Below are 115,343 nucleotides of genomic sequence, written 5' to 3'. Positions count from 1 at the left end.
TCCGGTCTTCCAGAGCCATCCTCTACTTCGACTTCTGTGGTTACCGAATCCGTAGGTATAACCAGAATAGGAGGTTGTACGACGAGACCGTCTTATAACCTTCCATACCAATATGATCAGTACATCGACAAAGAATAAAAAATATTCTGGTCTAAGCAGAGCACTCACACTTGCGCTAACTTGAGGCACCTGATTCAATCCTCTAAGTACCGTATAGGTAGGTACCGTTCCAAAATAAGCAAAATAAAGTGTTGCTGCAAAGAAGATAAACGAGAAGATCAAATTAAATCCTAAGTAGGCTGTCCATTTCCACTTGTCTTTGGATGGTAGTAATAATTCAACGAAGCAGAGCAGAACTAACATGGATAGAATTTCAGCCGGGAGGCCCTTCCAATGAATAGCTTCAAAGAAAAAATACCTCAGTAAAATCAACTTAAGTACCAGTAGCATAAACGTTACTATAAAATTGTTTCTGGATTTAAAATTAGTAAAAATAGCGTCCATCTCTTTCCTATAATTATAGTCCGTTAACAAAACGCACGGTTTTCCATTCAATTATTATAGCACGGTTAAAATGATAGTCCATTTTCAGTGCTGTACTAGCATTCTCAACAACTACGCTTTCTATTGCGGATGTGTATATGTTTTTTGAAAGTAGGTTGATGTGAATGTTACTACTCATTTAAATAAAAACAAAAAAAAGCCGCAGGATGAACAAAGTTCACCTACGGCTTCTCGCAGACCATAATCACCCATAGCACAAGAGTTTATAGTCTAACGTTCTTATTTCCCATCCAGTAAGTTACCCAAACCGCCTAGAATGCTACCTTCTTCTTTTCTACCGGAGTTCCCAGCAGCGGACAGAATTCGGTCTGCCATACGACTGAAAGGTAACGACTGCACCCAAACCTTCCCTGGACCACGCAAAGTAGCGAAGAACAAACCTTCACCACCAAAAAGTGCGGTCTTTACACCTTTTACAAATTCAATATTATATTCAACATTAGCGGTCATAGCTACAAGACAGCCCGTATCAAGCTTAATGGTTTCGCCCGGTTGCAGCGTTCGCTCAATCACATGACCGCCGGAATGTACGAAGGACAGTCCGTCTCCCTCTAGCTTTTGCATGATAAAACCTTCACCGCCAAAAAAACCTACTCCCAGTTTCCGTTGAAACTCAATACCGATCGAAACGCCTTTCGCTGCACAGAGGAATGCATCCTTTTGACAGATTATTTTGCCGCCATATTGCTGGAGATCAAGCGGAATGATTTTGCCTGGATAAGGAGCTGCAAAAGTGACACTCTTGCGTCCATATCCCCCGCTATGAGTAAATACAGTCATGAAAAGACTCTCACCAGTCAGCAATCGCTTGCCCGCACCCATTAACTTGCCCATGAGACCGCCGCCTCTGTTGCCATCACCGAAGATCGTCTCCATCGAAATTTCCGGGTCCATCATCATAAAGCTTCCCGCCTCAGCAATTACGCTCTCCCCTGGATCAAGCTGTACCTCAACACACTGTATTTCCTCGCCCATTATTGCATAATCAATCTCGTGAGCACTCATCCTCTTAATCCCCCTTATTAAATTGGTGTTCCTCTGGCAACCATAAACTGCATAAATAAAAATATATACGTCCCCTGCGATCTACGGTTTCAATCCCCATTGAATCCATTGGATCGTTAATGAAATGATATTCCATGAACGCTTCATCCACAAGACTCAAATTTAATAACAGATTGAAATGGTAAAAAGTATCCACCTCCAACCCAGTTCGACTTCATCCAAAATTCAGTATATTTTGTAGGTATGAGTCTTAATCTTCTTTTTTACATAGGTCAATATAATACTTAATGATAGTTTGGGAGGTATGAAGGTTAGAAATTGAGAGGGATTTATATCCATACTAGTAATATCTAAATTGATCCGTAGTATAATACTGTTCAAGAAGAAATTCACCGCCAAGGAGGTTTCCCCTTCATGGGAAAAAGAGCTCTAATCGCCGGTTCAACCGGTTTAGTAGGAAATGAACTGCTCCATTACTTACTCGAAGCCGAAGAGTATGATCAAGTCATTGCAATCGTCAGATCATCTCTTCAGATTGTCCATTCTAAGTTGACTGAAAAGATTGTCGATTTCGATCAGCTTGAGGAGGTTCAGGAGTACTTTGCTGTGGATGATGTGTTCTGTTGCTTGGGGACGACCATTAAGAAGGCTAAGAGCCAAGATGCCATGTATAAAATTGATGTCGAGTATCCTTTAACTATTGCCCGCTTAGCTAAGGAGCAAGGAGCCTCGCACTTCCTTCTTATTAGCTCCATGGGTGCTAACCCTAACTCCTCCGTATGGTATTCAAAAATAAAGGGCAATCTTGAACAGGAGCTAAGTAAGATCGGTTATGATTCTAACTCGATCCTACGTCCCTCACTACTGTTGGGAAATCGTCAGGAATTCCGGTTAGGGGAACAATGGGGTGGGAGCATCTTTAAAGTGGTCTCGCCTCTACTTGTGGGGCCATTCAGAAAATATAGAGCGATTCAAGCAAAGAACGTGGCTTTAGCTATGTATCGGATCGCTCAGCTAACTAGTCCAGGAGTAACCATTTATCCCTCTGACAAGTTGGCCTCGATCGCATCAAGGAAACAATAATTACAAAAAAGGACTGCCCCTCAAGTAAGATTTTAAAATCTACTTGTAGGTGCAGTCCTTTTAAGATTAGAAACTCACTATTTCTTAAATGCCTTAACTAGGAAGTAAATGACTCCAAATAGTATGCCCGCTACTACGAGCAATCCAAGAAGTGTTATCAGTATATTTTCCCATAAAATTTTCATCGTGAGCTCCCTTAAATGGACTATAGTTTAACGCTCCGCAACTAACTCCGCTGCACTAGCATTGGACTCGACTTGAGCTGGATTCTTACAACCTGGGATAACCGCACTTACGGCTGGATGTCTCAAGCACCAAGCGAGCGCCCATTGAGCCATATTCACACCTTCAGGTACTTCATCACGTTTAATCTTCTCGACCTCTTGAAGTTTTAAGCGTGTACTCTCAGGATCGTGCCGATGTCTTACGTCCGTATTATCAAAATGAGCTCCCGGCTTATATTTACCGCTGAGATAACCACTAGCTAGTGGTACGCGCGCAAGAACACCCAGGTCCTGACGTTCACAAGAAGGAAACACTCTGTTCTCCGGCACACGATCCAAGCGATTGTACACGACTTGAATAACCTGCGAATTCACTTCAGTTGAGGCATCCGTCTGATGAAGATTGTCGTTACTCCCGATAGAAGTCCCCAAATGACGGATCTTACCCGCGGCGATTTGTTTATCCAGCGTACTCCAGAGCTCATCATTATCAAACACGACATCCGGACCGGAGTGGAATTGATATAAATCGATATATTCCGTATTTAACGCCTTCAGCGAGGCATCCAATTGTTGTATAACTTCCTTGGCTCCGAACACATCCGTACGAGTAAATCGCTCATGGAAATGATGTCCAAATTTTGTTGCGATGATCCAGTCTTCACGTTTGCGGCGACTAATATAGTTACCAATAAAGGATTCTGACAGATGATCTCCATAACATTCCGCAGTATCTATCAGGTTAATACCTAGCTCCTGTCCTTTGTCGAGGATGGCATCGACTTCATGTTGACCAAACTGCTGTCCCCATTCCCCACCGAACTGCCATGTTCCAAGGCCGATGACCGAAACATTCAACTCTGTCTTGCCTAATCTACGATATTTCAAGGAAATCCCTCCCGCTCAAAATTGTACTTCACATGTGACTTGGCATCTCTAACCAATGCCCAAATTGTACACTTGTGAGCGTAGGAAAGTCCAGTTTTAGAGCTTACGTAAATAATCAAAATCGGGGTGGACCACCTGATCCGTGAGAAAGGCTGGCGTTGTACTTCCCGGCCTTCTTCTGGAGTTAAGTGCCGATAGAATTTGTTCTGAAGTAGTTATCCCTATCCCATGCCCAAAATATAGATCATCCGCAAGCTTGACGACATTCTCCCCCTGCCATTCTGGGGTTCTAGGATCATGATCGGGATTTTGGAAATATAACACATCCCCGGTATACGCCTCATTCGCATTATTTGTCGAGATCAATCGTAGGTCTTTGTCATAATTCCAATCCCATAGTAACAAATCCCTAAAGTATTGATTAAAGACCGTAGGACCCACCATATCGAGCACTGCCTTATACAGTATAATAACGATAGCAGTAGCACATTCAAATGCATACAATGATCCATTCGCAAAAATATCGTTAATTCCATCTGAAGGTAACACACCCGGCCTCAATTGAAATCCTCCCTCGTCTGTACGGGACCAATATCTCTCATTACAGCGAGAATCTTTGAACCTGGCAAATTGTGCTCCTCCGGAATTTAATGCTTTGGCGGCTTCTACGATCCGTGTTCTCATCTTTAGTTCAAATTTCAGAGCCTCTGGAGAATCGTACCTGTAGACGATTGGACTGTTCTTCTTCGCCTGCAAAATCGCTTTCTCCTCCCCAGTTAGATCCAGCTTATCCACTTGTTCTGCGCCTGTATTTAACGTGACAATCATCGTCATTCCTCCCATGACGTACTAGGTTATTGTACGCACCCCGAACAGTTTGCGTGCATAGGAGACATGGCATTTGTCCTACATGACACTTACTCGAAAGGGATGCGGGACTGGCGTCCTAGCCCTACGAAGAGAGAACTTGAAAGATCGCCTCGGCATACAATATCGATATCTAACTGAAATAAGGAGGGTATTCCAATGACTAAGTATCTCATCATAAACGGCGATGATTTTGGTATGAGTGAAGGTGTAAACCGAGGGATACTTGAGGCTCATACCTTCGGAACGCTAACGAGTACCTCTCTTATGGTCAACATGCCGAATTTCAAACAAGCAGTTAAATGGGCACTACAAACACCCACCTTAGGTGTGGGACTCCATTTCAACCTAATTTGGGGGAAATCTATATCTCCTCCAGAAGCGGTCCGTTCTCTCGTTGGAGATGATGGTTCTTTCTCGGGGAAACGAAGTGATTTTATAGAAGAAGAAATTGAACATGAATTAACCCAACAATATAACAAAATGGTCGCCGCTGGACTTAGACCAACCCATTTCGATTCCCATCATCACATTCATATTGAAATCCCCTTGGTGTATCTTGTCATGAGTAAGTTTGCCTATCAAACAGGGATTCCATTACGCATAAATCCGAATACAAACGATATCATTAACCGCCCACTAAGTACCGATCACCTAATATTAGATACCTATGACACTCCAGATGGAAACATTCGTCTCCTAAATCATCTAGCAACACTACAAGAGGGAATTACCGAAATTATGTGTCATCCAGGATATCCAGAACACAACCCCCCCCTGAACAAGATACAAGGGGGCGAGAATTCCAAGCTCTAACCGATCAACGAATCGGGGACATTCTCCGAGAACAAGGAATTCAGTTGATGCACTTTGGACATCTCCCAAAGATCCAAGCGCTACAGCAAGCAGAGCGGGCAGAGCAGGTAAAGCAAGCAGCGCAAGCAGAACAAGCACAACAACAAGCAGAGTTAGCAGAGCAAGCAAGAATATTAGAACAGACAGCAATTACAATGCTAAACGAACCTCCAATTCAAGAAATACCAATTCAAGAAGTACCGATTCTTCCTGCTTCTCCCCGCCTTCCTTTCCTTAAAAAGAGAAGGTTACACAAACCTAAAAAAACAAAGTTAAACAAAAAAAGGACCCGAGGCCGGGGTCCAAAGCGAACTAAACGTTCATTCCGCAAGACAAGAATCCGTAGATATGTAAGACGTTAAATGATACCTTCCGTCTGCGCTTTCTCCGTTGCTTCAGTTCTGCTAGTCACATTCAGTTTGGAATAAATGACCGATAAATAATTACGAACTGTTCCTTCCGCTAGAAATAATTTTTCGGCAATTTCTTTATATTTCATGTTCTCAGCCAGACATTGAAGCACTTCTACTTCTCGCTCCGACAGACCATATTCATTCTTCTTATCAACATCATGAAGGGCACTTTCCTTCACCGATTGAACCAGTTGTCTAGCAAGCTGCTGGGTAATAATCATTTCTCCGCCATATATGGATCTGATCTTAGTTAATAGTTCTCTTGAAGCGATCGCTTTCTCAATACAACCTTCTACACCTAATTGAATGGCTTCCATAACCAGATGCTGGTCGTGATCTGAGGAGGTCATCATAATAACTTTTATATCAGGTAAATTCGCCTTAATTGAACCTATTAGGGTGAGGAAATCCCCCTCCTGCTCCGTTGAGAGGAGAATCACATCAGGCTGTAAAGTGGTGCACACATCCAATAGCTCTGATCCCCCCGAAGACATAGCAACTATCTCCATATCCTCTTGCATCGAAATTAAAGCGGCTAGCGCTTCACAAACAATCGGCTCATTATCAGCTATTACGATTCCAATCGAGGAATTTAATGATTCCATAGCGATAGGTAATGTACATTGCACGGTCATGCCTTTATTTAGAAAAGATGAAATGATCAGATCTCCTCCTAAGCTCTGAAGTCGTCCTCGTAACGATTCAAGACCACGCGACAGACGCTCTTCTTCACTCCCTTGACCATCATCCTGAGCAGTGAGTTCAACCACCATATCCGAACATTTCACTGTAACACCTACATGGGTCGCTCCCCCTTCTCTTCTGGCAAGTGAGACCACCTCATGCAGGCAACGTATAAGAAACAGCTTGTGCTCTTTGGAGAGGTTTCTTTCTTCCCCTGTCATCTTTAAAAGAACTTCACACTCTGCACTATGGAGTTCTTGAATAGCTAAATGCATCATTTCGCTGAGGGTAAAATTCAATTCTAGTGGTCCTAGATCTTGAACCGCTTGCTTCACTTCAGTTAGCCCCGTATGGGTCACATCCATAATTCGGTCAAGCATTGCCGCCTCTCGCTCAGTCGATATTTCATGCTTCAAAGATTCCAAACCCAGCACAAGCGTAGTATATGTATGACTAATCGAATCTTGGAGTTCATTGAAGATGCGGTCTCTTTCTTTAAGAATCGAATTTTGCTCTATTTGCCCTGCATGCTGTTCCATTAATCGATATTGCTCTTTAATTATTACATTTCGTTTCTCAATCTCTTCTTTGGAGGATACGAGGATATGAAACACAACTCCCAATGACGTATACATAAGACATGACAGGAGAATTGAGAAATATGAAATAGGTGCGTCTGGCAACAATACCAAAGGACCTACAAAAGCAATGAATAGGATACCAATACCTGAACCAATATACATTTTACGTTCATTATAGAAACCAACCATCATACAATACATGACTAAATTCCCTGTGATTAAATGGTCTATCGAGGTTAAATAAGGAACCAGTACCGCCAGTAATATTAGCTCTGAAATGAGATAAGGCTTCTTACCGATTTGCAACAAAATTAAGGGTAGCACATATGAAATTCCAATAAGTCCAAATAACAACCACAGTGGTGTAGAACTGTTCCCTCCATTTTTCTCCGCAAAATAAAGCACAGAAACTAAACATATCGTGCGAATGATATATAGCAGCCAATCATTCCATTTTATTCTCCAGGCCACGGGCGGCCCCTCCCTATCTCCTTATGATTATCTCTAACCCTTGTCACATGAAAGATGTGACACGATGTCACTGGTTATTATGACATCCCGATCTGTAAGATGGGGACTATAAAACACTATCCGTGAAGGGGTTATTAACATGAATAACAAGAACATTGCACTTCGAAACGCTTTTCTATTTGTAATCATGGTCGCCGTATCTGAAGCCATTCTCCTCATCTTACCGATTGAACTGAATACGGCAATGTTTATGTTGCTACCCTCGGCTGCTGCAATTATAACGATGCTCCTAACACGTGAAGCATTCCAAAAAGAGGGATGGAAGTCACTGGGGTTTGGCACCTTCCAAGGCAAATCCTTTATGATTGGTCTTCTAACACCTATGCTACTCATTGGCATCTCTTATGCCATCGTCTGGATTGTAGGTTGGGGTGACTTAGGAGTCGCATCTGAAAATGCTGGTAAAGGTGTGGAGTTAGCCATCCGTTTCATCTGTATTTTGGTTGCTGGATCGGTTACTGTTGTCCTAGGTGAAGAACTCGGTTGGCGTGGGTACTTACTACCGAGACTAAAAAGTCTAGGTACAAGCAAGGCGCTTCTTTGGAGTAGTGTTATCTGGGGCCTGTTTCACTTACCGATTATGATCTTTACAGATCTTTACCACAGTGATGTCAATTTGTATGTATACATCCCGCTGTTTATGTTGAACGTCATTCTCGCGGGTATGTTTATCGGGTTCCTTCGTCTAAAAAGCAACAGTATCTGGCCGGCACTGATCGCACACAGCGCACACAACTTAGCCTGGTCTTATGGTGATCTGTTCACCCAAAACCAATCATCGATTGTGAACTATATGACGGGTGATGCCGGAATTCTACTGATTGTTGGTTACGCTTTGGCCCTCCTCATATTATTTAGAAGGAACAAAGCGATGTTCACTTCATAAATTTTCTTAAAAGTTTCAATTTCTTATCAGTAGAGGGAGGGAAAATAAGACTCAGATTGATTCGAGTCGATTTCTTCAGAACACTTTTGATATGAGAGAATGTTTCGAAGCTGTGCCGTCCGTGATAAGCTCCCATCCCTGATGACCCAACGCCACCAAAAGGAAGATAAGGGCTAACCAAATGCAGCATCGTATCATTGATACAACCACCGCCAAAAGTAACCTGTTCGATAACCTGGGTCTCTGTCAGCTTATTGTCCGTAAACAAGTAAAGCGCCAGGGGCTTGGGTCTAGAGTTAATTTTCCCAATAACATCATCAAGATCGTCATATTCGAGCACCGGTAAAATCGGCCCGAATATTTCTTCTTCCATTATCTTGTCGTTCCAGGTCACACCATCCATTATCGTAGGCGCCAAATACAAATCATTGCGATCTCCAGTTCCACCGACCACCGTCTTTGACTCATTCAGCAGCCCTGAAAGGCGATCCCAATGAGACTCATTTACGATTCTTCCATAATCCACACTAAGTTGTGGATTTGTACCATAGAAGGCGACCACCTTCTCTTTCATCTTCGTAAGGAAGGCTTGCTTAATCTCCTTATGAACGAGCAAATAATCCGGTGCGACACAGGTCTGGCCGTTGTTCAGAAACTTACCCCAAACAATCCGCTGAGCGGCTAGGTCAAGATCAACAGTTCGATCTACAATACAAGGACTCTTACCACCTAGTTCAAGCACAACGGGTACGAGATTCTCAGCCGCTGCCTTCATCACGATCTTCCCTACTTGGGTGCTCCCCGTAAAAAATATCAGATCCACAGGGGCATGAATCAAGGAAGACGTGACCACTTTGCCACCTTCAACCACGGCAATATAGGACTCTTCGAACAGGTCTCGAAGCAGCTTCGTAATGGCAGCAGATACGTGAGGAGTGTACTCCGACGGTTTGACGATAGCCGCATTCCCGGCTGAAATAGCTCCAATTAACGGATCTAACACCAGCATAAAAGGATAGTTAAAGGGACCTACGATGAGTACAGAACCGTAAGGTTCAGGATAGATGTAACTTCTTGATCCAAAATGAATCATCGGCGTTCTAACCCGCTTGGGTTTAGCCCATTGTCTTAAATGCTTTATGCAATGGCTGAGACTGTCATATACATAGCCGATTTCTGTGGCGTAAGCTTCGAAGGGTGATTTGTGAAGATCTTTATTCAAGGCTTCTGTAATCAAAGCTTCATTTTGTTGAATTCCTGCCTTTAATCGTTGGAGCTGCTGTATCCTAAATTCAATAGATTTCGTATTACCGGAGCGAACAAACTGCTGCTGATTACTTACCATGGATAACACAGCTTTAGAATCAATTCCATTCATACGGATCCCACCCTCTTAATTCTGATATGGTCTTAATGGATCAGAATATTATAATTAATTCTACTATAACTCCAAATCCCAATAATAACTAAATCTAACTTAACAAAAGCTCCCCGGACTGAGGCCCGGGGAGCTTTAATAATTCTTATAATTACAATTGTCCGGTAACTTCCATCAACCGGATTAAAACTTTAGCCATTTGCTCACGTGTAGCTACAGCCTTAGGATTGAAATTACCATCTCGTGTACCATCAACTATACCTAGTCCTTGAGCGGCTTTTACGCTGTCCACAGCAAAGCTGCTTACATATTGAATATCATTAAAGGTAGCTCCAGTATAACTCCCTGCTTCCTTCAAGGATTGCCCTATAGCATAGCTGTAGGCTCGCATCAATAGGGTAACCATTTCTTCGCGCGTCACTGCTTTTTCCGGCTGGAAGGTTCCATCTGCATAACCTTCAATTATTGCTACCCTCTTCATTGCAGATACATACCCAGCATAATACGCACTACTTGATACATCCATGAACCCTCCAACTCCACCTTCTTCTGAGAGTCCGAGCACTCTTCCCAAGAAGGTAGATAACTGCCCTCTTGTTACCGTTCCTTGTGGATCGAAGTGATTACTATCGACACCGTCAGCAATTCCTCTAGCTGCCAGCACTTCAATGTAATCCCTCGCCCAGCTTCCTGTCGTATCTCCAAAGGTTTTAAGGGATTCCATCACCATAAAGTTACTAAAGTGCTGTGTTAGGAATGTAATATCTTGATCCCCAAATATACCCCCTTTGAACTCTGAAGAACCGTCATTCGCTACAAAATATACCCCAGACTTTCTCTTATCCGTAATCTTGGCTTTTTCTTGCGGAGTCAGTGTGAGTGACACCTTCACGTTCTTGTTAAAGGTTGTAACTTTAGTACGAGTACCTGCACTATCGATCAAGAACATGCCGAAATCATATACTTTACCCCGTGGTTGTAAGGACGGATTTGCACCTACGACTTGTTCTGTTAAAGTACGGGCCTCAATTTCATCCACCAAAGACTTCGTTATGATTAACTCTTTGGTGTTAACCAAAGTAGCTGCGTCAATAAAATCGGCAGGTAGGGTTATGGTGGCATCTGCCGTGACTAACTTGATGGATGCTCCAGCTGATCTTAATTTGTTCAGTATAGATACAGGGAAATTTAGTTCCACCGAATCCCCGGAAACGGCACTGAAATCAATGATGATGGCCAATTCTGACCTTACTGCGGCTATCAACTTATCTTGACCCGTCAAGCTTTGCTGAACAACTTCAAAGCCTTTCAAGAGATTAGTCAAAGCTTGCTCCACCTTCTGGGCGTCCACTTTGGCAATATTCTTACCATCTACAGCTTCCGCTTTAACCCCTTGCACGGCACCCAACTTAGCTAGTTCATCCATTATGGCTGTAAGTGCTTTACCCGCATCGACCGGCAAATTAGTTAGCACCTTTTGAAGACTACTTGTTAACGCTGGAGGCACAGACGTACCTCCCGATGATGTTGAATTCGAACCAGATGATGGCGGTGTAACAGGATCTACTGTAGAAGTCTTTTTATTTATAATGACTGTGGTCAGAGGGTCTAAAGTGATGGAATGGGAATTGAGCGTAAATCCAGACTTCTCCGACACCCCGGTGGCCCCGGCTTCATCGTTATCTACCAATACCTTTCCTGTAGTTAAGTCTTCTGACAACGTTAATGTTCTAGCCGTACTATCCGCGTTTACAAATACACAGTAATTCCCAGTTCCGTCTGTTGCTGTGTTCTTATAAGCGATTACGAGATCACTAGCTTTAATTTCTGGTGATTTAATGAGCGTTACATTGCTATTTACAAGCTCTTCATCACCTAACGTGAATGCATTTGTTGATTTTCTCAGATCGATTAGACCTGCAGTATATTTCTGCGTGATCTGATTCACAGGATACTTCACTTCATCCGTTGCTTTGCTCCAGTCAAACATATTGATTGCATCCGTGGAGTCGTAAGAATCGTGCACGAAGTACCCAAATACTTCATCATTCTCATCTGTAAGTGCATGATATTTCTGCTCGGGTATACCTTCACCCTTCCACTGTTTTGTTCGCCCATATTCTTGACCCGCATGCAGAAATGCCGTTCCTTGTGAGGTTAAGACTAGCATATTGCCAAGTCTGACCCGTTGGTGAATTTCTAGGTCATTGGCTGGGATTGCAGGATCTTTCTTGATGGATTGAGCAATGATATCATACAGCGTTAAATTATCATGGGCTTCAATATAAGACACCATGTCCCCCGGATCATCGGCCGGTGTGTTGGATGGCTGAGCTTTAATGTTGTTAAAGATAACGTTGATATCTCTAGCTCCGCCCGTAATAAATCTTGGCTCTCCTTCTGAACCATATCCAGATTTCAATTCATTTCTGATCTCATCAGAGAATACGCCGACACTATCCGTTTTGTCCATCCAATCCTGATCAGCAGCTTTGCCTTCTAGCGAAGGATCAGCGATATTCCCACTAAAGGTCCTCCAACCTTCACCGATGAATAACGTATTAGGATTAATTTCGACGACTTCATCGTATGCATTTTGGATCGATTCATAGGTTGCATCACCCATCATATCCCAACGTATACCATCAACTTTGTATTCCTCCGTCCAGTATTTCACGGAGTCAATCATCAATTTCTCAGCCATCTTATGGTTTGTCGCCAGATTATTGCCGAATCCCCCAATATTATTACCATTTGCATCTTGCCATGCATAATAGTTAGGAACGATATCATTCAGAAAGTCCGCTTTGGCCATATGTGTATAAACAACGTCGAGAACTACACCCATTCCGGCATCATGAACAGCCTGAATCATCTCTTTCAGCTCTTTGATTCGGAGTTCTGGATTACTTGGATCTTCTGAGTAGGCACCATCTGGGGAAAAATAGTTGTGCGGGTCATATCCCCAATTGTACTGATTATCTCTGGTTGAATAGTTTAACTCTCTCTCGCTCATGTTGGTCTCGTCTCCATAATACCAAGCCATAATCGGCATGAGTTGAATATGGGTCACACCCAACGATTTAATATATTCTAGCTTATCTTTGAATGCCGTGTAGGAACCCCATCTTCCACTCAAATCTCCCTCTATCGAAGGATCTGATGTGAAGTCCCGTACATGAACCTCCCAGATAATCGCATCTTCTCTTTGCTCATATCCTTCAATTTGAGCGTAATCAAAATTGGCAGGATTGGTCGTACTTAAGTCCACGATTGCCGCCTTTCCTACGGCATCTCCATCAGAACCAACTTTCCCCGTCGTACTCACTCTAAATGGAGCCATGGATTTAGCATAAGGATCAAGCACTGCTTTTGTGACACCATCATTTGTCACTTGATATTGGTAGAAGTATCCCTTGAAATCTGAAATATCGAGAGTTCCAGGTACAACCTCAGCGCTCCAAACTCCCTTATCTCCCTCAGATAAATCAACACTACCCATGTAATGAGTATCATCCGTTTTATCATAGACGCTGGCTGTAACTGAGGTTGCCGTTGGTGCCCACAGTTTAAATGTAACTTTCCCTTCGTTATATGTGGCTCCCAGATCGTCACCATCGTAAGCATACATTTCGTCCAGCATTCTCCAACCTGTTCCAGCAATTATGGTTCGGCCAGAGTAAGTGACACTTAGAGGTAGGTTATCGAGCACTACGTGCGCTGCAACTTCAACTGTTGTTGTACCCGTAATTTGTACAGAATCAATGGAGATAGGCGCTCCAGTCTTATCTTTGATGGATAGCTGATCCTTAAGTGAACCTGCTTCCAGTCCATCCGTCATGGTAAAACCAAGCATGATTTTACTCTCTGACAATACTTCGGCGGAAACAAGCCCCACGGGTAGCTCTCCATACGGGGACACGTAAACGTTATTATCCCCTTGCTTGATCCAGAGATGATTATAACGATCTAAGAGGCTAAAACTCTTATCCCCGCCGTCCTTCTCACCTTCGCCTGAGCGTTTGACAACAAGAAAGTTAACTTTCTTTGCTCCCTCTTTGAGCTCAACATCGATATAAGCGCCATAACGATCCACTTGTTCTGGAGTAAACGCTGTTGCTCCTGCTGGCCACCCATCGGACGGTGCGACCACATCATCTCCCCAAGTCCACAGTCCATAAGTACTGTAATTTTGATCGTCTCTGTCATAATGAATACGCACCGTATTCATTGGAAGATCCACAGGTTCATAAACATACACTGTGTCTGAGCCATGCTTAATCCAAACTTCATTCATTTCTGAAGATGCGATAGCTACATTTTTGTCGCCACCCTCCTTCGCGCCATTGACGCGATTCACAACAATAATGCCAATTTTCTTAGCTCCCTCATTAAGCGGAACATCTAGATAGGAACCATAGGAATCCTGCTGTCCCTCTAGAAAAGCTGTCGCATCCGTAGACCAATTCTTCGAAGGTTCAGTTACATCTCCCCATAACCACAATCCTAAATCCCCAATTTCCTTGTTCGCTCTATTATAATGAATACGTATATGTCCATTTGGCACGTCCAAGCTGCTGCTTATTCCTTCTGATGAAACGGAATCGGAATCGGCATTCACCCGAATTGGACCCAATCCGATGCAGGAAAGAATCATTGCGATGATCATAAAAACCGAGAATATTCTTGTACAGCTCCTGTTAAGCTTCATTTAGTGATCCTCCCATTGGTTGTATTCATGTATTACGCATCGAGATAAACATCAATTTAATGCAAACGATTGCATAAATAACATGACACCCCCTTCATTTGAAAATATGTTATATTAAGCGTGATGAAACCGTTTGCATAATATATAACATATCCAATTAATGGGCGTCAATCTACATTTTTGTCGAATACCGTTCATATTGTCGTTTCAAACCAACGTTTTACTTTCTTCCATAATCGGCCTTAATTTCTCCCCATTCCTTCGTTTCCCACTTCAGCACCTTATTCTCGTAGCTATTGTTCTTCAGCCAATTTAATGCTCGATCAACCAAATCCCAAATTTCCTTCGTAGATTCATCTCGTACCAGACTCGTAGCCACTTGCTTCTCACGGACCCATTTTAAAGCCGTTCTCGAATCGCTGTAGACAGTCTTCGTGCTCCCCAGCTTCTTCAGGTAGGCTAATGAGTGAACAATCGCCAGAAATTCACCTAAATTATTTGTACCGTTGGGAATAGGACCAACCGAGAATAGAACTTTACCACTTTGCGTTTCCACCCCTTGGTATTCAATCGGTCCTGGATTCCCTCTAGTTCCTACATCAACAGATACGCTGTCATAATCAATACTCTCCGCAGATGGTGATGAGGAGGAAGTCGCCCGACCAGGTGAAGTTCCCTTGGAGGTACTGCTCCCAGTCTGTTTTTTGCCCCAATGTTTAGTCCAGCCTTCGCTATAAGCCTTCTGTGCCTCTGCACTGGAATCATAAGATTTATATTTAGCATCTTTAAATTGCTCCACTTGCTCCTTACACTCAGCCCAACTATTGTATATGCCTGGGCGGTTTCCTACCCAAACTACATAATATTTCTGTTTCGCCATTATACTTGTCCCCTTCTATAGGTAAATCGCAACTAGTACTGTTGTGTACTCGTTCATACCACTTTATCTTTATCCACGATACACCATAACGAGTATGGTTTCCATTGTGGAAATAACAAAAAGAACTCAACACCCCTATCAGAATGTACAAAGTAGGTCGATGACCGCTTCGCGGACGGATTATCCTTACGATCGCTGTTGCCTCCAAATTTATTTGAATATATTGCTTTAGTGGTAACATTCGGAGGCAAAGGCGAACGCTCCGCTTCTTCAGGACAATTCCGTCTGCTTCGCTACCATCTGCATATACTTCTACTATTAGAAATCACTGATTTCGGTTTAGAGCCCTAAAATTATCATAAGAGTGCTCGTAATACACTCTTACTATTTGGAAATATTCCAGTTAATTCAACCGATTCTACGTCATTATTACTTTAAATAGTCAAATTAGATAGAGGCAAACACAAAGAGACATCCTCTCCCCTTAAACTGGGATTGGATGCCTCCTTAATATAGTAATAATTATTTAAAAGTCGGAAGCCAGCTACCATGTGCTTCGATAAGGTCGTCACACATCGCAACGATATCATCTATAGACAACTCTGCCGCCGTATGTGGGTCCAGCATGGCAGCGTGGTAAATATGTTCCTTCTTCCCGGTAATAGCAGCTTCAATAGTGAGCAATTGTGTGTTAATATTCGTTCTGTTCAAAGCAGCTAGTTGTGGTGGTAGGTCTCCCACATACGTCGGGTTGATACCCGAGGCATCTACAAGACAAGGTACTTCTACACATGCTTCCTTAGGCAGGTTGGTAATCAGGCCTGTATTCATTACATTGCCGCCGATTTTATAGGGATTATTTGTCTCCATCGCTTCCAGCATATACGAAGCATATTCCAAACTTCGGACATGCTCAATATTCTGACTAGCAAATATTTTCTCGCGCATATCGGACCAGCCCTTGATCTGTTCGATGCAGCGGCGAGGGTATTCATCCAGTGGAATGTTGAAGCGTTCAATTAGCTCGGGATAGTTCTTTTTAATAAAATATGGATGGTACTCCGCACTATGCTCGGACGATTCCGTCACATAATAACCGAAGCGAAGCATAAGCTCGTACCGGACCATATCATGATGACTCTCTTTCTGCTTCTCCGCTGCTCGGCGTTTGATCTCAGGATATAAATCCACTCCATCCCGAGATACTTCCAGCAACCAAGCCATATGATTAATGCCTGCAATCTTTGTTTTGAGGCCGTCTTTATTCATATCCAATGCATCAAACAGATCCGACACACAGGTCTGTACGCTATGGCAAAGACCCACTGTCTTGATTCCACCAACAGTGTTCATTACATTCGTTAACACAGCCATCGGATTCGTATAGTTGAAGAACCAAGCATCTGGACACACTTCCTGCATATCCTTGGCAAAATCGAGCATTACCGGAATCGTCCGTAGATTCCGGAAGACCCCGCCTATTCCAAGCGTATCCGCAATGGTCTGACGTAGACCATACTTCTTAGGTATTTCAAAATCTGTAATCGTACATGGGTCGTAACCACCTACCTGAATCGCATTAATCACATATTTGGCGCCATTTAGAGCAGCTCTCCGGTCGCTATATGCCCTCACTGTGCAACGACTGCCAAGCGATTGTCTCATACTATCAAGCAATTTCTCTGAGTCACTCAGTCGTTCCATATTAATATCAAATAAAGCGAGTTCAAATCCCTGTAATGCTTCGGTCAACATCACATCGCCGAGAACATTTTTAGCAAAAACCGTACTACCTGCACCTATAAAAGTAATTTTGGACATTACATGTTCGCCTCCAATGAATAAGTAAGAATGCACCTTAACTATAGACATTAATGCGACAAAACGACATGGATCAATCTATTACTTACATGTCATAATCCCAGAAATAAATCCGATTTCATGATGTATTGTCCAATATTACTTGTTATAATGTGAGGATCAATATTCTATCATTTACTTATTTTTAGAACTCCATGGGAGGATGGCCTGTGCATGTCTCGAATTAATATCACCTTCACCAGTGAAACGTTACTAGGTCAGTTGGATCTTAATTTACTATTCTTCGGTAAGGAAGAGTGTCTGCCCAGTCATACTTGGGGGCCCGGCTTGCGCGATTCCTACATTCTTCATTACATTCATAGTGGATGTGGAATCTTTGGTAGGGGGGAACAGAGTCACTTTTTAACCGCTGGACAGGGTTTTCTCATCCCGCCAAGTACAATTGTTCATTACCAAGCTAACGAAAATGATCCCTGGACCTATTCCTGGGTCGGTTTCAATGGCTTGCATGCCAAATCGTTCATGCAACGCGCGAATTTAAGTCCTCCTCATCTCGTCTACGAAACTGGAAGTGATAGCCGACCTCATTTCGAATCATTCTATGAGGATCTGCTGAATGCCCGGTCGTTGCGTAACGGAGATGTACTCAGTCAAAGTATTCTATATCGACTTATGGCCGAATTAATTTCCAGCTCTAAGGCACCTCTCCCAGACACCAAGCCCTCTCCCTCCAAGGAATCTTATCTTAATCAGGCGATCGGATTTATAGAGAACAACTATAGTCAGAAGATCTCGATTCTGGATATCGCTGCTTCTGTCGGTCTAGACCGAACCTACTTATCCAGCCTGTTCAAAATAAAGTTCGGCGTATCACTTCAGACCTTCCTACTAGAGTACCGTATGAATCGTGCTACCGAGTTGCTCCGTAATCCAGAACTGTCTGTCAGCGACATTTCCCGCTCAGTGGGTTATGCCGATCCGTTTCTCTTCTCCAAAATGTTCAAGAAGGTTACTGGGAGTTCTCCCAGAAACTCACGAAATATACTTTCAGAGGACTAAATTAATAACAAAACAATCCTATTATTTGTAATACCTCGGATGTATCGGGGTTTTTTTCTTATTTTGGGAAAATTACATAATTTTCATTCCTTCGAGCCAAACTCTATACAGTAGACTATTCGTAGTATGGAGGTACAGCCATGAAGGAGCGGAATCGGAAATCCTTATCTTTTGGAGACACTCCAGCCAATGACGACAACAAACAGAAAAGACTCAACATTACTCTGGATGAAAATCTGCAAGCTATCCGGCAGGTGTTTAAAAAAGATAGCGACCTTGTAATCCGCAGCTTTCGACTATACGGCTTGTATGAAGCTGCGATTATTTTTTTCTCCTCCATGACGAATCAGGATCAGATTCATGAGCATGTACTCAAACCTTTAATGCTTGTTCCCTCCGATTCCGCTGAAATTCCAGATATATTGAATGACCTTCCTGACTACATCTGGAATATGACGGTTCATATTGCTCGAGGTGGCAAAACAGTAGATATTAACTCCCTACCAGCCTTAATCATTCAAGGAAATGTTATTCTCCTGGTAAACGGCATGGAACAGGCACTTTATATCGACATGCGAAAAATTGAACATCGGAGCGTTGAACAGCCACAAACAGAACAAACTATTCGCGGTTCACGTGAAGGATTTAGCGAGAATTTGCAAGCAAATTTATCTCTGCTCCGCTATCGATTGCAAACTCCCGATTTTCGCGTTATGACCAGTCCATTTGGGGTTCGAACACGTTCAGAGGTAGCTATTTGCTATATTGAGGGTATTGCCAACCCCGCATTAATAGAAGAGGTTACCAGAAGATTATCCTTAATCGATATTGATGGCATTATTGATTCGGGATATATTGAGCAATTCATTGAGGATCAACCCTTATCGCCGTTCCCACAAATACAGCCAACCGAACGCCCAGACAAATCCACCGTGGCCTTATTGGAAGGCCGAGTTGTCATTCTAGTAGACGGATCGCCCTTTTCCCTCATTATCCCAGCGCTTTTCGATCAATTTTTCCAGACGATAGATGATTATACCGAACGATTTATTGTGGGTAGCCTTATTCGTTTTATCCGTCTGATCGCCTTGATCTTTTCCCTCTTTTTCCCGTCCTTATATGTATCCATTATCTCCTTCAACCCTGAATTATTGCCTACTGAATTTGCTGTAGCAATATCAGGTGGAAGAGCAGGCGTACCCTTTCCAGCAGTATTGGAGGTGCTGATTATGGAAGTATTTATGGAGGTGCTACGCGAAGCAACCATCCGTTTGCCCAAAATGATAGGGGGCGCTCTTTCCATTGTAGGCGTTCTTGTTATCGGACAAGCAGCTGTATCAGCAGGTCTATCCAGTCCGACTACTGTCGTCGTAGTCGCCTTAACTACAATTGGTTCTTTTGCCACACCTGCATACAATGCTGCTATCGCTTTGAGAATGCTGAGATTCCCACTGGTTATATTGGCAGGACTCTTCGGATTATACGGAGTTATGATCGGTACCCTTGTCATCGTTAACCATTTATTATTTTTGGAATCCTTTGGTGTTCCTTACATGACACCCTTTGTCCCTACTAAGTGGAGGGACTTAAGAGATAGTCTCATCCGCGCTCCCTTATGGTGGATGAGACGGCGCCCGAGCTTTCTAAACACTGTGGACTCCTCTCGACTACCCAGAGATCTGCCGAAGGTATACTCCGATATGATTTTTAAGGAGAAAGGTGAACCCTATGAACAACAACCGCCCCATAACGACGATCCAAGTCGTGGCGGTAATCGTTAGTACGATTATCGGTATTGGTATCTTAAGTTTCCCTCGGTATATGGTTGAAGCTGCTGAGAGCGCTGCCCCCCTGGTGGCTGCATCAGGAATTATCATCGCTTTCTTAAGCTGCTGGTTTACAGCCTCCGTCTGCCGAAAATTCCCGGATGAGAATCTGTTTGTGTTCAGTCGGCGACTGTTGGGAACTGGCATAGCAGATTTCTTCTCGGTTCTTATTTTGTTGTTTTTTGCTATTTCTACCGGTATCACCATTCGCCAATTTGGCGAAGTATGTATCACAGTTGTCTTTAGAAAGACACCTATTGAAGCGGTCATCCTAATCATGCTACTTATGACGGCTCTGTCCATTCGGCGAAATATCATTAAATTTACATACATACATTCCTTTTATTTACCATTTATTTTATTGTCTATTCTTAGTATTACGCTGATAGCCATGAAGAACGTAGATCTATTGAATCTACTACCGTTAACCGGAAATTACCCCTCCCTTTCCAGCCTTTCGAAGGGAATGTTTTACTCTGCCTCGCTTTATCAAGGCACCTTTATCCTGATACTGTTAGTTCCGCTGATGAAGAAACCCAAACAGGTACTAAAGGCGGGTTCTATAGCACTCGTTTTTATTGGAGTCATATATATGTTGATTGTTATTGTCAGCTTAGGTTTATTCGGTGCCCAAGAAACAAAACTTCTCTTTTACCCTACCCTAGAGACGGCCAGATCGATTTCTATCGGTTCCGGTCTATTGGAGCGTTTCGATGCAATATTCATTATTGTTTGGGTAGTTTCTGTGTTTACTTCACTTTTTACCAACTATTATTTGACGGCTTACTCTTTTCGGGAAATAACCCGTTTCAAGGATCATCGTCTGATCTCTAATTTCCTTCTACCCTTTATTTTTGTTGTCTCCCTCTTACCGAGAGATGTTTACCAGGTCAATAATATTGCTTCCACTACCGCACATATCGGCCTGGTCCTTTTAACTTTCTATCCTCTTTTACTATGGTTGACAGCAATTATTCGCAAAAAGGGAGGGGTATCCCATGAATAATGGAATTCACAAACGCGTAATCCTCCTCGTTATACTCTCCATATTGTCTGGTTTACTTGCTGGTTGCTGGGATCAACTCGAAATTGAAGACCGTGCACTTGTGCTTGGACTATCCATAGATAATGTACCAGCAGACAATCAGAAACAGGATGATCAAACTACGCATACTAAGAATAGTATTCATCTTCCCATGCTTCGTGTTACTGCCCAAATTGCCGTTCCGGGAAGAGTTCCACTTGGACCAGGGGGGGAGGGTAGTGGAGGGGCCGGAGATCAAAATCCGGTTTGGGTTATTCAAGTATTTGGACACACCATTGATGACGCGATGAACAATTTGCAACAAGAGATCTCCGACCCCCGTTATCTTATACATCTCCGAGTCATCATTATCAGTGAAGATGTTGCTCGGAACAATCTGAATGATCTGAACGATTATTTGCGTCGCAATCCGGAAGTCCGGCGGCGGACCTGGTTGCTGGTGTCAGAAGGGGAAGCCTCCAAATTCATGAATATTAATCCTCCTCTTCAGCGGGTACCGACACTTTATACCCTGACAACGATGGAGAAGGCAGTGGAATCAGGTAAGTTCCCAGCTGATTATTTAGGGGTATTCTGGTCATCCCAATCCAAATGGGGGGAAAATGGTTATCTCCCTTACATTTCGCTACGTAATAATGAGAATATCTTAATTAAAGGGTTGGCTTATTTCAGCAACGGACTCATGGTAGGATCGACAGTTCCTATTGAAATCGGCGCATATATGTCTATGAAGGGTATTAATCCTGGAGGATATTCCATCCTGTTGAATTCGCCTGAATATGGACCGGTTATGATCAAGGTTAACGATCGTTTCTCCAAGGTAAAGGTTGATATTAAAGATGGAAAACCTTATATCACCTATATTATTACACTGGACACAAGTCTGGATTCCATATTGCACAGCAATGCCCAGGTTAGTTCATCACAGTCTTTAAAAGAACTAAACCTGTACTTCGAGAAGGAAGCATTGAAAATTTTCGGCCGGCTTATTAAAGAGACACAACAAGCGCAATCGGATATCTTCGGAATAGGTGAACATGTCCGCGCCTACGCCCCTTCATTCTGGAGGAAATCTATTCACAGCGAACACGATTGGGAGCAGATGTATTCCGACATCATTATAGAAGTTAAAGTTAAGGCATCTATCCGCAACGTCGGACTCAAAAAAAACTAATGAATTGTCTGAGTGAGCGATGTGTCGTATAACCATGAAAGGGGACACCATATGATAAATCGTCAATTAATTTACATAGCATTATTGCTCCTGATCTCTGGAGGATTACTGCTCACAGTAGATATGAAAATTTATGCTGTCAACCATATGACTAGAGAAAAGAAGTATGCACGTATTTTTGGTTGGGTGCATATTAGTCTGTTTATTCTCGTGATATTATCCCTGCTGTTTTATTTCTAATTTCGGGATAACATTCTGTTTCTTCTTCAAGCTCATAATGAGAATAACAGTGTAGATAGCCAGGACTGCAAGTGCAATCAGATCGAAATAGTTCACACCTGTACTTTCAATACCTAAAAACTGAATCAAGTTATGTAAGAAGTGAAACAAGATGAGTGGAAGAATATTACCGTCCCGAACCATAAGCAGAGCCAACACTGCGCCAACTAAGAGCGAATATACAATCTGTACTGCTGTTGAAGCGGCATCCTGACCCGAAATTAAATTCAGAACATGTGTGAATGCAAACAGAAGACTTGAAGTAACAACGGCTGCGGTCACACTTTTATTTAACATCGCTTTTAAAATTAGTCCCCGATAAACGGTCTCCTCCACAAACCCTACCAATAGAGTGAATGATACAAATTGGATGACCTTGGATAGCGTTACGCCATCAAAACCCTCTATTCCAATGATGATTAGCACCAAAATCAGTGGAAAATAGTACAGCCAGTTTCTCTTGGGTATCGTGGAAAGTGAACGGAATCCCACACTCCCCCACTTCTTTGTCCAGGTTAAATAAATGATGAGTGCCAGCGCGATCGGAGTAAATGAGACCCAAATAGCCGATGTATAGTCCAGTTCCTTAATCGTGGCAATCGCACCACCCACCGTGACTACGAACAGGAGTAGCACCTCAACAATAATAACGAACAGAATCGGACGTTTCACAAAAAAAGATGATTTATTACTTTGAGTTTGGGACATGGAGATCATTCCTCTCTTTTATGTTTTGAATCCACTCTTTAACTAAGGTTAGTTGACTTATCCCATTAAATAGAACAGATACTCTGTAGTAATAGTCCCCAGGATTCGGGAGTGATGCAAGCTCCTGCGAAACGATCTGTTGCACCGTCCCTAGCCCTTTAATTTCTTGCTCCAGCCTGTAGAGATATTCGGATAGGCGTTGCTCACGGGTAGCCTCATCTAAATGATCATAGAAAAAGATTCTACCTAGCAGTTCATTTCGAGGTGTCTCTATCGGCTCTGCTAACCAAGTTAAAAATGTCTCTTTCCCACTCGGTAGCAAGGTATAAATTTTCTTATTCTTACTGTTCTCAGTTTCCATTACAGACACGTAGCTTTTCTCGGTTAATCGCTTCAAGGCTGGATACAGACTGCCATAACTTGCTTTAAGAAAAAATCCAAATGAACTATCTATCGTCTTCTTGATGTCGTATCCACTCATAGGTTGTTCCAACAATAGGCCTAAAATTACGTTTTCCAACATTCCCTCTCACCTCTTATATATATCTATACGATATATCGTCTTGATACATATAATAAAGTATTTCCAGTTAAAGTCAAGGGTTATTTTTCCACAAAAAAAAAAAAGAAACATAGCAATTGAACGCCGTTACGCGTACATTACCATGCTCCTGTGCTCATGTTCCCTCTTTGCCCTGTCTATCTACTTTAATTTTGTAACATTGTATTCAGCAAGCTTCATATGAAATTTCGCGTAAACAAAATCTCCACCCTCTAAGTGCCAAATCCCTTCACCATAAGCAGGAAATTTCACTCCATTTACGGTTTGATAATCTTTGACTGGAGTACTCCACTTTGTCTTTATGGACTCTCCATCCGATGTTGTATAATACCTATCCTCCGTTACAAAATCAACCAATGCACCTTCTGTATTAAAATACAGTATCGCTGACACCTTCATACCCTTGTCTTCTATTGAACACTCTACCCTTTGGTCATCTATTGAATTCCAAGTAATTCTTGAATCAACTAATGCAGCAGGAGATAGCAAGCTAATATCATTTAATAACGTGACCAACTCCGCTTGATCCATTTTTTCACCAGATTCATCAGCCACTTTAATCACAGACGCTAATTTAATTAACATTCTACCTTTACCTTCAATATAAGAATCAATACCTGTTAGTGGAATACCGAATATCTTCCCCTTTATATAGAACAATCTTGTATATTGGTCATAAAAATTATGCTGGTCGACTACAACCTTCATCCAAGGCTTATCCAGCCCTTGCTTCATTTCTCCTTCAATTTTCATATGTAAATTATGTACTTTGGGTTTGCCGACTGCCCCAACATAATGTAGATATTTCTTCACGGGTGCTGGTAGGTCTGCAATATCCTCTTGAGTTAATATATCCTGTGTTACTTCCAGGGTAGAAAAGGCTTTGTTTACCTTATCTTCATAACTTGTTCTCATCGTCCACGCTCCATAAATGCAGATTCCAACTATAAATATGATTATGATGCCAATAATACTGAGCAATATTTTCTTCTTACTCACTATACTTCTCTCCAATTTTATGAATATTACTAAACACCTGACTAAAACCTCTCAACATGACTTCAATTTCATTAGCAGGCACTCCACTAAATAGGCTCTTAATAAATTCCTTATCCTGTTCCTCTCTCCCCGCCCAGAACTGCCCACTTTTCTTCGTCAAACTCAGTCGAACCACCCTACTATCCTTGGCATCCTTATCGATGGTTAGAAAACCTTTGTTTTGGAGCTTCAATGCGATCTGTTTCAGATTCTGTCTTGAACTACCTAGTTCTTTCGCCACCTCCGACAATGTAGGGTGATACTCTCCGAACCTTTCAATAATCACCATCAGGAACCACTGTTTGGTTGTGATCTCCTCCAAGTAGCTATCTCCAATGATTTGGAGCCGATTTGAAAGTAGAAATATTTCCCCGAATAATTGCGCTTGTTGATCTATTGGTGCCTGGTTTTTCATTATTTCTATCCTCCATCACTATAAAGGTAATATCTTCCCTATTTAGGTAACATATTACCTTTGTGATTATTTGTCAATGAACTTATCTGCACATCCCCCTCCATCCAAAACTTTCAACTTACTTTCAACACTCTTTCACCTTGCGTTCAGCTTTAATTCAGCTACTGCAAGTATCATGATGGCTAGACATTCTCCTTTCGCTTAGAAAGGGCTACTAATGCAATTGGCGAGGTGGAGTTCCACTTATGGTAAAAACAATAAGGTTGATAAAACGACAATCAAACTGACATCCAAGAGATCCAAACGAAAGCTGTACATCATTCTTATCGTGATCATTCTAGCTATAGGAGCAATAATCTATGGACTCGCAGATCGCTACTTAATTGAACATGTTGAAATTGTCGTATCTGATGATCAGGTAACCACCGATAGCGCGAGTAAGGGGGATGGCACGAAGGTTAACGCAACTTACGATGACTGGAATTATACAAGTGATGACATCCAGATCAAGATTGACCAAGTACAGACGGGGTCTGGATCTGATCAAATTACCTACTATGTAGCGGATGTCAAAATTTCAAGATTCAAACAACCTGCTCTCCGCATTCGCAGACAATAGCTTTGGACGTAACATCATAGAGAACACCTCGGAGATCGCATCCAATAACGACGCCATCTTTGCAATCAATGGTGATTACTATGGCTTCCGTAATGATGGTGTCATCATTCGCAATGGGACCTTATACAGAGATAGTCCAGTACGAACGGCCTTGGCATTGTTCAATGACGGGGCGATACAATCTTTCGATGAGACACAGATCTCCTCCTCTGAGCTACTGGCAGACGGTGTCACCAACACATTGTCCTTCGGACCCGTGCTAATCGAAGATGGCAAAATGGTAGAGGATTTCAGCCATGTCATGATCGACACCAATTTTGGCAATCGCTCTATACAAGGGGCTAATCCCCGAACCGGTATAGGGATGATCGCCCCCAATCACTATATTTTCATCGTGGTAGATGGACGTAAAGAAGGATACAGCCGAGGGATGACCTTACCTGAATTTGCACAAGTATTTGCTGATCTTGGATGTACCGAAGCCTATAATTTGGACGGTGGTGGTTCATCCACCATGTATTTCATGGGCCGGATCGTCAATAACCCACAGGGCAAAAACCGCGAGCGGGGTGTCAGCGACATACTCTATATCAAAGAGAGGTAGATTAACATGAAGGTAACGGTACTGATTCCAGCCTATGAACCCGACATAAGATTACTGGACCTGATTCAGCAGTTAAATACACTCTTGAATGTTTCGATCCTTGTAGTGGATGACGGCAGCGGCGAACGATACCGTGAGATTTTTCAGTCTGTAGAGGCATGTGGATGTACCGTCTTACGACATGATATTAATCGCGGTAAAGGTCGTGCCCTCAAAACTGGATTTCTCCATTTACAAGAAACAGAAGTACAAGGAAAGGTGGTCTGCGCGGATAGTGATGGGCAACATTCGCCTGCAGATATCATGAAGGTTGTCCATGCTTTGGAGAACCATGATCATCAACTTGTACTCGGAAGTCGGCGATTCAGCGGGAAGGTTCCACTGCGGAGTCGCTTTGGTAACGCGGTCACACGAGGAATATTCACCTTGACAACAGGCACCAAAATCTACGATACGCAAACTGGGCTACGTGGCTATTCAGCTTCGATGCTGGACTTTCTTTGTCAGATTCCGGGTGAACGCTTTGAATATGAAATGAACATGCTGTTGATGGCCCATAAGGACGGTTACGCTATTGTTGAAGAATATATCGATACTATCTATTTGGATAATAATAAATCGTCGCATTTCCGTCCTCTTGTAGATTCTTTCAGAGTGTATCTTCCCATCCTCATGTTTAGTGCTTCTTCTGTACTTTCAGCCATACTGGACTTCACGCTGTTATTCATTCTCCAAAGCCTCACGGACAATTTGTTCTTATCTGTGACCACTCTTTGTGGCGAAGCTACTGACTGAGGCATCGATCTTCTTCTTCAGCTATTGGGCCCAGGTTAAATATGTATACTAATGCACAAGGGGACTCCAAGGTAAACTTACCATTACCTTGGAGTCCCCTTATTATCTTTACTCCGTCACAATATCATAAATAAGAATAGGCGATTCCGCATGATCGCTAATGCGAATATTCTCATAAATCTTGGTCATGACGTCATCTACATTCTCTCGATTAGAATGAATCGTCACTAATGACTCTCCAACCTTAACCGAATCACCCACCTTTTTGTTAAGCATCAGGCCAACGGCTAGGTCAATAACTGAATCCTTCGTCGCTCGACCAGCACCTAATAACATAGCAGCGGTACCAATCTCGTCAGCTACTATCTCAGCCACTACACCATCTTCTTTGGCAGGAACTTCAATTTGGTATTTCGCTTGTGGTAATTTCTCTGGATGATCTACAACCGATGAATCGCCACCTTGATTGGCAATGAAATCCTTGAATTTATTTAAGGCTTTACCATTGCTTATAACCTCTTGGAGCATTTTTTCAGCTTCTTCAAGTGAGCTTGCTTTATTTGCCAAGAACACCATTTGTCTTCCTAAAGCTAGGCAAAGTTCTTCTAAGTCTTTGGGTCCTTTTCCTTGTAAAGTATCAATCGCTTCTTTCACTTCAAGTGCGTTACCAATAGCAAATCCAAGCGGCTGGCTCATATCGGAAATAACAGCCATGGTCTTGCGCCCCACATTGTTCCCTATGCTTACCATAGCATGTGCTAGTTCCTTGGCATCCTCTACGCTTTTCATAAATGCGCCGGCCCCTGTCTTCACATCCAGTACAATTGCATCAGACCCAGCGGCGATTTTCTTACTCATAATAGAGCTGGCGATAAGTGGTATTGCATCGACTGTCGCGGTTACGTCACGTAGTGCATACAACTTTTTATCCGCAGGTGTAAGATTGCCTGATTGACCGATGACCGCAATCTTATCCTTATTCACCAATTTCACAAATTCCTCATTACTGATCTCTACATGGAACCCTGCAATGGCCTCCAATTTATCGATTGTCCCCCCAGTATGACCTAATCCACGACCAGACATCTTAGCAACTGGGATGTCTAAGGCAGCAACAAGTGGTGCTAAGACAAGTGTTGTTGTATCACCAACACCGCCAGTAGAATGCTTGTCTACCTTCACTCCCTCAATGGCTGATAAGTCGATAGTATCTCCAGAGTTGACCATAGCCATGGTCAGATCGGCCCGTTCCCGCTCGGTCATATCTTGGAAGAAGATTGCCATCGCCAAGGCACTCATTTGATAATCAGGAATTTCATCCTTCGTATAACCTTCAATAATGAAGTTGATTTCCTCCGTTTTCAATTCCTTACCGTCCCGCTTTTTCGCAATAAGATCAACCATTCTCATCCTAAATTCTCCTCGCTATGTGCTTTTATTTGCCGATTGTCAAACCCCCGTCGCACTTGACCTGACAATTCGCCATTTAAATAAATATTCCTGCCACGATGGCAGAAAGGATACTGACTAACGTTGCCCCATAGAGTAATTTCAGACCAAAGCGAGCCACAACATTTCCTTGCTTCTCATCCAAACCTTTTACCGCACCTGAGATAATTCCAATGGACGAGAAATTCGCGAACGAAACCAAGAATACAGATACAATTCCCACTGTCCGCGCGGATAGCTCAGTGTGCTTGTCAAGTTCGAGCATGGCAACAAACTCATTAGAAACCATTTTCGTCGCCATAATACTCCCAGCTGCAACCGCTTCTCCCCATGGAATCCCCATAATAAAAGCAATCGGTGCAAAAATGTAGCCGAGTAGTTGTTGAAATGACACGCCGAGGATCGCACTAAAGAGGCCGTTAATCATCGCAATGATCGCCACAAAACCAATCAACATGGCTGCCACCACAATAGCAACTTTAAAACCATCCATAATGTACTCTCCAAGCATCTCAAAAAACGATTGTTTTTCCTCTTCCTGTACCTCCAGAATATCCTCATCTTTCTCGACAATATACGGGTTGATGATGGAAGCAATAATAAACCCACCAAATAAATTTAACACAAGCGCCGTTACTACATACTCGGGATTTAGTATCTGCATATAGGATCCCACAATGGACATGGAAACGGTAGACATCGCCGAGGCACATAATGTATAGAGCCTGTGTTTCGGTATTTTATGGATCTGTTTTTTGACAGATATAAATACCTCAGATTGCCCTAGAATAGCAGAAGCAACCGCATTATACGACTCCAGCTTACCCATGCCATTCACCTTGCTTAGAACAAGACCAATGTATTTAATTATGATGGGTAAGACTTTAATGTACTGCAAAATACCAATGAGCGCTGATATAAACACAATGGGCAACAACACCGATAAAAAGAATGTGAATTCTCCCTCGTTGAGGATCCCACCAAATACAAAATTAACGCCCTCTGCAGCATACAACAATAGATGCTCGAACACACCTGAAATAGCTCTAATCAATAATTCTCCAACAACTGTATTTAATAATACAGCCGCTAAAATAATCTGCATAATGACCATAAGGATCAATGGTCGATAGCGGATCTTTCTCTTATCATTGCTGGCAATGTAAGTGAGCACAAAAACGATTAGTATTCCTAGTATTGTTATTAGATATCTCATCGTTGCTTCTCCTAGTTGTCAATTGGATTCGGACTGGTTAATTCATGATCAATACGACGATGTGGATTGTCCACCCTCCATAATTTTTACGCCTGAACTAGCGCCAATTCTAGATGCACCTGCCGCGATCATTTTTTCCATATCTTCAAGATTACGTACTCCACCGGAGGCCTTAACCCCAACTTTTTCACCAACCGTTTGTCGCATTAAAGCTACATCTTCCGCCGTTGCTCCGCCTGTTGAGAAGCCTGTCGAAGTTTTAACAAAGTCTGCACCCGCTTTGACTGCTAATTGACTTGCGATTTTCTTTTCTTCATCTGTTAAAATGCATGTTTCAATAATCACCTTTACTAGTGCCTTGCCAGCTGCAGCAACAACGACTGCCTTGATATCTTGCTCGACAAGATCATGATTTCCGTCCTTCAAGGCACCAATGTTAATGACCATATCCACCTCTGTTGCTCCATTTTTAATCGCATCACTTGCTTCAAATGCTTTGGTTGCACTGGTATTAGCACCAAGTGGAAAGCCGATCACCGTACATACCTCCACATTTGTATTAGCCAAATGTTCAGCGGCATAAGATACCCATGTTGGATTCACGCATACGGAGGCGAATTCATATTTTTTCGCTTCTTCAATTAATTTGGTAATCTCTGCTTTAGTTGCATCTGCGCGTAAAAGCGTGTGATCGATCATCCTTGCTAAGTTATTCATGTTGATATCACCTTTCTTTGTTCATATCAATTGTCTTATTTGTCTTAACTTACCCTGAACTTACCTGAAATATAAAAAGCCCTTAAAACCAATCTGACATTGGCTTTAAAGGCTTTTCCATATTCTAATCATTTGCTACTATGGATCTAATTTGCGAAATATGATGTTGATTATGCCATATAAATCTTTGAAGAGCTGTATCCATTGTAATTAGCCCTAGTACTTGCGTTCTTAATCTTCTATTAAACGCCTCAGGGCTCAATCCGTTTAGTAAAGTCAGAAACCGACTATGTAGTGTTTCAAGGAGTAAAAGTGAGGTTTCAATAGGGACGTCTTTATAATCACTTAGTTCTGCCCATAAATCTTCACGATAAGAGTCTGAAAGGGGCTCATCTTCTGTCAACGCTCTCTTAAACCTTAGATAAGCGTTCATATCGTTATCCGCTAAATGATGAACAATTTGCTGTATGGTCCAACCATCAGGACGATAGGATGTATGAAGTTGCTTTGGTGTAATATCCTTTAAAAGATTTCTTAGCGTTATTGTAATCCCAGGAATTTGATCTATGAAATTTAAACGCTCTTCTACCGAAGGGTTCGGAATGAGTACAAACTGACCTATTGGAAATTGAACTTTATTCATTTCTGGATGCACTCCATTCGAATATAGATTATCACTCTTCGCCTCGAATTTCTTTAATCCCTTTTCCACCTAAATACGCATGAGCATTTTTTATTTTATCGACGGTTTGAAATCCATACTTGTTATAGACCTTTTCTATTGATTCATTTATTGGAAAAACCCAGAGATTCTCTATTCCTCTATTCATTACTTCTCTTTGTATAAACTGAATTATTACACCGATTAAACCTTTTCCTCTGAACTCTTCAATCGTAGCTACACTTTCCATTCGAGCCTGATCTCCATCTTCAAAAACACATGCGGTAGAGCGAGCTACTCCATCGTATCGAAGAAGATAATGAGTGAAGGCCGGATGATTAAATTGTTCTTTATAGACATTCTCAATGATCTCCATTCCTCCAAACTCTTTAATACTACTCTCTATCTCTAGTGCCTCTTGGTAGTTTTCTTCGGTTACCCTTTCAATCGTAATGCTATTGTTATTAACGATTTCAATCACTCGATTATCCCATAATTGAACGGGGCTCATTAACTCTTCATACATAAAATCTCTTTCTTTTAACTCGGAAATGATATTCTGTTGGTTCTCTAAGTTATAGATATAGAATCTTGGAATGATTGCTCTGGATTCATAAAAATTAATTACTTCATCTACTATTAACTGTGGATCATGACACGTATCGCTTAGATGTGCGTGATTTGCATCATAATAATTCGGATGATCTTCATTGCAAAATATGGAACCCCACTTCGTTTCAATTCGCTCGGTAAATGTTTCTAAGTATGCAAAATCTAGCTTAAGTACATCTTGTAACATCATAATATAGCTACTCCCTATCTAATTATTGTTTCAGAATTGTATTGCCTTCTATAAGCTCTTATACCCAGCCCAACAGCTAAGTATAGAATGGTAGTGATGATCCCACTGATTGGTGATACAAATATTTCTTTGCCTGCGGCAATACTGATATATCCAGATATAACTAAAGGATTAATTAGTGAGTCTTCTACCATATGTAAAATAACACATGGCCAAATGGACTTTGTTACCCTATAAAGTTCAGTATACATCACAGACCAACAAATCATTGTAATGACAGCAACAACGACAAATATAGATCGGTTTACAGGTAGTACTGCTTGCATATCTGTTCCCGATAAAAAAAACAAGTAATAAGGAACATGCCATATTCCCCACACTGATCCAACGATCAGATATAGCTTCCAGTCTTTAAGATTAAGTTTGATGAGTTGTGAAGTTAGGAATCCCCGCCAAACCGTCTCTTCAAAAATATTTTTAATAAAATTAATAATCAATGTACCAAGAAATACCCCAACAAAAACTTTCAGATTAAGTGCGGACAACTCAATCCACTTTGTTGTAGCACCGATAACCAAGATGATTGCTGTTACAACAGGAAAAATCAAAACTGAAGTCAAATACCATTTCATATTACCTTTTAAATTTAGCTTGAAACCAACATCTTTCCAACTTCCCTTTGAGAATATAATGATTGCAAATGCAGTAAGCATAGGCAATACAAGCCATATCCCCATACCGAGCGTGTCACCTTTAGGTTGATCAGTAAGAACAGAGTCTACAAGCACGCCTATCCACCCACTAAAAATAACAACCAAGACAAATATAACAATATTTTGTATCCTTTTTTTATCCATGGAAGCCTCCATTGTATCAAGATTTTGGGAATTCGGTTCACTGATCTAGCATACCGTTGTTTCAAAAAAAAGCGCTCAGTCTCTAGAATGATTTTCATCCTAGACTGGAGCGTTTGTTGTCTGAGCATATTCAATTATTTTATATCTCAGTTTCATCTTTCTTTGATATCTTTATCTCGCTTAAAATAAGATTTTGCTCAGCTATAATTTTTATGAGGTCTTCCATCTGCCTCATCATTTCTTGATGATTTCGATTAAGCTGAGCATTCATTGCACTAACTTCTCCATCTTGTTTAGCAATATTAGAATGATTAATTGCTCCCCTAATAACTGCATAAAGCAACAAAAAACTAATAGCTGTAGAAAACACCCAAATTATAATACCCATAGGAGATTCACTTCCTTTCATTTAACATACAGAAGATGTTCATACTCTTCTAACTGTTCCATATTCATTTAACAGTTCCTGCCTTATTATAGCCCCTCTAATTCTCAAACGATCAAATACCTGTAGAATAAGTCCTCTTCCTTTCGGAGATAATCTGTATAGCAGCTTATGGAAAGGGATAACAATCCATGAAATTTTTGAGCAAAATGATTATGAAGATATTTAAAGGCCCTTCACAAGGACAATCCGATTCAAGTAAGGAAACACACCAGAATCAGGTCAAAACAAAACTTCAGGACAATATTCAACATATAAAAAAAACGCTTGGAAATAGCACGGATCTTATCGTTAGAGAAATTCGGATCGGGACGGACAAACAGATCAAAGCCGCTATATTCTATACGGATGGATTGGCTGATGCCAAGTCTGTACAGAATTTCATTATGGAAACACTCATGATCAATTTCCCGAATTCTAATCTTGATAAGATGCTAGCATCCGGACAAGATAGCTTCCAGATCTTAAAAAATCATATCCTTACCGTTGGAGAGGTTAAGGATGTTTATGAGTTTGATTCCTTGTTCACATCCCTGTTATCAGGAGATGCTATTCTCCTGCTGGATGGATACGCACAAGGGTTCACTCTTGGTATGCGAGGATGGAAAGATCGCGGTGTTACGGAGACTTCCACAGAAACTGTTATTCGGGGACCTAAGGAAGGATTTACAGAGAGCCTTCGCACGAATACCGCGTTAATACGTCGAAAAATAAAAGACCCTCATCTTTGGTTAGAAACAAAAGAAATTGGAAGAGTGACCAAGACTAGCGTGAGCATTATGTACATCAAGGGAATTGTTAATGACAAAGTTGTACAAGAAGTTCACACGCGCTTAGACCGGATCGATATCGATGGGATACTAGAAAGCGGTTATATTGAGGAATTAATCGAAGATGAGACATACACACCTTTCCCAACCGTTTACCATACGGAACGTCCAGATGTCGTTGCCGCCGATCTCTTGGAAGGGAAAATCGCCATATTGGTGGATGGAACTCCAATAGTACTTGTCGTCCCTATTACCCTGATGTCCTTCATTCAGGCTGCGGAGGACTATTATCAGCGCGCAGACATTAGTACCCTTATTCGTATGCTCCGTTTTCTGAGTATATTCATTTCTCTACTAGGTCCATCTCTATATATAGCCATTACCACCTTCCATCAGGAGATGTTGCCAACTTTACTTCTAATTAGTCTGGCTGCGCAACGCGAAGGGGTTCCTTTTCCCGCATTTATTGAAGCACTCATGATGGAGGTATCCTTTGAAATTTTGAGGGAAGCTAGTATACGAATGCCTAAGGCCATAGCCCAATCCATATCCATTGTAGGAACCCTAGTTATAGGAACAGCCGCGGTAGAAGCTGGAATTATCTCCGCTGCTATGGTCATTGTTATTGCCATTACGGCGGTCTCCAGTTTTGTACTGCCTTCCTTCGATCTGTCCATGACCATCAGAATGCTTCGTTTCCCGATGATGATGCTTGCCGCCTCATTCGGTTTATTTGGGATTATCATCGGAGTTATTGCGATTGTTCTTCACTTATGTAGCTTGCGTTCCTTTGGTGTGCCCTATATGAGTCCGTTCGCTCCGTTTATCCTTGAAGAACAAAAGGATTCCATTCTCCGAATGCCCCGTTGGGCCATGTTTTCTCGGCCTAGGCTTATCAGTCGAAAGAACATCATTCGAGAGCAAAGCACCCCTCCAGAAAAACCACAGGACAAAACAGGAGGTTGACCTATGAAACGGACTGGACTCTTGCTTTGTATTTGCATCAGCATAGTTGTATTCGTTACGGGTTGTTGGAACCGCCGTGAGTTAAATGAACTTGCTATTGCTGTTGGTATGGGGATTGATAAATCAGGGGATCAATACGAGGTTAGTGTACAAGTAGTGGAACCAAGTGAAGTCGCAGGTAAAAAAGGAGGTACATCCTCGCCAGTCACCCTGTTTCAAGCGAAGGGACCTAGCATATTAGAAGCCCTTAGGAAGATTACAACGATTAGTCCTCGCTTAATTTATGTAGCTCATTTACGAGTTTTGGTCCTCGGCGAATCATTGGCAAGAGCGGGAATCGCAGACGCCCTTGACTTCATGTCGAGAGAACCTGAAGCACGAAATGACTTCTTTATTGTTGTAGCTAAGGAAGCCAAGGCGAGTGACACGTTAAAGATATTGACCAATCTGGAGAAGGTTCCCTCCGTTAGATTGTTTTCAACTTTGGAGACATCTGAGCAACAGTGGGCACCTACAACGACAGTTAAATTGGATGAACTTATCTCTGTACTAGTAAGTGAGGGGAAAAACCCCGTATTAACCGGGCTCGATCCCTTAGGAGATCTAGCAATAGGTGAAACTCGAAAAAATACTGAGACCGTTAAGTCGCCAGCCGAGTTGCAATACACCGGACTAGCCGTATTTAGAAAAGATAAATTAATCGGTTGGTTAAATGACGAGGAGGGCAAAGCCTATAACTATGTCACTAATCAGATTAAGGGTACTGTCGGCTATGTTTCTTGTCCGGACGGAGGAAGTATATCATTAAAAGTCATTCGCTCTAAAACGAAGGTTAAAGGTAGCGTGAACGATGAACAACCACAAATCGAAATTGAAGTGCGAGCAGAAGCCAATGTAGGCGAAGTTCAATGCCATCTCGATCTGACCAAGAACGAAACAATTGCTGAAGTGGAGAAATGGGCAAATGAGAAGTTGGAAAATTTAATTGAAATGACCGTATCCAGGGTGCAACAAGACTACAAAGCTGATATTTTTGGATTTGGTGAAGTCATTCATCGCTCAAATCCAAAAGCTTGGAAAAAGCTGAAAGATCATTGGGATCAAACTTTTGTGAATCTTCCGGTCCATGTGAAAGTTAATTATAAGATTAGAACCCTAGGTAAGGTATCCAACTCCTTTCTGGAACAACTGAAAGAATAAACTGAGGTGAAACATAGAATGCTCGAGGGTGGGAAAATAAGTATTCGTCAACTTACCATACTAGTGATGCTTGTTACTATTGGAGATTCGATTCTGGTGTTACCTTCTATACCCACCTTTTATGCACAGCAAGATGCTTGGATGTCAAGTCTCATCGGCATGACAGCAGGCTTATTGGTTGTCTACATGTTCTGTATGATCGGACAACTTTACCCCCATTTGACCTTAATTCAATCCATTCAACAAATATTAGGGAAATGGGTTGGGGCCATCGTATCATTACTTTTCCTAGCTTACTTTTTTCTTTCCGCAACAGCACATACGCGGGAAGTGGGTGATTTTTTGAATATAGAAATGATACAGGAAACTCCCCTTCAGGCGTCTCAAATCTTATTTATAAGTATTGTGATCATGGCAGCAAGATTAGGACTTGAGGTCATTGGGCGCACAGCGGAATTTTTCACACCGTTGATCCTCATTATTTTCCTCATACTGATCATGTTCCTTTTACCACAAATTGAACTAGAAAGGATAGAACCCCTCCTGGAAAACGGAATAAAACCTGTACTAATGGGATCTATCCCTTGTCTCGCTTTCCCCTTTTTGGAGTTGGTTACCTTCTTAATGATTCTACCTTATGTAACTCAAACAAAAAAGATAAGGAAGGGATTCTTACAAGGTGCCATGTTCGGAGGTATTATATTGATCATCATTATCGCGATGTCCGTTCTTGTTCTCGGTGCAGATGAAACTTCGAGAAGTATATATCCCAGTTATTCCTTGGCTAGAAAAATAAGTCTCGGCCGCTTTCTCGAGAGAGTTGAATCCTCGATAGCCCTTATGTGGCTATTAACCATATCATTAAAGATAATTTTGTATTTTTATGCTTTCATTCTAGGGTTAGCACAACTGTTCAATTTAAAAGAATACCGGATGCTGGCTTTGCCTGCAGCGATGCTCCTGATTGTACTCTCTCCGCTCATTTCTCCCAATATAACTTATTACAATGTACTGATTGCGAAATACTGGCCGTACTTGGATTTGACTTATGGGTTACTCTTTCCGCTGTTATTGATAGGGGTATATTATGTTCGCAAAATATCCAAGAAACTTACTGAAGCTTAGGGAAAAAGGAGGACTCAACATGCTGACTATAGCAGGAATTCTTATAGCTATTGCTATAATTATTGCAATTGATGTTCCCGTTCTTTTGAGAAAAAAACTACATAAGGAGCTTTGGCTATTCTCCTTTCTGCTATGCCTCGGGACTGTGCTAGGTATTGTTCAAGCATTACATATCCAGATTGCTAATCCTATGGATTGGCTGATCATGGTTTACAAGCCAGTTGCTGATCTTATAGAAACATGGTTAAAGTGACAACCGAGTGGAGGGGATTCAACGATGACCAAAAATGATGAGGAAGTTATCATGTTAGGGAAAATAAAAATAAGCTCGCGACAGTTCTCCATACTAATAGCTATATATATGATTGGTAGCGCCATTTTGAATATTCCAGCTATGTTACAAATCGTAGCTAAACAGGATACTTGGATTTCTACGATCGTGGCGTTGGTGGTAGGTTTATGCGTTTTACCTTTATACATCTATCTTGGCAACCGCTTCGCACATGCTAACTTTACATGGTATATCGAGAAACTCCTTGGCAAATGGCTGGGAAAGATAGTTGCCCTTCTGTTTCTTGTCACTTTTCCAGCTATCGTTGCTATACTTACGCTTCGTAATATTGGAGACTTCATGACAACGCAGATTTTAGAGGATACACCTATCCAGGCTATTCTTATCATTATACTAAGTGTAGTGATCATGGGTGCTCGGCTCGGACTTGAACCTCTGGCACGTGCAGCAGAGCTTTTTTTTCCTTTCATTATGGTTCTATTAATAGTCTTCATCGTATTAGCGTTCCCACATATCAATTTTAACAATGTTCAGCCGGTACTCGAGAATGGATTAAAACCTGTACTCAAAGCATCCCTCATATTTATTGCCTATCCTTTTATGGAGCCCATTATATTATCCATGCTATTTCCAAGCGTTCAACATACCGAGAAAAATGGAAAAGCACTATTTACTGGCGTCCTTATCGGAGGATTTATTATGGTCGTCATTACAATACTCACCATCCTGGTATTAGGAACACAAACGGTAAGCTTTGCCTACCCCAGTTACGCATTAGCGAAACTTATTCGCTTGGGGGACTTTTTGGTACGAATTGAAATCATCATGGCGGTGATTTGGTTTATCACGATCTTCGTAAGATTAGCCCTACTGTTTTATATATCTATTGTGGGGATAGCCCAAGTATTAAATTTAAAGGACTACCGCTCCTTGACGTTCCCCATAGCCCTTCTGCTGGTCCCTCTTTCGCTTCTGGCATTTCCAAATGCTGCATATTTTCAAGAGTTCACACCCATCTGGACCATCCATGCCCTAGTAATGGGATTCATCTTTCCACTTTTGTTATGGTTGATCGATATTTTGAAAGGTAGAGGCAAGAAGACACCGTGAATTACAAGTAAATACAAGGTGCTTCTTTTTTGGTCACCTTATTCTTGATCACTTGATTCAAGACTACTTGCCCTTCATTCTGGATACTTCGCAGTGCTTCATCCAGCGATTTCTGCTTATTTTGAACTTGTACCATTTCACGATCGACGATTGGCTGATAATGACTATTCGGAAGGGATCTTCCATACCTCCAAATCAAATTATTCATTTGCTGCTCCGTACCATTATGTTTTTTTGTTGGTAAATAGTTATAAGTTTTACAGGCGTACAAATTCTAATCTGTGTCGAAAAGAGAGTTTTTACGTAAAACTATGGCGCAGGACTCTAGAACTATATATACTTAATCCTTGAGGATAATCTTGGAATAAACGGGTATATAGTCCTCTAACATTCATCAGATACATAAAGTAGCCCACATAGCTCCTCTAAGCTGTCGTAGATGAAAGTACCCCCCCGTCCTTGTAAGAAGAAATACATAAGCTCAGCATGTTTGAAGAAAAGTAATTGGTTTGTTGACTCAATTGGCGAAATATCAAAATGATTAAGGAGTGGATATTGATGAGTATGGCAAAATTCTGCGCTAATTGTGGCGTACCCAGGAGAGAGAATGCTAAGTTTTGTAAAGAATGTGGACAGTCTTTCCTTCAAGAGGACGTTTCTTCTGTTTTAGCTCCAACGGAGACAGAACTTGAGCTAGAAACAGAAACAAAGATAGAAACAGAGACTGAGGCAGAGGCAGAAAGTGCAGCCCCAACAGAGGAAAATAACATAATCGTAACGGAAATAGAGGAATCTTTAATAGAGGAAGTAGCTTCAACTGATGTTATGACCTTAAATGAGAACGTAGCCTTAACAGAAACTCCTGAATTAAACGAAACAAGTCAGCCTCCTAGTAGCACCCGCAATAGATTATCTGGTGTTATTAATCAACGCACCAAGAAGCCACTTATCTATGGAGCTGCGTTGCTCGGGCTTATACTTATTTGTGGCGTGGCATGGTCCATTTTCGCCTCAAGTTCCTCCCAATCCTCACCTCCACTGGTGTATATCAAAGATTTTGAGTTGAACCTATCGGTCGACAAGCAGGATAGACCCATCACAGCAACAAAAAAGTGGATGGATATGGATGAGGAAACTCGAAAAGAAATAGATTTATCTTCTTCCGGTGAAGAAACTAGAACTTCAGACACTTCATTCTACAAGTTAGGAGAAAGTATTTATTTCTGGGTCAAACTGAATGAACGCGCAGACCGCATGTTCTATCTGAGTAAAATTAGTGAAGATGGGACAGCCAGTCTATTTTACTCCGACCCAACAAAGCTTTCTAAGTCTAAAGATGGAGTAGAAAGTTTTGATCAGGGAGTTCGTATCTCCTCCAATCTTAATATAAATCAATTCAATCCCTTTCAAATTACTAGAAACGGTGACTATGCACTATATCTCAAAAATTATGAAGACCAGAGTGGCAGCTTATATCTGTACAATATGAAAGAAGAAATACTTATCGACAACAATGTAGCGGATAATTATTACTTCTCTGAGGATGAATCTTCAATCATCTATATGAAAGTAATGGACGATGATACTAGCGATCTTTACATTAAATCACTCGATAGTAAGCGTGAAAAAGTAAAAATTGATAGTGGTGTTGCGCAAATTATCAACTACTCAAGTGATTTGAAAAAAATATATTACACCAAATCTAATGATGATTCAGAAAGCTCAAATTACTACTCACTTTATGTGAAAGAAGACGGTAAAGATAAGCGTAAGATCATCTCAGATTATTCTGGCATGGAATCCAGCAGTATGACGGATGAGTTTTTCTTCACCAGAACAACGATGAATAGTACTAAACTAATCGATTTTGTTGAAGATGATATGGCTACTAGCGATCTCAATATTACTGAACCAGTCTATAGCGATTTTGAGTATGAAAGTACCTACACCGATTATTGGGGATATACATATACCACTACGGATGTCGACTATGACCAATACTATCTCGCATACGATTTGTATCAAGATAAATTGGATCGGGATACTCTTAGAAGCGATTTAGAGTACGAAGAGTTGTCTACTATAACTAAGCAATTATTTCTATATACGGACGGTAAGGAAAAAGAAGTCTCCAGCGAATTAGCCTGGGTTAATTATGCTGATGCCGCAACAAAATCTGTTATTTATGTAAAATCCGAAACCGTTAAAAGTCCTACCGATAAGATGAAGTTATCCGAAATTAGTAGCATATATGACGTTAAAGATCGTTATGAGACTAACAGTAGCAATAGTAGCAGCAAATACATTGTGTTAAACGGTGGAACGGAACAAGAAATGTCGGAGGATGCAAGTGAATCCTATAGGTTCACGTTCAGCGAAGACGGCAAAAAGCTGTATTATTCAGAAAATGAAAACGATAATGAAAGTACCTCCGGTACGCTAGTTGTATGGGATGTACTTGAAGGCAAACTCAGTAATCGCAAAGTTATCGACGAGAATGTCGAGCAATACATGTTCGTCAATGATATTATTTGGTATTACAAAGATGTGAAGGATGACAAAGGCGAACTGTTAACCTATAGTAAGGATGGCAAGAAAGTCAAAATTGCTTATGATGTTCAACTTGGAAATACAACGGTATATCCTGAGGATGACGTCGTCTTGTACATGACGGACTTTAATACTAAACGTCTAATGGGCTCCTTATTCATGAAACAGGGAGACAAAAGCACCAAAATTAGTGATGATGTAAGCTTCTACAATTACAATAAAGTATCACGGTTATTTTACGTCTCCGACTATCGTTTGAAGAACGGAGCGGGCGATTTGTGGGAATATCGAGGTAAAGACGAGAAGAAACTAATCGATAGCGATGTACAAACCATGCTTCCGATTCAGTACGGATTTACATTCTAAAATAAAAGTTAAGGGGCTACCATACTGATGGTAGCCCCTTACTTTCTAATTATACACCTATACATTATTCACTTTTCACTACCGGAATGTGAATCTCCATCACCGCTCCAGTCTCGTCATGGCAACGTTCATCATAGAACTCATAATCCACTTTACCCGGTGCAAACTCATATCCCGAATCAGGAAACCATTCTTCAAAAATATACTTTGCAGTACCTTCGATCGCTTTGGCAAACGCACAATCGGCGTAGTCAGCGGGAGGCGTCGTAAACACTGCATAAGTGGCCTCGGGGACGCTTCCCCTAAACATCTCTTCCTTAGCGTTATCGAAATTCTCTACTTTAACACCAATCACATACGTAAATGCACCCGTCTCCATATTCGGAGGAAAACATACACAATACTCCCCATGTTCTTCAGGTTTGAGCTGTTCATATAATTGATGCTCTAGTCCATCAGCATCAAAGTGATTCCAGAATGCGGGGATGTCTCGCTTGCTTCGGCTTTCCTCAAATGTAGTTTCAAGTGCATACCCAACAATATTAAATGCTGGTTTGGTTATAAATTTAGGTTCCAGAATAATTCCTCCATATAGATTCAACTTTTCATAAAGGGCAAGATTAACTTTCCCAGGCACTTTTGTACTCACATATTTACGATAATTTTCAGGGGAACACCCATAAACCTTCCGAAATGCTTTACAAAAGCCGGAATGAGTCTCAAACCCATATTCCATGGCAATATCGATAATCTTTTTATTGGTAGATAATTCAACAACCGCGTGAGCCAGTCTCCGTGTTCGCACATACTCCATTACGGGCATTCCGACATACACATGAAATAACTTATAGAAATGATCAGGGGAAAATCCCGCAATTCCAGCTAAAGTTTCCACAGTTATTTTTTCGGTAAGTTGTTCTTCAATGAAATCAATACTCTTCTGAAAACACTCCATATAGTTCATATGGTTCCTCCTCCCGATCGGTAATCTAAATTTACCATCAATTCATAAATGGGACTGTTCCAAAATTGTCATGTTGATTATTTTTCCTGGAACATTCTGTTGTGCCATACGAGAACAAGAGGTCTATCCTATGCGAACAGGGATAGACCTCTTGTTGTATTTGTTCATATCTTGCGATTACGCCAATGGTATCTTGACAGGTTCCTTTTGCAGCGATTTTTTACGGTAGATGGATAGGATAAGGATGGAAACGATGACTAGAGTGGAAATAATGGCCGCCGTTAAATATAAGTTTCCAAAGCCTTTCCCAATACTGTCATGTATTGCGTTCATAATGATTTCTTTAATGGTCGGATCAGGTATTTGCTCTACTGCCTCATATAGTTGGGAGGTGCTCATTCCCGAGATGTCTGAGAAGGCAGGTCCACTACCGCTAATACCTGCCGCCGCCAGTCCACTCTTGATTTCATTGCCAATGTTACTAGCCCCAGCCGCGATGAAACCAGCATAAAGTGTCGGGGACAACGTTAGTCCAATTTGTCTTATCAAGGATAATGTCCCCAGGGCACTACCTTTATTGCTGTTATCCACACTTTCAGATACAAGTACATTCAATGGAGCTCCAAGCAAGAATCCAAACCCTACGCCTGCGATCATACTTGCAATGACGAACTCCCATCTTTCTGTCACCCAGAGTGGGAACAAAGCAAAACCGACAAGTGAGATAACGCCCGAAATAATGGTTGTAAACACGGGGCCTTTTTTATCCACCAACACACCGCCTAGACCAGCACCCACGCCGGATGCTAGTGCAAGAGGTGTCATCCAATACCCCGATTTCTCAGCTGATACACCTAAGAATTGCTCCACAAACGAAGGGATAAAGATTACGGCTGCAAGTAATCCTCCCGAGAAGAAACCGATTAGCAGCGTCCACTGAAACACTTTGCTACTAAGAAGCGAGTAAGCCAGTATAGGGTCACCACTTCTTGCTTCCAAATTTTTCTCATACAGAACCAACAAGATAAACAGTATAACCCCACCTAGGACGAATCCATAGACCATAGGGTCAGCAAAACTACCGAAGAAGTTGCCTGCATCCAAATTGGTGATACCGTACATCAGCGATAAGATCGCTAGGGATAAAATAGTCGTTCCGACAAAATCCAACCGTTTTGTGGAAGATGCCTTTGTCTCCGTAATGAACGGAATACCTAGAATAATTAAAACTGCTGCGATAGGTATGTTGATTAGAAATAACCAATGCCAGTTACCTGTTAGATCTAACAGAAAACTACCTACATTAGGACCGAGTACCGCTGCCATACCGTTCATAGCACCCAATAACCCCAATGCCTTCCCTTGTTTCTCCTTCGGTAAGGTCGTTAGGACGTGGGAGCTACCGATAATAAATATCCCCCCTCCTCCAAACGCCTGAAACAGCCTAGACAGTAAGAACATGGGAAACGAACTACTAAGGGCCACAAGCAGTGACCCGATTCCGAACAAGGCCACCTCAATAAGAAATAATCTCTTACGTCCAAATCGATCAGACAGTTTGCCGATAATCGGTACACTAACCGCCAATCCCAATGTATAGAGTGTTATTCCCCATGATCCCCATGAAGCAGACACCCCGAAGGAATCATTGATTGTCGTTAGAGCGGCTGAGATAATGCCGTTGTCTAAGGCAGCCATAAATACCCCAATGGTAAACAACGTAATCGCCCAATTGGAGCTGTGCTTCTTTTGCACCGAATTCATTCATATCCCTCCTAAATTTATATACATTATTAAATAGTTCACTTCAAGTTAACTAAATATATAATCAATTATATGCAGCTCCCTGTCAAGCATCACATAAAAAAAGCCAACATCCCCCCCTGATAAACAGAGAATATGTTGACTAAATATAATGTGCCCTATTTTTAATCTTTTAACGCGATCGATAGAATCGTAAGGCCTTGCTTCACAATTTCTTTTTCAGCGTCTGTCATTTTTTGAAGGGATCTTTTGATTTTCTCATGCCCTTGTTCATATAATCCTCGAAAAATACTCTTCGCACTCTCTGCTAAACTGACATCGATCGAACGTCGATCAATTTCAGAAGGTTTCCTAATAATGAAACCCGACGACTCCAATCGGTCAAGCAGTCCGGTCGTATTAGGCAATGAAGCACCCATACTATCGGCGATTTCACTTACTTTCAAACTCCCATGATTGTTGAGTAGCATTAACACCTTCATTTGCGGCATACTCATATCTAACTTCATCCACTCCGATACATCGCCTAAACCAGCTGAAGTGAGTACCTTCATATATAGCACCCATACTTCTCTTTCATCAGGAGAAAGTATATCTTTTTTCAATGTAGTTGTATCATGCAAATTATATTCCATATCATCACATCCTTAACGAGAACTACCTTCCTTTATTATAGGATGATTACTTATAAAGTTATAGTGTTAGTCTGTGTCATAATTTCACACCACAAAAAAGCAACCTCAGGAGGTTGCTTTTTTAAATAGCGAACAGAACTTCCTATTATATAATAACTAATTTATTCACATCCGTACGGCTCGAAAAACGATGATCCTGCGGAGATCCGCCGCTGGTATTTAGATTCTGCGCATTCTTCGCTGCCTAGCCGCACAAAGTCTGCTATTATCATGTGGTATGCATAGAGGAGTACCATAAAGAGGATCGGGAATGATATCACATTTCAACCGGAACACCTTCTCAATCATTTCTACATTAATCACTTCGCTTGGTTCGCCCTGAGCCTCAATTTTACCATCCCGGATCGCAATGATATGATCGGCATAACGGCAAGCCAGATTGATATCATGAAGTACCATGACAATCGTCCGCTGATCCCGGTCATTCATTTCAAAAAGAAGGTCGAGCACTTCGATCTGATGCGTCAAATCTAAATAAGTGGTAGGCTCGTCCAGGAGAATAACCGGTGTCTCCTGTGCCAGTGTCATGGCAATCCATGCACGCTGCCGCTGGCCACCCGATAATGAATCAACCGATCGCTCTGCAAGCTCACCCATACCCGTTGCCTCCAAAGCCTCTTGAACCACAGCCTCATCCTCACGCGACCATTGTTTCAGCCAACTTTGATAAGGATATCGGCCTTGTTTTACCAATTGCAACACCGTCAACCCATCTGGTGTACTTGGACCTTGCGGGAGAATAGCAAGCTTACGCGCAACTTCCTTTGTGGACATGCTGGCAATATCGCCACCATCCAATAATACTGAACCACGCTGTGGTTTCAGAAGCCTCGCCATGGATCGAAGTAGCGTCGACTTGCCACATCCGTTACTGCCAATGAATACAGTGATTTTCCCCTGTGGAATCGTCATATTTAAATCTTCGAAGACAAATTCGCCTCCATAAGATAATCCGAGTCCCTTTGCTTCTAATGTACTCATAACAGTTCTCCTTCTCCAGCTTAATAACGATTCCGGTTACGATACAGCAGATATATAAAGAATGGTGCGCCAATTGCCGCCGTTAATACACCAGCCGGTACATCTCGTGGTAAAAAGACAGTACGCGCCGCCAGATCTGCCACTAATAAAATTAACGCACCAAGCAGCGCACTAACAGGTAGGACACTGCCAAAGGATGAACCCACAAGTTTGCGTGCCATATGAGGCGCCATTAATCCGATAAAAGCAATCGCTCCACCTATAGCAACCGCAGATCCGGCAAGAGCTACACTCAGAAAAATTAGGAATAGTCGTTGCTTCTGTACTGAAGCCCCCGCTCCGCTCGCCACATCATCGCCCAGTGTCTGAATATTAACATTCCGTGCCTGCAGCCAAGTGATCGGAAGAAGAATGGCCACCCAGGGTAGTAACGTGAGAACATCTTTGTCCCATGAAGTACCATAGATACTTCCACTCATGAAAACTAAGGAGCGCTGCGCCAGTATTAACGGTCCTGAAATAATAAACATATAAGAGATAGCCTTAACAGCAGCCGAGAGTCCGATGCCCACAAGAATGAGCCGTAACGGTTCAACTCCATGTTTCCAAGACAGAATGTACAACAAAGCGGCCATGAGTAGCGCCCCGCCAATAGCAGCAAGTGGCATCCAATGAATCGACACCGTACCTCCGAATATAAACATAAAGAGTACTGCTCCGAGTGAAGCCCCTTCCGTAATCCCTGTCACATCCGGTGATGCCAATGGATTACGAATAACTCCCTGTAAAATGGCTCCCGCTACAGCTAATGAAGCACCGATTAACGTCGCAATCACAATCCGCGGCAATCGGAGTTTCTCAACAACCACCTGTTCCATAGGTTCTCCCCTACCCAAGATTGCTTTGATAACACCAAGAGGAGAGATATATAGGCTACCAATACCTGTACTAATTAGCATAACAACGATGCAGAGTATGAATAAGATTAGAGTAACCCACAGGGTTCTTTTCTCTATTAAAATTGAAAATTTAGAATTAGCCGAGCGAAGTGATCTATATTTACTCATTACGTCCGTCTGCCTTTCCTAGCAATATATACGAAGAATGGCACACCTATAATCGCGGTCATGACCCCGACGGGAACTTCCTTCGGCATAGCGATATATCTTGAGCCTAAATCAGCCGCTACAAGTAACAAAGCGCCTAACACTGCGCTATATGGTAGAATCCAGCGGTAATCGTTACCTACTAAGTAACGAACAATATGTGGGATGATGATGCCAACAAAAGCAATCGGACCCGCTACTGCAACCGAAGCACCCGCAAGCAGAATCGTCGAAATCGCAGCGAATAATTTAATATGTGCTGTACGCTGCCCCAGTCCCTGAGCAACATCGTCACCCATGGCCAAGACGTTCAAGTGACGCGCAAGTAGCAAGGCAATTAACATGCCCACAGCCATATAAGGCCAGACGGTTTGGAGCTGCGCCATGTCTCGTCCGGCAACCGAACCGACCAACCATACGAGTACCTGGTCAAACATTTTACCATCTGTAAGCATAAGTCCTTGGGTCAGAGAAGCAAAAAACGCAGTCATGGATGCCCCAGCAAGTGTGATCTTGACCGGAGTCATTCCGTCCCTACCTATACTCCCCAGAGTAAAGACGATACCTCCACTTACAGCAGCACCTATCAATGCGACCCATGTAAATGCTCCCATCCCCGATATCCCCAGCAAAGATGCTGACATCACGATAAAAAAAGTTGCTCCGGAGTTTACTCCTAAAGTGCTAGGTGAAGCAATAGGATTACGCGTCATGACCTGCATAACTGCCCCAGCAACTGCTAAGCAAGCCCCAACGGAAGCAGCAATCAGTGCTCTAGGAACACGAGTTGTGCGAATGATCAAATGTTCAGTACTCATATTATAGTGCGTAAATGATTCCCAAACGGAACTAATTGGGATATCCGTAACTCCAAAAGCAATGCTACACACGATGGCGATAGCAAGCATTAATAGTGAAATAACTAGCAAAACGATTCTCATATAGTCACTTTCTTCCGAAAACTATTCTAATTTAAATATCTTATTTAAAAGGAACTTACTACTTGTAGAATTTTAGAGTAAGCTATATATAATGTCAATGATTGTGATAATCATTCTCAGATTTTTATTGACAGTTAGTTCCTTTACCATTATAGTTTAAAATTGCAACTGATAATAATTCTCACACAGAGAGATTCATACCATTTAGGGGGACATAATCATGCTAGCTAATTCGACACAAACAAAGAGCAGAAGTATTACTTGGTTAGGGATGCTGGCGCTGATTCTAGCCGTGGTGCTATCCGGCTGTGGAAGTAATGATGCCACCAACAGTGCGGGGCAAACCGATCCAACGACAACAAACAATACTGCTACAAATACAGATAATCAAACTCGTACCGTGAAGCATTCAATGGGAGAGACAGAGATCACAGGAACCCCACTTAAGGTTGTTGTACTGACAAATGAAGGTACTGAAGCCCTTTTGGCACTTGGCGTGAAACCAGTCGGGGCCGTTAAATCTTGGACAGGCAACCCTTGGTATGATCACATCAAAGCCGATATGGAAGGTGTAACAGAGCTTGGCGAAGAGAGCCAGCCAAACCTTGAGTTGATCGCTGGTCTGCAACCGGACTTGATCATTGGTAACAAAATGCGGCAGGAAAAAATATATGAGCAATTAAAAGCCATCGCTCCAACTGTTATGGCGGAAGACTTGCGCGGTGAATGGGAAATCAACTTCAAACTGTATGCGGAGGCATTAGGTAAAACCGCCGAAGGCGAAGATCTGATGGCTGCATACGATAAGCGAATTGAAGATTTCAAAACCAAAGCTGGCGACAAATTAAATCAGACAGTATCCGTTGTACGTTTCATGGGTGGTAAGACACGTGTCTATCACACCAACACATTTTCAGGAATTATATTTGACCAAATCGGGTTTGCCCGCACGGAAATGACGAAGAATGCGAAAGACACATTCGTGGATGAAATCACGAAAGAACGTCTGCCAGAAGCGGACGCTGATCGTTTATTCTACTTCACGTATGAAACTGGCGATGGTAAAGCAAATGAGACAGAACAGGAATGGATTAACGATCCGCTATGGAAAAACCTTAGCGCCGTTAAGAACGGCCAGACCTATAAAGTTGATGATGCTATTTGGAACACCGCTGGTGGTATCAAAGCAGCAAACCTGATGCTGGATGAATTATACGAAATTTATGATATTCAACAATAAATATCGCGCTTCAAAGAAAAAGAGCTGTCCCCTTCGAATGGTCAAGACCCCAATTAGTAGACACTGTAAAAACACCTAGGACACAAGCTGGTTCCTGTACTCAACAGGAGTCAGCTTGTTTAATTTTCGTTGTGCTCTATCTTCGTTATAAAAACGAATAAATTCTTCAATTCTTCTTTGTGCCTCATCGGTACTTCGTATATCATAAGGGTAGAGTGCTTCGACTTTAAGATGAGAGAAGAAGCTCTCGATTGAGGCGTTGTCATAACAATTCCCTCGACGTGACATGCTGATTTGGGCTCCAACCTGTGGCAGCATGTCATGGTAAGCATGAGACGTGTACTGGCTTCCTTGATCGCTGTGAACGATCAGCCCGGTCACGTCTTTATGCTTTTCAAACGCCTTTCGAAACGTCTCTAAGACAAGCGGATTGTCATTATTCCTACTAATGTGGTATCCGACGATTTCGTTATTCCACAGATCTTTAATGGCAGATAAGTAAATCTTGTCATCAAAAACACGATATTGCGTAACGTCTGTTGCCCATTTCAGATTAGGTTTATCGGCTTTAAAGTCTCGGTTCAACAAGTTCTCTGCGATCCTTCCATCCGAAACAGCCGCCTCATGACTTGTTCTATGGACGTACTTACGGCGTATAATCGCTTGAATACCTAGTTCCTGCATGAGTCGTAGAACCTTCTTATGATTCACTACAAGACGATATTGGCGATACAATTCATCCTGTATACGACGGTATCCTACAGTCTTGTTACGTTGCTCATAAATGATACGGATCTTAAGCTTCAAATCCTCGTCAATATGCTTATTCTTGCGCTTTAAATAAGCATAGTAACCGCTTCTGCTAATCCCCAAATATACACAGAGCTCCTTTACGGTTTGTTTATGCTTAAGTTCGTCGATGACGACATATCTATCCTGCAACCCTCCCGATTCAAGATTTGTAACCACTTTTTTAGGACATCTACCTCCAACTGCAAACGACGCAACTCACGCTCTTGCTCTGTTTCAGCCTTGTGTGGATCTCCACGTCTATCTTCAAATGCAGCTTGTCCTTCTGTCCGATACTTCCTCACCCAAACCTTAACACGGTTTTTATCGTTTATTTCTAAGTGTTCTGCAATCTTTCTGTAGCACCATCCATCCTCAATAAACAGTCCTACCGCTTCTACTTTAAGAGACTCAGGATAATGCTTAAACTTCTGACCCTTCTTTGCTGGCATAAAAAATGCACCCCCTAGAATTTCATCGGCTAAACCCGGGGGTTTTTCCAATGTCTATTCTAAGGGGTGCACTTCAGAATAGGTGGCAGCTCTTTCTTTTTTATGTCATAACGGTACTAGATCATCGCTCTCATTTTCTCGTCTAGCATTTGAAAAGCATTCTTTATCGCTTCTGTGGGAATATTAGCGTACCGATCTCCGATACTAAGTTCACTATAACAGCTTGTCTCGTCAATTTTCGTTAAATAACCTACTATACCTAGCCCGGTGGCTTCATAGATACTGAATAGAACAGGTTCTAACTTCTCCTTAGGCACAGCAAAATGTATATGGAACATGTTAGATACAGGTTTCGCAGGTTTTGAATTAACCCCGTGACACTCATTCACAATAGTAGCAAGTTCTTTCGCATCCTCATAATACTGCCCCATTTTATCCACTCTCTGTTCGAAGTAATAATCAGAACTAATAATATAAGGGTACAGGCTTATGAGATCACCACCGTGCCGTCTCTTCCATACCTTTGACTCTTTGGTAAAGTCAACATCGCCAGCAAGAACCGCTCCTGTAATCCCACCGATTCCTTTGTAGAAGGAAATATATACACTATCAAACAGCGCACATATCTCAGCAGCCGATTTTTGATAATACGGTAGGATCTCAAACAATCTCGCTCCATCCAAATGCAGCTTAATCCCCTGCTCACGGCAGTAAGTAGAGATCGCTTCAAGTTCGCTGTATTCTGGCAATTGCCCGCCAATCTCACGTTGAGGTAATTCAAGCAATAAGCATGCAATATCCTCATTCATGTTACATACATCATCCAAAGTAATCAATCTGTTACTGTCCGCAAGTAGAATAGGCTCAATATGGTGAAGTTCCTTCAATCCATCTTCCTCATGAATCTCTAAATGACACAAAGGATGGTACGCTACTCTCTTCAGCCCCTTCTGATCGCACCATATTCTCAATGCAATCTGCTGGGCCATCGTTCCACTAGGAAAAAAAACAGCCGATTCCTTCCCCAACACCCCTGCCATTTTCTCTTGAAAATCCTCAATCACTTTGCCTTTACCATACATATCACTATCCAGATTGCCATCGATATGTTCTAATGCCTCTTTCAATACTTGAATACTTCTTGGACCATGACCCGACAAAGGATAGGTTGTTTGTTTAAATGCTTCTGATAATGTTAAATTTTCGTTCATCTAGTAGCGCTCCTTCTTGTTTCACTAATGATCACCATTTTAATATGTAGCGTGAAATTTGGACCTCTATATACATGATATATGCTATAGAATCGGTACCTTGTACGGTTGACGGACACTGAGTACGCTAATTACTCCAAATACCCCAATTTCCGCATTATGCGGACAGTGGTTCCGTTATTGACATAAATTCCAGATAAAATCAGCACTATACTAACGGATAACGGATCCTATGTCCGCTACTGCACCTAAGTGGGTGCCTTTGAACGAAATAAGGTACCTCATGTCCGCCTAGCTACTGAAAAAGAAAAGCCAGCACATATTTTGGGATAGAGCCCAAAATTAAATATAGTCTTTTAGGATTTCTTATATCACTAAGAAAAGACTACTCCCTTTCCCGCCATGTTACAATAAAAGAAAACGGAGGAGGTACCACTCATGTTCCATCCTACTGTCTTCGACAATATTAAGGTAGCTATTGAGAACCAGATCTATGACTATGATAATTTGGACGGAATTCTTGTGGTTACGGATCGCTCCGACCTTCTGAATATGGCGCTGATGTCCAGAGAGTTTAGTCTCTCGTTCAAACTAATCGGAGGCCTGAAGGTCACATCAGAAATTGTATTAAGTGCTTCAACCAAAGATTTGAATGACGAAATACTGGATGCTCCAGACACGAATCCCGGCTGCAATCTGCAGCTTCGCTTTTATACTCAAGTACAAGATATCCCTTCTCGATGTCCGGCTATTGAGAGTATTCTACATGCGATATGGGGACCTGATTTACGCCCTATTCAAGCCTTGAGTTTTATTTATGGTGAAGATAAAGGTTATAATAATTGCATTGAGCTGCAATTCAAACGGCAGATCACTGAGGAACAGATGGAGGATATCCCCGACCTGTTGCAGCATCTGTTGCAGAGTGCAGAGGAACTTGAAGCGGTATAATCCAACATTCTAATATAGAGCCACATCTTGATATTGGGGTGAATAACAATGAAATATATGCCCCCCACCAAAAGCGATCGTTGGATCACATGGATGCTGATTTATGCCATACTACTCTGGTTACCCTTCATTCTGCATCGGTTCGTCCTACTAGGACAGACATTTAGCCTTACGATATCTCTGCGCTTCGCCCTTCTTGCCCTCGTAATGTCTGGTATTGTTAATGGTCTCGGATGGCTCGGTGTCCGTTTAGTATGGTTAATCACCACAATCGGAATTGTTATTGGACTGGGGCTTATGTTCATCTATTCCAACAGAGACATGTCTGGCTGGGCTGATCTTGCGGCCTTTTTGACCTTCTACTTATGTACATTAGGAGGATTTACCCTTGGCTTATTGACGGAAGGAATGTATTGGCTAATACGGAAGCTTCATAAATCCTGAATTATGGAACTATCAATGAGGTGATATTCGTGTCCAACTCTTTGCTGACAAAAAATGCTCTGGCCCATTCGTTGAAGTCCCTGATGGAGCATACTACGATAAATAAAATATCTGTGCAGCATCTTGTGGATGATTGTGGACTGAACAGACAGACCTTCTACTATCACTTTCAAGATATATTTGATTTGCTTGGTTGGATTTACAAGACTGAAGCAGTCGAAAGCATCGCTCAATATCGTAGCTATAGTACCTGGACTGACGGCTTCTATAAAATTTTCTGTTATATTGAGAGCAACAAGGCCTTCTGTTGTAACACGCTAGATTCACTCGGTAGAAACCATTTGGACAACTACCTCTATTCCGTTACGAATGATCTCATAATGGGGGTTATTAACGAACTATCTAGCGGTATAAATGTCCGTCTCGAGGATAAGCAGTTTATTGCTAACTTCTATACTCTAGCCTTCACTGGCCTCGTAATTCAATGGATGAGAGACGGTATGAAGGAACAACCTAAGCAAATTATTGAGAGGCTCAGCATTCTAATCGAAGGAAATTTTCTAAAAGCCTTGCACAAATATGAGAATAAGTAGTCGTAGCATAAATCGTCATCCTCATATTAAATTGATATACATTAAGCCCCTCTTACCTTAAGATAAGAGTAATTATCCAATAGGGGGTCACTTAATAACGTGAATCATAAATTCGGTTATACTCAATACTTAGTTAGAAAAAAGATCATTTCCATCGTCGGTGCCAAGTTCCATATTTATAATGCGAATGAGGAGCTAGTGATGTTCTCCCAATTGAAAGCCTTTAAATTGAAAGAGGACATTCGGCTATACAGCGATGAGAGTATGACCGAGGAGTTACTTACAATTTCAGCCCGTAGCATGGTGGATTTCTCCGCAACCTATGACGTTAAAGATCCGAGCACTGGAGAACATGTAGGTAGCTTACGCAGAAAGGGATTCAAGTCCATTCTGAAGGATGAATGGATTATAATGAGCCCGAATGAGGTTGAAATTGGACGGATTAAGGAAGAAAGCAGCGTTCTTGCCTTATTACGTCGTTTCTTATCCAATCTGATCCCTCAACAATATAATGTATTGATGAATGGGAGCACAGTTACTACTTTCAAACAAAATTTCAATCCATTTGTCACGAAAATGAATGTCGATTTCTCAGCCGATCCGAGTCATGTTCTTGATCGCCGGTTAGGGCTTGCCGCGAGCGTATTGCTCTGCGCAATCGATGGGAAACAGAACTAGAACTTATATATACACAAAAAGCAGGATGAAATTCATCCTGCTTTTATTGTGTTAAATGAAATATTTAATTCAATTGATATGCAATAGCTTCGTAAGGTTTCAATACAAACTTATCATCCGTCTGCCCAACACGTTCATAATTGGAGAGAATGACACGCCTACTCCGTTCGTTTAGCTCCCTCGGCATCGCAAACATTGGCGTATTCCCGAAGAAATTTAGCAAGATTAGAAATGTCTGATCTTCGAACGTCCGTGTATATGCGAAAATTTCTGGATGCTCCGTAAGCCTACTCTCATATCTTCCGTATATAAGCGCTTCATTCTCCTTACGCAGAGCGATTAACTTCTTATAATAATTCAGAATCGAGTCTGGGTCAGACATCTGCTGATTCACATTAATCTCATGGTAGTTAGGGTTAATGCGAATCCAAGGTAATACTGTAGAAAATCCACTGTTTGGAGTATCATCCCATTGCATTGGTGTTCTTGCATTATCACGCGCCCGGTACCTGATCCTGCGCATCGTATCCTCTATATCTTTTCCATCCATCAGACGTTCACGGTAAAAATTATAAATCTCCACATCGCGATAATCACTAAGTTCATTGAACACTACATTCGTCATACCAATTTCCTGCCCCTGATAAATAAATGGGGTTCCCTGCATTAACATATAGAAGGTGGCAAGCATTTTGGATGATTCTTTATGATAGTATACAGGATCACCAAAACGCGAAACAGAACGTGGTTGATCGTGATTTTCTAGATATAACGCATTCCAACCCACACCTTCCAGACCCGTCTGCCATTTGTTCATAATCGCCTTTAAGTCGGCCAAGTTCCACGGAGCGCAATCCCAGCGCCCTTCCGGACCAAAGTCTATGTTGACATGTTCGAATTGAAAGATCATATTAAATGCGCCGTTCTTTTCGCCAATCCACGAGTCAACTTCAGTTATAGGGATTCCACTCGCCTCACCAACCGTCATAATATCATAACCAGCAAACCCTTCACGCCTGAACTGACTAATAAACTCCCCAATTCCTTCGATGTTTTGGTGTCCAGCCATAGAATTTACGAAACGGAGATGATTCGGATTTGGCATATCTGGTAGTCCGGGTAGCTTCTTAATATGTGATATCGCATCTACCCTGAATCCATCAATCCCTTTATCCAACCACCAACGGATCATTTGAACTAATTCCTGCCTTACGACTGGATTTTCCATATTTAAATCTGGCTGTTTTCTCGAGTAGAGATGTAAATAATACTGATCCGTCATCTCATCGTATTCCCATGCCGAGCCATTAAACATCGACTCCCAGTTATTTGGTTCCGCCCCATCCTTTGCGTCCCGCCAAATGTAATAGTCCCGTTTCGGGTTGTCCCGGGAAGACCTGGATTCAACAAACCATGGATGTTCATCCGATGTGTGATTAAGTACCAGATCTAAGATGATTCTCATATCGCGCTTATGAACTTCTCGTAAAAGTGTGTCAAAGTCCTCCATAGACCCGAAATCATCCATGATATCCTGATAATCACTAATATCATAGCCATTATCATCATTTGGAGATTTATAAATGGGACAAACCCAGATGACATCAATCCCAAGTTCCTTCAAGTAATCCAACTTGGAGATAATCCCTTGCAAATCCCCTATACCATCACTATTCGAATCCATGAAGCTTCTTGGATATATTTGATAAGCTACTGCTTCTTTCCACCATATTTTACGCATGCGCTAACCCCCTTAGATGCTATAACTCTGGCACCTAGTTTAAGTATTTATCTTGAATCTTCAAGTAAAACAGACACTTTCCCGATCTGCATATAAAAGAGTATGGTCATCCTCGTCCAAAATATCCGGTCCATCTCCCAAAATAGCTAACTCTTGGGTTACATTACCCATAATTGTCTCATCCTGCTTACGGAGGAACAAAAAAGACTATGATAATTTCTTATCATAGCCTGTGCCCCATAAGGGTATGAACATTTATTATATTTACTCGTTACCTGATTTATCTTCCGTGATCTCCGATTTCCAGCCAAGTTGTCTACACATCTCATTCATTTTGCGGATATCGCGTCTTGCCTCTATTCGGGTTAGCCCCAATTTGGATGCTGTTTCTGCAGCCCAGCGGAGAAGGTACACTAATGTATCCGCTTGCGCTTCTCTAGCCGCATTATCTAATAATACAAGACTATCTTCTGTAACGCCGGCACGTACATAACCCCAATACGTACCTTCGAATTCACGGATGGCAAAGAGCTCACGATTCTCCGTAATACCGAATTCTTCAAGAGGATTCTTCAGATGTTCAAGCCATTCGCTCTCCGAATTAAACTGCAGCGTATACTCCGGAATATCCCATTTAATCGTCTGAGCTGCTAACTCGGCAAATTCCTCGTCCTGCAAAGTGATCCAGTTATCTACGGGATGATCCAGCTCAGCAGGAACCTCTACAGTAATCTTCCAAGGTCTGTAGCCCACTTCTACTCCAATGGACTCAAGTATTTCGGGAATCCCTACACCTCTTAGTCCTCTTTGTTTGGCTATCTGGATAAGTTGTCTTAAGGCTTCAGGTGAACCTACCGCAATATCATTGCTATGTTGGACAACAATCGTTCCATTTTCAAGACCAGGCTCGACCTGTGCTACGATATCCTCTGCAGATATGCCTTTCCAGTCTCCAGAATCGATGCCTTCGATATCCAGATATCCGCCCCACTCAGCAAGCCAATCCAGATTTTCTTCACGAAACGAACAATAAGGGAAACGCATAAAATTGGGGCAAGGGAGACCCGTTGCATCCTGATAGGCCAGCTCAGTCAATTTCAATTGCTCCAGAAATACGTGCTTCGGCACTTGTGCCATGCGGCGGTGATGATACGTATGAGGGGCAAGTACGTGACCCCGGGAAAGGACTTCTCTTGCTCTATCCGGGTGTTTATCCATCCACTCTCCAGTGAAGAAAAAGGTTCCAACGACTTCTTCTTGTTCCAGAACATCTAACCACAACTCTAGTGGTAGCCTGGAAGGTCCGTCATCAAACGTAAACGCGCAGATTGCTTGGTTAGCATCCCCTCGCCAAACCGCTTTTGTTGACATATTGCCGCCTCTTTTCTATCTTGTTATACAATATATTATAGACGGGTAGCTAAAGTTATTCTACTATTGTCCTCTCTCTATCTAATACTATCTTACTGTTCTTACTTCAATACGGTGCTCTTGTCGATATTCTGTAGGCGTAACGTTAAACTTTTTACGAAACACCTGTGTAAAATGCTTCACATCCTGATATCCAACCTTTTCTGATATATCGGCAAGCTTAAGCTGGGGATGAATAAGAAGTTGCTTCGCTTGTTCCATACGCAAATGAATCACGTATTCCTTGAAACCATAACCCGTCTTTTGTTTGAACACCTGACTAAAGTAAACAGGATTAAGATAAACAATCGAAGCGACTTTTTCCAATGTTAAGTCGGTATTATAATAGGTTCTAATGTACTGCAATGCTACCTCGATGACTTGGCTCCCACCTGTTGCATAATACTCAAATTCATGGGATATTGAATCCTGATGCATCCGCCGCACTTCATTTGGTATGGCATCAAAGTCGTACAACACTTCGGTCTGTAGGATTTGGAAGGGTACTCTTAAATATTTTTTCAAATGAATACGGAGTTGTTCCAACATGGCCTTTATACTTTTCTCTTCATTAATCGTTATGAGACCCAATACACTTTTTGCATCAAAGCTAGTAGCAAACCCCTTACCATACGTATCCATCATTTCAGTGAGCACGTTATCAATAATAAAATGTTCTAGATGGACTAACTTATCACTTTCCATCTTCACCATAATTAATTGAAACTTCTGGTGATTGGCTATAACTGAAGCCATATCCATGCCTCCAATATTAAGGCCCGATGCCCAACGCTGAAACACCGCTTCACGGAGAAATTTCAAATTATTCTTTAGCATTTTGGATTCCTTAACAATCTCTACTTCGCTCCCAATTTTGTCACTTAGCCTCACGATCATCTCCAGAAGCATATCCTTGCCTATCGGCTTAAGCAGATAATCCACCGCTCCCAACCGAACCGCTTCCTTAGCATACTCAAATTCAGAATAAGCGGAAATAATCACCCATTTTATATTAGGATATTTGGCTTTAGTTAGTTGCATCAATTCCAGTCCTGTCATACCTGGCATTAGAATATCCGTCAGCACAATATCGATAGGGCGACCTCGCAGTAATTGTACGGCCTCATCTGGATTGGCTGCCAGATAGATACCGTACTGCGGATAAGCCTTCTGGATCGTTCGTTTAATACCTTCCCGAATGGCCAATTCATCATCCACGATGAGGATGTTCATCTCCATATCCCCCTTTTAAATAAATCGAAACCGGTATCGGTAGCACAACTATAACGGTTGTTCCTTCCCCTTCTTTGCTCTCAATACACACGCCATAAGCTCCCCCAAACATCATATTGATTCGGGCGTGAACATTATGTAATCCGATGCCTCTTCTCGGACGGTTTATTGGCTCCAATACCGAGTTAGGATCCATTTGCAAAGAAGCTCTAACCTGAGACAGTATTTCTTCATCCATTCCCATCCCGTTATCGGTAATTCTAATTTGAAGTTCACGATGATGTTGAGTCGCAGATACCAGTAACTTACTCGGACTACCTAGCATAGGCTCCAAACCATATTTCACAGCATTTTCGATAATCGGTTGAATGGTCACTTTCGGCAATACGACTTCAAGCCACTCCTCATCCACTTCAATTTTCGTCTGAACTCGACCTTCTAGACGACTCTCAATAATGGTCAGATAATGACGGATCTGCTCTAGCTCCTGACCGAGTGTGGTTTGTGAAGCTTCCTCCCAATTACTGCTGTAGCGAAACATTTGGGATAGAGCAAGGATCACTCGACTGAGTTTTTCGTTTCCCTTCTCATCTAACATCCAATAAATCATATCTAACGTATTGTATAAAAAGTGAGGATTTACTTGAGATTGCAGCGCCTGCAATTGCGCGTTCTTCTCACTAACTGATGATACTTTGATACGCTCGATCAATTCATCCATTCGATGAACCATGCGATTAAAGGAAGAGACAAGACTGTTGATCTCATCAAATGAGTCTACGTTCACTGAACCGCTGAAATTCCCTAATTCAACTTTTTTCATTTCACGAATTAATAATTTTAAAGGTGAAGCAATCGTTCGCGATACAATTGAAGCTAACACCGTGGATAAGACAATGAGGACAAGAACAACAACGATTAAGTATAGTCTCGTCTGGTTGATCTCAGCGTTAAAATCACTCTTAGGTGTGAGTCCGTATATTGTCCAATCTGCAAGTGAAGTTTTCGCCGCAACGATCAATTGATCTGATTTATCATCGACGATAATTGCCTGCTCATCCGTAGGCATAGGGAGTTCGGTGAATTCAGGTAGTTCATCCCCTTGCTCGCCATTGCTAGCAATCACCACATCATTAACTCCTGTAATATATACCTTACTATCGGGACTGATACTGACATTAGATAACGCCTCTGTAATTGGGGTTGGGTCCGTCTCAATAACAATGATTCCTATAGATTTATAATCCGTGAGGTCATAAAGCTGCCGACCAAATACGAAAACCTGATCTTGCTGTAACGTGTTAATGGGTGATCTATCATACATTCCAAGCCAAACCATATTCCCTGAGGACGCTTTCAACTTGCTATACCAGTCGGTTTGCGCGTAATTAATATCAATAACACCGGCAAATTGTTTCTCATAGCTGTAGACTTTACCAGTATTCGTAATGATATGGATCCCCACAATCTCCTTGCGGGAATAGTAGGCCGCACCAATGATATTCGTAATCCATCGCTCATTAATAACCGAAACCGCCAGATTACCAGAGTTCTCTTGGAGCAGCCGAGTTAACTCATAATTTCCATTCAACGATTTCGTGACACTATTATAGCCCTCTAGCATGAGATCGAACAGACCCGCTGTTTGGGAAATGTTCTTCTCTGCAATGTCACTGATTTTAGAATGGATAATGCTAATCGCACGTGTATAATACAGGAAACTAACGAGGATTAGGATAACAGTCATACAAGTTAAGAAAAGCAGAAAAAGACGGCTATGAATAGAACGGAATCCTCGAGTAATCATGGTATCTCCTTTCACTCGATATGTTTCCATTTTATCACAATACCCGTCATGCAAATATTACCCTTTTACAGCTCCTGCTACCATGCCCTCTGTAATTTTGTCTGCTAATAAGAAATAAACTACGATGACAGGTAGTGCACCTAATACTAGAAAAGCCCCAATAGCTCCGTAGTTTACTGAGTATTGGCTGACAAAGCTGTTCACACCAAACGGCAATGTCTTCAGTCTTTCTGCCGAAATAAATGTTGCCGCCAAGATGTATTCGTTCCATATATTAATGAAAGTTAGAATACAGACGGTCACGACCGGTGGTATAGAAACTGGTAATATAATGTTCCAGTAAACCCGAAATACACTTGCACCATCCATAATCGCCGACTCTTCAATCTCTGCCGGAATCGTCTTCATGAAACCATGGAGAATGAACACAGCGATGGGAGTTTGAAAAGCAATATAAGGCAAGATGAGCGATAAATGCGTATTGAGAATGTTCATGTTTTTAAAAATAATCATGAGGGGTAATAAAGTTGCTTGCATTGGAATCATCATACCCACTAGAAACATCAGCAATAGCACTTGACCATAACGCCAACGGAAACGACTTATTGCAAAGGCAGCCAGTGAACTGAAGATAATAACACAGATCATCGTCACCGAAGTAACGAAGAAGCTGTTCCCTAAGTAGCGGAAGTATCTCCCACCTGCAAGGGCATTGCTGAAGTTGACCCATTGCGGTGAGTGTGGAAGTGAGAAGAAGCTTCCAGATAAAATCTCCTCATTCGTTTTGAAGGAGTATAGGACGAGCCAGATCAACGGGTAAACCTGCGTTATTACGAGCACCGATAAGAATAGAATAACGATTCCTTTGGTAAGGGAAAATCGCTTGCGTTTCTGTTCGGGTATGACCTTCTGATTCCTAACACCCACTATACTTGGTGTATCCATATCGATTTCCCTCCTTTATGAGAATCGTTTCTCTAATTTATTAAATATAAAATTAATGATCACTGTGGCGATTAAGCATACGACAACTAGAACTGCAGCTATCGAACTACCATATCCATACTTCATGGACAAGAAAGACATATTATACATATGTGTGGAAATCACATCCGTAGCGTGAGCAGGTCCTCCGCCCGTCATGACCATAACCATATCGAACGCCTGAAGCGAACCGATAAACGCCAACACAATGGAAATTTTAAAAATGGGAATGATCATGGGGAAGGTAATGTAACGATCTGCCTTAAAGCCTTCTGCTCCATCAATTCGTGCTGCCTCATAAATTTCAGCCGGAATATTGGAAATTCCAGTAAACTGGATGAGCGTATGATAGCCCAAGTACTGCCACAATGCCACGAAATATAATGCAAACATAGCTACCTTTGGTTCGGTTAACCATGATCTCGTCCATGATTCAAGTCCAACTGTCTCTAATATTTGATTCAACATCCCACCCATCGCCGCTGGATTGTAGATGGTTTTCCACAACTGGCCAATGATAACAACGGATAGAATAACAGGCATAAAATAACTAGAAACTAAAAAGTTAGGTTTGCGAATATATCTTCGAAGAAAGATAGCTACCATCAATGCAAGCGGAATCTCCGCCATCGAGAATACTGCAAACATAAGAGTTCTCCGTACGGAAGGCCAAAATACTGGGTCCTGGAAAAATAAATTTCTGAAATTCTCAAGTCCTACAAAGGAAGATTGACCAATTCCATTCCATTCCAACAACCCGCTATATAACGATACAAGTATGGGCACGAATACAATGCCGAAATAAATTAGTGTACACGGAAGTATAAAGGCTACAATCGTAAAACGGGAGACCTTAAGTACATTCACGCCCCATCTCCTCCTTCTGTCTATCATGATAGACATGAAGGGAACAACTAGTGTCCCCTTCACATCAGGTTTCAAATCTATTTATTATTGTCCTCATACGCCGCTTGATGTTCTTTACCTACTTCAGCAGAATCTATCTTCTGTACGAATAGATTTTGAATACTGTTCAAGTGAATTTGGGCTGTACCCGGATTCATCGTATTATCAAATGCCAAGTCTCCGCCTTTTACTTCTTTGAATAGACCTAGTACTTCCATAGCCATATCGGAATAACCAGCAGCTGCAAAGTCACCGTCTACGATCTGGCCAACTCCCACAGCGCCTTTTGCTGCAAAGGCTTCTTTCGGGAAATTCAACATAAAGTAGTTTAAGAAATCCTTCGTTTCTTGCAGATGTTCGCTATCCGCAGAGATCGCGAATGCACTACCTGGTGCTAACATAAATTCGTTTGGATCACCCTTACCGTTAATCGTTGGGAACTTAAATACGCCCACTTTCCCATTCACTGAAGATGTCTCGATCCCACCTGTTGCCCATGTTCCCATGAAATACATAGCAGACTTTCCTGTTTTAAATAAGTTCTCGCCTGCATTGTAGTCAAAGGAAGTTGCTCCCTCTTGGAATGCTCCAGCAGCGACTAAACTTTGGAACGCATCGACTGCTTCGGTAAAAGCAGGATCTTCAAATGTCTTCTTCTTGTCTACAACATCCTGCAAGAACCCTGGACCACCATTTGTGCGAAGTAGCATATTCATGAACAAGAAAGAACCTGTCCAGGAATCTTTTTCACCAATGGAGATCGGTGTAATGCCCTTATCCTTAAGTGTCTTAACAACCTCAAGCATTTCTTCATAAGTTGTCGGTACTTTCACACCTGCTTGTTCGAATAGTTCCTTATTGTAATAGACAACAGCAATGTTATTTCCATCTGGAAGAGCATAGGTGTTGCCATCAAAGCTATAGAAATCTAATAAACCTTCTTGGAATGTAGCCTTCAAGCCGTTTTGATCCAACATATCATTTAATGGAGCAAACAGCTTAGCATCCACAAAAGGCTTCATTTGTGCTGCTGGGTTTACAATGGTGATATCAGGCACTTCTTTCGATGCCGCTTGTGTTTTTAACTTCAACTTTTGTTGATCCGTGTTAAGGGAATCCAGTTCAATCGTGATGTTAGGGTGATCTGTATGATATTGATCTACTAGTTTCTTCATAATTTGATTCTTCGGATCAGTAGGGTCTGGATAAATGTTCTGGAATGTAATCGTAACTTTCTTATCTTCAACCTTTTCTGCTGGTTTCTCCGTTGCATTTGTGGAACCTGAATTTGCGCTGCCTGTATTCTCTTTCGTCTTGGCATTGCCTCCACACGCCGCTAAACTAAGTAATAATGTAGTTGCTAGTACGAGACTTAACAATTTAGATGTCTTAACCAATTTTATTCCCCCCTTGTAAGTGCTTACCTTCATTATGGAGGCGATTACATCCCTTGGGGAGGTGTGATATTAAGGAGTTAGGTTTGTTTTTTTCAGATATGCTGGATGGGATTGTAAACCGTAATGGGCCGTTTATAGTACAATGGGTTACATATAACAGTACAAGTACATATAATTATGAGTATATTTAAGAACCATAAGTAGCCGATCTAAAGGTTAGAGGAGTAGGATTATGAAAAGGCCCAGATCACTGAGAAGTAAAATTAATGTCTATTTTATTACGATGCTCATCGTCATTTTGGGTATTTTTAGTCTCGCTATCACCCAATATTTCAAAGAGACTTTTCGTGAAAATGCGGTCAGCAACGGGGAACAAATCGTCGGACAATCGATATCAACTATGGATACTTACTTCAGTCATCTCAAGAAGATCATCCAAGTCTTAGGCAGTAATGAAAATATATTAAAAGCTGTTGAATATCGAAATTCGGTCGACGAGGTCGACTACAAATACGAGCTAGGTAATAAGTGGACCGTCGAATATGCGATGCAGAATGCAATCGGTTATAACTATGACATCAAAGACATCATAATCATCGGAAAAGATGGTAACGCTTTATATCATTCTGGAGGCTCTATCAGACAGGATTATAACTTTTGGGAGCAAAACTGGTTTCCGTCAATTCAGGATGATTATGCCATCGTAAATTTCTCAGGCTTACATGCACAAGACTATTATTTCAATAAGACGGATGAGCAAACGATCTCCATGTTCATTCCAGTTAAAGACTATCGAAACGTACATAAAAACTATAATGCTACATTAATGTTTAACTTTTATGTAGATAAGATGTTTTACTCCGGGGATTTATCCTTTTCTCATGCTATCATCGTCGTTGACTCACAAGACAATATCGTCTGGGATACTTCGAATGGCTTAAATGACGAGCAAATGAATCAATTAAAGCAGCAACTTACCGATGATAAAGGTAGCTTTATTGTTGATCAGACGGACTCGAATACATCCCCCTACTCTGTTGTGTACGATACTTCGCGGATCACAGGTTGGAAAAATATCGGTCTGAAATCACTTGATGAAGTGGATCGCCACATTCATGTGTTGATGATGTTCTCTTTATATTCCGTACTGGCTACCATCGCAGCCGTATTGATCTCATCGATGATCATTTCGAAAAGTATTACGAAACCGATTACAAAGCTAGCTCAGAAATTCAAAAGGATTCCATCAGAAAGTTTAGACGTAGATTTATACGATGACAGTACCAAGGAAATTCTCATTCTATCCACCACGGCAAACAAAATGATTCAGAAACTCCATGATCTTAATCTAGAGGTTTTACTGGAGCAGGCCAGTGCCAAAGACGCCCAAGTACGGGCACTACAGCATCAAATCAATCCGCATTTCCTGAATAATACATTGCAAAATATTAAAGCTTTAGCCTTAAGTAATGACTCCCAAGCGATTTCGGAAATATCAACAATTCTAGGTAAAATGTTGACATATTCCATATACCAGCCGTATGAAATGGTAGAATTGCACCGAGAGATTCATCATGCGGAAAATTTCATTAAAATTCAAATGTATAGATATCCAGGCATGTTTGATTACGAGGTCGCTTGTCCCGAAGATTTATCGAGTGTAAAAGTTCCTAAATTGATACTCCAGCCGATTGTAGAAAATGCAATCCAGCATGGGATTTTAAAGAAGGGTCACGGATATATCGTGATTTCGATTCAAGAAGAACAAGAAAATATATTTATATCAGTCATTGATAATGGTGGAGGTATTTCAACGGAGAAACAAGAACAGCTGCAAAATGAACTGAAACACAATCAAGTTGGAAGTAAATCAAGCAGTATCGGACTCGCTAACATTCACGAAAGAGTTAAAATCACCTATGGAGGATACTACGGTATCCGTATTACCTCAGAATATGGAAAACATACAACGATATCTATTGTTATTCCAAAATAACTATACTACGGTAACAAGAAAAGGAGACAGCTATGATCAGCGCATTAATTGTAGATGATGAACTTTTAACGGTGCGTATGTTGGAGAATACCATTGATTGGAACTCTTACGGTATTCAAGTTATTGCAACTGCACAAAGCGGAGAACAGGCCTTAGCCCTGTATCGTAATTATCAAGTTGAGTTGATCATTACCGATATTAATATGCCCGGAATGAATGGAATCGAGTTCATTAAACAAGTAAGAGAAATAAACAAAGAGACCCGGATTATTCTACTCAGTGGGTTTGGAGAGTTCCAGTACGCCAAACAAGCATTGAAGTATGGAGCTTCTGCTTATATTTTAAAGCCTATGGATGAGATGGAATTAGATTTGGCTTTAAAAGAAGTTATTAATGAAATTTCCTCTAACAAAAAAACACAGAAAATGATCCAGCAAAATAAAAATATTTCTCGAAGTAGGCTGATTAAAGGGTTCATGAAAAAAATGGTCTCGGAGAACTCCCTTCACGGCATCGCCAGTGAGCTCCGTTTTCATTTTGATAATTATATGTTGTTCAGTATTAATATAGAGAATGAGACCATGAATGAATTTATGGATATTAGTAACTTGCTACATTCTAAGAGTACCTATATTCAAGATAGTTTAAGTCATGTGCTGCTCGAGTACGGTGAAAATATTATTTTGGAATTTGAAGAGGATAGCTGGTATATCCTAATATCGCATATGGATATGGATCAGGCCCCTCATTGTGCGCAAAATATGATACGCGCATTCTTGGAAACGTTTGCAATAAAATCTAACGTATGTTTTAGTAGCATTTATCATGCAATGAACGAACTCCCTATAGCCTACGAAGAAGTAGAAAAATTGAAACGTCTAAATCAATATACAAATAACGGTTCGGTTTTAGGCCACGGATATAACTATGAAGCTACAACATTCGATAAACTACAAATGATTGAAGATGAGAAAACGATCGTGTCCTACATTCTGAGTGGTAAGATCGTCTCGGCACGTGAAAGATTAGTTGAAATCTTACAACATACCATTCATATCACCCCTTCTTCTCTGGATGATGTGTATGATTTTTGTTTTAATATTCTAGCTGAGATTAGGAAGTATCTACTAGAGGAAAAATATATATCTTCGATTTCCAATGTGATTATGAACGTGAATTATCAAGATTTGCTTAAGCTATCATCCATCGACCAACTCACCAACTTTATGGTGAAAATGATAAATAGCATTAGTACTCTGGGTACTAACGGAAATTCTAGTATAAATAAGCTTGTGGAAAAGAGCATCCAGTATTTAGAGGATCACTACAGCGAGAATATTTCCTTAGAAGAGGTATGTGAATATGTAGCGATGAGCAAAAACTATTTTTGCTATTTGTTTAAACGTGAAACGGGTAAGAGTATGTGGGTCTTATTAACCGAGATCAGGATGGAGAAAGCTAGATATATGCTAGAGCATACCGATATGAAGAGTTACGAGATTTCTTATAATATCGGCTATGACAATCCAAGCTACTTTTCTAAACTCTTCAAAAAGATGCACGCCATGACGCCTAATGAATATAAGAATAAACACAGTAACATAACAAAGTAATATAAAACGATAATATACTTCATGTAAGAGTTTTTGAGTCGATGATACAATGACGACAACATATAGAAGTATAAAGGAGCGAGCTTTTTGAACATCACATTCCAACTATTAGCGAACGAGTATTGGTATGGCGGTTATTCCCATTACGGCTGGGCCCAACCTTGGGGAGTAGAATCTGAAATAGATATGGATATGGAAATTAATAGTACAGTAAATCAAGCCATGCCCTTTATTGTTTCGACAAGAGGAAGGTATATTTGGTGTGAAGATGGTTTCCATATTCATTTTAAGAAAGGTACTCTATCCATTGATTATCACAAGAGTGAACCTAAATTGTTTGATGGGTTTAATACGCTTAAAGAAGCATACAACCATGCATGCGCCAAGCACTTCCCTGTAAAAAGCGGCTCGATTGGACTAGAATTGATTACAGCACCACAATATAACACTTGGATTGAACTAACATTTTATCAGAATCAGAAGGATGTTATGAAATATGCTGCTAGCATTACAGAACATGGATTGCCAAGCGGCGTTCTGATGATTGATGACGGTTGGAGTGACTATTATGGGAAATGGTTGTTCAGCAAAGAGAAATTCCCAAATCCCAAGCAGATGATTGATGAATTACACGAACAAGGCTTTAAGGTGATGTTATGGGTATGCCCATTTATAACCCCAGATACAACGGAATTCAGATATCTAAGAGACCACAACATGCTTATTTCAACTCCAAATGGTGATTCCTTTATCGTGAAATGGTGGAATGGGTATTCGGCGGTTTTGGATATGTCTAATCCTGATACCATCCAATGGCTAGACCAGCAACTAGCTGCCCTAATCAATGAATATGGAGTAGACGGTTTCAAATTTGATGCCGGTGACAGTCCTTTTTATAGCGATGATATGGTGACCTATGGAAATACAGATCAGAATACTCAATCCCGTTTATGGGCGGAGTATGGCAGTAAATACGAATACAATGAGTACCGTGTAACGTGGAAAGCAGCAGGCTTACCTCTCATGCAGAGACTAGCGGATAAAAACCATAGTTGGGACGAGCACGGTATACAATCTCTGATTCCTAACACGCTTGTACAAGGAATAACAGGTCATCCATTTGTTTGTACCGATATGATTGGCGGGGGAGAATATTTAAACTTTCATCAGAACCAACATAACTTGGATGAGGAATTATTTGTTCGCCACGCAGAGATTGCCTGCCTGCTTCCTACCATGCAATTTTCTGCAGCTCCATGGAGAGTCTTGAGTCCAGAGAACTTTGAGCTTATTAAGAAAAGTGTTCAAATCCGTAATGAATATATGCCTTTGATCCTTCAACTGGTAGATCATGCAAAGCTTAGCGGTGAGCCGATCGCTAGGTTCATGGATTACGTCTTTCCTAATCAAGGTCTGGAGAACATAACGGATCAATTTATGTTAGGTAATCAAGTATTGGTTGCCCCAATTCTTCTAAAAGGCTCAGTTGATCGATTAGTGGAGCTGCCCAAAGGAACTTGGAAGGATCGACACGGTCATCTATTGGAAGGTGGAGTAACAGTTACCTTGACCCCGCTAGCAGGTGAACCTATCGTATTGGAGTTGCTGCAATCATAAACCGTTCATAACGCTCACGAATCGTTGGTGCTAATATACCAGCTGATAAGTGAGATTTTTTTATGATCATGCCGAACGTAATATAGTGCTAGAATATATTTGCATTAGATTACTCCAGCGTATGATTCATTAACTTTCTGCCCCGATTAGATCTTAAAACCATAATAATGTCATAAAAGATCACGAATATTATTGATTCATCGCCCCTATAGAAAGCGCTATCATTAAGGTGTAAAGAAGAGATTACAATACTATATTTCGGAGGGGTACAACATGAAAAAGGCAATGGCGATATTGCTTACGGCTATATTACTCATTTCTGTAGTTTCTGGTTGCGGAAAGTCGGAATCGAAACAAACGGCTAATTCTGATAATAAGCCGGCCGCAAATTCTGCGGAGAAGGATGGCAAGAAGGTTAAGGTACGTCTCATGGCTTACAACCAAGAAAGTATACGAAAATCGTACTTAGAATTCTTAAAACAGGAACTACCGAATATTGAAGTGGAGTTTCAATTTGTAGCATTGGATCAATTTAATAGTGTTTTAAATACACAACTTGCTTCCAAGGAAGGTCCGGATCTGATTGAGACCGGCGGAGAAACAACTCTGTTAGCTTCAGCGGGATATCTGCTAGATCTTACAGATCAAGATTTTATCAGCAACTATACAGATACAGGGTTTCAAGCTTATACACTCAAAGATAAGATCTATGCCACCCCGCTACAATCTTGGTTTGAGGGAATTTATTATAACAAAGGCATCTTTAAAGAAAACGGGCTAACCCCACCCCAAACATTTGATGAGTGGATGCAAATTCATCAAACCCTAAAAGACAAAGGCATTAAACCGCAATCGATGGGAGCCTCATCTTGGGAACCTATGATGAAACAATCCATGGGCATGATACTAAATGAATTTTATTCCAAACAAGAAAACAAAGGTTTTGATGACAAGTTTAATGCTGGCGAAGTGTTGCTCGCAGACAACTGGAGTGAAGCACTCACAGAATGGCACAAAATTATTGAACAGGGATATATAGATTCAAAAATGCTGGGCATGGACTACGATCAGGCCTTGGATGAGTTCGCAACAGGCAAATCAGCTATGTGGCAATCAGGCCCTTGGGCGTTAGAAACAATCAAGCAAAAGAATCCAAACCTCGAACTAGGCATGTTCCCGTTCCCTGGTACCGAAAAAGGAACAGGCTGGATGATTGGCGGACCTGGTAGTGCATTAGCGATTAATAAAGATTCAAAAAATGTAGAAGCAGCGTTAGAAGTACTTCGAGTTACCGCTACTCCTGAGGCCCAAAAAGCTCTGATCGCAGATAATGTAGGCAGTTCCTTCGTAAAAGGCGTAGAAGTTGATTTAGGTGAAGAATTTGCAGACTCTTCGGCCGCCTTCGAAGCAGGGAATGTATATGGTCCGTGGTTGTACTGGTTAGGCGGGAATCCAATTGTTGAAAGCTATGGAAAAGCACTTCAAGAAGTACTCTCTGGCTCTAAAACAACGGATGAAGCATTAAAAGATGCCGATAAAACGGCAAAAACGATTAGAGACTCCATGTAAAGCTACAGAATAGATAAATGGTAACCACGGGGGCTAAATATTAGTCCCCTTTCCATAGGGAGGAACATGTATGAAAATAGGCTTCGCGAAGACCCTGCGGAATCATTATGTATATTTGCTGATGATTGCACCGGCACTTATTGGTTTTAGTATTTTTTTCATCTTGCCGACACTAATGAACTTTGGATACAGTTTGACGAACTGGTCTGTATATAAACCTAATTATAGCTTCATTGGTCTGAAGAATTTTGTTGAACTAGTCCATGACGTTCAGACGACAGCTGCGGTCAAGAATGCATTTATCTATGCGATTGTTATGACCCTTCTGCAAAATATTTTAGCTATTCCTTTGGCAGTCGCTCTATCTCTAAAGCTTAAATCCGCTAATTTATTAAAAACGGTATTTTTCGCTCCAGCAATTCTTAGTGTATTAATTGTAGGTTATCTGTGGTCATTTATTATGACATCTGCTGATCACGGTTTGTTGAATCAACTTGTACAGTTCTTCGGATTTGGGCCGATAAATTGGCTTGGTAATCCAAAGCTTGCATTATTCTCCGTTTTGTTCACGCAATTATGGCAATGGACGGGATGGGCTATGGTTATCTATCTAGCGAATATTCAAAGTATTGACGAAACCTTGTACGAAGCGGCGAAGATCGATGGAGCCAATGCTGTGCAACGATTCTTTAAAGTCACGCTTCCACTGCTCTACCCTTCCGTCTCTTTTAACGTTCTGATGAGTATGATCGGTGGACTAAAGGTGTTTGATATTATCTTCTCCATGACTTCAGGTGGTCCTGGATATTCTACAGAAACGATTACAACCATGTTGATTCGAAGAGGATTTACAGAGGGAAGAACAGCGTATGCAGCTGCGTTTGGCGTGATTTTCTTTCTACTTGTATTAATAGTTTCCAAAGCTATTACATGGAGCTTTAATAAATGGGAGGAGAAAATATCATGAAGAAAAGCAGCCTGATTATACTAGAAATTGTCTTAATCATCTTGGCGGCCATCATGCTAATCCCGATCTATTATCTGCTTGTCACGACATTTAAGACACCAGCAGAAGCTGCGCTAAGCCCGATGGGATTACCCAAAGTCTTTATGCTTGATAACTATATTAAAGCCTTCACCGCAATGAATTATCCACGAGCACTTCTTAATAACCTTATTGTTAATGTGTGCTCTGTATCCCTGTTGGTAGCATTTTCATCCATGGCTGCCTATGTCATTGCTCGTAGACCAGAAAAAATTTATAAACGGATATATGGTATTTTCATGATCGGACTCATGGTTCCCTTTCAGATTTCATTAATACCGTTATACAAAGTTGTATCTGGATTAGGCGTAATGAACTCTTTAACGGGTGTCATATTAGTCAGTGTCTTCTGCATTAATATGTCATTCTCCATATTTCTGTTTAAAGGCTTTATTAACACCATCCCTTTCGAACTGGAAGAAGCAGCAGCCATTGATGGGTGTCGCAAATTGCGGATCTATTGGGTAATTGTATTCCCTCTACTGAAACCGATCATTGCTACCGTTTGTATTCTAAATGCGTTAGCTGTCTGGAACGACTTCATGACCCCTCTGCTATTTCTACAGAGTCCTTCCAAAGCAGTGATTCTACTAGAGGTATATAAAAATGTAGGGCCATTCTCAACAGACTGGACCGCGTTCTTCCCTATGATGGTGTTGGGTGTTATTCCAATGGTTATATTCTACTTATTTATGCAAAGATTTATTATTAACGGAGTAGTTGCAGGATCTGTTAAAGGATAAACGATTCAGGTTGAGGGTGGGCATTATATTGCTAACCCAAGTATCGCTGACTTCAGTGAATATATGGCTCAAGCTCAGGCCGGCTCTAAATAAACAATCTAATATGTCTATTGTACAAAGCAGGGTGTCCCAGGCCATTTCCATGGTCTTTGGGACACCCTGTTTTTCTTCACTTATTTCACGGTAAAGTCGACAAGAATGGTTTCACCGTATTAGCTAGATTATAATTGCTAGTTTTATCCCAGTTAATAGACCAGGTCATCGCACCGCGGATATCCGGGTATTTGGCTACAGGCTTATAAGTCCCGCATCCATTACCAGTCGCTAAACATTTCAATGCATCGTTCACAACGCTAGGGGCGACATAACCTCCTCCAGCTGCAGAAGTTACGGCTGGAACACCTATTCCAAATTGGGAAGGTTCAATCCATTGTAACGTCAGATCTGAAAGTGCTGTCAGAAAATTAATTGTACCTTGGGAATAACATTGCCCATCACGACCCAGCATACAACCTGAATTGTAATACTGAACATTTACTACTGTTGTGATGTCCTTCAAGTTATTATATAGCTGCATATAAGAGGTATTAGAGTTCTGCATATCAATCGTTTGCGGAGCCATAGTCAAGATGAAGTCGGAGCCGAACTGTTGCTGTATCTGACGAACCGCTAACGTTAAATTCGCCACATTCATGCCGCTTTCCAGATCGATATCGATTCCATCCAACCCAAACTGAGTAATCAGACCAGACATACTAGTAACAAAGTTGGATATGTTCGGTGATGCGCTGCCTAGATTGATGTTACCTTCCGCTCCTCCTATGGAAAGAATGACCTTTTTACCTTGTGCACGCTTGGCCTGGATATCACTAATCAAATTGGCATTGGTATACCCGCCAAGGGCAGTAGATAGTTTAGAATCTACATTAAAGGTAACCCCACCTGGCTTCGTAAGATCCATATCAGCAAAAGACAGTACTATAATGTCGTATTGGCTTGGTACTTCACTTAGTTTTATATTGGAAGAATTATTTATAAAATTATGCCAATATCCTGTCAGAATATGTTTCGGTAAGTTACTGCCTACACTCGTTGTTGCGCTTACTGTTGCACTACTAGCCGAAACATTGCCTGCGGCATCTTTGGCGACAACTGTAAAGGAGTAAGTTGTACTAGCTGCAAGCCCCGTGACCGTAGCTGTTGTACCCGTAACCGTTAGTGCTAGCGTCGAGCCTTGATAGACGTTATAACCGGTGACAGCAACATTATCTGTAGACGCTGTCCAAGATAATAAAACACTGGATGACGTCGTTGAGCTTACAGTAACATTAGTGGGAACCGTCGGAGGTAGTAGATCACCTCCAGAGATAGAGTCTGTGGTTACGCTAATTTGATTACTATAGCCGGATACATTACCTGCTGCATCCTTGGCAGTAATCTTATACGTATAGGTCGTGTTAGCGCTGAGCCCTGAATTCGTATAGTTGAGCGTGCTTCCTGAAACATTATCTATCAACGTCGAACCTTGATACACAACGTAACCTGTTACCCCGACATTATCACTTGAAGCATCCCAAGCTAATGTTATGCTGGATGTTGTGGTGCCCACCGCGTGTAAATTAGTAGGGGCGGAAGGCGCCACCGTATCACTTCCTCCTCCCTGAACCAGTTGCCACAGAGCAGGTACATTGGGCGGCTCCCAACCTGTTAGTGACGTATGGGGCTGAATATCCTTATACGTGTTACCACCATACGTAACTGTATCATTTAATGCATAAGATACATTTGGCGCCCATGCACCCCGGTCAGCCGCAATAGCCATGGACGGCAGCATGCCTAAGAATACAGCTATAATGATTACAAGCGGAAGTGTCCTTCTGAACCCTTTTACCCTTCTAATTAAAGCTCTTCTCATACCATCGCCTCCTACAATTTTTTCTTACAGTTTCATAGGGCTAGCAACCACACCTCCCATTCAAAATGCAGAGTAAGTAGATCGTAAGCAGATAGCTGGCTATGTTCTAGAAGAGTATATTTAATATGCGATAAGCATGGAGTATCACGGGGATGGCTTGATAACGCTTACATTTTCCGAGGTGAATGGGATCCATACTGTCTATGGACCACATTCTTACGACTTACGTCAATTGTAATTAGTTGCTATATATTGGTCTATAGTCCAAAAGCTTCAATATCTCATGTATACGTTGGATACACAGTGCTATTTCTCACTTATGATGAATTATGGCTCCTCCGTGGACAAAAGTATAAATTTAGAAATCCAAACAAAAACCCCTAACGTCAAAGTGAAGTGCACCCCTTAGAATAGACATTGGAAAAACCCCCGGGTTTAGCCGATGAAATTCTAGGGGGTGCATTTTTTATGCCAGCAAAGAAGGGTCAGAAGTTTAAGCATTATCCTGAGTCTCTTAAAGTAGAAGCGGTAGGACTGTTTATTGAGGATGGATGGTGCTACAGAAAGATTGCAGAACACTTAGAAATAAACGATAAAAACCGTGTTAAGGTTTGGGTGAGGAAGTATCGGACAGAAGGACAAGCTGCATTTGAAGATAGACGTGGAGATCCACACAAGGCTGAAACAGAGCAAGAGCGTGAGTTGCGTCGTTTGCAGTTGGAGGTAGATGTCCTAAAAAAGTGGTTACAAATCTTGAATCGGGAGGGTTGCAGGATAGATATGTCGTCATCGACGAACTTAAGCATAAACAAACCGTAAAGGAGCTCTGTGTATATTTGGGGATTAGCAGAAGCGGTTACTATGCTTATTTAAAGCGCAAGAATAAGCATATTGACGAGGATTTGAAGCTTAAGATCCGTATCATTTATGAGCAACGTAACAAGACTGTAGGATACCGTCGTATACAGGATGAATTGTATCGCCAATATCGTCTTGTAGTGAATCATAAGAAGGTTCTACGACTCATGCAGGAACTAGGTATTCAAGCGATTATACGCCGTAAGTACGTCCATAGAACAAGTCATGAGGCGGCTGTTTCGGATGGAAGGATCGCAGAGAACTTGTTGAACCGAGACTTTAAAGCCGATAAACCTAATCTGAAATGGGCAACAGACGTTACGCAATATCGTGTTTTTGATGACAAGATTTACTTATCTGCCATTAAAGATCTGTGGAATAACGAAATCGTCGGATACCACATTAGTAGGAATAATGACAATCCGCTTGTCTTAGAGACGTTTCGAAAGGCGTTTGAAAAGCATAAAGACGTGACCGGGCTGATCGTTCACAGCGATCAAGGAAGCCAGTACACGTCTCATGCTTACCATGACATGCTGCCACAGGTTGGAGCCCAAATCAGCATGTCACGTCGAGGGAATTGTTATGACAACGCCTCAATCGAGAGCTTCTTCTCTCATCTTAAAGTCGAAGCACTCTACCCTTATGATATACGAAGTACCGATGAGGCACAAAGAAGAATTGAAGAATTTATTCGTTTTTATAACGAAGATAGAGCACAACGAAAATTAAACAAGCTGACTCCTGTTGAGTACAGGAACCAGCTTGTGTCCTAGGTGTTTTTACAGTGTCTACTAATTGGGGTCTTGACCAAAGGACGCTAGGGGCATTATTCATAGGGTATCCCTATATAGTTATAATGTTAGTTAGTAGCACTCACCTCTACTGGATCCGAATTATTTCTTGAACCAACAGCTTTGATGACGAAGTCATAACTTTTTGCAGGATCAATTCCAGTTAAAGTATAACTATAATTCGATTGATTACTTACTGCTGGAACATAAACACTCCAGTTTGTGCTTACTTTATTGTTCTTTTCGTATATTCTAAATCCTCTTACAGCTTCTGGTGTACTTGTTGGAGTTTTCCATGAAATGAGCGCTTGGTTATTTGGTTTTTTAAGTGCAGTTGCATTCTCAACCTTGCTAGGTTTAGCATCCGTTCTCTTGATGCTATATGCATCATAAACGGCTACGGATTGATTCTTAACCACAGTGTAAGAAGTAAATTTAAGCACAGCTCCCGATATAGATACATCTACAAACATTTTCTTATTAGGTTGATCATTCTTAGCTGCAAAGAAATTGTCTGCGCTCGGGTTTATAGTATAAAATTTCGCAGCACCTGAGTTGCCCATCAGATATACCGTACCTTTAGGATCAACAACATTACCTTGATTATCCTTTACCACATTTTTGATGGCCACGTTATTTAACATTTGATAGGATCTCATATACATGTGATCATGGCCCTCGAATACCAAATCAATGCCCATTTCATCAAATACCGGAATCAAATATTTTCTATAGAATTTCACGCGATCTGATTCCGCTGATGCATTATCACCTGAAGAGTAGGCTCCCTTATGCATCGATACGAATTTCCACTTCTTATCCGTCTTCGCAACTTGATTTCTCATCCACTTCAGTTGAGCGTCGAATTGAGCATCTGCTTTGTACGGACTAACGTCACCTTCATATTGAGAATTAATTTGCATGAAGAGTGCATCCCCATATTCAAAAGCATAAACTGAGCCATCTTCCGTTCCCGTTCCAACATCCTTTGGCAAGTTAAAATGGTTATAATAATTGTTATTCGGATAATCCTCTATTTCATGGTTCCCAATAATAGGTGCAAAAGGAACATTCGCAAATTCTGTCTGCGGAACCCCAAGGAACCACTGCCATAGTTGCTCAAGATCGCCATCGTCTGTTAAATCCCCTGTCAGGAGCACAAATTTGGGATCAACGAGTGTATCGATTGCTTTTCTAAACGTGTCCTGCCATAATTCAAAGTTTGATTTGCTTGAACCTTGTGTATCTGTCGTATACATAAAATGAAAGTCTTGATTGGCTGCTGGATCTGTAGTGAACGAGCCCATTTGGCCCCACCCATCTGCATCGCCATTACCTGCACGATATACATACTTGGTGCCCGGATTAAGTTGATTAGCGATCACCTTGTGACTAGCAAACTTTTTATACTTTTTGGAACTCCGATCACTAGCAGTCATTAGAGTTTCGATGATCGTAACATTACCAGTAAATGTAGTCGCCACCTGTTCAGGGAATGTCCCTCCTTGAACTTGAGAAGCTTCAACAACCTGGACCACTGTCCCTGTAATTGCCTCAGGGGTGTACCAAGCAAAAGCTATACTTGTCTTAGGATCACCGTTAAATGTCATATTTAATAATGTGGGGATCTTGTTAACATTCGGCGGAACTTGAGCTGCAGTTTTGAAACTCCAAATGATATCATTAACCGGAGCTATATTATCTGCAGAGCCTTTTAATAGCCCCTTTGGAATCGTTACTTTATAGGTTTTCCCATATGCGAGGTCTGGGTGATTTATTTTTACCGTATCATTACCTATCAATCCAACCGTTATATTTCCTACTGAAACGTTCGTATTATCTACTATGGTTGCGTTAAAAGCGCTATTGAGCACAATTGATTTATTGAATTTGACAGATATCTCCGTATTGAGCGGCAAATCTACTGCATCTGAAGTGGGCTTTTTGATTAAGTCTAACGTAGGGACTTCTGTTCCTCCGCCACCCCCACTTTTACGTTCACCCGTTATGGTAACATCCTTTATTCTACTTGACCCCGAGCTTGATGTAGTCCCGCCGCTTACATTCTTATTGGAATCAATAACCCAGCGGATATATAGTAAATCTTGATCATTTGCCTGACTTGGTAGAGGAACATTCACTAATTTACATGTACTACTAGAGTAGTTAGTCTGGGCCAAAACAAGCTTACCATTCGGTATATCGGTCCAGGTCTGTTGGTCTGTACTGAATTGAGCCTTAAAATCACGAGGGCCTGTGCTTGAAGAGGTTTGTTGAGAGGATATGGTTAAATTTTCAAACCCTTTTGAGGAAGTCGTTGCCAGCCAATACTTTGTGCCTATCCCATTATCCCAGCCTTGATTGCGAACACTGTTCTCACTCGATTCATAACTGTATTGATTTACATTCGTTCCTACATCTCTAATTGTAGAGCTCAATTTATAGACACCATCTGTAGCAGAGAAGACGCCATTCGTCCCCTTATCCTTAAATACCCATCCCGCTACCGTTTCTCTAACCGCAACTGCTTGTGCCACTAACCCCGCATCTGCATCCGCACTTTCTTCCGCAAATATAGCTCCATTCATGGACATCGATAGGATCACTGTTAAAATACATATCATTCGAAGATATTTACTTTTTAAATTGTTAATTCCCCTCTTTCTCATTTTCATTACCCCTTTTCTCATTTTAGATAAAATGCAGAAGGTATGAATGCCTATGCGTTACAGGTTTCATCGAACTATCCCTAACACACTCAACGTTTCAATTCCATCTATCACCTCCCCTAAAAAGTAGAGTAAAGAGTAATGTTTAAGCGCTTAAACATTTATAGTATACTATATTTAAGTATTTTTGTAAATATAAGACAATTATACCGTGTATCAAGTCCTACTCCCCTGCTTCCTATTAATAGGATACCGACGCGTAAAACCAACTAAAAACTCGCTAGAAACGCCTATTCATCAGTTAAGTACCCCGTGATTAAGTGCTTCTAGCGAGTTCTGTAAGTCACTTCTTATATAATGCTAACAGTACAGGCCTAGTAGAAATAATATGTTTTATTCAAAAAATGCAGGTAAATACGGCTTGTTACGCTCCAGCATCTCATCTAGCAATGTTCTAGCCACACTAACTGATGGAACTAGCGGATGGCTCACCATTGCTTGAAGCGCTATTCCTCTGTCGCCGGTTACCGCAGCTTCAATAGTGAGTCTCTCATAGGTTTTGACCGCATGGATTAATCCCTTGATTTGCTCTGGAACTTCCGTAACGGATAACGGAATAGGGCCTTTATTCGTAACGACACAGTTCACTTCAATGCTCGCGTTCGCCGGTAGGAAATCAAGAATGTTTCCGTTCGAGACGTTTAAAGTCTGGATGTCCCGCTTATCGTTATAAAGTGAATCCATCAGATTAACGGCAGCTTCCGAATAGTACGCACCACCACGTTGCTCCAATTGCTTCGGCTTATCCTGCAAATTGGGATCCTTATACAGTTCAAATAACTCGTCTTCAACTCTCTTCACAACTTCCGCACGAGTTCCATTCGCTTTCATAGACTCCACTTGTTCTTCAAGCATAATATCCGTCATATAGAAATATTTCAAATAATAAGAGGGAAGTCCTCCTAATCCCTTCAGGAATTCAGGATCCCATTCGGATGGGGGAACATTCTTAGCTGAATAGTCTTCTCGGTTATCCAACATCTCTTGAAGTCTATCCACTCCGTCAACCTCGATACGCGTTACCCAGTGCAAGTGATTTAACCCTACAAACTCGGTATAAATGTGTTCGATCGGCGTTTGATATTGTTCACTCAACCGCTTCTGCAAACCAATCGGCGCATTGCATAGTCCGATACTTTTCACTTTGGAATACCGGTTAATCGCTTCCGTAACCATTCCTGCTGGGTTGGTAAAGTTTAAAAGCCATGCGTTAGGACTTAACTCTTCAATATCTCGGCAGATATCTAGCAGGACAGGAATTGTCCGTAGCGCCTTCATCATTCCGCCAGGTCCTGTCGTTTCTTGACCGATTACTCCGTGCTGGTTAGGGATATGCTCATCCCATTTCCGAGCCTCTAGCAAACCAACCCTCATTTGAGTCGTGATAAAATCAGCCCCCGCTATCGCTTCACGGCGATCCAGGGTTAAATGTACTTCGATCGGAAGCCCCGATTTGGCAACCATGCGCTTAGCGAGTTCGCCGACAATTTCGAGTTTATGTCTGCCTTGCTCAATATCGACCAACCATAACTCCCTAACAGGTAGCTGCTCATACTTCCGAATAAAGCCTTCGACGATTTCCGGTGTATATGAAGAACCGCCGCCAATAACTGCTATTTTCAAACCTTTGGAATTACCCATTGTAACCATCTTCCCTTCCACTAGCTAATTATGTTAATCATCTTTCTGAAACATTACCTAATTACACCAAGCTATAATCCGATACGGTCCGAAGTTGTTCATACACTTCCTTGGAAATCTCATTCCCATCTGCCTCAAAGGCCAACCATACCGCACCAACAACAGGTTCTACCTGAAGTTTGGCTAATGAAGCAGAAGGCGCACACTCTTTAACCGCCTGCTCGATATAAGGGTGAATAAATCTCGCTTCCCCGCGAGTAAGTACACTGCCTGCTAGCACGACATCAAACTTCTCATTCTCCATACCTAAGCGCTTGATGACAGCCACTGCTGTCTTGGCCAACTCTACGCCCTGCGCACGCAAAATGCGAATAGCTACCTCATCACCCTGAGCCGCAGCTTGAAAAATCAACTTCACCGTACTAAGTGGTGGCATCTTATCTTCATCCAAACAATCGTTGAACAGAGTCGACATATTGTCGTAACCCATTTCCTGTAGCAGCATTTCAGTTAATAATGTCGGTTGCTCTCGTCCGTCCCATGCGCGAATAACAGAACGGAATGCTTCGACACTAAGTGATTCACCACCGCCGAAGTCTCCAAATTCATAGGAGAATCCTCCGCACTGATAAAAGTCACCTCGTGGATTTACCCCCGCACTGTTCGTTCCCGTCCCACAGATCAATACAACGCCATAAGGGCGATCAGTCCCTGCTCGAAGGGCAATCATCGTATCGCAATTCACATCATGATGCGGTAATCCAAGTTCTGCGATCATCGGTCGTAAGATCTGATAGTCTACTTCTCTATCAGCACCAGCTAACCCAAAATAAGCGAATGAAATATCGCTCTGACTAAGACCTGCTTGATTAAGCGCCATCTCTACGGACTCTCGTATATTGTGCTTTGCTTCCTCGTAGTCCGTTTGATGATTGCCATTTCCGCTTTGCCCTTTACCTACGATCTTCCCAGATTGATCGGTGATCAGTGTATACGTTTTGCTACCGCCACCATCTACGCCCATATAATATTTCAACGGATTCACTCCTATAATTGCATGTTTGTCAGAGTCTACGGGCTGTCGATTCCCGAATAACAAGCTCGGGAATTAATTGAACCGTCACATTACGCTTGGCTACTCCGCTTATACTCTTAAGCAACAACTCAACTCCCGTCCTTCCGATTTGCTCCGCTGGTTGTCGTATCGTCGTCAACATAGGACGAAATTCCGAAGCGATGACCTGGTCATCAAATCCGATAATCGAAATATCTTCAGGCACTCTGATTCCTTCATTTCTAAATGCATTCATGGCACCAAGCGCTACATAGTCATCACAAGCAAATAACGCAGTGGGTAAGTTGCCGGAATCAATCCAACTACGGGCAATTTGATAACCCGTCGATATTTCGAAATTTCCACGTTCTATATGGAAAGGCTGTAATCCCGATTCTTCTAAAGCTGAACGGAATCCACGTTCCCTTTCACGACTACTAAGAAACAGCTCTGGACCGCTAATATGTGCAATTTCTTTATGACCCAAATCAATTAGATGTTTCGTAGCATCATATCCGCCTTTGAAATTATCTACGATTACGGAAGTTGCGGACGAACTCAACAGCTGATTGTCGAGTAAGACAAACGGAATTTGGCTCTTTTTGAGCTCTAGTGTGTATTCATCCTCATGCATGGGCGACAATAAAAGAACACCATCCACACGGTCTTCCTTGAACAAATAATGTCTTTTATCTTGTAAACCAGAGGTAACGGATAATGCAACATAATACCCCTGTGCCTCTGCTGTATCTGTAATTGCTCTCACAATCTCATCCAAAAAGGAGTCTTTGAGCGTCGTGACAACTAATCCGATAATTCTGGTCTCTCCTCTTGCCAGACTGCGGGCAGCTGCATTCGGATGATAATCTAGCTCTTTCATCGCCTCTAAAACCTTTAACCTATTTTTCTCCCGCACACTAGTTGAATTATTTAAGACGCGAGAAACCGTCACAACCGACAAACCCGATTTTTTGGCTACATCAAAAATGCTTACCTTCATCTTATTTCGCTCCTAAAGCAACCGGTATAAAATGAAAAGGTATAAAATAGGGGAAGGAATTACTCCATTCCCCTACCATTTTCACTTATGTTACCTTGCCTTATTTGTTTACGCGTTCCAGAAGTTTATCCAGTTTCTTCTGAATTCCTTGCATAACTACGTCAACTGGACTCGTATTGTTCTCAGCAGCAGCAAACTCGTTAATGAACAATTCATTAATTTGCGAGTAGTTTGCTACCAAGTGATTGTAAGATTCTACGCCGTATTTATTCGCTCCGTCATATACATTCTTAATCGCCACTGGATCAACACCATCGAAACTGTTATAGTATTTTTCTTTGGCTTGGTCATTAATCGGAGGTGTACCACCGCTCAATTCAATGGATTTCTCCTGAACGTCTTTGGAAATGAGGAATTTAATGAACTCATAAGATTCTTTTGGATGCTTGGAACCCTTCAATACGAATAATGGGTCAACATACAATACGCTTCTCTCTTTGTCATTTCCGCCGTATGGAACAGCTGCTACACCAATTTTAAAGTTGAACTGATCCTGGCTCGCCAAAGCCCATGAACCACCAACCGTCATGCCCACTTTACCAGACAAGAACGGATCTCCGAATTGACCTGCTACAGATTTAGACCATGCTGGAGGAGGAGAAACCTTCTTATCCCAGATCAAGTCGATCAGTTTCTGGTAAGCTGCGATCGCTTCTGGAGAATCGAAATGCGTTTCGCTTGGTTTACCACCATTTGTCCATGTATCATCGGAATATACATTTACCCCGAAGTAAGCTGGTCTCATATCCAACTCACCCCATCCGAAGTTAACGCCGTATGCTGATTTCTCAATATCATCATCACGAACTGTCAACTTGTCAGCCACTTCAACCATTTTATCGAAAGTCCAACTTTTATCTTCATAATCTGAAGGAGGATAAGGCAAGCCTGCTTTATCAAACATATCTTTGTTATAAAGTAATATGGTAACGTAGTTGCTGAAAGGAATGCCGTATGTTTTACCGTCAACTTTGTAAATGTCCATTAACTCATCTGAAATCCCAAAATCTGAACCTTTAAAGCCATCTTCACTCATAATATCTGTAAGGTCAGCTAGTAGATCCTTGTTGTAATACTCCGCGAATCCACCATAACCAAAGTGCGATGTGATATCAGGCGAGTTCTTTGCTGCAATGTTTGCTTGCAGTTTGGAGTCAAATTGTTCGTAAGGAGCTTTCTCTACTTTGACTTTAATGTTCGGATTTGCTTTTTCGAAGTCAGGAATCAATTTCTCTACATAAGTTCTATCTGGAGAATCGATCGTATAGTACGTAATAGTTACAGGACCCGAGTCCTTCTCCCCGCCACTATTGCTACCACCTCCACCACAAGCAGACAAGACTAACACGAACACCAAAATTAAACTTGGAAGTATCAACCACTTTTTCTTAGCTTGATTCATTCTAAAATCCCCCTTTAAAAAAGTTTGGTTTGTATATATATCAAATAATTGAACGTTACTGCATCTGATCAATTACTTAATACCGGTAAGAACAATACCCTCAGTAAAATGCTTCTGTGCAGAAGCAAAGATCGCAACAACTGGCAAAGTCGTCATGATAGACGCACACATCAACAAGTTGTAAGGGGCAATCCGGAACTTAGACGACATCATAGCCGCTAACCCAACTGGCAAAGTAAACTTTTCTTGAGAACTTAAGTACAGTACAGGTCCCAATAGATCGTTCCAAGTCCAGATAAACGTGAATATAGCAACTGTAGCTAAGGCAGGACCTGAAAGCGGAAGTGCTATTTTCCAGAACAACCTAAATTCACTACAGCCGTCGATTTTACCAGAATCATATAATTCATTTGGCAATGACATGAAGAACTGTCTTAATAGGAAAATTTGATAGGCTGAACCAAGGAAAGTCGGTACAATCAACGGCAAGAATGTGTTCATCCAGCCTAAATTAGAGAAGAGTATGAATTGAGGAATCATGACCGCAGGATAAGGTAACATCATTGTTGAGATCATCAACATGAACATGATCTTCTTCCCTTTAGCCCGGTATCTTGAGAAACCATACGCCACTAGTGCGGATGAGAAGACCGTTCCTACAACTGACAATCCGGCGACAATAATACTATTCTTATAAAGGATACCGAATTTAATTTCATCATTAGTAAACAGTGTCTTGAAATTGTCCCAAGCAAATGTTTCAGGAATAATAGTCGGTGGAAATTGCAGCATTTCTTTTGATGTTTTCAATGCGGTAGATATCATGAATATCACTGGAAACAACATCGTACAGGTGAGGAGAATCAATAAAACAAATGCAACTATTTCGCCAACAGTCATTTTTCTCTTCCGGTCACCTTTTACTTTTGTAGGATCAATAATAATATTCGGAGTTTTATCAATCACGGTATCACTCATTAATCCCGTCCCCCCTCGTAGTAAACGAATCGATTCGAAGATTTCATAATGATCACGGTTACAATCAGAATTGCAACCAACAATAACCACGCCATCGCAGCAGCATACCCGAGACGGAAATCTTTGAATGCGCTCACATATACGTTGAAGACGTAGAATCGTGTTGAGTAGTTCGGACCACCCTGAGTCATAACGTAAGCTTGCGTAAATACTTGGAATGATTCAATTACTGCCATAATCAATTGGAATAAAAATACGGGAGAAATCATCGGGAACGTTACGCTCCAAAATGACCGCCATTTTCCTGCTCCATCCAACTTTGCAGCTTCAAGCAAACTAGCTGGAACGCCCTGCAAACCGGCCAAGAATATAATCATCCCAGCGCCTACGCCCCAGAACGTCATAATAATTAGGCCCCACATTGCAAACTTTTCGTCTAAGAACCAAGCAGGTCCCTTAACACCGAATAAGGAAAGAATGTAGTTGAAGATACCCGCTTCCGGATTAAAAATCCAGAACCACAAAAGTGACATCGAAACGCCGGATACCATACTCGGAAAATACATCGCTGTGCGGAAAAAGCCACGGGCAGGTATCTTCATATTAATGAGCATCGCGAAAATTAAGGATAGAAATAGACCGAGTGGAACACTAATAAAGGTATACTTCAGCGTGACGAGAATCGACTTGTAGAATAACTCGTCTTGGAATAGCTCTCTGAAATTGTCCAAGCCGATAAACCTAGGACTACTAATAATGTCGTAATCCGTAAAGCTATAATACAGTGATGCTAAAATTGGATATAACGCAAAGACTAAAAATCCGATTAACCACGGCAAGATGAATAGGTAGAAATAAAAATTCTCGCGCTTGGACTCAGATAATTTCATCCTTACAATCCCTCCCCTTTTTTATTTTGCTTTACCAAGATGTTGTTCATAAAGTTAAAGGGCTTTAACTTTATATGTTATGAGCTTATAATAATCATATTCATGATGTTTGACAATACCTTTTTAAAAATAAACTGAGTTTTTCGATTAAATAATAAATTAAAGCGCTTTATCGATGTCATGTATTCTAATTATCGTCTAACAATATAGATCCAATAATACTAAATACGATGATTTAAATATCTTTTTGATGAACTCAACATAATTACATTACATATAACGTTATATTTTTATTAAAACCCAACCTAATTTCATTATCATTGTCTTAATCCATTCTTTTATGTTATGTTATATAACACAATAGTCTTCATCTTTGTTCAATACTCCTTTTTAATACGATTCCGCCTTTTCCTACACAAAAACTGCACTATTTTATAAAAATAGAAGGTGTAAATAATCACAAAATATATGCTTTTAAGTTTAAACGGTTAAACTTACACTTTGTGCAAGCATCCTTTTTTGCATAATAATAAGACATAACCACACACCCTGCGACACCATATTGCGTTCATGAAATGATTATTAATTATACAAATAAAAAAGGAGCCTTCAGGTATACTACAAAAGTAGCAACCTAGAAGACTCCAGATATAAAGCTTATCCCATTTGGCATTATGCTTGAATTCTGTTTATTTATGAAGAGTGCCGTGGCACCCCTGAGGATTCTCTCACAATTAACTTCGGATCAAGTTCCACAGTCGCATTTCGTTTGGACGGATCCTTGATTAAATTCAGCAGGATATTTACGCCCTGCCTCCCGATCTTTTTGAATGGTACACGAATCGTCGTCAATGATGGATGAAACTCATCGGCATATACTTGGTCATCAAATCCAACAATCGATACATCTTGGGGAATTCGGATTCCCTCATTCTTAAATGCATCCATTACACCAATCGCCATAAAATCATCTGCTGCGAAAACCGCAGTAGGTAACGTGCCCGATTCAATCCAACGCCTCGCGACATTGTAACCTGAGGGAATATTGAAATTCCCTTGTTCAATACCAAATGGCTTCAGTCCTGCCTCTTCGAGCGCAAACAAATACCCTTTCTCCCGATCCTCGCTACTTGTGACTAGGCTAGGTCCACTTACGTGAGCAATCTCAGTATGCCCAAGATCGATCAGATGCTTTGTCGCATCATAGCCACCTTTGAAATTGTTTATAATAACTGAAGGGGCCGAAGGAGTACGCTGCTGATTATCCAGGATGACAAAAGGGATTTTTCTCTTCTTAAGTTCCATTATATACATGTCCGGATCTGTTGGAGACAACAAGATCACTCCATCTACCCGATCTTCCTGAAATAAGGAACGGTGGAATGTGTCTTCATGCTGTGAAATAGAAAGCGCCAAGAAATAATCATGCTCCGCTAAGTAATCGTTAATCTCCGTAATTACAGCATCAAGAACAGTATCATGTAATGTGTTCAACATTAGCCCGATAATACCGGTTTTGCCACTTGCCAGGCTTCGAGCAGATGCATTCGGGCGGTAATCCAGGTCTTTCATCGCCTGTAATACTCGTTCCCTATTCTTCGGCCGTACAGATGTCGCATTATTCAATACCCTGGATACCGTAACGACCGACAGACCCGACTTTTTGGCAACATCGAAAATGCTCACTTTCATTAGAAACCGCTCCCGTTTTAACACAATTTACATTAACATACCACATTTTGCGCCACATTTCACATATAACATAGGTATTTACATAGGATTATTATTTATTGTTTTAAAGTGGCTCAAAACGTTAACTTTGTCGTCATTTTTAACACAAAAAAAGCCCGCAGGTATACCTGCAGGCTTCCATTCCAAAGTTATTATTATCCGATAAATTCTTGTACCCACACACCATTATAGTACGCTACACCGATTGTAGTGTAATTAGCACTTAGAATGTTTTTACGGTGACCATCGCTATTCATCCATGCATTCATCACTTCTGCTGGTGTACGTTGCCCTTTGGCAATATTCTCACCAGCCGTACGATATTGAATACCTTGCGCGTTCATCAAATCAAACGGAGATCCAAGAGTCGGCGAATTATGGTCGAAATAATTGTTGTTATACATATCTTTCGCTTTCAGCATCGCGACATTAGTAAGTGCAGAATCGGATTTCAAAGGTTGAAGTCCTACCTTAGCACGTTCTTGGTTCACTAGATCAACCACTTGTGCAGCAAAATCATCCTTCACAGCTTGATCCCCATTATCCGTTCCTGTTCCAGGATTTGATGGTTCTGGTGCTGGTGTACTTGGTTTCACTGGAGTGCTTGGCACTACTGGAGTACTCGGTTCTACTGGAGTACTTGGTTTCACCGGATCACTAGTTTCCGGTTTGCTAGATTCCGGAGTACTAGATTCAGGCTTGCTATTGTCCGGTAATGTAACATCTGGTTGTGAGATAACAGGCTTAATATTAAGTCCTAGCTTATCCAAAAGCTCAGACCAGTTCTGAGTATTAAAATAAAAGCCGTAGCTTTCAATGTTTATCATATTAAAATTCGGAACCTGAGTAGCCACATCTTTCGGAGCAGCCATTGTCGGGCTTGCCGCTAGAACTGGTGCTAGAATAAGAGCTCCGGTGATAACCATATTTTTAAACTTGTACTTCATAAAATAAATCTCTCCCTTTGTAGCCTACGAGGTTAGCTGACGGGTTCGGGTCAAAGTGGATTCCCCTTGTCACATGCTTGCGACTTCACCCCAATAAATGGTTCCCCCGTGCCCGAATGGGCTTCGGCATGATTTTTGGTACGTCCAAATCGTAACATGGATCCCAACTCGAATCACTTCTAAATTAATGTTAATTGATACACATATACCCATAGTAAATATATGAAATCTAAAGAGATTCCCATACAAACTGCAACATTTCACGGGACCTCACCGTCTAGAATTATATAAACAAGCCTATTTGGCTTAAATTAACTTTCCAAGCACCTAGGTTGAATATCTACACAAATAATGGAGGTATGACAAATGAACAAAATGTATAAAGTAATAGCAACAGCATCTATTCTAACGATGGCAGCTATGCCAGTGGCAGCAAATGCACAAAGCATCCCAACCGCTGCACCAGCTCATTACGGACAAATTAGCCTTGGTAACATTCTGAGCCAACTCAAAGTGATTTCAGGTACTATGGGGCAAATTACTGACTTTACAAATGATAAAACCGGCAAGTTCATTACCGTAACAGGTCGTGGTGTTACACCATCCGATCAAAGCGAAATCGTTCTTTCCATCACTAAAGATACTAAAATTATAGATTCTAAAGGTAAACGCGTAGCTCTACAAACGATTATGGATGAGAAGAAAGCCGTTAAAGCATTTTACAGTCCTAGTATCACAAAAAGTATTCCAGCACGCGGAACCGCATTGACACTTATTGTTCAAGACCAAAGCTTCACTGGAATTGACGGTAAGGTAACCGAAGTGCAAGAAAACGGAATTGTTGTAACAGGTAAAGACATCTATAACTCGAACGAGGACACGATGGTATTACACTTTGCCAACAAAGCTGTAATTATTGATCAAAATGGTAAAGCCATCAAAGCCGCTGATATCAAAGTTGGCATGAGTGTCAAAGCATTTTATGGACCTGCTGTAACTATGAGCATTCCAGCTCAATCCACAACCAACTATGTCGTGGTGAATACAGAAGTAGAAGAGTCCGTTCAAGAGGAGGTTGCCGGTACGAACGGTATTATTACAAATGTAGAGGATCACAGAATCACTTTGATCGGAAGCGCAATGAAACAAGGCGGAACCGATTATGTCATGCTTTCCGTTGATGAGAAAACTCAAATCGTTGACGAAGAAGGTAATACATTAACTAAAGATGCATTGAAAGCTGATGTTCGTGTTGATGCTTACTATGGTCCAGTGATGGCACTTAGCTTCCCAGGCCAAACACATGCTGACAAAATCGTCGTTAAGGCAGAAGCAACCAACAAAATTGAGGGTACAATCTCTGCAACAGACGATGTAGCAAAAGACCAAGTATATGTAAATGTAGGTTCTGACAACTCTCGTCAAAACGATGTCATTTTGAATATCTCGGAAGATACTAAAGTGATCTCTATACTTGGTGGTCAAGTAGAATTGAAAGCAGGTATGAAAATTGTTGCCTACCACTCATCCATGATGACTAGATCATTGCCAGGTATCACGAATGCTGAAATTGTAATTATCACTCAAGATGACAGCATGGCAGCTCCTAATCAATAATTGAATCATTAAATAGAACAAGCCGATCTCCCATTTGGGAGTTCGGCTTGTTTTTTTCGAAGATATATCAAAGATGATTAGATTGCACCATATACATCATAATCCCTAATAGTCCGGCTAAACAAAAATAACTGATACCGTATTTCCAACGTACATTTGTGGGCACATCATAGTACTTATCATTATCGTAAACGGTAAAGTTTATCTCACAATTCACCTTGAGATGTGGTCCGTCCTCCAAATAAACCTGATCCACTCCAGCTACACTTACTTTATGAATAATACTTTGCTGCGGAAGTTGTGCTATGCCTCGGAGTCCTAGGCTCTCCCAGAAGATGGTCACATGTTGCTGTCGGTTCAGGTCGCTATACGTAGCAAATGGTAAATTCCTTTTGTGCTCAGGTCCAGGTATCATGTATCCTTCACTTTGCAGTTGCGTAAGCGGTATTACAAAACTCTTCATGATGAAATGATTTTTATGATTCTTACGCCGCCGAATATACTTATTGAATAAATCATAAGCAAATAGTGCCCAAATAATGAAGAATAAAAACGATCGCATATAAAAAATAACGACCAAACCACCCACTAATCCAACCAACCATAACCAGCGTGAAACTGCAGTAGAAATCCGTCCTCCATCAAGCGGATGGATCGGAAGTAAATTGATGAGATTCAGAAAAAAGCCAACATAAGCAAGTGAATATAGTAAGGGATGATCAAAATACAAAGCCGCCCAAAAAACAGCCGTCGCACCAACTGTCCCGAGAAGAGGTCCCCCAAAGGCGATATAAGCTTCGGTTTGCGCATCCAACGGTCGTTGTTTCATAGATATTAATGCACCAACAAAGGGAATAAATAACGGTGCACTGACCGGCAGTCCCTTCTGTTTCGCTGCGATAACATGACCTAGCTCATGAACAAGTAACAACAATACAAACCCAATAGCAAAACTCCATGGATAGATTAATGCGTAGGCGCCTACCGACACCATCATAGAAATTACGGGTCCAGCAAATTTACTGAATTTAAGAACAGAAAGCAGCGCCTTGCCTTTGAGAAGAAGAAAGACCCCCGCCCCTCCCAGCCACTTCAGTAAATTTGATGACGTTGGTTTCCCATTATTTTGCTGCAACAGCACTCCTACTTCCTCTTAAATTATTTATTCGGCTGAATATATGTATATGAGAGTATTCTAGCATACACCTTTTTCCTAACAAAGAAAAACTACAACACAATTGCGGCTTCTAATCTATTTTATTTAATGTTATAACAAAACAATGAGATCTTAACAGAAATTCTGTCTACAGCGGAAATGAGGAGATACTTCTTTGAAGACACTAGCAAGCTATTATTTTTTATTTTACTTGGCCATGTCTGTTCTTATGCCCTATACTAGCCTGTATTTTAGCGAGCGGGGTTACAGCTCTACTACGGTCGGACTCATCTTGTCCTTATGGGCTTTGGTAAGTATCGTTGCGCAGCCCATTATGGGGATGATCAATGACCGCATCAACAATCCTCGAAAAATTCTGATGATTTGTGCCATAACAGCTCCGGTGCTGGGCATGGGATTTCAATTTGTGGATGGAATGATTGGAATCATCGTATTGTCTATCTTTTTCGCGTGGTTTCAATCTTCTGCAGGACCGATTGGAGATTCAATGGCCGTAGAGATTGCTAGTAAAAAAGGATATTCTTTTGGTAGCATTAGGCTATGGGGAGCCTTAAGCTACGCGATAGGAACATTCGCAACAGGTATTATTTACAATAAATTCGGTTACAACAATATCTTTATTTATTATTTAATTATTTGTGCGACCGTATGCATCGTCATTATGTTCTTCCCCGGAGCTAAAGTCACCCGTAGTAAAATATCAATTTATGGTCAAATGGGCGCGGTCATTCGCAACAAACCATTTATGATATTCGTTGTCACAAGCATGCTCATGATGATGTCCGCCTCCATTAATATGAACTTTTTGCCGTTATACTTTAAAGAGATGGGCTTTAATAAGAGCTGGATCGGTAGCGCATTTGCAATTGCCGCCCTTATTGAGGTTCCTATGTTCTGGGTAGCGACCAAGCTTAGCCGAAAAATCGGCAGATACCAGCTACTATGCGTAGCTGCCGCGATTTATGGCGTTCAATATTTCGCAATGTTCATCTTCTCCAACGTCACTTTGACGCTTGTAGTTCAGTTATTAAATGGCATTGCATATGCTTTCGTTGCAGGTACTGCTGTTGAAGTCGTACAGAGTTATGCCACAAAGGGAACAAACGCAACGTTGCAAACGATATATGCGGCTGTAACTGCGGGACTTGGGGGCATTATCGGCAATACGTTGGGAGGCATTATCATCGATCGCATGGGAGGACAATTTCTATATTTGATCCTCTTCTGTCTATGTATCGCGTCTTCCTTACTGTTTATGGTGAACAGGCATCATCAACATCATCAACAATCGATTAGCGGTTAATTTTAGAGGAGGTTATCAGTATGGAATTTACTAATAAATTCACAGGAAAAGCGACTATTTATTCCAAATATCGTTCTAGCTACCCTATGGCATACATTGATTATCTAATCAATAGAAATGGATTAACCAATACTCACACCTTAGCTGATATAGGATCTGGCACGGGAATACTAACCAAGCAACTTCTCGATCAAAATTTGAAAGTCATTGCCATAGAACCAAATAACGATATGCGAATCTCAGCAGAAGATGAATTAAATCATTATGAGCAGTTTACTTCTCTAAATGCTGCCGCTGAAAATACCGGCTTACCCAATAGTAGTGTAGATTTAATTACTGTTGCTCAGGCCTTTCATTGGTTCGACAAAGATAAATTTAAATTGGAATGTCAGCGAATATTAAAACAAGATGCGAACGTCGCATTGGTGTGGAATAGCAAGGTCTCTTCAAGTGATCTAGTTTTAGAAAACGCCGAAATATGTAGGAAACATTGCTCTGCATTTGTGGGATTCAGCGGAGGTATCGAGGAAACACCTGAAATGTTTCAGCATTTTTTTAGGAATGGAACATATGAATACAAAGAATTTGAAAACCATTTAGAGTATGATTTGAATAGTTTCATCGGACGCAATTTATCATCCTCTTACGCTCCGAAAGAGACAGACGATAGTTATAGTCACTTTATCCAATCCCTATCTGAATTGTATTATAAATACAGTAAGAATAACGTGCTTATCATGCCTAATCTGACACGTAGCTATATTGGGCAAGTCTAATCCCAACAAAAATGACCCCCGTTATGAGGGTCATTTTTGTTTATCTGTACAACAGCCTACCTTACCAAAGTATATGTATTAAATTCTCCCTCAGGCGTGCCGTTGAAGTAACTTTTTCCGTTGACTTCGTATCTGATCGCATAAGTAATACCTCCACCACCGTCACGGATGCCCTTAATCTGAATATCACCAATCGCTGGTACCACAAATGTTTTTGGCTTATGCTTGATCATAAACGAATCTGTAAAAGGAACCCCATTCACCAATACCTGTACGTAATCACCATCTTCAGCTGCGTAATCCCAAACCCATATCTTAGTTTGTTCAGCTGTGGATTGATGCTTGACTGTATAATCCTGTGCTCCCATCTTTTCATCAGCAGGTAACAAAACAACTCCTGCTTTTACCGCTGCAGATACTTTGCTAGATAGCACATTTTGCGCTGATACGGAGGAGTCGTACACTGTAGACCTACCAGATATCATTAAAGGAACTATAATTGCAAACATACATATCGCACCAAATATCTTCATGCGTCGATCCAGCGGGTTACGAGATTCCTCTCCCCCAGGATCTCCACCTTCGAATGAGGGAGGTGTATTGAAGTCCATGTTTTGTGTCTTTGCTGATGTTTCATCTCTTTTAAAAATGTCCTGTTGTTGTTTGTCCACTAGCGGTTCTCCTCCCCTCGGATCTCAATGGCTTAACCTTGTAATATACGGACATAGCTAATCGACATATGACGATCTGCACAATCATTAGAATATAGAACGTAGTATGTCTCACTTCATTATTTACTTCATAGCCATAGTTCAAAATAATAAGTGCTACTTCTAAAATAACGATATTTATGAACCCTATTTGTACTAATGGAAATAACCAAGGTAACACTCGATACATTATGCGAAGTGGTGGGATCAGCAACGACAGGCCGATAATAAAGCCACATAATCCGACAATAATAAAGTCACCACTTGGCCCAGAGAATCCTGAAGTACGAATTGTGCTCACATCGCTTAAGAATAACAGGTGTATTATAAATATCACTAGTAACATAGGGAGTATCAGAGCAGCGAAATAGATGAATGCAAATGCGTTTGCAAAGAACGGTTTCATTTCCTTATCCTCCCCCTATATCAAATCCACTAATAGTAATTAAATCTTCTCTAGTCAAATCAGTATCCGCACTCAGACGAATGGCTTGATTATTAACTGCTTTTTCGTATACGTTGCGAACGTAACGCCCATTACCAAAGTATGGATCTCTTCTGGCACCCTCCAACAGATCACTTAGTTTGATCTTAGCTGATTCGTCCAGCTCATACCCTTTACCTATAAAGAATTTTTCAGAGATCTGCATCAATTGCTCGGTATTGTAATTCTCGAATGTGATGATGTTTGGAAATCTCGATTTAAGCCCTGGATTCACAGTTAGGAAACTGTCCATATTCCGACTATATCCAGCTAGAACTATAACAATTCGATCCCTGTAATCATCCATCAACTTGACTAATGTATCAATCGCTTCCTTACCGAAATCACTGATACCACCCTGCGCAAGTGCATAGGCTTCATCAATAAATAGTACTCCATCTAGTGCATTCATAAAGATTTCCCGCGTCTGAATTGCCGTCTGCCCTACATAGCCAGCGACAAGAAGAGACCTATCCGTTTCAACCAGTTTGTTGGTTTTTATAACACCTATGTTATATAGTACTTGGGCTATCGTGCGCGCAACCATCGTTTTTCCCGTTCCAGGGTTTCCTTTAAAAATCATATGAAGCGTCATGGATTCATCCACCGTAAGTCCGAGCTTTTTGCGCTCCTTCTGCACTCTTAACCTTGCATTCAAACTTCGAATGTAATCTTTAACTTCATCCAGACCGATAATCTTACTAAGTTCAGCTTCGAGGTCAAAGTTGATCAATTCCGTGCTCTTAGGTTCAATATCAGACGGTATAATCACATTCATATCTTCCAAGGCTATTTCGTTCATTGCAATTCGGGCCGATTGATTTCTTGTGATCTCTTCGATATAGTTTCGAATCATACGGCCATTTCCAGACGGAGTACTTTGATGCTTATACAAAATATTAATTTGTTCATTTAAAATGATGTTTCCGGCTTCAGCTAACATAAAGCCCTTGTCTGATATAAATTTAAGAGCAATGGCTTGCAACTCTGCTGCTGTATAATCCGGAAAATTGATTTTTAGAGGGAAACGTGAGTCTAGCCCCGGATTAACCTTAAGGAAATCACTCATTTCCTTCTGGTAACCTGCCAAAATGACAATGACTTCGCCACGATAGTCTTCAATAAGCTTAACGAGTGTATTGATAGCTTCATTTCCGAAACTATCACCGTCAGATGCTAAGGCATACGCCTCGTCAATAAACAACACCCCACCTAGTGCTGACCTGAAAACTTCCTCCGTTTTCTGAGCTGTATGACCGACATACTTGTCGACAAGGCCACCTCGGTCTATCTCAACCAGTTGCCCGGATTTCAATAACCCCATATCCCTGAACATATCAGCCACAATCCTAGCTATTGTCGTCTTACCAGTTCCCGGGTTACCACTGAAAACCATATGCAAAGATTGGGTTACATCAACCTGAATTCCGGCACTCTTTCGTTTTTCCTGTGCAATGAGTTGTCGGTACTGGGTCCTCACAAACTCTTTTACTTGTTCAAGTCCAATAATCGGTGCCAATCGCGCCTCAAGATCGAATCCACTTCTTTCATCAAACTTAAAATCTTCATATAAAAGCATATCGAGTGGTATCCCAGCATGCTCAAGCACCCGCTTCGATTGGTTAAGAATTGTAGCCTCTATTACATTACGAACCAGACGCCCATTGCCACTATCATTTTTCCCTTTGATTTGTTTTTGATCATATAGCTGAATGAGAGGGTCCTTACAGTCTTCTGCAATCTGATAACCTTTTGTTTTAGCTATAACCAGAGATATTTGGTACATTTCTTCAGATGTGTAATCCTCAAACTCAATGATATTAGGAAACCTTGATTTCAAGCCGCTATTTACTTTAAGAAAATCATTCATTTCTTCCTTATATCCGGCCAAAATAACTACCAAATCATCCCGGTTGTCTTCCATACTTTTAACAAGGGTATCAATAGCTTCAAGACCAAAAGTATCATACTTGTCTCGGCATAAAGAATAAGCCTCGTCAATGAAGAGTATGCCTCCTAACGCTGACTTGATCACATCTTGAGTAAGTTTTGCAGTATGCCCTACATATTGGCCGATAAGATCCGAGCGAGTTACCTCCCGCAATTGTCCGGTTGAGAGGATCCCTAAAGCTTTGAGATATTTGGCTACGATTCGTGCAATCGTCGTTTTTCCTGTGCCAGGATTCCCAGTAAAGATCATATGCATAGAAACTTGCGAATTCTTAAAACCTGCATTTTCACGAATTTGTTGAACCTTAAGATTATCCTCCAGCTGCAGGATATATTGCTTGACTGATTCAATCCCAATAATCTTAACTAATTCCTGCTTGATCTCTTCAAGGCCAGTGTTGCGTTTACGAGGGAGGACATCTGCCAGATGAACTTGGATTCCTCTGATCTCTGCGACGAACCCTCCATCTAGAACAGATATCTTGATGGATTCATTTGGCTGTAGCGCATTTCTCAATTTATACTCCGCTAGAGGCCTATAGAGATTATCTTGGATAAATATTTCAATGCCACTAGCTCCCGTAGCACTTCGATAAGCCATGATGATTCGTTCATGAACAGCTTGATCCCAGAACAGAGTAACTGCCAACTGAGCGACACATTTTTTGCCGAGAGCTTTCATGTAATTCATCGCAAGCTCCAATAGATCGCTATCGCTAAAATCTCCTGTAAAGATGAAGTCGCCCACTATATTCATAAACTTAATGCCAAAAATATCCTGAACCTCTTGCTCCGATTTGACTGAAGAAACCACAAAAATCTTGCCATTAACCCCGATTTCGCTGATCGAGTTGCTTAGAAGTGCGCCGGTTGCCTCAATCAAGTTATTATCCTGAAAGATATACCTTGCGCCAAATGTATATTTCCCTATTAAGCTCAATGTCGTAATGACATCAATTATACTAGGATGGCATTTCTCTGGGTTCTCGAATAGAACGATTTCTGGCGTATTATATAAACATTTGTATAAGTCAGATAAAAATAGCCTTAACTCGGAATCATGGGTATAAAGTGAGAGATCTATGATTGAAATTAGAGGATTGGTGGCAAGCCTACGCTCGTGAAGTAGACCAGCCATATGAGTAATACTGGTTCGTTTTCCTGTTCCTTCGGGGCCTAGCACAACGATGATATTCTTTGGCTTCAAGCGGTCATACCCGGTAACATAAGGTCTTTTGAATGCAAGGCACAACTGATCCAAATACTGCTGTTGCCCAACAATACGCCGATCTATTTCGTGTCTAATACCTTGGAATATTGCTGTTAAATTAGTATTATCGGGGGTTACTATTGTCTGAGAATTGGGAGATCCATCTCTTCTCCATGACGATCCCGTTCCTGCTGAGTTACTTCTTGCGTCCCCACTTGGAACCGACGGCCCCGCAGTTGGTGGCATCTGCTGATTCATCGTGGAAGCAGATCCTCCGCTACCTCTTGGTACAGGAGTTTGATTATTTAGTGGATGCTGATGTTTTGGATTATTAGGTCTGTATCTGGAAATGAACCCTTCCTCTTGTATCGCCTGAATAATATTCCATTCAGGAAATAGAAAACGGATTATCCCTTTGAAATCAAATCGCATTCTTGTGTCCGCCTTTCTTAGTCGTAGCACTTGAATCTTGCAATACTATTCTACAATAAAGGCAGATATTCCTTTATATTGGAACATTATACTTAAAGAGAAATTCCAACTGAATCATGTGAGTTGGTATTATATTTGAACAAATAACAATAATCGAATGCCACCCAGAGTCCGTTTTTGTTATTCAAAAAAGTTGACATATAAGTTTCCATAATTTATTATATCGGTAATGGATATATCCATTGCCGATATATCCACGCATGATATATAAGGAGGTGTAGAATTGTCTAGAAATGATTCCATGTTGACAGAGCAACTAACAGATTCGGCATATTATATTCTACTCTCGCTTCTTGTCCCCAGACATGGTTACGCGATCATGAAGTACATTGAAGAATTAACAGAAGGCGAAGTAACGGTAGGCCCAGCTACACTGTATACGCTAATTAAGAAAATGATGAAGAACGAACATATTGAAGCAGGGAGTTCGGATGACGAACGACGTAAACCTTATATGGTAACCATCAAAGGCAGAGAGATCGTCATGAACGAAATCGAACGACGCTCACGCATGGCACAGCATGGATTGAAGGCAATAGAATCCGCTAAGGAGGAGAACGAATATGAGAAAAACTAAAAGTCATCGCTATATAACATCACAAGGGACCGCCTTTGCAGAGAAAAAAGAGATGCTGAAGATGGGGAAATTGGCACAGCAAGGCTGGCAACTGGAGTCTTTTGCCTTTCTCGGTTATCGTCTACGTAAAGCGGAACCACAGAACCTCATCTATGAAATGGATTATCATGTAGTTCATAAAGCAGATATGAATAATTATGTAGATACCTTTGCAGCCGCTGGATGGAATCATGTCTGCTCTGCGGGAAGCATACACGTCTTTTCAGCCCGACCTGGCACAACTCCCATCTATTCTGACAGAAATACCTCTTACGAGAAGTATAATAGAATTACTAGATCTGTGGGAATGGTTACCCTTATTTTCGCGATATTTGCTGTCGTGGGTTTTGGGTTAACTGCCTATACAGAGAATAAAGATAGCTTTATAGAATCTATCTATTTCTACTTGGGCACTGTGGGTATCACCATCGCTGTACCCGCTTTGATGACATATACCGCCCTTATGTTCAGAAGAAGAGCCGAGAAGAAGGTATAAACCCATTTCGAACCGATTAATCATATAATCCCTTTCGGTATGTACCTGGAGAAACTTCGTAAAAGTTACGGAAAATACGGTTGAAATAAGTATAGCTACCAAATCCCGAAGCCTCGGCGATTTGTTCAAGAGTCATTGGGCTTGATTTCATCAAATCCATAGCTAGAGAAAGACGTAATTTATGTACGTATTGAAGAATAGACATCCCATACTCTTGCTTAAACACCCCCATTACTCTTGACATACTGAGCCCTACATGCTTTGCTATTTGCTCCAGCTCAATGGAACTCGTCGCATACGATTCCAAATAATGCTTAATACGCAGAGCATGATAGGCTGATATTGAGGAAGGCTCGGATACTTCAGACACCGCCCGATCTATTAAATAACATAAGGCTTGCAGTAGAGTAACCTTAAGTTCAGTTGATCCTCCATCCAATCTCCGTTTCTCTAACACTAATTGATGCCATAGTTCCCTTAACCTCCCCTCATCAGAGACCCGTGAAAGCTGCGGACGTTTCACTTGACCCCACCACCGATCTAGCCAAGTTCCGTTACAAAATACATAATAATCCGCACTTGTACCAGATCCATTCGACCCCATATTAATACGCAGATCGTACAGGTCTCCTGGACGTAAAAGTAGTAGGTCTCCTGGATATAATTGATAAGCACCTGACTCCAGAACTACTTGGCTACTACCTTCTGCTTGGAACCGAAATATATATGAATCCGTGCCTTTACTCATATTCATCTGGAAGGGATTTTTGTGTATTGAATAATCACATAAGATCACTTCAAGGTCAAAGTCCATTGTTCTTCATCCCCCTTTATATTTTCGATGTTATCATATTGTTCAGGTTTGTACATGTTTTGTTTCTTCTTTATCTCACTTAATCTTTCTATAATTATCCTATATGAACTTATGTTCAACCTATACGGCTAACAAAGGAGATAAGAACATGACTATGCACAAAATACGTGTAATTCAAACTGCTCAAGACACTGCGGATCGACTTACGGAACAAGAGGCTCTAACTTTCACTCCGGATCTTCATGATGATCGTGAGAACCAATTGATCAACGTTTATGACGATATTGAGTATCAGGAAATCATCGGATTTGGTGGTGCCTTGACTGAAGCTTCGGCTGTAACTATTGCCAAACTAAGTGAAGACAAGCAACAAGAGATCCTCCAGGCATATTTTGATAAAGCTACAGGTATTGGATACACCTTCTGCCGCTCCCATATCAACAGCTGCGACTTTTCATTAGGTAATTACTCTTATGTAGATGTTGAAGATCCTAGTTTGGAGAGCTTTGATATTTCGAGAGACCGCGAAGCGATTATGCCACTGATCAGTAAGGCGGCGAATATCGCAGGCGATGAATTTAAGTTGTTTTCTTCACCTTGGAGCCCACCAGCCTGGATGAAGACTAACGGGGAAATGAATAATGGAGGCAAGCTAAAACCAGAATTCCTTGAGGTTTGGGCCCAATATTTTGTGAAATATATACAAGCCTATGAAGCTGAGGGTATTCGTATTTGGGGTCTTAGCGTACAGAATGAAGCCAAGGCTAAGCAAATTTGGGATTCCTGTATTTATACAGCCGAGGAGGAGAAGGACTTTGTTCGCGATCACCTAGGACCCGCCCTTGAAGTGAATGGATTATCTCACGTTAAAGTCATGATCTGGGATCATAATAAAGAGCGGGTATACGACCGTGCAAAGGTCGCTTTTGAGGATGAGGCTGCTTCAAAATACATCTGGGGAATTGGTTTTCACTGGTACTCAGGTGACCACTTTGAAGCACTATCTGCTGTTCATGACCGTTTTCCTGATAAAGCTCTTGTGTTTACAGAAGGATGCCAAGAAGGTGGTGTTCATCTAAATTCTTGGAAGACCGGAGAACGCTATGCTCATGACATCATGGGCAATCTAAACAATTGGATGTCCGCTTGGACAGATTGGAATATCGTCTTGGATGAACAAGGTGGACCCAACCATGTAGGTAACTACTGCGATGCTCCAATCATAGCGGATACAATTCAGAATGAAGTCATATATGAAAGCTCTTATTACTATATCGGGCAATTCAGTAAATTCATCCTTCCAGGGGCTAAACGTATCGCTTCAAGTAAGTATACCGATCAACTAGAAACATCAGCCTTCAAAAATCCAGACGGATCCATCGTTGTTGTTATCTTAAATCGGACGGATAATACAATTCCCTACGCCTTACGTTATCAAGGGCAACTTGCGGATACAGCGTGTCCTCCACATTCGATTCAGACTTTGATTTTTTAATATCTTGTACGTGGAAAAGAGATGATTCCTGTAATGGGATCATCTTTTTTTGCGTCCTTCGGACTCCTCTCATCTTCGATAATTGGCCGAAGATACTATGTGGATTCCTCCCTCTTTCTATTAAACTAGGGATTAAATCGTGTCTTTATCAACCTCATGCCATAAATAATCAAGTAGGATCGGGGGAATATACATAGGTCTTATCCATTGATAGGTCAGATCAAGTAAGAGTTCTCCAAGCAAAAAGTTCCCTTTCGTACTAAGCTGCATCTTCCATTTTCCGCTAGCTACAGCCTTACCCTGCCCTACCCTTTCTCCGGCCTCTTCATAGTAGAATTCTTGTCCTTTACTTCGTTCGATATCCGCTAATGCAGATTCATAGTTTCGCTTCTGCTCTAACTCTTTCGCTTCGGTGAAATCAGAATCATACACCTGTGAAAAATCTAGTCCTTTAAGTTTATTTCGTTCGATTAGATCTTTGAATGCTTCAGTGACATAAACTCTAGTTGTTGCTCCCTGATTAATCTTAAACATATAAGTGTCTTCTGGCACTTTATGAAAGTCAAAAACAAGTTTATTAAATCCCGCCCATGAACCATCATCAAATGTCCTAAAATCAGATCTCTGCCAATCTACACAATCTAGCACATTAGTAACATTTACCATAAAAAACTCAAAATCATCATGAATTAGCGGAAGAAATTCTACTTCATTGCAGGTGAAAGGCTCCATAAGTTCCTTCACTCTTTTCGATACAACCGGCTGTCCAATGATATAATACGGAAAATCTTTATAGGTTCTTTTAAACAAGGTTTCTAGTTTAATTGGTGTCCAGATATTCTGTTTTGGACTACCATCAAAATCTGAATGAATGGGATGTTCATCATTATTAAACACTGCTGAAAAATTCATTGCCTTCGAATGTTCTCGAAACTTATAAACCTTCATTTAAAAAAACACCTCCTTAAATATGGATCTAGACTTCATAACATATGACTATCATTTTGCGACTGTTGCTGTATGAGAAAATGAGCTCTCTGTTAAAACTACATATTATCGTTTCATAGGATTCATCCAGAATAAGTAATCTTAAATCTCCGACTTCTCAACCTCATGTAATAAACAAGGTGGTTCTGATGAATCATCTTCCAAATCGATTGGCAGGGAAATACTCCATAGTCTATTAAATGTACAAAGAAGTCGCCCCTTTTGGAATGGCGATGTTACTTCCATTCTACAGAAAGAGGCGACTTCTTTGCATTGTTTTATATGTAAAATTGTGACAATTCATGTTCGAAGTAGCGTAGAGGATGGAACGATTTCGGAAAAGCGTTAGCGGTCGCCTAAAAGCTTTCCTTTGGAAAGCTACTTCGGAAGCATACGCTTGGTCTCCTAATTTCAACCGTTACACGGTTTCAATCCAGAAATTTGGAGACCGTAGCGATTGAAGGAACGTTCCATTCACGGAGCATCCACTCAAAACACTCCTACCATGAGAACCATTGCTCAATCGGCGGATTGGACACCGACTTCACATGATGGAATTCATTATTACCCGGGTGATAGACGTAGTCCTTCCTATATTCTTCAATATTCTGCATAATATCTCTGATCGCGTGAATGATGTACTCTATCTCACTGTTTGTCATAATAGGATGAAGCGAAATACGTACCCAGCCGGGTTTATACGACAAATCCCCTGTATCAATGGTATCCGTAATTTGTTTGGACACGGTCTGATTCAAGTTAAATAAATAGTGCCCAAATGTTCCTGCGCAGGAACAGCCTCCCCTTGTTTGAATGCCGTACCGATCATTAAGTAGACGGACCATCAAATTATAATGAATATTCTCCAGATAAAAAGAAACAATGCCCTTTCGTTCGCTAATATGTCCGTCGAGCACATGCAGGCCGTGGATTCTTCCCAGCTTGGGTAGAAGAATGTCGAGCATCTCCCACTCTCTATGCTGCATTTGCTGCGTACCCATTTTTTCTTTTAATGTAATACATAGTGCAGTTCTAATCGTCTGTAGAAAACCCGGAGTACCCCCATCCTCACGCGATTCCATATCCCAGTTATAACGTTTACCGCCCCATGGGTTACTCCAAAGTACGGTTCCTCCTCCAGGATGGTCAGGAACTGGACTTGAGATCAATCTTGAATCAACGATTAGAACGCCACTAGCGCCAGGCCCGCCCAAAAATTTATGCGGGGAAAAATAAATAGCATCCAGCTTCTCCAGCGGATGAGCAGGATGCATATTAATGTCGACATATGGCGCAGATGCAGAAAAATCGATAAAACATAGTCCTCCGTATTCGTGCATTTTCCGAGAAAGTGCATGATAGGGAGTTTGAACACCTGTCACATTAGAGCATGCAGTGAACGCACCGATCTTGAACTTACGATTCTGATAATCCCGGAGCTTCCGTTCAAGTTGCTCAGGATCTACTAAGCCCTGCTGGTCCGGTTCAACAATAACCACATCACCGATCGTTTCCATCCATGATAATTGATTCGAGTGATGCTCCATATGCGTCACAAAAATGATCGGACGTTCCTCTTCAGGCAATAGAAGTTTTTCTCGCAAATGGTTAGGTACTTTTAGCCCAAGTAAACGCTGCAGCTTATTCACCATCGCCGTCATTCCTGAACCACCTGTTAGCAATACGTCACATTCATCCGCATGAACATGACTCTTAATAATATCCCGTGCATGCTTATAAGCCAGAGTCATGGTCGTTCCCGTCACATTCGATTCCGTATGCGTATTGGCAACAAATGGCCCATACACATCTGTAAGTTTGTTCTCAATGGGCCGAAAAAGTCGACCGCTAGCCATCCAGTCGGCATACAGTATCCCCTTTTTACCATATGCCGTCATGAAAGTCTGATCGATTCCGATCATTTGTTTTCTAAAAGGATAGAAGTACGTCTCCAATCCACTGACACAGTAGGACTCACTTCCAATTCGCGCTTGAAGCAATGGTGTTCTCCCCCCGACATATCGCTACTCTAATGTATGCCCAGTGAAAGAATTGGGTTAATGCGGGTCAAATAAACATCTGTATATTAGATTCAAGAGCGCCCTTGAGAAAATCTTTAGCTTCAACAATCTTAACTTCAGGGAGAAATTCCTCCTGCTTAAACCCCATGACTTCCACGGACAGTTTGCATGCATAGAAATTAACTTGTTTTTTTCGAGCACCCTTAAGAAAATCAATCAATCGTGGTGCGTGATCGTCGTCCATCATATCCAATAGAATTCGCTTGCCTACACCGGCCCAGTTCATTTTGGATAAGGGTAGATCCTCAGGACCTTTGGGCGAAATGAATGAAAACATTTTTTCGTACAAAGTTTTATCATCGTTAGACATACTCTCTGGATCACGAATCAAAGATAATCCCCAGAACGCAAAGAATATATTCACTTCCACATCCATCTCCCGAGCCGTATTCGCTAAAATGAGCGCAGCCATCGCCTTGTCATATTCCCCACTGAACATAATGAGATCCATTGTTTTGGTCATACTGATACGTCCTCCTATATCATAGTTTGCTGTTATTGTTTACCATGAGGGGAAAATTTATAGCAGAGTCCTGTGACAATTGTGAGCAAACAAAAATGGACACCCAACCGTGTCCACAGCACTACATAATATATTTTGACCCAAAGGTAATCCCAATCCGAATAATTCATGTATAATTGTTATAACAGTTGAATAGTATAATTAAGGAGGATAATAAGGATGGGTAAGGTGAGTCAAATGGAGCGGAAAGTAACAAAGTTCGGAAATAGCCTCGGAATCACAATGACAGATGCATTAAAAGAAATCGGTCTTGAACAAGGTGACGCTGTTCAAATTGAAGTTAATCCTGGCAGTGGAGAAATTGTAATCAAAAAGGCCAATAAAGTATCATTACCCGATGGGATCAGTGCTGATTTTTTTGAAAATCTATCTGAAGTACTTAGTGAATACGACCAAACCTTGAAAGGATTAAAAGACAGATGAAAATACGTTACTTGTCCATTCAAGAAACTATTGCGATTAACTTTGCCATGATACAGAGATATAGTGAGGGAGAGCAGATTGGCGTAAAAAGCTCCAGTCTGCTTGAATCGGCTATAATGCGACCTCAGTCTTCGGCATTTGAAAAAGATGCCTATCCATCGATCTATGAAAAGGCGGCAGCATTGTTTGAATCTCTAGGCCAAAACCATCCATTTCATAATGCTAATAAAAGAACAGCTTTTACGGCGCTCGTTATTTTTCTTAGATATAATGGATTCCTCTTTAAAATGGAGCAGAAAACTGCAGAAGATTTCACAGTGGACATGGTAAATCATAAGTACTCTTTCAAACAGCTTGTTACTACCATTCGAGCCCACTCAATTAAGGGTTAATAGAATGATTTTTATGAATTGAACAGCTCAATTAAGAAATGTATGCGGTTACTACTTGTGATATAATAGCATCTATTAGATTAAACAAAGGTCACAATTCGAGAGAATAGATAGGAGTGTTGTTGGAGATGAGAGGTTACAACATTATGCGTCCACTAATGCTAATTATAGTCGCGCTGCTTACGAGAGGTTTGGTTACTAACCTTTGCATTCTATTTGGGATGACGCCTGAATCAGCTAGTAGCATCGGTATGTTTGGTATGATAATCGCTGCGATTTTCATGTATATTCGCTTGACCAAACGCCGTCCTAAATAAAAGAATAGGCACCCTTTTCCGTTAATTACCTTGTTATGATGCCCCCTCAATAGAAGATATTTTCCACTGTTGATCCCCGCCATCAAAAATGAGCGTAAACTGCACGACCACATTTTCTTTAGTCATGGTCATTATTTTAGTTTCTTTATCAGCCATTATTACCTTGTATTCAACGTCATCAAAGGCCATAAAGTAGTAAAACTCACTAGTATCTTCAAACACCGATAGGATATCAAAATCACTAACCATCTCGGGGGATGTCATTTGGTCAGTTTCTTCCTTTGCACCCAAAAATACAGCTTCAATATAAGTTTCGATTAAATCCTCAGTACTCTTCGGATAGACAAATCCGCTCTCATCATTCTTATACGAATCAACAGGCTCGTCAAAGCTTTGACCATTCCAATTGCTCGTACTTATCCTCTCAAAACGCGAGAAATGTCTATATGCGACAGCCTTATCGAACACGCCATCGTTGCTACCATCCTCTAATAGATCCTCTCCCGACCCCGTAGCTGAGGCTCCATAATAGAGTTGATTGACCTCGCTATCACTAATGCCATAAACCCCTGCGCCTTCAAGGAAAGCACCATTTGTAATGCCGGTATAGATATAACTTTGTCTAGAGCTCTCTAGATTAATCAGGTTAATATCATAGATATAATAGCCCCCAGATTCTATTCCAGGTTTCAACAGTTGGTAATTAGACTGCGTGTCACGGATCACATAGTTTGTATCATATATTTCCTTATCCGGGCCAAAACTTACAACATACTCTATATTCCCATCTTCATCCATATCCTTGCTTAATATTTGAATAAGACTATTATTTTTGTCATCATCCAAATCATTTAAAAAACTCAATAATCCTCTTGGTACCTTGACAGTTCCTTTTAATGTATCAATCGAAACGAGTTCTTCTCTGTCAACGTTCGTATCCTCGTCTGTAGTCATGAAATTGAAAGTATCTTCCTTCCAACCATTCTCATAAATATAATGTCCTTCATATGTATCGTAGGAATCATCAGCCGCATCAAAAACCTGTATTACTGCATCCACGCTCTGATCTCCTATAGCAAAATCGATCACCTTTGCCGTGTTCCAATCCGTTCCGTCTACTCCCTCCCAAGGTGCTATACCCATTGCCCCATTAATTTCAGCAAATAGTCCACTATCCGTTCTTGAACGAAGCTGTTCTTGCGCATTCATTACAGTAAGTGCGGTTGTAAGATAGTTTATAATCTTGTCCTTCGTATTAAACTTCTCACACATATAATAGATATCAAATTGGGTGTCTGGTTCATGCAGGATAGCTATCTTCCCTTCATCATTTTCACTACAGCTCCAAGAATCAGATGACACGAAGATATCGTTCTCTACTTGATTCGCCTTCTTGCGAATAGTAAGCACATCAGCTTCAGTTATTACGGGAATTTGCACTGCAGAATTATTATGCTCTAATTGGGTCGTTTGCGAATCTTCTAGAGTTTCTTGTTGGGAAACTACCTCTTTGTCCTTACATGCCGTAAGCATTAAACAAACGATAACCAACATAACTATAAGTTTCTTCATTATTTCCATCCCCCAGACACTTATCGACAACTATTATATAGGCATTCTCCATCTATACATGATAGCTTTCAACTCTGTCCAACCACTCGCTAATTAGTGAATTAAAGACTTGTGCCTGCTCTATTTGCAAATTATGCCCTGCTCTATCTAATACAGCAAATGTTCCTCTTGGGAACTTTTCTAATATTTCAAAGGCATCTTTATAACCCACTACAGAATCTTGTTTGCCTAATAAAAAAATACTCGGTTTCTCAAATTCCATCTGGTCTATGCGAAATGAAAATCCATATTGTTTCTTGATTATAGCCAAAAAATGATCATCTGCAATTTGACATCCGGCCAAAACCTCATTTTTATATCTGCACCAATTATACTCATCAAGAACCACTTGATTAGAGCTAAAATCTGTGACTTCTTCCTCTGTTAATGTGGCAAGGAACCCGTTATCTCTATGTAATACAGCATGATTAGGTACTATTCTGTCCTCGTGATGGGGTAAAATGACTGGACAAATAAATGCAGCACCTCCCACCCTTTCCTTTTGTTTCGCCAGGATCCCCCTAGCCAAGTAACCACCATATGATTCGCCTATAAGCAAGTAGGTTTGATCCTTAATCAAAGATTCAATAAGTGACAACACGGCATCCAGCATTTCATCCGCATTGTGGATATCGTCATAATCCCTTGTCATCCCCATTCCTGGAAGGTCAATATAGATTCTTCTCCATCCATTTCGATCGCTAAAGATAGGTTCCATGCATGCGCTCATTAGTCTATGATCAGGAGAAAATCCATGTATCATAATAATCGGGATACCTGTTCCCAGATCTTCATAGTAAATATCGGCGTTTGCAACTTTACAATAAGGCATATGATCTTCCCTTCTATTGATGTTCTACCAAAATTATACTATAAATGTTTGCATCCTATTAATAGCTTCTACAAAATCACATAATAGCATGAAGCCGAATGATCGCTTGCGCCCGGTCAACGACCTCCAATTTTCCATACAGATTGCTAATATAGTTACGAGCTGTACCTTCGGCAATATGCAGCGCATCCGCAATTTCACGATTGTTCAATCCTTTGATTATAAGCTGTGCCAATTCCTCTTCCCGCTCTGTCAGCTTGATGTGTTCCAATCTGGATGTTGGTAAGTCTTCATAATCTTCCGTAAATCTATTCAGCCTTGCCGCCAATTTGGCCGCCACTGCAGCTGGAAGAATAAACTGGCCTGATACTGTGTCGCGGATCGAAGCAATCATTTTATCCCCGTCCATATCCTTCAGCATATATCCACTAGCGCCATACGCCATTCCTTCTATTATGTAATCTGCATCTATAAAGGTAGTCAAAATCAAGATGAATATATCAGGACAGCTCCGTTTAATTCGCTTCAACGCACTAATTCCGTCCATAACTGGCATCTGAATATCTAGCAGTACCAGATCAGGATGTAGCGATTCCACCATTTCGCAAGCCTCTTGTCCATTCTTAGCTAAGCCTATCACCTCAAAATCATCTTCCAAATCCAAAATGGTTCTGAGTCCTTCCCGGGTCAACATCTGATCGTCAGCGATCACAATCGTTATCTTATCCATTTTCTATCCCCAATTCATCGCATCGGGTACGGCAGATCCATCGTCAACAAAAGGCCTTGGTTAGGCCCGGAGTCGATAGATAAGCTACCGCCCAGCTGTTCAGCACGCTCTTTCATCGATTTCAATCCAAATCCCATCGTAATATTGCTCGTACCAATTCCACGATCTTCTAGTCTAAATTGCAAATTCGACTCGACAATCCCCAGCTTGAAATGGAATTCCCTACTCCCTCCGTGCCTCATCCCATTGGTCAAGCCTTCCTGCAGCGCATGATAGATCGTCTTCTTATGGGCTGTCGTCAACTCGGGCAAATCACGAATAGCCGTATGGATGACAACTCCCGTATTCCGCTCCGCATCTCGAATAAGCTGAATCAACATACCTCCGAGATCGGCATACTTGTCCTCTTTCAACAAATGAACAGAACCACGGATTTCATTCAGACTGTGTCGAATAAGATCCTGCGCCTCTTTCAGCCGTATCGAAGCGCCCTCCGTATCTTTGTAAAGTAGCCTTTTCCCCGCTTCGATCTGAAGAATCGTCGATGTGAGCGTGTGCCCGACAATATCATGAATTTCTTCAGCGATACGATTTCTCTCCTCATACACGGAGACTTCCGCCAGAGCCAAGGTTGTCTCACGCATCGATTGCTCTAATCTGCGAGTCCTTTCTTCAACTTGATCCTCCAAGCTATCTTTAAGATACTGTATCCCCGAGTATAGCTGGGCATTTGCAATGGAGATAGCACATTGAGAGCCGAGCATCTTCAACACATCCAACCGCTCTGGAGTGAATACGCCCGCTGACAGATTATTCTCCAAATAGAGCAAACAAATTAACTTATTCTGATGCATAATCGGCAGGCAGAGAACTGATTTCAATGCCTTGTTCCTTACATACGAGTTTCGGACAAATATCCCTTCTTTGGCCGCATCATGCAGCACGACTTCCTCTCTCGTTCTTGCCGCATATCCGATAATGGCCGCTGGAACCAAATCTGACTCGTCCTCAATCTGGACTGACTTGATATGTTGCTCCTCTGATGTTCCGTAAGCTTCAACAACCCATTTACCGTCATGGTCGAAAATGATCGCTCCGGAGTCTGCACCCGCATTGTGAAGCATAATACGCATCAGCGTGTCCAACAAACGGCTCATCTCCATCTCTTCTGTTAACGCTTGTATGGACATAACAACAGAGAGATAATCTACTTTCTCCAAGTCCGACCCTTTACTCACGTGCAGAAGATGGCCATATTTGTGTTCCATATCCACCGCTTTCGCCATCGCACCCCACTTGATATAGGCTTCATACGCTTCAGTCATATAGATCTTTGCTAGCTGTAGCTTGCCTTGGTTAAGACCATATCTACCGTAGCACTCTGCGATCATTGCTAAGTCATGGATTAGACCATATTTATGTGCAGCCTCAATTGATTGTTCGTATAACTCTTCAGCTTGGCGATTCTTCCCCTTCAACCTGGCCATTTCAGCTTTGATCATTAAATATTTGTGCTGATAATTCTCTGGGCACCGCTTGGCGAACTGCTTCATTTTTTTTAGACACTTGCGTAGGTTGACCCAATATTCGTTTTGTTTCTGGGCTGTAGCTTCTTCATAAAGTTGGGCCCAGACTAAAGACTCATACGTGTATTGAGCTACATTCTCGATGTTGTCACCACGCGACTCCAAAATGGCAGCCGCCTTCATCAAAGCCGCATTCGCATCGTGGTACTGACCGAACAAATAACCGGGTACATATTGCAGAGAGCAGACAAGTTCTTCAATCATATGAAACTCATCTCCATGAACCGATTCAGCAAATTCCCCCCAATTAATATCTGTTGCCTCAAATGGGTCATCTGGTGAGCGGTATCCCGTCAAGCGGGTGAGAAGAGCGGCAATAACTGTCGCTTGCTTCCAATGCAGGCTATTATTTTGTCTAAGGAGGTAGCCCGAATGCGCAATTAACCGTTCATAAATCTGCCCGAGCGGATGACCGAATTGCAGGAGCGAAGCACAATTAATCAGCACGCTCTGATTCCCATGCCACAAATCTCCAGATTCCAATCCCACTTTGCCGGCATGCTCGGTAAACGTTTCAAGCATCGTGTGGTCATATCGTCGCCAACTATCGTGACACAAGGCAAGTGAAGAAAGCGTCTTCACATAAAGTGTTGGATATGGTTTCGATATGTTACACGCAAGCATGCCCCACTTAAAAGCTTCCTCATCATGACGAAAATGATAATACTGAAACATAGCATATCCTATAAACCCGATTGAAGCTTCAGGCGTCATGCCGTAGTCCAGTGTTATTTCGACCATGGTGAAAACGGAAGCGAGCCAGCCCTTCTTGTTTATAAAAAAGCAGGCGTTGCTTGTATGTACCAATGCAGACATAGCTACTTTGCGAGCTTCATCGGTCATCGTTGGCAAATTATTCAGCATTCCAATCTTATGCTTCCGAATCTTACGACTTAACCGCAGCCATTGGAGAGTCAATTCGAGCGAACTTGGCTCAAAATTGTGAAGTACATTCAATAATTGCAATGTTGTATGGCCTAAGGAAATGACTTCCTTATAATTATCATCGGATGACTCCAATTGAATTTTCATAGTATAAACGAGCGCCTTGTCCAAATGGGTTGTCGCCTTGCTGATCAACAGATCAAATAACTCATTTGTCGTCTTAAAGTGAGAGCATAAATACTCCACTTCCGCCCGTTCCCGGAAAGATCGGAACGCCAACGTATAGTTTTTATCCCAACAATCGTCATCCAACAGTGCTGTAGCATGGCGTAAATATCTCAATGACGTTTCGTAAGCAGTCGATTGCTTTGCCTTCAAACCCGCCTGCAAATTCAACTTCGCCAATTCTATCCTTTGTTCGAAACCATCTATATTTTCCAAAGCCTGATTCAAATGGTTAACCGTTTCGAATACCGTTACTCCATCGCCAGATTTCAAGCGATCGACTAATAAGGAGCCGATCCTCAAATGTAAGGTCGGACGCTCATCCTCAAGAACAAGGGCATAGGCTGCCTGCTGGATGCGATTATGCTGGAATTGATATAGATTACCACTACCATCGCCGCTAACCGGCTGTACCAAACGCTCTTGCACTGCAATTTCCATCACCTCTGACAATTCCTCTATGGGAAGTTCGGTGATCGCGAAGAGTGTAAGCAGATCAAACTGGCTGCCCAGAAATGCAGCCCTGCCAAGTACATAGACTATCTCGTACGGAAATAGCTGTAATTTATCTGATAAATATCCGGCCACATTATCAGGTATGTTCATTTCCGCAATGAGCTGTAAATCCCATTGCCAGCACCTGCTTGATGGTTCTAAGGTTATTTGCTTATCGTTCATTAGATCCTGAAGAAACTCGCTCAGAAAGAACGGGTTCCCATCCGTCTTATGAAGCAATACCACCGCCAACTCATCCGTAGCCTTATCAGCAACATCGTGATGCATAGCATCACTTAGAAGTTGCTTGATATCAGCTAGTTCAAGTGCCTTCAGCGAAATTCTATTCATTATTATGCTGCTTTCCATAAGAGAACTTTCCAAATGGCAGAGCGGATGTAGCATAGGAATCTCTCTATCTCGATAAGCCAATACAATAAGCAGATGTTCTGTTGCTCTGTCCTCTAGCAGATAAGTAAGATATTGAAGCGATGCTTCATCCGCCCACTGCACATTATCAAGCAACAAAACCAAAGGGCGATCACGTTGAGAAAATAGTTGGATAAATCGGTTCATGATCAAATGAACTCGACGCTGAGCTTCCTTAGGAGGTAATTGCTGTACGGGAGGTTGTTGGCCAATCAGCAATTCCAACCTAGGAACCAAATCGATTAGCAATTGCCCGTAGCCATCTACGGCCTTCAGAATACGCAGCCTCCAAACTTCCGCTTGTAACTTAGTTTCCATCAGCAGTTGGTTAACCAGATCTCCAATCACTTGATTCCATATATCATATGGAATCGAGGAATGATATGGATCGAATTTGCCCATAGCGAAGAATTCTGGGAAAGGGACAACTTTTCGAATAGTTTCCTTTATGAAGGTCGTCTTCCCTATTCCAACGTTCCCACTGACCCAGACCGTCTCTACAGATCCGTTCGATACCCGCTGTAGTGCTCCAAGCAAACTTTGTTGTTCGGAGTGCCTTCCGTAGAATTGGGGAGGGACAGTCCAATACTCTGGAATATCCCGGCTTGCGAGTATAAAGGACTCGAATCGACCTGAGGACTGGAGTCTTGCTAACCCTTCTTCCAGATCCGATTTAATCCCAAACGCGCTAGCATACCTCTTGTTTGGGTTCTTCTCCATACATTTTTCAACAATTTCAGAGATAGATTCAGGGATAGAAGGATCCCGATAATGTAGAGGCTGGGGCGTATCAGCCAAATGACGATATACGATATCTACTACGTCTTGAAGCTCGAAAGGCAGACTCCCCGACAGCCATTCATATAAAATAACCCCTAGTGAATAGAAGTCAGAACGGTAATTGGGTATCATTCCTGTTCTGCCCGTCTGTTCAGGGGATATGTAAGGGAGCACAGCATCCGGCCGACCATTTGACACGGCTAGCGGACTCTTATCTATGTCGGTTGAACACATGCGGATATCAATCAATTTCACTTCATATGTATCGAGATTAACCATCAGATGAGCTGGGGTTACTTCATTTAGCGTAATGTTCTCTTGGTGAATTTGCATAAGACAATCGGCTATGGATGAAGCAATGCGAAGTTGTAACGGAAGCTCAAATATATTCTTATGTTTACGTAATATCTGATGGAGCGTATTGCCCCCAGTATCCCGTAAGAGCAGGATTGGTCGATCCTTTATAATCTCCAGGCTATATGCCTCTATTGCACCTCGGCCACCCAATTTTGTAAGTATGTCATATTCGTAACGGAAAGCATCAACCATGACTGGCCCCGGGTATTCATCACATGTCGTCTTGGCGATAACGTTCAGCCCGTCCTCATGACGCACCAACCTGTATAGTTGCATATCTATGTTATTACCTATTAACTCCAAAGTTCGGTACCCTGTCATTTCGAACATAAGTTGCACTCCCTGTATAAGACAATATGTACATTTAGATCTGTATAGGTTAATTGTACCTATTATAACATTAGAGTTACTATTGCCGTATCTTACCTTGTCTTTCTTTCAAAATAATAAAAAAGACCTCCTCGAAGGTTAATGTCATTAAGTTAAAGCATAGGTCCAAAAATTAAGAAAAGAGCAGGTTATCGAAAAGATAGCCTGCTCTTTTTTTTGCGCGAAACTGAGAAATAGAACTTGACAAGTAGATTGAAATGTGTGGCGTAGCCCCTTGAAAAAACGAGGAGGTTACGCCAATGAATGAGTATGCGAATTCACTAAAAGAAA

101 protein-coding genes and 1 riboswitch (2 of these 102 running past the window's edge) are annotated in these 115,343 nt (G+C 41.4%); of the genes, 41 read left to right on the top strand and 60 right to left on the bottom strand.

The window, feature by feature from the left end:
* From NST85_RS02515 to NST85_RS02505, 3 genes are all read right to left on the bottom strand, one after another.
* On the bottom strand, positions 1-450 hold the 5' portion of the coding sequence (locus tag NST85_RS02515) for an LTA synthase family protein (protein WP_341188453.1). 1,425 nt of this gene lie to the left of the window's left edge; 450 of the gene's 1,875 nt are visible here — the first part of the coding sequence; it begins with the start codon at positions 448-450; its stop codon lies off the left edge, out of view.
* A 333-nt stretch (positions 451-783) separates the two neighbouring features.
* Positions 784-1,569: a TIGR00266 family protein gene (locus NST85_RS02510; protein ID WP_127193070.1), complete on the bottom strand. Its 786-nt coding sequence runs from the start codon at positions 1,567-1,569 to the stop codon at positions 784-786.
* 4 nt (positions 1,570-1,573) lie between these two features.
* The gene (locus NST85_RS02505) at positions 1,574-1,765 is read right to left on the bottom strand and encodes a hypothetical protein (protein ID WP_341188452.1); all 192 of its coding nucleotides are present in this window, start codon (positions 1,763-1,765) and stop codon (positions 1,574-1,576) included.
* Between the two features lie 218 nt (positions 1,766-1,983).
* Here NST85_RS02505 and NST85_RS02500 point away from each other — a divergent pair, with 218 nt between their 5' ends.
* The gene (locus tag NST85_RS02500; protein ID WP_341188451.1) at positions 1,984-2,652 is read left to right on the top strand and encodes an oxidoreductase; all 669 of its coding nucleotides are present in this window, start codon (positions 1,984-1,986) and stop codon (positions 2,650-2,652) included.
* Positions 2,653-2,864: 212 nt separating this feature from the next.
* On the opposite strand, the gene NST85_RS02495 is transcribed toward NST85_RS02500, so the two are convergent.
* Both NST85_RS02495 and NST85_RS02490 read right to left on the bottom strand, forming a co-directional pair.
* Complete coding sequence (locus NST85_RS02495) at positions 2,865-3,764, bottom strand: aldo/keto reductase (RefSeq protein ID WP_341188450.1); 900 nt, start codon at positions 3,762-3,764, stop codon at positions 2,865-2,867.
* Between the two features lie 96 nt (positions 3,765-3,860).
* Positions 3,861-4,592, bottom strand: coding sequence for a protein-glutamine gamma-glutamyltransferase (locus tag NST85_RS02490; RefSeq protein WP_341188449.1), 732 nt, complete (start codon positions 4,590-4,592; stop codon positions 3,861-3,863).
* A 198-nt stretch (positions 4,593-4,790) separates the two neighbouring features.
* Between NST85_RS02490 and NST85_RS02485 the strand changes: the two genes are divergently transcribed.
* Both NST85_RS02485 and NST85_RS02480 read left to right on the top strand, forming a co-directional pair.
* The gene (locus NST85_RS02485) at positions 4,791-5,447 is read left to right on the top strand and encodes a carbohydrate deacetylase (RefSeq protein WP_341188448.1); all 657 of its coding nucleotides are present in this window, start codon (positions 4,791-4,793) and stop codon (positions 5,445-5,447) included.
* Positions 5,448-5,494: 47 nt separating this feature from the next.
* A complete protein-coding gene (locus tag NST85_RS02480; RefSeq protein ID WP_341188447.1) occupies positions 5,495-5,848 on the top strand; it encodes a hypothetical protein in 354 nt (117 codons plus the stop codon).
* Here NST85_RS02480 and NST85_RS02475 read toward each other — a convergent pair.
* On the bottom strand, positions 5,845-7,635 hold the full coding sequence (locus NST85_RS02475; protein ID WP_341188446.1) for a LuxR C-terminal-related transcriptional regulator: 1,791 nt from the start codon (positions 7,633-7,635) through the stop codon (positions 5,845-5,847). The genes NST85_RS02480 and NST85_RS02475 overlap by 4 nt on opposite strands.
* Positions 7,636-7,774: 139 nt before the next feature.
* On the opposite strand from NST85_RS02475, the gene NST85_RS02470 reads away from it, so the two are divergent.
* A complete protein-coding gene (locus NST85_RS02470; protein WP_341188445.1) occupies positions 7,775-8,581 on the top strand; it encodes a CPBP family intramembrane glutamic endopeptidase in 807 nt (268 codons plus the stop codon).
* On the opposite strand, the gene NST85_RS02465 is transcribed toward NST85_RS02470, so the two are convergent.
* From NST85_RS02465 to NST85_RS02450, 4 genes are all read right to left on the bottom strand, one after another.
* Positions 8,571-9,959, bottom strand: a complete 1,389-nt coding sequence (locus NST85_RS02465) for an aldehyde dehydrogenase (RefSeq protein ID WP_341188444.1) — start codon at positions 9,957-9,959, stop codon at positions 8,571-8,573. The genes NST85_RS02470 and NST85_RS02465 overlap by 11 nt on opposite strands.
* 151 nt (positions 9,960-10,110) lie before the next feature.
* The gene (locus tag NST85_RS02460) at positions 10,111-14,670 is read right to left on the bottom strand and encodes a pullulanase (protein WP_341188443.1); all 4,560 of its coding nucleotides are present in this window, start codon (positions 14,668-14,670) and stop codon (positions 10,111-10,113) included.
* A 220-nt stretch (positions 14,671-14,890) separates the two neighbouring features.
* A complete protein-coding gene (gene rnhA, locus NST85_RS02455) occupies positions 14,891-15,550 on the bottom strand; it encodes a ribonuclease H (RefSeq protein ID WP_341188442.1) in 660 nt (219 codons plus the stop codon).
* A 522-nt stretch (positions 15,551-16,072) separates the two neighbouring features.
* Positions 16,073-17,371 carry an alpha-glucosidase/alpha-galactosidase gene (locus NST85_RS02450; protein WP_341188441.1) on the bottom strand — a complete coding sequence of 433 codons (1,299 nt, stop codon included), beginning with the start codon at positions 17,369-17,371 and terminating at the stop codon, positions 16,073-16,075.
* A 213-nt stretch (positions 17,372-17,584) separates the two neighbouring features.
* Here NST85_RS02450 and NST85_RS02445 point away from each other — a divergent pair, with 213 nt between their 5' ends.
* The 5 genes from NST85_RS02445 (at position 17,585) to NST85_RS02425 (ending at position 22,715) form a co-directional block, all read left to right on the top strand.
* Positions 17,585-18,430, top strand: a complete 846-nt coding sequence (locus tag NST85_RS02445; protein WP_341188440.1) for an AraC family transcriptional regulator — start codon at positions 17,585-17,587, stop codon at positions 18,428-18,430.
* A 140-nt stretch (positions 18,431-18,570) separates the two neighbouring features.
* Positions 18,571-20,211 (top strand): spore germination protein, encoded by a 1,641-nt coding sequence (locus NST85_RS02440; RefSeq protein WP_341188439.1) that lies wholly within the window; start codon positions 18,571-18,573, stop codon positions 20,209-20,211.
* Positions 20,159-21,262 carry a GerAB/ArcD/ProY family transporter gene (locus NST85_RS02435; RefSeq protein WP_341188438.1) on the top strand — a complete coding sequence of 368 codons (1,104 nt, stop codon included), beginning with the start codon at positions 20,159-20,161 and terminating at the stop codon, positions 21,260-21,262. Before NST85_RS02440 ends, NST85_RS02435 begins: the two co-directional genes overlap by 53 nt.
* Positions 21,255-22,475, top strand: coding sequence for a Ger(x)C family spore germination protein (locus tag NST85_RS02430; protein ID WP_341188437.1), 1,221 nt, complete (start codon positions 21,255-21,257; stop codon positions 22,473-22,475). The genes NST85_RS02435 and NST85_RS02430 overlap by 8 nt, the downstream gene beginning before the upstream one ends.
* A 51-nt stretch (positions 22,476-22,526) precedes the next feature.
* The gene (locus tag NST85_RS02425) at positions 22,527-22,715 is read left to right on the top strand and encodes a CLC_0170 family protein (protein WP_341188436.1); all 189 of its coding nucleotides are present in this window, start codon (positions 22,527-22,529) and stop codon (positions 22,713-22,715) included.
* Here the strand turns inward: NST85_RS02425 and NST85_RS02420 are convergent.
* From NST85_RS02420 to NST85_RS02405, 4 genes are all read right to left on the bottom strand, one after another.
* Positions 22,692-23,462, bottom strand: a complete 771-nt coding sequence (locus NST85_RS02420) for a CPBP family intramembrane glutamic endopeptidase (protein WP_341188435.1) — start codon at positions 23,460-23,462, stop codon at positions 22,692-22,694. The two genes, NST85_RS02425 and NST85_RS02420, sit on opposite strands and share 24 nt — an antisense overlap.
* The gene (locus NST85_RS02415) at positions 23,443-23,985 is read right to left on the bottom strand and encodes a PadR family transcriptional regulator (RefSeq protein ID WP_127193083.1); all 543 of its coding nucleotides are present in this window, start codon (positions 23,983-23,985) and stop codon (positions 23,443-23,445) included. The genes NST85_RS02420 and NST85_RS02415 overlap by 20 nt, the downstream gene beginning before the upstream one ends.
* A 180-nt stretch (positions 23,986-24,165) precedes the next feature.
* Positions 24,166-25,023: a DUF6544 family protein gene (locus NST85_RS02410; RefSeq protein ID WP_127193084.1), complete on the bottom strand. Its 858-nt coding sequence runs from the start codon at positions 25,021-25,023 to the stop codon at positions 24,166-24,168.
* Positions 25,016-25,477, bottom strand: a complete 462-nt coding sequence (locus NST85_RS02405) for a MarR family winged helix-turn-helix transcriptional regulator (RefSeq protein ID WP_127193085.1) — start codon at positions 25,475-25,477, stop codon at positions 25,016-25,018. Before NST85_RS02405 ends, NST85_RS02410 begins: the two co-directional genes overlap by 8 nt.
* 217 nt (positions 25,478-25,694) lie before the next feature.
* On the opposite strand from NST85_RS02405, the gene NST85_RS02400 reads away from it, so the two are divergent.
* Genes NST85_RS02400 through NST85_RS02390 form a run of 3 tightly spaced genes read left to right on the top strand, consistent with a single transcriptional unit; the run spans position 25,695 to position 27,495 of the window.
* Entirely contained in the window at positions 25,695-26,096 is a 402-nt protein-coding gene (locus NST85_RS02400; protein WP_341188434.1) for a hypothetical protein, read from the top strand.
* The gene (locus tag NST85_RS02395) at positions 26,044-26,700 is read left to right on the top strand and encodes a phosphodiester glycosidase family protein (RefSeq protein WP_341188433.1); all 657 of its coding nucleotides are present in this window, start codon (positions 26,044-26,046) and stop codon (positions 26,698-26,700) included. The genes NST85_RS02400 and NST85_RS02395 overlap by 53 nt, the downstream gene beginning before the upstream one ends.
* 6 nt (positions 26,701-26,706) lie before the next feature.
* The gene (locus tag NST85_RS02390) at positions 26,707-27,495 is read left to right on the top strand and encodes a glycosyltransferase family 2 protein (RefSeq protein WP_246054192.1); all 789 of its coding nucleotides are present in this window, start codon (positions 26,707-26,709) and stop codon (positions 27,493-27,495) included.
* Between the two features lie 108 nt (positions 27,496-27,603).
* On the opposite strand, the gene NST85_RS02385 is transcribed toward NST85_RS02390, so the two are convergent.
* From NST85_RS02385 to NST85_RS02355, 7 genes are all read right to left on the bottom strand, one after another.
* Positions 27,604-28,905 carry a pyrimidine-nucleoside phosphorylase gene (locus tag NST85_RS02385; RefSeq protein ID WP_127193087.1) on the bottom strand — a complete coding sequence of 434 codons (1,302 nt, stop codon included), beginning with the start codon at positions 28,903-28,905 and terminating at the stop codon, positions 27,604-27,606.
* Positions 28,906-28,981: 76 nt separating this feature from the next.
* Positions 28,982-30,160: a NupC/NupG family nucleoside CNT transporter gene (locus tag NST85_RS02380; RefSeq protein WP_127193088.1), complete on the bottom strand. Its 1,179-nt coding sequence runs from the start codon at positions 30,158-30,160 to the stop codon at positions 28,982-28,984.
* A 48-nt stretch (positions 30,161-30,208) separates the two neighbouring features.
* A complete protein-coding gene (deoC, locus tag NST85_RS02375) occupies positions 30,209-30,877 on the bottom strand; it encodes a deoxyribose-phosphate aldolase (RefSeq protein ID WP_341188432.1) in 669 nt (222 codons plus the stop codon).
* Positions 30,878-31,001: 124 nt separating this feature from the next.
* Positions 31,002-31,520, bottom strand: coding sequence for a YfiT family bacillithiol transferase (locus NST85_RS02370; RefSeq protein ID WP_127193090.1), 519 nt, complete (start codon positions 31,518-31,520; stop codon positions 31,002-31,004).
* A gap of 31 nt (positions 31,521-31,551) precedes the next feature.
* A complete protein-coding gene (locus tag NST85_RS02365; protein ID WP_445671140.1) occupies positions 31,552-32,340 on the bottom strand; it encodes a GNAT family N-acetyltransferase in 789 nt (262 codons plus the stop codon).
* Between the two features lie 14 nt (positions 32,341-32,354).
* Positions 32,355-33,197 (bottom strand): CPBP family intramembrane glutamic endopeptidase, encoded by an 843-nt coding sequence (locus NST85_RS02360; protein ID WP_341188431.1) that lies wholly within the window; start codon positions 33,195-33,197, stop codon positions 32,355-32,357.
* 139 nt (positions 33,198-33,336) lie between these two features.
* A complete protein-coding gene (locus tag NST85_RS02355; protein WP_341188430.1) occupies positions 33,337-33,606 on the bottom strand; it encodes a hypothetical protein in 270 nt (89 codons plus the stop codon).
* Positions 33,607-33,773: 167 nt separating this feature from the next.
* Between NST85_RS02355 and NST85_RS02350 the strand changes: the two genes are divergently transcribed.
* The 5 genes from NST85_RS02350 to NST85_RS02330 are packed head-to-tail and all read left to right on the top strand — an operon-like array spanning position 33,774 to position 39,105.
* Positions 33,774-35,378 carry a spore germination protein gene (locus NST85_RS02350; protein WP_341188429.1) on the top strand — a complete coding sequence of 535 codons (1,605 nt, stop codon included), beginning with the start codon at positions 33,774-33,776 and terminating at the stop codon, positions 35,376-35,378.
* A 3-nt stretch (positions 35,379-35,381) separates the two neighbouring features.
* Positions 35,382-36,578: a Ger(x)C family spore germination protein gene (locus tag NST85_RS02345; RefSeq protein WP_341188428.1), complete on the top strand. Its 1,197-nt coding sequence runs from the start codon at positions 35,382-35,384 to the stop codon at positions 36,576-36,578.
* An 18-nt stretch (positions 36,579-36,596) separates the two neighbouring features.
* On the top strand, positions 36,597-37,703 hold the full coding sequence (locus NST85_RS02340; protein WP_341188427.1) for a GerAB/ArcD/ProY family transporter: 1,107 nt from the start codon (positions 36,597-36,599) through the stop codon (positions 37,701-37,703).
* 19 nt (positions 37,704-37,722) lie between these two features.
* Positions 37,723-37,956 carry a hypothetical protein gene (locus NST85_RS02335; protein ID WP_341188426.1) on the top strand — a complete coding sequence of 78 codons (234 nt, stop codon included), beginning with the start codon at positions 37,723-37,725 and terminating at the stop codon, positions 37,954-37,956.
* A gap of 24 nt (positions 37,957-37,980) precedes the next feature.
* Complete coding sequence (locus NST85_RS02330) at positions 37,981-39,105, top strand: GerAB/ArcD/ProY family transporter (protein ID WP_341188425.1); 1,125 nt, start codon at positions 37,981-37,983, stop codon at positions 39,103-39,105.
* Position 39,106: 1 nt separating this feature from the next.
* On the opposite strand, the gene NST85_RS02325 is transcribed toward NST85_RS02330, so the two are convergent.
* Positions 39,107-39,313, bottom strand: coding sequence for a hypothetical protein (locus NST85_RS02325; protein ID WP_341188424.1), 207 nt, complete (start codon positions 39,311-39,313; stop codon positions 39,107-39,109).
* A 350-nt stretch (positions 39,314-39,663) separates the two neighbouring features.
* Here NST85_RS02325 and NST85_RS02320 point away from each other — a divergent pair, with 350 nt between their 5' ends.
* Entirely contained in the window at positions 39,664-42,021 is a 2,358-nt protein-coding gene (locus NST85_RS02320) for a zinc ribbon domain-containing protein (protein ID WP_341188423.1), read from the top strand.
* Between the two features lie 64 nt (positions 42,022-42,085).
* On the opposite strand, the gene NST85_RS02315 is transcribed toward NST85_RS02320, so the two are convergent.
* The 6 genes from NST85_RS02315 to NST85_RS02290 all read right to left on the bottom strand — a co-directional run bounded on the left by NST85_RS02315 (position 42,086) and on the right by NST85_RS02290 (position 48,472).
* A complete protein-coding gene (locus tag NST85_RS02315; protein ID WP_341188422.1) occupies positions 42,086-42,985 on the bottom strand; it encodes an AraC family transcriptional regulator in 900 nt (299 codons plus the stop codon).
* Positions 42,986-43,162: 177 nt separating this feature from the next.
* Positions 43,163-44,749, bottom strand: coding sequence for an MFS transporter (locus NST85_RS02310; RefSeq protein ID WP_341188421.1), 1,587 nt, complete (start codon positions 44,747-44,749; stop codon positions 43,163-43,165).
* Between the two features lie 164 nt (positions 44,750-44,913).
* The gene (locus NST85_RS02305) at positions 44,914-45,384 is read right to left on the bottom strand and encodes a MarR family transcriptional regulator (protein WP_341188420.1); all 471 of its coding nucleotides are present in this window, start codon (positions 45,382-45,384) and stop codon (positions 44,914-44,916) included.
* A gap of 219 nt (positions 45,385-45,603) precedes the next feature.
* Positions 45,604-46,425: an ABC transporter ATP-binding protein gene (locus tag NST85_RS02300; RefSeq protein ID WP_341188419.1), complete on the bottom strand. Its 822-nt coding sequence runs from the start codon at positions 46,423-46,425 to the stop codon at positions 45,604-45,606.
* 20 nt (positions 46,426-46,445) lie between these two features.
* On the bottom strand, positions 46,446-47,492 hold the full coding sequence (locus NST85_RS02295) for a FecCD family ABC transporter permease (protein ID WP_341188418.1): 1,047 nt from the start codon (positions 47,490-47,492) through the stop codon (positions 46,446-46,448).
* On the bottom strand, positions 47,492-48,472 hold the full coding sequence (locus NST85_RS02290; RefSeq protein WP_341188417.1) for a FecCD family ABC transporter permease: 981 nt from the start codon (positions 48,470-48,472) through the stop codon (positions 47,492-47,494). The genes NST85_RS02295 and NST85_RS02290 overlap by 1 nt, the downstream gene beginning before the upstream one ends.
* Before the next feature lie 220 nt (positions 48,473-48,692).
* On the opposite strand from NST85_RS02290, the gene NST85_RS02285 reads away from it, so the two are divergent.
* Complete coding sequence (locus NST85_RS02285; RefSeq protein ID WP_341188416.1) at positions 48,693-49,712, top strand: ABC transporter substrate-binding protein; 1,020 nt, start codon at positions 48,693-48,695, stop codon at positions 49,710-49,712.
* 75 nt (positions 49,713-49,787) lie between these two features.
* On the opposite strand, the gene NST85_RS02280 is transcribed toward NST85_RS02285, so the two are convergent.
* The 3 genes from NST85_RS02280 to NST85_RS02270 form a co-directional block, all read right to left on the bottom strand.
* A complete protein-coding gene (locus NST85_RS02280) occupies positions 49,788-50,654 on the bottom strand; it encodes an IS3 family transposase (RefSeq protein WP_170220213.1) in 867 nt (288 codons plus the stop codon).
* Positions 50,603-50,953 (bottom strand): helix-turn-helix domain-containing protein, encoded by a 351-nt coding sequence (locus NST85_RS02275; RefSeq protein ID WP_127193234.1) that lies wholly within the window; start codon positions 50,951-50,953, stop codon positions 50,603-50,605. The genes NST85_RS02280 and NST85_RS02275 overlap by 52 nt, the downstream gene beginning before the upstream one ends.
* Before the next feature lie 116 nt (positions 50,954-51,069).
* Positions 51,070-52,164 carry a threonine aldolase family protein gene (locus NST85_RS02270; RefSeq protein WP_127193108.1) on the bottom strand — a complete coding sequence of 365 codons (1,095 nt, stop codon included), beginning with the start codon at positions 52,162-52,164 and terminating at the stop codon, positions 51,070-51,072.
* A 438-nt stretch (positions 52,165-52,602) separates the two neighbouring features.
* Between NST85_RS02270 and NST85_RS02265 the strand changes: the two genes are divergently transcribed.
* The 4 genes from NST85_RS02265 to NST85_RS02250 all read left to right on the top strand — a co-directional run bounded on the left by NST85_RS02265 (position 52,603) and on the right by NST85_RS02250 (position 54,830).
* Complete coding sequence (locus NST85_RS02265) at positions 52,603-53,115, top strand: hypothetical protein (RefSeq protein ID WP_341188415.1); 513 nt, start codon at positions 52,603-52,605, stop codon at positions 53,113-53,115.
* Positions 53,116-53,163: 48 nt separating this feature from the next.
* Positions 53,164-53,559, top strand: coding sequence for a hypothetical protein (locus NST85_RS02260; protein WP_341188414.1), 396 nt, complete (start codon positions 53,164-53,166; stop codon positions 53,557-53,559).
* A gap of 29 nt (positions 53,560-53,588) precedes the next feature.
* Positions 53,589-54,152 (top strand): TetR-like C-terminal domain-containing protein, encoded by a 564-nt coding sequence (locus tag NST85_RS02255; RefSeq protein WP_127193111.1) that lies wholly within the window; start codon positions 53,589-53,591, stop codon positions 54,150-54,152.
* Between the two features lie 99 nt (positions 54,153-54,251).
* Positions 54,252-54,830 (top strand): hypothetical protein, encoded by a 579-nt coding sequence (locus tag NST85_RS02250; RefSeq protein WP_307398269.1) that lies wholly within the window; start codon positions 54,252-54,254, stop codon positions 54,828-54,830.
* 64 nt (positions 54,831-54,894) lie between these two features.
* On the opposite strand, the gene NST85_RS02245 is transcribed toward NST85_RS02250, so the two are convergent.
* The 7 genes from NST85_RS02245 to NST85_RS02215 all read right to left on the bottom strand — a co-directional run bounded on the left by NST85_RS02245 (position 54,895) and on the right by NST85_RS02215 (position 64,308).
* The gene (locus NST85_RS02245) at positions 54,895-56,571 is read right to left on the bottom strand and encodes a glycoside hydrolase family 13 protein (protein WP_341188413.1); all 1,677 of its coding nucleotides are present in this window, start codon (positions 56,569-56,571) and stop codon (positions 54,895-54,897) included.
* Positions 56,572-56,835: 264 nt separating this feature from the next.
* Complete coding sequence (locus NST85_RS02240) at positions 56,836-57,942, bottom strand: polysaccharide deacetylase family protein (protein WP_341188412.1); 1,107 nt, start codon at positions 57,940-57,942, stop codon at positions 56,836-56,838.
* An 87-nt stretch (positions 57,943-58,029) separates the two neighbouring features.
* Positions 58,030-59,214, bottom strand: a complete 1,185-nt coding sequence (locus tag NST85_RS02235) for a response regulator transcription factor (protein WP_341188411.1) — start codon at positions 59,212-59,214, stop codon at positions 58,030-58,032.
* Complete coding sequence (locus NST85_RS02230) at positions 59,192-61,051, bottom strand: sensor histidine kinase (RefSeq protein WP_341188410.1); 1,860 nt, start codon at positions 61,049-61,051, stop codon at positions 59,192-59,194. Before NST85_RS02230 ends, NST85_RS02235 begins: the two co-directional genes overlap by 23 nt.
* Before the next feature lie 27 nt (positions 61,052-61,078).
* Positions 61,079-61,966, bottom strand: coding sequence for a carbohydrate ABC transporter permease (locus NST85_RS02225; RefSeq protein ID WP_341188409.1), 888 nt, complete (start codon positions 61,964-61,966; stop codon positions 61,079-61,081).
* 15 nt (positions 61,967-61,981) lie between these two features.
* Positions 61,982-62,872: a carbohydrate ABC transporter permease gene (locus NST85_RS02220; RefSeq protein ID WP_127193117.1), complete on the bottom strand. Its 891-nt coding sequence runs from the start codon at positions 62,870-62,872 to the stop codon at positions 61,982-61,984.
* Between the two features lie 77 nt (positions 62,873-62,949).
* On the bottom strand, positions 62,950-64,308 hold the full coding sequence (locus NST85_RS02215) for an extracellular solute-binding protein (RefSeq protein WP_307398283.1): 1,359 nt from the start codon (positions 64,306-64,308) through the stop codon (positions 62,950-62,952).
* Positions 64,309-64,540: 232 nt separating this feature from the next.
* On the opposite strand from NST85_RS02215, the gene NST85_RS02210 reads away from it, so the two are divergent.
* The 6 genes from NST85_RS02210 to NST85_RS02185 all read left to right on the top strand — a co-directional run bounded on the left by NST85_RS02210 (position 64,541) and on the right by NST85_RS02185 (position 72,891).
* Positions 64,541-66,304 (top strand): sensor histidine kinase, encoded by a 1,764-nt coding sequence (locus tag NST85_RS02210; protein ID WP_341188408.1) that lies wholly within the window; start codon positions 64,541-64,543, stop codon positions 66,302-66,304.
* 32 nt (positions 66,305-66,336) lie between these two features.
* Positions 66,337-67,917 carry a response regulator transcription factor gene (locus NST85_RS02205; protein WP_341188407.1) on the top strand — a complete coding sequence of 527 codons (1,581 nt, stop codon included), beginning with the start codon at positions 66,337-66,339 and terminating at the stop codon, positions 67,915-67,917.
* An 87-nt stretch (positions 67,918-68,004) separates the two neighbouring features.
* Entirely contained in the window at positions 68,005-69,534 is a 1,530-nt protein-coding gene (locus NST85_RS02200; RefSeq protein WP_341188406.1) for a glycoside hydrolase family 31 protein, read from the top strand.
* Between the two features lie 273 nt (positions 69,535-69,807).
* The gene (locus NST85_RS02195) at positions 69,808-71,103 is read left to right on the top strand and encodes an ABC transporter substrate-binding protein (RefSeq protein WP_341188405.1); all 1,296 of its coding nucleotides are present in this window, start codon (positions 69,808-69,810) and stop codon (positions 71,101-71,103) included.
* Positions 71,104-71,173: 70 nt separating this feature from the next.
* The gene (locus tag NST85_RS02190) at positions 71,174-72,070 is read left to right on the top strand and encodes a carbohydrate ABC transporter permease (RefSeq protein WP_307398293.1); all 897 of its coding nucleotides are present in this window, start codon (positions 71,174-71,176) and stop codon (positions 72,068-72,070) included.
* A complete protein-coding gene (locus NST85_RS02185) occupies positions 72,067-72,891 on the top strand; it encodes a carbohydrate ABC transporter permease (protein WP_127193124.1) in 825 nt (274 codons plus the stop codon). The genes NST85_RS02190 and NST85_RS02185 overlap by 4 nt, the downstream gene beginning before the upstream one ends.
* Before the next feature lie 178 nt (positions 72,892-73,069).
* Here NST85_RS02185 and NST85_RS02180 read toward each other — a convergent pair whose 3' ends face one another.
* A complete protein-coding gene (locus tag NST85_RS02180) occupies positions 73,070-74,806 on the bottom strand; it encodes a fibronectin type III domain-containing protein (protein WP_341188404.1) in 1,737 nt (578 codons plus the stop codon).
* Positions 74,807-75,274: 468 nt separating this feature from the next.
* Here NST85_RS02180 and NST85_RS02175 point away from each other — a divergent pair, with 468 nt between their 5' ends.
* Entirely contained in the window at positions 75,275-75,625 is a 351-nt protein-coding gene (locus tag NST85_RS02175; protein WP_127193234.1) for a helix-turn-helix domain-containing protein, read from the top strand.
* A complete protein-coding gene (locus NST85_RS02170) occupies positions 75,574-76,440 on the top strand; it encodes an IS3 family transposase (protein WP_170220213.1) in 867 nt (288 codons plus the stop codon). The genes NST85_RS02175 and NST85_RS02170 overlap by 52 nt, the downstream gene beginning before the upstream one ends.
* Before the next feature lie 86 nt (positions 76,441-76,526).
* On the opposite strand, the gene NST85_RS02165 is transcribed toward NST85_RS02170, so the two are convergent.
* The 9 genes from NST85_RS02165 to NST85_RS02125 all read right to left on the bottom strand — a co-directional run bounded on the left by NST85_RS02165 (position 76,527) and on the right by NST85_RS02125 (position 88,890).
* Positions 76,527-79,127, bottom strand: coding sequence for a fibronectin type III domain-containing protein (locus tag NST85_RS02165; RefSeq protein WP_341188403.1), 2,601 nt, complete (start codon positions 79,125-79,127; stop codon positions 76,527-76,529).
* 393 nt (positions 79,128-79,520) lie between these two features.
* The gene (locus tag NST85_RS02160) at positions 79,521-80,828 is read right to left on the bottom strand and encodes a 6-phospho-beta-glucosidase (protein ID WP_341188402.1); all 1,308 of its coding nucleotides are present in this window, start codon (positions 80,826-80,828) and stop codon (positions 79,521-79,523) included.
* 61 nt (positions 80,829-80,889) lie between these two features.
* Positions 80,890-81,873 (bottom strand): N-acetylglucosamine kinase, encoded by a 984-nt coding sequence (locus NST85_RS02155; protein WP_341188401.1) that lies wholly within the window; start codon positions 81,871-81,873, stop codon positions 80,890-80,892.
* A gap of 19 nt (positions 81,874-81,892) precedes the next feature.
* On the bottom strand, positions 81,893-82,882 hold the full coding sequence (locus NST85_RS02150) for a LacI family DNA-binding transcriptional regulator (RefSeq protein ID WP_341188400.1): 990 nt from the start codon (positions 82,880-82,882) through the stop codon (positions 81,893-81,895).
* 100 nt (positions 82,883-82,982) lie between these two features.
* Positions 82,983-84,344 carry an ABC transporter substrate-binding protein gene (locus tag NST85_RS02145; protein WP_307398322.1) on the bottom strand — a complete coding sequence of 454 codons (1,362 nt, stop codon included), beginning with the start codon at positions 84,342-84,344 and terminating at the stop codon, positions 82,983-82,985.
* A gap of 72 nt (positions 84,345-84,416) precedes the next feature.
* Entirely contained in the window at positions 84,417-85,322 is a 906-nt protein-coding gene (locus tag NST85_RS02140; protein ID WP_341188399.1) for a carbohydrate ABC transporter permease, read from the bottom strand.
* The gene (locus tag NST85_RS02135; protein ID WP_127193132.1) at positions 85,322-86,212 is read right to left on the bottom strand and encodes a carbohydrate ABC transporter permease; all 891 of its coding nucleotides are present in this window, start codon (positions 86,210-86,212) and stop codon (positions 85,322-85,324) included. The genes NST85_RS02140 and NST85_RS02135 overlap by 1 nt, the downstream gene beginning before the upstream one ends.
* 693 nt (positions 86,213-86,905) lie before the next feature.
* Positions 86,906-87,904: a LacI family DNA-binding transcriptional regulator gene (locus NST85_RS02130; RefSeq protein ID WP_307398326.1), complete on the bottom strand. Its 999-nt coding sequence runs from the start codon at positions 87,902-87,904 to the stop codon at positions 86,906-86,908.
* 194 nt (positions 87,905-88,098) lie between these two features.
* Entirely contained in the window at positions 88,099-88,890 is a 792-nt protein-coding gene (locus tag NST85_RS02125) for a CAP domain-containing protein (RefSeq protein WP_341188398.1), read from the bottom strand.
* Positions 88,891-88,896: 6 nt separating this feature from the next.
* Positions 88,897-89,029: riboswitch (cyclic di-AMP (ydaO/yuaA leader) on the bottom strand.
* Between the two features lie 227 nt (positions 89,030-89,256).
* Here NST85_RS02125 and NST85_RS02120 point away from each other — a divergent pair.
* Positions 89,257-90,507, top strand: coding sequence for a peptidase (locus NST85_RS02120; RefSeq protein WP_341188397.1), 1,251 nt, complete (start codon positions 89,257-89,259; stop codon positions 90,505-90,507).
* 67 nt (positions 90,508-90,574) lie between these two features.
* Here the strand turns inward: NST85_RS02120 and NST85_RS02115 are convergent, their stop codons facing one another.
* On the bottom strand, positions 90,575-91,645 hold the full coding sequence (locus NST85_RS02115; protein ID WP_341191059.1) for a site-2 protease family protein: 1,071 nt from the start codon (positions 91,643-91,645) through the stop codon (positions 90,575-90,577).
* Positions 91,646-91,838: 193 nt separating this feature from the next.
* On the opposite strand from NST85_RS02115, the gene NST85_RS02110 reads away from it, so the two are divergent.
* Complete coding sequence (locus tag NST85_RS02110; protein WP_127193136.1) at positions 91,839-92,987, top strand: MFS transporter; 1,149 nt, start codon at positions 91,839-91,841, stop codon at positions 92,985-92,987.
* 20 nt (positions 92,988-93,007) lie between these two features.
* A complete protein-coding gene (locus tag NST85_RS02105; protein WP_127193137.1) occupies positions 93,008-93,763 on the top strand; it encodes a class I SAM-dependent methyltransferase in 756 nt (251 codons plus the stop codon).
* A 56-nt stretch (positions 93,764-93,819) separates the two neighbouring features.
* Here NST85_RS02105 and NST85_RS02100 read toward each other — a convergent pair whose 3' ends face one another.
* The 3 genes from NST85_RS02100 to NST85_RS02090 are packed head-to-tail and all read right to left on the bottom strand — an operon-like array spanning position 93,820 to position 98,549.
* A complete protein-coding gene (locus tag NST85_RS02100; RefSeq protein WP_127193138.1) occupies positions 93,820-94,434 on the bottom strand; it encodes a hypothetical protein in 615 nt (204 codons plus the stop codon).
* Positions 94,406-94,879 carry a hypothetical protein gene (locus NST85_RS02095; protein WP_127193139.1) on the bottom strand — a complete coding sequence of 158 codons (474 nt, stop codon included), beginning with the start codon at positions 94,877-94,879 and terminating at the stop codon, positions 94,406-94,408. The genes NST85_RS02100 and NST85_RS02095 overlap by 29 nt, the downstream gene beginning before the upstream one ends.
* A gap of 4 nt (positions 94,880-94,883) precedes the next feature.
* Positions 94,884-98,549 carry an AAA family ATPase gene (locus NST85_RS02090; RefSeq protein WP_127193140.1) on the bottom strand — a complete coding sequence of 1,222 codons (3,666 nt, stop codon included), beginning with the start codon at positions 98,547-98,549 and terminating at the stop codon, positions 94,884-94,886.
* 301 nt (positions 98,550-98,850) lie between these two features.
* On the opposite strand from NST85_RS02090, the gene NST85_RS02085 reads away from it, so the two are divergent.
* Together NST85_RS02085 and NST85_RS02080 are read left to right on the top strand one after the other, a co-directional pair.
* Positions 98,851-99,186 (top strand): PadR family transcriptional regulator, encoded by a 336-nt coding sequence (locus NST85_RS02085; RefSeq protein ID WP_127193160.1) that lies wholly within the window; start codon positions 98,851-98,853, stop codon positions 99,184-99,186.
* A complete protein-coding gene (locus tag NST85_RS02080) occupies positions 99,173-99,721 on the top strand; it encodes a DUF2812 domain-containing protein (protein ID WP_127193141.1) in 549 nt (182 codons plus the stop codon). The genes NST85_RS02085 and NST85_RS02080 overlap by 14 nt, the downstream gene beginning before the upstream one ends.
* Before the next feature lie 16 nt (positions 99,722-99,737).
* On the opposite strand, the gene NST85_RS02075 is transcribed toward NST85_RS02080, so the two are convergent.
* Positions 99,738-100,535, bottom strand: a complete 798-nt coding sequence (locus tag NST85_RS02075) for a helix-turn-helix transcriptional regulator (protein ID WP_127193142.1) — start codon at positions 100,533-100,535, stop codon at positions 99,738-99,740.
* A gap of 148 nt (positions 100,536-100,683) precedes the next feature.
* Between NST85_RS02075 and NST85_RS02070 the strand changes: the two genes are divergently transcribed.
* Positions 100,684-102,030 (top strand): glycoside hydrolase family 30 protein, encoded by a 1,347-nt coding sequence (locus NST85_RS02070; protein ID WP_246054198.1) that lies wholly within the window; start codon positions 100,684-100,686, stop codon positions 102,028-102,030.
* Positions 102,031-102,162: 132 nt separating this feature from the next.
* Here the strand turns inward: NST85_RS02070 and NST85_RS02065 are convergent, their stop codons facing one another.
* The 3 genes from NST85_RS02065 to NST85_RS02055 form a co-directional block, all read right to left on the bottom strand.
* Complete coding sequence (locus NST85_RS02065; protein WP_341188396.1) at positions 102,163-102,978, bottom strand: imm11 family protein; 816 nt, start codon at positions 102,976-102,978, stop codon at positions 102,163-102,165.
* Positions 102,979-103,517: 539 nt separating this feature from the next.
* Positions 103,518-105,017, bottom strand: a complete 1,500-nt coding sequence (locus tag NST85_RS02060; RefSeq protein WP_127193144.1) for an aminotransferase class V-fold PLP-dependent enzyme — start codon at positions 105,015-105,017, stop codon at positions 103,518-103,520.
* A 67-nt stretch (positions 105,018-105,084) separates the two neighbouring features.
* Complete coding sequence (locus NST85_RS02055) at positions 105,085-105,561, bottom strand: DsrE/DsrF/DrsH-like family protein (RefSeq protein WP_127193145.1); 477 nt, start codon at positions 105,559-105,561, stop codon at positions 105,085-105,087.
* Between the two features lie 219 nt (positions 105,562-105,780).
* Between NST85_RS02055 and NST85_RS02050 the strand changes: the two genes are divergently transcribed.
* The 3 genes from NST85_RS02050 (at position 105,781) to NST85_RS02040 (ending at position 106,753) form a co-directional block, all read left to right on the top strand.
* Positions 105,781-106,044: an AbrB/MazE/SpoVT family DNA-binding domain-containing protein gene (locus NST85_RS02050; RefSeq protein WP_127193146.1), complete on the top strand. Its 264-nt coding sequence runs from the start codon at positions 105,781-105,783 to the stop codon at positions 106,042-106,044.
* Positions 106,041-106,436: a type II toxin-antitoxin system death-on-curing family toxin gene (locus tag NST85_RS02045; protein ID WP_127193147.1), complete on the top strand. Its 396-nt coding sequence runs from the start codon at positions 106,041-106,043 to the stop codon at positions 106,434-106,436. The genes NST85_RS02050 and NST85_RS02045 overlap by 4 nt, the downstream gene beginning before the upstream one ends.
* A 128-nt stretch (positions 106,437-106,564) precedes the next feature.
* Complete coding sequence (locus NST85_RS02040) at positions 106,565-106,753, top strand: hypothetical protein (protein ID WP_127193148.1); 189 nt, start codon at positions 106,565-106,567, stop codon at positions 106,751-106,753.
* 33 nt (positions 106,754-106,786) lie between these two features.
* On the opposite strand, the gene NST85_RS02035 is transcribed toward NST85_RS02040, so the two are convergent.
* The 4 genes from NST85_RS02035 to NST85_RS02020 all read right to left on the bottom strand — a co-directional run bounded on the left by NST85_RS02035 (position 106,787) and on the right by NST85_RS02020 (position 115,013).
* The gene (locus tag NST85_RS02035) at positions 106,787-108,325 is read right to left on the bottom strand and encodes a DL-endopeptidase inhibitor IseA family protein (RefSeq protein WP_341188395.1); all 1,539 of its coding nucleotides are present in this window, start codon (positions 108,323-108,325) and stop codon (positions 106,787-106,789) included.
* A gap of 52 nt (positions 108,326-108,377) precedes the next feature.
* Entirely contained in the window at positions 108,378-109,196 is an 819-nt protein-coding gene (locus tag NST85_RS02030; RefSeq protein WP_127193150.1) for an alpha/beta fold hydrolase, read from the bottom strand.
* 76 nt (positions 109,197-109,272) lie between these two features.
* Positions 109,273-109,926 (bottom strand): response regulator transcription factor, encoded by a 654-nt coding sequence (locus NST85_RS02025; RefSeq protein WP_127193151.1) that lies wholly within the window; start codon positions 109,924-109,926, stop codon positions 109,273-109,275.
* Positions 109,927-109,940: 14 nt separating this feature from the next.
* A complete protein-coding gene (locus tag NST85_RS02020; protein WP_127193152.1) occupies positions 109,941-115,013 on the bottom strand; it encodes an AAA family ATPase in 5,073 nt (1,690 codons plus the stop codon).
* A 299-nt stretch (positions 115,014-115,312) separates the two neighbouring features.
* Between NST85_RS02020 and NST85_RS02015 the strand changes: the two genes are divergently transcribed.
* Positions 115,313-115,343 carry the 5' end (the start) of an IS4 family transposase gene (locus NST85_RS02015; RefSeq protein WP_341188394.1) on the top strand. It continues 1,271 nt past the right edge of the window, so only the first 31 of its 1,302 coding nucleotides appear in the window; the start codon lies at positions 115,313-115,315; the stop codon falls past the right edge of the window.

The sequence above is a fragment of the Paenibacillus sp. FSL K6-2524 genome (genome assembly GCF_038005525.1).
GTDB classification, from domain to species: Bacteria; Bacillota; Bacilli; order Paenibacillales; family Paenibacillaceae; genus Fontibacillus; species Fontibacillus anaericanus.
Note: the sequence above shows the minus strand (reverse complement) of the source record. Positions and strands in the feature narration are given on the sequence as shown.

Bases quoted from the DNA above. Each gene is read 5' to 3' on its own strand.
- NST85_RS02120 (WP_341188397.1), top strand. From the start codon at position 89,257: ATGAACAAAATGTATAAAGTAATAGCAACAGCATCTATTCTAACGATG.
- NST85_RS02285 (WP_341188416.1), top strand. From the start codon at position 48,693: ATGCTAGCTAATTCGACACAAACAAAGAGCAGAAGTATTACTTGGTTA.
- NST85_RS02145 (WP_307398322.1), bottom strand. From the start codon at position 84,344: ATGAATCAAGCTAAGAAAAAGTGGTTGATACTTCCAAGTTTAATTTTG.
- NST85_RS02490 (WP_341188449.1), bottom strand. From the start codon at position 4,592: ATGATTGTCACGTTAAATACAGGCGCAGAACAAGTGGATAAGCTGGAT.
- rnhA (WP_341188442.1), bottom strand. From the start codon at position 15,550: ATGGCGAAACAGAAATATTATGTAGTTTGGGTAGGAAACCGCCCAGGC.
- NST85_RS02140 (WP_341188399.1), bottom strand. From the start codon at position 85,322: ATGAGTGATACCGTGATTGATAAAACTCCGAATATTATTATTGATCCT.
- NST85_RS02345 (WP_341188428.1), top strand. From the start codon at position 35,382: ATGAAACGGACTGGACTCTTGCTTTGTATTTGCATCAGCATAGTTGTA.
- NST85_RS02460 (WP_341188443.1), bottom strand. From the start codon at position 14,670: ATGAAGCTTAACAGGAGCTGTACAAGAATATTCTCGGTTTTTATGATC.
- NST85_RS02450 (WP_341188441.1), bottom strand. From the start codon at position 17,371: ATGTCCAAAATTACTTTTATAGGTGCAGGTAGTACGGTTTTTGCTAAA.
- NST85_RS02230 (WP_341188410.1), bottom strand. From the start codon at position 61,051: ATGGAAACATATCGAGTGAAAGGAGATACCATGATTACTCGAGGATTC.
- NST85_RS02510 (WP_127193070.1), bottom strand. From the start codon at position 1,569: ATGAGTGCTCACGAGATTGATTATGCAATAATGGGCGAGGAAATACAG.
- NST85_RS02065 (WP_341188396.1), bottom strand. From the start codon at position 102,978: ATGAAGGTTTATAAGTTTCGAGAACATTCGAAGGCAATGAATTTTTCA.
- NST85_RS02370 (WP_127193090.1), bottom strand. From the start codon at position 31,520: ATGAATAAAGTTCAATTTCCAATAGGTCAGTTTGTACTCATTCCGAAC.
- NST85_RS02360 (WP_341188431.1), bottom strand. From the start codon at position 33,197: ATGGATAAAAAAAGGATACAAAATATTGTTATATTTGTCTTGGTTGTT.
- deoC (WP_341188432.1), bottom strand. From the start codon at position 30,877: ATGAATAACTTAGCAAGGATGATCGATCACACGCTTTTACGCGCAGAT.
- NST85_RS02045 (WP_127193147.1), top strand. From the start codon at position 106,041: ATGAAAATACGTTACTTGTCCATTCAAGAAACTATTGCGATTAACTTT.
- NST85_RS02465 (WP_341188444.1), bottom strand. From the start codon at position 9,959: ATGAATGGAATTGATTCTAAAGCTGTGTTATCCATGGTAAGTAATCAG.
- NST85_RS02335 (WP_341188426.1), top strand. From the start codon at position 37,723: ATGCTGACTATAGCAGGAATTCTTATAGCTATTGCTATAATTATTGCA.
- NST85_RS02025 (WP_127193151.1), bottom strand. From the start codon at position 109,926: ATGGATAAGATAACGATTGTGATCGCTGACGATCAGATGTTGACCCGG.
- NST85_RS02275 (WP_127193234.1), bottom strand. From the start codon at position 50,953: ATGCCAGCAAAGAAGGGTCAGAAGTTTAAGCATTATCCTGAGTCTCTT.
- NST85_RS02040 (WP_127193148.1), top strand. From the start codon at position 106,565: ATGAGAGGTTACAACATTATGCGTCCACTAATGCTAATTATAGTCGCG.
- NST85_RS02340 (WP_341188427.1), top strand. From the start codon at position 36,597: ATGCTCGAGGGTGGGAAAATAAGTATTCGTCAACTTACCATACTAGTG.
- NST85_RS02050 (WP_127193146.1), top strand. From the start codon at position 105,781: ATGGGTAAGGTGAGTCAAATGGAGCGGAAAGTAACAAAGTTCGGAAAT.
- NST85_RS02405 (WP_127193085.1), bottom strand. From the start codon at position 25,477: ATGAAAAACCAGGCACCAATAGATCAACAAGCGCAATTATTCGGGGAA.
- NST85_RS02470 (WP_341188445.1), top strand. From the start codon at position 7,775: ATGAATAACAAGAACATTGCACTTCGAAACGCTTTTCTATTTGTAATC.
- NST85_RS02390 (WP_246054192.1), top strand. From the start codon at position 26,707: ATGAAGGTAACGGTACTGATTCCAGCCTATGAACCCGACATAAGATTA.
- NST85_RS02440 (WP_341188439.1), top strand. From the start codon at position 18,571: ATGAAGGAGCGGAATCGGAAATCCTTATCTTTTGGAGACACTCCAGCC.
- NST85_RS02330 (WP_341188425.1), top strand. From the start codon at position 37,981: ATGACCAAAAATGATGAGGAAGTTATCATGTTAGGGAAAATAAAAATA.
- NST85_RS02150 (WP_341188400.1), bottom strand. From the start codon at position 82,882: ATGAAGGTAAGCATTTTTGATGTAGCCAAAAAATCGGGTTTGTCGGTT.
- NST85_RS02105 (WP_127193137.1), top strand. From the start codon at position 93,008: ATGGAATTTACTAATAAATTCACAGGAAAAGCGACTATTTATTCCAAA.
- NST85_RS02325 (WP_341188424.1), bottom strand. From the start codon at position 39,313: ATGAATAATTTGATTTGGAGGTATGGAAGATCCCTTCCGAATAGTCAT.
- NST85_RS02135 (WP_127193132.1), bottom strand. From the start codon at position 86,212: ATGAAATTATCTGAGTCCAAGCGCGAGAATTTTTATTTCTACCTATTC.
- NST85_RS02235 (WP_341188411.1), bottom strand. From the start codon at position 59,214: ATGAACATCCTCATCGTGGATGATGAATTGGCCATTCGGGAAGGTATT.
- NST85_RS02195 (WP_341188405.1), top strand. From the start codon at position 69,808: ATGAAAAAGGCAATGGCGATATTGCTTACGGCTATATTACTCATTTCT.
- NST85_RS02245 (WP_341188413.1), bottom strand. From the start codon at position 56,571: ATGCGTAAAATATGGTGGAAAGAAGCAGTAGCTTATCAAATATATCCA.
- NST85_RS02380 (WP_127193088.1), bottom strand. From the start codon at position 30,160: ATGAGATATCTAATAACAATACTAGGAATACTAATCGTTTTTGTGCTC.
- NST85_RS02295 (WP_341188418.1), bottom strand. From the start codon at position 47,492: ATGAGTAAATATAGATCACTTCGCTCGGCTAATTCTAAATTTTCAATT.
- NST85_RS02210 (WP_341188408.1), top strand. From the start codon at position 64,541: ATGAAAAGGCCCAGATCACTGAGAAGTAAAATTAATGTCTATTTTATT.
- NST85_RS02430 (WP_341188437.1), top strand. From the start codon at position 21,255: ATGAATAATGGAATTCACAAACGCGTAATCCTCCTCGTTATACTCTCC.
- NST85_RS02400 (WP_341188434.1), top strand. From the start codon at position 25,695: ATGCAATTGGCGAGGTGGAGTTCCACTTATGGTAAAAACAATAAGGTT.
- NST85_RS02035 (WP_341188395.1), bottom strand. From the start codon at position 108,325: ATGAAGAAACTTATAGTTATGTTGGTTATCGTTTGTTTAATGCTTACG.
- NST85_RS02315 (WP_341188422.1), bottom strand. From the start codon at position 42,985: ATGAACTATATGGAGTGTTTTCAGAAGAGTATTGATTTCATTGAAGAA.
- NST85_RS02095 (WP_127193139.1), bottom strand. From the start codon at position 94,879: ATGAAACCGTTCTTTGCAAACGCATTTGCATTCATCTATTTCGCTGCT.
- NST85_RS02175 (WP_127193234.1), top strand. From the start codon at position 75,275: ATGCCAGCAAAGAAGGGTCAGAAGTTTAAGCATTATCCTGAGTCTCTT.
- NST85_RS02070 (WP_246054198.1), top strand. From the start codon at position 100,684: ATGACTATGCACAAAATACGTGTAATTCAAACTGCTCAAGACACTGCG.
- NST85_RS02265 (WP_341188415.1), top strand. From the start codon at position 52,603: ATGTTCCATCCTACTGTCTTCGACAATATTAAGGTAGCTATTGAGAAC.
- NST85_RS02355 (WP_341188430.1), bottom strand. From the start codon at position 33,606: ATGAAAGGAAGTGAATCTCCTATGGGTATTATAATTTGGGTGTTTTCT.
- NST85_RS02435 (WP_341188438.1), top strand. From the start codon at position 20,159: ATGAACAACAACCGCCCCATAACGACGATCCAAGTCGTGGCGGTAATC.
- NST85_RS02500 (WP_341188451.1), top strand. From the start codon at position 1,984: ATGGGAAAAAGAGCTCTAATCGCCGGTTCAACCGGTTTAGTAGGAAAT.
- NST85_RS02270 (WP_127193108.1), bottom strand. From the start codon at position 52,164: ATGAACGAAAATTTAACATTATCAGAAGCATTTAAACAAACAACCTAT.
- NST85_RS02205 (WP_341188407.1), top strand. From the start codon at position 66,337: ATGATCAGCGCATTAATTGTAGATGATGAACTTTTAACGGTGCGTATG.
- NST85_RS02305 (WP_341188420.1), bottom strand. From the start codon at position 45,384: ATGGAATATAATTTGCATGATACAACTACATTGAAAAAAGATATACTT.
- NST85_RS02420 (WP_341188435.1), bottom strand. From the start codon at position 23,462: ATGTCCCAAACTCAAAGTAATAAATCATCTTTTTTTGTGAAACGTCCG.
- NST85_RS02190 (WP_307398293.1), top strand. From the start codon at position 71,174: ATGAAAATAGGCTTCGCGAAGACCCTGCGGAATCATTATGTATATTTG.
- NST85_RS02300 (WP_341188419.1), bottom strand. From the start codon at position 46,425: ATGAGTACATTAGAAGCAAAGGGACTCGGATTATCTTATGGAGGCGAA.
- NST85_RS02185 (WP_127193124.1), top strand. From the start codon at position 72,067: ATGAAGAAAAGCAGCCTGATTATACTAGAAATTGTCTTAATCATCTTG.
- NST85_RS02350 (WP_341188429.1), top strand. From the start codon at position 33,774: ATGAAATTTTTGAGCAAAATGATTATGAAGATATTTAAAGGCCCTTCA.
- NST85_RS02055 (WP_127193145.1), bottom strand. From the start codon at position 105,561: ATGACCAAAACAATGGATCTCATTATGTTCAGTGGGGAATATGACAAG.
- NST85_RS02485 (WP_341188448.1), top strand. From the start codon at position 4,791: ATGACTAAGTATCTCATCATAAACGGCGATGATTTTGGTATGAGTGAA.
- NST85_RS02160 (WP_341188402.1), bottom strand. From the start codon at position 80,828: ATGGGTAATTCCAAAGGTTTGAAAATAGCAGTTATTGGCGGCGGTTCT.
- NST85_RS02090 (WP_127193140.1), bottom strand. From the start codon at position 98,549: ATGCGATTTGATTTCAAAGGGATAATCCGTTTTCTATTTCCTGAATGG.
- NST85_RS02240 (WP_341188412.1), bottom strand. From the start codon at position 57,942: ATGTCAACAAAAGCGGTTTGGCGAGGGGATGCTAACCAAGCAATCTGC.
- NST85_RS02425 (WP_341188436.1), top strand. From the start codon at position 22,527: ATGATAAATCGTCAATTAATTTACATAGCATTATTGCTCCTGATCTCT.
- NST85_RS02290 (WP_341188417.1), bottom strand. From the start codon at position 48,472: ATGAGAATCGTTTTGCTAGTTATTTCACTATTAATGCTTGCTATCGCC.
- NST85_RS02320 (WP_341188423.1), top strand. From the start codon at position 39,664: ATGAGTATGGCAAAATTCTGCGCTAATTGTGGCGTACCCAGGAGAGAG.
- NST85_RS02085 (WP_127193160.1), top strand. From the start codon at position 98,851: ATGTTGACAGAGCAACTAACAGATTCGGCATATTATATTCTACTCTCG.
- NST85_RS02130 (WP_307398326.1), bottom strand. From the start codon at position 87,904: ATGAAAGTGAGCATTTTCGATGTTGCCAAAAAGTCGGGTCTGTCGGTC.
- NST85_RS02385 (WP_127193087.1), bottom strand. From the start codon at position 28,905: ATGAGAATGGTTGATCTTATTGCGAAAAAGCGGGACGGTAAGGAATTG.
- NST85_RS02260 (WP_341188414.1), top strand. From the start codon at position 53,164: ATGAAATATATGCCCCCCACCAAAAGCGATCGTTGGATCACATGGATG.
- NST85_RS02395 (WP_341188433.1), top strand. From the start codon at position 26,044: ATGTCAAAATTTCAAGATTCAAACAACCTGCTCTCCGCATTCGCAGAC.
- NST85_RS02445 (WP_341188440.1), top strand. From the start codon at position 17,585: ATGTCTCGAATTAATATCACCTTCACCAGTGAAACGTTACTAGGTCAG.
- NST85_RS02075 (WP_127193142.1), bottom strand. From the start codon at position 100,535: ATGGACTTTGACCTTGAAGTGATCTTATGTGATTATTCAATACACAAA.
- NST85_RS02020 (WP_127193152.1), bottom strand. From the start codon at position 115,013: ATGTTCGAAATGACAGGGTACCGAACTTTGGAGTTAATAGGTAATAAC.
- NST85_RS02180 (WP_341188404.1), bottom strand. From the start codon at position 74,806: ATGAGAAGAGCTTTAATTAGAAGGGTAAAAGGGTTCAGAAGGACACTT.
- NST85_RS02080 (WP_127193141.1), top strand. From the start codon at position 99,173: ATGAGAAAAACTAAAAGTCATCGCTATATAACATCACAAGGGACCGCC.
- NST85_RS02365 (WP_445671140.1), bottom strand. From the start codon at position 32,340: ATGATGTTACAAGATGTACTTAAGCTAGATTTTGCATACTTAGAAACA.
- NST85_RS02225 (WP_341188409.1), bottom strand. From the start codon at position 61,966: ATGGATACACCAAGTATAGTGGGTGTTAGGAATCAGAAGGTCATACCC.
- NST85_RS02125 (WP_341188398.1), bottom strand. From the start codon at position 88,890: ATGAAGTACAAGTTTAAAAATATGGTTATCACCGGAGCTCTTATTCTA.
- NST85_RS02480 (WP_341188447.1), top strand. From the start codon at position 5,495: ATGCACTTTGGACATCTCCCAAAGATCCAAGCGCTACAGCAAGCAGAG.
- NST85_RS02415 (WP_127193083.1), bottom strand. From the start codon at position 23,985: ATGTTGGAAAACGTAATTTTAGGCCTATTGTTGGAACAACCTATGAGT.
- NST85_RS02310 (WP_341188421.1), bottom strand. From the start codon at position 44,749: ATGAATTCGGTGCAAAAGAAGCACAGCTCCAATTGGGCGATTACGTTG.
- NST85_RS02030 (WP_127193150.1), bottom strand. From the start codon at position 109,196: ATGCCTTATTGTAAAGTTGCAAACGCCGATATTTACTATGAAGATCTG.
- NST85_RS02165 (WP_341188403.1), bottom strand. From the start codon at position 79,127: ATGAGAAAGAGGGGAATTAACAATTTAAAAAGTAAATATCTTCGAATG.